94 protein-coding genes, 1 tRNA gene and 1 pseudogene are annotated in these 96,870 nt (G+C 62.7%); 69 read left to right on the top strand and 27 right to left on the bottom strand.

Annotated elements, in window-relative coordinates; genetic code table 11:
* Together GTP41_RS22525 and GTP41_RS22520 are read right to left on the bottom strand one after the other, a co-directional pair.
* The coding region (locus GTP41_RS22525) for a GAF domain-containing protein (RefSeq protein WP_161027826.1) at positions 1-548 on the bottom strand (548 nt) is incomplete at its 3' end.
* On the bottom strand, positions 545-1,393 hold the full coding sequence (locus GTP41_RS22520) for an MBL fold metallo-hydrolase (protein ID WP_161027825.1): 849 nt from the start codon (positions 1,391-1,393) through the stop codon (positions 545-547). The genes GTP41_RS22525 and GTP41_RS22520, both read right to left, overlap by 4 nt.
* A 189-nt stretch (positions 1,394-1,582) precedes the next feature.
* Here GTP41_RS22520 and GTP41_RS22515 point away from each other — a divergent pair, with 189 nt between their 5' ends.
* The 3 genes and pseudogenes from GTP41_RS22515 to cueR all read left to right on the top strand — a co-directional run.
* Positions 1,583-2,212: a ShlB/FhaC/HecB family protein gene (locus tag GTP41_RS22515; protein WP_161027824.1), complete on the top strand. Its 630-nt coding sequence runs from the start codon at positions 1,583-1,585 to the stop codon at positions 2,210-2,212.
* A gap of 68 nt (positions 2,213-2,280) precedes the next feature.
* Positions 2,281-4,482, top strand: coding sequence for a heavy metal translocating P-type ATPase (locus tag GTP41_RS22510; protein WP_161027823.1), 2,202 nt, complete (start codon positions 2,281-2,283; stop codon positions 4,480-4,482).
* 3 nt (positions 4,483-4,485) lie between these two features.
* A pseudogene (cueR, locus tag GTP41_RS22505) lies at positions 4,486-4,863 on the top strand (Cu(I)-responsive transcriptional regulator); the annotation flags it as partial.
* A 3-nt stretch (positions 4,864-4,866) separates the two neighbouring features.
* Here the strand turns inward: cueR and GTP41_RS27490 are convergent.
* The gene (locus tag GTP41_RS27490; protein ID WP_161027821.1) at positions 4,867-5,613 is read right to left on the bottom strand and encodes a sulfite exporter TauE/SafE family protein; all 747 of its coding nucleotides are present in this window, start codon (positions 5,611-5,613) and stop codon (positions 4,867-4,869) included.
* Between the two features lie 53 nt (positions 5,614-5,666).
* Positions 5,667-6,368 (bottom strand): FMN-dependent NADH-azoreductase, encoded by a 702-nt coding sequence (locus GTP41_RS22495; protein WP_161027820.1) that lies wholly within the window; start codon positions 6,366-6,368, stop codon positions 5,667-5,669.
* A gap of 110 nt (positions 6,369-6,478) precedes the next feature.
* Here GTP41_RS22495 and GTP41_RS22490 point away from each other — a divergent pair, with 110 nt between their 5' ends.
* Positions 6,479-7,366, top strand: coding sequence for a LysR substrate-binding domain-containing protein (locus GTP41_RS22490; RefSeq protein WP_202419848.1), 888 nt, complete (start codon positions 6,479-6,481; stop codon positions 7,364-7,366).
* Complete coding sequence (locus tag GTP41_RS22485) at positions 7,366-8,109, top strand: glutathione S-transferase (RefSeq protein WP_202419847.1); 744 nt, start codon at positions 7,366-7,368, stop codon at positions 8,107-8,109. The genes GTP41_RS22490 and GTP41_RS22485 overlap by 1 nt, the downstream gene beginning before the upstream one ends.
* Here the strand turns inward: GTP41_RS22485 and GTP41_RS22480 are convergent.
* A complete protein-coding gene (locus GTP41_RS22480; protein WP_161027818.1) occupies positions 8,093-8,293 on the bottom strand; it encodes a heavy-metal-associated domain-containing protein in 201 nt (66 codons plus the stop codon). The genes GTP41_RS22485 and GTP41_RS22480 overlap by 17 nt on opposite strands.
* A 64-nt stretch (positions 8,294-8,357) precedes the next feature.
* Here GTP41_RS22480 and GTP41_RS22475 point away from each other — a divergent pair, with 64 nt between their 5' ends.
* Positions 8,358-9,143 (top strand): DUF4349 domain-containing protein, encoded by a 786-nt coding sequence (locus GTP41_RS22475; RefSeq protein ID WP_161027817.1) that lies wholly within the window; start codon positions 8,358-8,360, stop codon positions 9,141-9,143.
* Positions 9,140-9,559: a VOC family protein gene (locus GTP41_RS22470; protein WP_161027816.1), complete on the top strand. Its 420-nt coding sequence runs from the start codon at positions 9,140-9,142 to the stop codon at positions 9,557-9,559. The genes GTP41_RS22475 and GTP41_RS22470 overlap by 4 nt, the downstream gene beginning before the upstream one ends.
* Here the strand turns inward: GTP41_RS22470 and ycaC are convergent, their stop codons facing one another.
* Positions 9,560-10,165, bottom strand: coding sequence for an isochorismate family cysteine hydrolase YcaC (gene ycaC / locus GTP41_RS22465; protein WP_161027815.1), 606 nt, complete (start codon positions 10,163-10,165; stop codon positions 9,560-9,562).
* A 102-nt stretch (positions 10,166-10,267) separates the two neighbouring features.
* Here ycaC and GTP41_RS22460 point away from each other — a divergent pair, with 102 nt between their 5' ends.
* On the top strand, positions 10,268-11,167 hold the full coding sequence (locus tag GTP41_RS22460; RefSeq protein WP_161027814.1) for a LysR substrate-binding domain-containing protein: 900 nt from the start codon (positions 10,268-10,270) through the stop codon (positions 11,165-11,167).
* Positions 11,168-11,216: 49 nt separating this feature from the next.
* On the opposite strand, the gene GTP41_RS22455 is transcribed toward GTP41_RS22460, so the two are convergent.
* The 3 genes from GTP41_RS22455 to GTP41_RS22445 form a co-directional block, all read right to left on the bottom strand.
* A complete protein-coding gene (locus GTP41_RS22455; RefSeq protein ID WP_161027813.1) occupies positions 11,217-13,010 on the bottom strand; it encodes a PhoH family protein in 1,794 nt (597 codons plus the stop codon).
* A gap of 240 nt (positions 13,011-13,250) precedes the next feature.
* Positions 13,251-13,706 carry a peroxiredoxin gene (locus tag GTP41_RS22450; RefSeq protein ID WP_161027812.1) on the bottom strand — a complete coding sequence of 152 codons (456 nt, stop codon included), beginning with the start codon at positions 13,704-13,706 and terminating at the stop codon, positions 13,251-13,253.
* A gap of 24 nt (positions 13,707-13,730) precedes the next feature.
* Positions 13,731-14,105, bottom strand: a complete 375-nt coding sequence (locus GTP41_RS22445) for an Mth938-like domain-containing protein (RefSeq protein ID WP_161027811.1) — start codon at positions 14,103-14,105, stop codon at positions 13,731-13,733.
* Positions 14,106-14,241: 136 nt separating this feature from the next.
* Here GTP41_RS22445 and GTP41_RS22440 point away from each other — a divergent pair, with 136 nt between their 5' ends.
* A complete protein-coding gene (locus tag GTP41_RS22440; protein ID WP_161027810.1) occupies positions 14,242-15,474 on the top strand; it encodes a pyridoxal phosphate-dependent aminotransferase in 1,233 nt (410 codons plus the stop codon).
* 21 nt (positions 15,475-15,495) lie between these two features.
* The gene (locus tag GTP41_RS22435; protein ID WP_161027809.1) at positions 15,496-16,818 is read left to right on the top strand and encodes a homoserine dehydrogenase; all 1,323 of its coding nucleotides are present in this window, start codon (positions 15,496-15,498) and stop codon (positions 16,816-16,818) included.
* A gap of 89 nt (positions 16,819-16,907) precedes the next feature.
* On the opposite strand, the gene GTP41_RS22430 is transcribed toward GTP41_RS22435, so the two are convergent.
* The 3 genes from GTP41_RS22430 to GTP41_RS22420 form a co-directional block, all read right to left on the bottom strand.
* Complete coding sequence (locus GTP41_RS22430; protein ID WP_161027808.1) at positions 16,908-18,746, bottom strand: Lnb N-terminal periplasmic domain-containing protein; 1,839 nt, start codon at positions 18,744-18,746, stop codon at positions 16,908-16,910.
* Positions 18,747-18,834: 88 nt separating this feature from the next.
* Entirely contained in the window at positions 18,835-19,335 is a 501-nt protein-coding gene (locus tag GTP41_RS22425; RefSeq protein ID WP_202419846.1) for a DUF3015 family protein, read from the bottom strand.
* 127 nt (positions 19,336-19,462) lie between these two features.
* Positions 19,463-20,110 carry an energy transducer TonB gene (locus GTP41_RS22420; RefSeq protein WP_161027807.1) on the bottom strand — a complete coding sequence of 216 codons (648 nt, stop codon included), beginning with the start codon at positions 20,108-20,110 and terminating at the stop codon, positions 19,463-19,465.
* 142 nt (positions 20,111-20,252) lie between these two features.
* Here GTP41_RS22420 and GTP41_RS22415 point away from each other — a divergent pair, with 142 nt between their 5' ends.
* The 8 genes from GTP41_RS22415 to GTP41_RS22380 all read left to right on the top strand — a co-directional run bounded on the left by GTP41_RS22415 (position 20,253) and on the right by GTP41_RS22380 (position 32,322).
* Positions 20,253-20,891, top strand: a complete 639-nt coding sequence (locus GTP41_RS22415; protein WP_161027806.1) for a response regulator — start codon at positions 20,253-20,255, stop codon at positions 20,889-20,891.
* Positions 20,888-22,159, top strand: a complete 1,272-nt coding sequence (locus GTP41_RS27850; protein WP_161027805.1) for an ATP-binding protein — start codon at positions 20,888-20,890, stop codon at positions 22,157-22,159. Before GTP41_RS22415 ends, GTP41_RS27850 begins: the two co-directional genes overlap by 4 nt.
* Before the next feature lie 80 nt (positions 22,160-22,239).
* Positions 22,240-24,126: an MFS transporter gene (locus GTP41_RS22405; RefSeq protein WP_161027804.1), complete on the top strand. Its 1,887-nt coding sequence runs from the start codon at positions 22,240-22,242 to the stop codon at positions 24,124-24,126.
* Between the two features lie 108 nt (positions 24,127-24,234).
* Complete coding sequence (locus GTP41_RS22400; RefSeq protein WP_161027803.1) at positions 24,235-24,951, top strand: hypothetical protein; 717 nt, start codon at positions 24,235-24,237, stop codon at positions 24,949-24,951.
* Between the two features lie 187 nt (positions 24,952-25,138).
* Positions 25,139-26,512, top strand: a complete 1,374-nt coding sequence (locus tag GTP41_RS22395) for a reverse transcriptase family protein (protein ID WP_229503014.1) — start codon at positions 25,139-25,141, stop codon at positions 26,510-26,512.
* Positions 26,513-26,605: 93 nt separating this feature from the next.
* Entirely contained in the window at positions 26,606-27,787 is a 1,182-nt protein-coding gene (locus GTP41_RS22390) for an efflux RND transporter periplasmic adaptor subunit (RefSeq protein WP_202419849.1), read from the top strand.
* A gap of 16 nt (positions 27,788-27,803) precedes the next feature.
* Positions 27,804-30,935: an efflux RND transporter permease subunit gene (locus tag GTP41_RS22385; protein WP_161027801.1), complete on the top strand. Its 3,132-nt coding sequence runs from the start codon at positions 27,804-27,806 to the stop codon at positions 30,933-30,935.
* A 1-nt stretch (position 30,936) separates the two neighbouring features.
* On the top strand, positions 30,937-32,322 hold the full coding sequence (locus tag GTP41_RS22380; RefSeq protein ID WP_161027800.1) for an efflux transporter outer membrane subunit: 1,386 nt from the start codon (positions 30,937-30,939) through the stop codon (positions 32,320-32,322).
* A gap of 7 nt (positions 32,323-32,329) precedes the next feature.
* On the opposite strand, the gene GTP41_RS22375 is transcribed toward GTP41_RS22380, so the two are convergent.
* Positions 32,330-32,827: a GNAT family N-acetyltransferase gene (locus GTP41_RS22375; RefSeq protein ID WP_161027799.1), complete on the bottom strand. Its 498-nt coding sequence runs from the start codon at positions 32,825-32,827 to the stop codon at positions 32,330-32,332.
* Between the two features lie 98 nt (positions 32,828-32,925).
* On the opposite strand from GTP41_RS22375, the gene GTP41_RS22370 reads away from it, so the two are divergent.
* The 3 genes from GTP41_RS22370 to GTP41_RS22360 all read left to right on the top strand — a co-directional run bounded on the left by GTP41_RS22370 (position 32,926) and on the right by GTP41_RS22360 (position 34,931).
* The gene (locus tag GTP41_RS22370) at positions 32,926-33,531 is read left to right on the top strand and encodes a TetR/AcrR family transcriptional regulator (RefSeq protein WP_161027798.1); all 606 of its coding nucleotides are present in this window, start codon (positions 32,926-32,928) and stop codon (positions 33,529-33,531) included.
* Between the two features lie 9 nt (positions 33,532-33,540).
* Positions 33,541-34,248: a fumarylacetoacetate hydrolase family protein gene (locus tag GTP41_RS22365; protein ID WP_161027797.1), complete on the top strand. Its 708-nt coding sequence runs from the start codon at positions 33,541-33,543 to the stop codon at positions 34,246-34,248.
* A 107-nt stretch (positions 34,249-34,355) separates the two neighbouring features.
* Positions 34,356-34,931 carry a dihydrofolate reductase family protein gene (locus GTP41_RS22360; protein WP_161027796.1) on the top strand — a complete coding sequence of 192 codons (576 nt, stop codon included), beginning with the start codon at positions 34,356-34,358 and terminating at the stop codon, positions 34,929-34,931.
* 55 nt (positions 34,932-34,986) lie between these two features.
* On the opposite strand, the gene GTP41_RS22355 is transcribed toward GTP41_RS22360, so the two are convergent.
* A tRNA-Pro gene (locus GTP41_RS22355) sits at positions 34,987-35,063 on the bottom strand.
* Positions 35,064-35,127: 64 nt separating this feature from the next.
* On the opposite strand from GTP41_RS22355, the gene GTP41_RS22350 reads away from it, so the two are divergent.
* The 3 genes from GTP41_RS22350 (at position 35,128) to GTP41_RS22340 (ending at position 37,505) form a co-directional block, all read left to right on the top strand.
* Positions 35,128-35,955 (top strand): SIR2 family NAD-dependent protein deacylase, encoded by an 828-nt coding sequence (locus tag GTP41_RS22350; protein ID WP_161027795.1) that lies wholly within the window; start codon positions 35,128-35,130, stop codon positions 35,953-35,955.
* An 88-nt stretch (positions 35,956-36,043) separates the two neighbouring features.
* Positions 36,044-36,448: a VOC family protein gene (locus GTP41_RS22345; RefSeq protein ID WP_161027794.1), complete on the top strand. Its 405-nt coding sequence runs from the start codon at positions 36,044-36,046 to the stop codon at positions 36,446-36,448.
* Positions 36,449-36,761: 313 nt separating this feature from the next.
* Positions 36,762-37,505, top strand: coding sequence for a metallophosphoesterase family protein (locus GTP41_RS22340; RefSeq protein ID WP_161027793.1), 744 nt, complete (start codon positions 36,762-36,764; stop codon positions 37,503-37,505).
* Here the strand turns inward: GTP41_RS22340 and GTP41_RS22335 are convergent.
* Entirely contained in the window at positions 37,497-38,195 is a 699-nt protein-coding gene (locus GTP41_RS22335) for a hypothetical protein (protein WP_161027792.1), read from the bottom strand. The two genes, GTP41_RS22340 and GTP41_RS22335, sit on opposite strands and share 9 nt — an antisense overlap.
* Positions 38,196-38,289: 94 nt before the next feature.
* Entirely contained in the window at positions 38,290-38,643 is a 354-nt protein-coding gene (locus GTP41_RS22330) for a VOC family protein (RefSeq protein WP_161027791.1), read from the bottom strand.
* Between the two features lie 60 nt (positions 38,644-38,703).
* Here GTP41_RS22330 and GTP41_RS22325 point away from each other — a divergent pair, with 60 nt between their 5' ends.
* The 6 genes from GTP41_RS22325 to GTP41_RS22300 all read left to right on the top strand — a co-directional run bounded on the left by GTP41_RS22325 (position 38,704) and on the right by GTP41_RS22300 (position 44,068).
* Positions 38,704-39,453 carry a transporter gene (locus GTP41_RS22325; protein ID WP_161027790.1) on the top strand — a complete coding sequence of 250 codons (750 nt, stop codon included), beginning with the start codon at positions 38,704-38,706 and terminating at the stop codon, positions 39,451-39,453.
* A complete protein-coding gene (locus GTP41_RS22320) occupies positions 39,450-40,523 on the top strand; it encodes a patatin-like phospholipase family protein (RefSeq protein WP_371867383.1) in 1,074 nt (357 codons plus the stop codon). Before GTP41_RS22325 ends, GTP41_RS22320 begins: the two co-directional genes overlap by 4 nt.
* An 86-nt stretch (positions 40,524-40,609) precedes the next feature.
* The gene (locus tag GTP41_RS22315; protein ID WP_161027789.1) at positions 40,610-42,073 is read left to right on the top strand and encodes a catalase; all 1,464 of its coding nucleotides are present in this window, start codon (positions 40,610-40,612) and stop codon (positions 42,071-42,073) included.
* 87 nt (positions 42,074-42,160) lie between these two features.
* Positions 42,161-43,285 (top strand): M14 family metallopeptidase, encoded by a 1,125-nt coding sequence (locus GTP41_RS22310; RefSeq protein WP_161027788.1) that lies wholly within the window; start codon positions 42,161-42,163, stop codon positions 43,283-43,285.
* A 5-nt stretch (positions 43,286-43,290) separates the two neighbouring features.
* Positions 43,291-43,758 (top strand): CYTH domain-containing protein, encoded by a 468-nt coding sequence (locus GTP41_RS22305; RefSeq protein ID WP_161027787.1) that lies wholly within the window; start codon positions 43,291-43,293, stop codon positions 43,756-43,758.
* Between the two features lie 25 nt (positions 43,759-43,783).
* Entirely contained in the window at positions 43,784-44,068 is a 285-nt protein-coding gene (locus tag GTP41_RS22300) for a hypothetical protein (protein WP_161027786.1), read from the top strand.
* 15 nt (positions 44,069-44,083) lie between these two features.
* Here GTP41_RS22300 and GTP41_RS22295 read toward each other — a convergent pair whose 3' ends face one another.
* The 5 genes from GTP41_RS22295 to GTP41_RS22275 all read right to left on the bottom strand — a co-directional run bounded on the left by GTP41_RS22295 (position 44,084) and on the right by GTP41_RS22275 (position 50,828).
* Complete coding sequence (locus tag GTP41_RS22295) at positions 44,084-45,349, bottom strand: DUF2863 family protein (protein WP_161027785.1); 1,266 nt, start codon at positions 45,347-45,349, stop codon at positions 44,084-44,086.
* A 173-nt stretch (positions 45,350-45,522) separates the two neighbouring features.
* Positions 45,523-48,228, bottom strand: coding sequence for an aconitate hydratase AcnA (gene acnA / locus GTP41_RS22290; RefSeq protein ID WP_161027784.1), 2,706 nt, complete (start codon positions 48,226-48,228; stop codon positions 45,523-45,525).
* Between the two features lie 15 nt (positions 48,229-48,243).
* A complete protein-coding gene (locus tag GTP41_RS22285; protein WP_308700874.1) occupies positions 48,244-48,747 on the bottom strand; it encodes a hypothetical protein in 504 nt (167 codons plus the stop codon).
* A complete protein-coding gene (locus GTP41_RS22280; protein WP_161027783.1) occupies positions 48,744-49,745 on the bottom strand; it encodes an HpcH/HpaI aldolase/citrate lyase family protein in 1,002 nt (333 codons plus the stop codon). Before GTP41_RS22280 ends, GTP41_RS22285 begins: the two co-directional genes overlap by 4 nt.
* A gap of 93 nt (positions 49,746-49,838) precedes the next feature.
* Positions 49,839-50,828, bottom strand: a complete 990-nt coding sequence (locus GTP41_RS22275; protein ID WP_161027782.1) for a malate dehydrogenase — start codon at positions 50,826-50,828, stop codon at positions 49,839-49,841.
* Positions 50,829-51,023: 195 nt separating this feature from the next.
* Between GTP41_RS22275 and GTP41_RS22270 the strand changes: the two genes are divergently transcribed.
* The 8 genes from GTP41_RS22270 to GTP41_RS22235 all read left to right on the top strand — a co-directional run bounded on the left by GTP41_RS22270 (position 51,024) and on the right by GTP41_RS22235 (position 57,991).
* Positions 51,024-51,809, top strand: a complete 786-nt coding sequence (locus tag GTP41_RS22270) for a GntR family transcriptional regulator (RefSeq protein ID WP_161027831.1) — start codon at positions 51,024-51,026, stop codon at positions 51,807-51,809.
* Between the two features lie 137 nt (positions 51,810-51,946).
* Positions 51,947-52,369, top strand: a complete 423-nt coding sequence (sdhC, locus tag GTP41_RS22265) for a succinate dehydrogenase, cytochrome b556 subunit (RefSeq protein WP_161027781.1) — start codon at positions 51,947-51,949, stop codon at positions 52,367-52,369.
* Positions 52,370-52,735 carry a succinate dehydrogenase, hydrophobic membrane anchor protein gene (gene sdhD / locus GTP41_RS22260; protein ID WP_161027780.1) on the top strand — a complete coding sequence of 122 codons (366 nt, stop codon included), beginning with the start codon at positions 52,370-52,372 and terminating at the stop codon, positions 52,733-52,735.
* A gap of 3 nt (positions 52,736-52,738) precedes the next feature.
* Entirely contained in the window at positions 52,739-54,517 is a 1,779-nt protein-coding gene (gene sdhA / locus GTP41_RS22255) for a succinate dehydrogenase flavoprotein subunit (RefSeq protein WP_161027779.1), read from the top strand.
* 16 nt (positions 54,518-54,533) lie between these two features.
* Positions 54,534-55,244 carry a succinate dehydrogenase iron-sulfur subunit gene (locus GTP41_RS22250; RefSeq protein WP_161027778.1) on the top strand — a complete coding sequence of 237 codons (711 nt, stop codon included), beginning with the start codon at positions 54,534-54,536 and terminating at the stop codon, positions 55,242-55,244.
* 8 nt (positions 55,245-55,252) lie between these two features.
* Positions 55,253-55,534 (top strand): FAD assembly factor SdhE, encoded by a 282-nt coding sequence (locus GTP41_RS22245; RefSeq protein ID WP_161027777.1) that lies wholly within the window; start codon positions 55,253-55,255, stop codon positions 55,532-55,534.
* 45 nt (positions 55,535-55,579) lie between these two features.
* Positions 55,580-56,884 (top strand): citrate synthase, encoded by a 1,305-nt coding sequence (gene gltA / locus GTP41_RS22240; protein WP_161027776.1) that lies wholly within the window; start codon positions 55,580-55,582, stop codon positions 56,882-56,884.
* A 108-nt stretch (positions 56,885-56,992) separates the two neighbouring features.
* A complete protein-coding gene (locus GTP41_RS22235) occupies positions 56,993-57,991 on the top strand; it encodes a DUF4351 domain-containing protein (RefSeq protein WP_161027775.1) in 999 nt (332 codons plus the stop codon).
* Between the two features lie 88 nt (positions 57,992-58,079).
* On the opposite strand, the gene GTP41_RS22230 is transcribed toward GTP41_RS22235, so the two are convergent.
* Positions 58,080-59,366: a leucine-rich repeat-containing protein kinase family protein gene (locus GTP41_RS22230; RefSeq protein ID WP_161027830.1), complete on the bottom strand. Its 1,287-nt coding sequence runs from the start codon at positions 59,364-59,366 to the stop codon at positions 58,080-58,082.
* A 3-nt stretch (positions 59,367-59,369) separates the two neighbouring features.
* Positions 59,370-59,741 (bottom strand): BlaI/MecI/CopY family transcriptional regulator, encoded by a 372-nt coding sequence (locus GTP41_RS22225; RefSeq protein ID WP_161027774.1) that lies wholly within the window; start codon positions 59,739-59,741, stop codon positions 59,370-59,372.
* 183 nt (positions 59,742-59,924) lie between these two features.
* On the opposite strand from GTP41_RS22225, the gene GTP41_RS22220 reads away from it, so the two are divergent.
* The 5 genes from GTP41_RS22220 (at position 59,925) to GTP41_RS22200 (ending at position 67,459) form a co-directional block, all read left to right on the top strand.
* Positions 59,925-62,639, top strand: coding sequence for a type VI secretion system Vgr family protein (locus GTP41_RS22220; protein WP_161027773.1), 2,715 nt, complete (start codon positions 59,925-59,927; stop codon positions 62,637-62,639).
* A gap of 77 nt (positions 62,640-62,716) precedes the next feature.
* On the top strand, positions 62,717-64,876 hold the full coding sequence (locus GTP41_RS22215) for a T6SS effector phospholipase Tle3 domain-containing protein (protein ID WP_229503013.1): 2,160 nt from the start codon (positions 62,717-62,719) through the stop codon (positions 64,874-64,876).
* Positions 64,873-66,357, top strand: coding sequence for a hypothetical protein (locus GTP41_RS22210; RefSeq protein ID WP_229503012.1), 1,485 nt, complete (start codon positions 64,873-64,875; stop codon positions 66,355-66,357). The genes GTP41_RS22215 and GTP41_RS22210 overlap by 4 nt, the downstream gene beginning before the upstream one ends.
* Positions 66,357-66,620 (top strand): PAAR domain-containing protein, encoded by a 264-nt coding sequence (locus GTP41_RS22205; RefSeq protein ID WP_161027771.1) that lies wholly within the window; start codon positions 66,357-66,359, stop codon positions 66,618-66,620. The genes GTP41_RS22210 and GTP41_RS22205 overlap by 1 nt, the downstream gene beginning before the upstream one ends.
* Positions 66,621-66,796: 176 nt before the next feature.
* Entirely contained in the window at positions 66,797-67,459 is a 663-nt protein-coding gene (locus GTP41_RS22200; RefSeq protein ID WP_161027770.1) for a hypothetical protein, read from the top strand.
* A gap of 58 nt (positions 67,460-67,517) precedes the next feature.
* Here GTP41_RS22200 and GTP41_RS22195 read toward each other — a convergent pair whose 3' ends face one another.
* The gene (locus GTP41_RS22195; protein WP_161027769.1) at positions 67,518-68,369 is read right to left on the bottom strand and encodes an MBL fold metallo-hydrolase; all 852 of its coding nucleotides are present in this window, start codon (positions 68,367-68,369) and stop codon (positions 67,518-67,520) included.
* Positions 68,370-68,470: 101 nt separating this feature from the next.
* Between GTP41_RS22195 and GTP41_RS22190 the strand changes: the two genes are divergently transcribed.
* The 7 genes from GTP41_RS22190 to GTP41_RS22160 all read left to right on the top strand — a co-directional run bounded on the left by GTP41_RS22190 (position 68,471) and on the right by GTP41_RS22160 (position 77,410).
* The gene (locus tag GTP41_RS22190) at positions 68,471-69,370 is read left to right on the top strand and encodes a LysR family transcriptional regulator (protein WP_161027768.1); all 900 of its coding nucleotides are present in this window, start codon (positions 68,471-68,473) and stop codon (positions 69,368-69,370) included.
* Between the two features lie 175 nt (positions 69,371-69,545).
* On the top strand, positions 69,546-72,401 hold the full coding sequence (locus GTP41_RS22185; RefSeq protein ID WP_161027767.1) for a 2-oxoglutarate dehydrogenase E1 component: 2,856 nt from the start codon (positions 69,546-69,548) through the stop codon (positions 72,399-72,401).
* Between the two features lie 75 nt (positions 72,402-72,476).
* On the top strand, positions 72,477-73,721 hold the full coding sequence (gene odhB, locus GTP41_RS22180) for a 2-oxoglutarate dehydrogenase complex dihydrolipoyllysine-residue succinyltransferase (RefSeq protein WP_161027766.1): 1,245 nt from the start codon (positions 72,477-72,479) through the stop codon (positions 73,719-73,721).
* Positions 73,722-73,775: 54 nt separating this feature from the next.
* Positions 73,776-74,099: a PspC domain-containing protein gene (locus GTP41_RS22175; RefSeq protein WP_161027765.1), complete on the top strand. Its 324-nt coding sequence runs from the start codon at positions 73,776-73,778 to the stop codon at positions 74,097-74,099.
* 3 nt (positions 74,100-74,102) lie between these two features.
* Positions 74,103-75,536 carry a dihydrolipoyl dehydrogenase gene (lpdA, locus tag GTP41_RS22170; protein ID WP_161027764.1) on the top strand — a complete coding sequence of 478 codons (1,434 nt, stop codon included), beginning with the start codon at positions 74,103-74,105 and terminating at the stop codon, positions 75,534-75,536.
* Between the two features lie 108 nt (positions 75,537-75,644).
* Complete coding sequence (zapE, locus tag GTP41_RS22165) at positions 75,645-76,742, top strand: cell division protein ZapE (RefSeq protein ID WP_161027763.1); 1,098 nt, start codon at positions 75,645-75,647, stop codon at positions 76,740-76,742.
* Between the two features lie 14 nt (positions 76,743-76,756).
* Positions 76,757-77,410 (top strand): hypothetical protein, encoded by a 654-nt coding sequence (locus tag GTP41_RS22160; protein WP_161027762.1) that lies wholly within the window; start codon positions 76,757-76,759, stop codon positions 77,408-77,410.
* On the opposite strand, the gene GTP41_RS22155 is transcribed toward GTP41_RS22160, so the two are convergent.
* Positions 77,407-78,213 carry a PP2C family protein-serine/threonine phosphatase gene (locus GTP41_RS22155; RefSeq protein WP_161027761.1) on the bottom strand — a complete coding sequence of 269 codons (807 nt, stop codon included), beginning with the start codon at positions 78,211-78,213 and terminating at the stop codon, positions 77,407-77,409. The genes GTP41_RS22160 and GTP41_RS22155 overlap by 4 nt on opposite strands.
* 139 nt (positions 78,214-78,352) lie before the next feature.
* Between GTP41_RS22155 and GTP41_RS22150 the strand changes: the two genes are divergently transcribed.
* The 8 genes from GTP41_RS22150 (at position 78,353) to GTP41_RS22115 (ending at position 84,798) form a co-directional block, all read left to right on the top strand.
* A complete protein-coding gene (locus GTP41_RS22150) occupies positions 78,353-78,553 on the top strand; it encodes a YdcH family protein (RefSeq protein WP_161027760.1) in 201 nt (66 codons plus the stop codon).
* Between the two features lie 26 nt (positions 78,554-78,579).
* Positions 78,580-80,595 carry a DNA repair helicase YoaA gene (yoaA, locus tag GTP41_RS22145; protein ID WP_202419845.1) on the top strand — a complete coding sequence of 672 codons (2,016 nt, stop codon included), beginning with the start codon at positions 78,580-78,582 and terminating at the stop codon, positions 80,593-80,595.
* 2 nt (positions 80,596-80,597) lie between these two features.
* A complete protein-coding gene (locus GTP41_RS22140) occupies positions 80,598-81,644 on the top strand; it encodes a DUF2157 domain-containing protein (protein WP_161027759.1) in 1,047 nt (348 codons plus the stop codon).
* A 5-nt stretch (positions 81,645-81,649) separates the two neighbouring features.
* Entirely contained in the window at positions 81,650-82,492 is an 843-nt protein-coding gene (locus GTP41_RS22135; RefSeq protein WP_161027758.1) for an alpha/beta hydrolase, read from the top strand.
* Positions 82,493-82,575: 83 nt separating this feature from the next.
* Complete coding sequence (locus GTP41_RS22130; protein WP_161027757.1) at positions 82,576-83,247, top strand: DUF6683 family protein; 672 nt, start codon at positions 82,576-82,578, stop codon at positions 83,245-83,247.
* The gene (locus GTP41_RS22125) at positions 83,244-83,627 is read left to right on the top strand and encodes a hypothetical protein (protein WP_161027756.1); all 384 of its coding nucleotides are present in this window, start codon (positions 83,244-83,246) and stop codon (positions 83,625-83,627) included. The genes GTP41_RS22130 and GTP41_RS22125 overlap by 4 nt, the downstream gene beginning before the upstream one ends.
* The gene (locus GTP41_RS22120) at positions 83,624-84,328 is read left to right on the top strand and encodes a DUF6683 family protein (protein ID WP_161027755.1); all 705 of its coding nucleotides are present in this window, start codon (positions 83,624-83,626) and stop codon (positions 84,326-84,328) included. The genes GTP41_RS22125 and GTP41_RS22120 overlap by 4 nt, the downstream gene beginning before the upstream one ends.
* A complete protein-coding gene (locus tag GTP41_RS22115; protein WP_202419844.1) occupies positions 84,325-84,798 on the top strand; it encodes a hypothetical protein in 474 nt (157 codons plus the stop codon). Before GTP41_RS22120 ends, GTP41_RS22115 begins: the two co-directional genes overlap by 4 nt.
* Here GTP41_RS22115 and GTP41_RS22110 read toward each other — a convergent pair.
* Entirely contained in the window at positions 84,785-85,759 is a 975-nt protein-coding gene (locus tag GTP41_RS22110; RefSeq protein ID WP_161027754.1) for an NADPH:quinone oxidoreductase family protein, read from the bottom strand. The genes GTP41_RS22115 and GTP41_RS22110 overlap by 14 nt on opposite strands.
* A 115-nt stretch (positions 85,760-85,874) precedes the next feature.
* Between GTP41_RS22110 and GTP41_RS22105 the strand changes: the two genes are divergently transcribed.
* The 7 genes from GTP41_RS22105 (at position 85,875) to rlmD (ending at position 92,588) form a co-directional block, all read left to right on the top strand.
* Positions 85,875-86,480, top strand: coding sequence for a toll/interleukin-1 receptor domain-containing protein (locus GTP41_RS22105; RefSeq protein ID WP_161027753.1), 606 nt, complete (start codon positions 85,875-85,877; stop codon positions 86,478-86,480).
* Positions 86,481-86,502: 22 nt separating this feature from the next.
* Positions 86,503-87,546 carry a KGGVGR-motif variant AAA ATPase gene (locus tag GTP41_RS22100; protein WP_161027752.1) on the top strand — a complete coding sequence of 348 codons (1,044 nt, stop codon included), beginning with the start codon at positions 86,503-86,505 and terminating at the stop codon, positions 87,544-87,546.
* Positions 87,547-87,631: 85 nt separating this feature from the next.
* Positions 87,632-88,369: a 5'/3'-nucleotidase SurE gene (surE, locus tag GTP41_RS22095; protein WP_161027751.1), complete on the top strand. Its 738-nt coding sequence runs from the start codon at positions 87,632-87,634 to the stop codon at positions 88,367-88,369.
* Positions 88,366-89,250 (top strand): protein-L-isoaspartate(D-aspartate) O-methyltransferase, encoded by an 885-nt coding sequence (locus tag GTP41_RS22090; protein ID WP_161027750.1) that lies wholly within the window; start codon positions 88,366-88,368, stop codon positions 89,248-89,250. The genes surE and GTP41_RS22090 overlap by 4 nt, the downstream gene beginning before the upstream one ends.
* 16 nt (positions 89,251-89,266) lie before the next feature.
* The gene (locus GTP41_RS22085) at positions 89,267-90,157 is read left to right on the top strand and encodes a peptidoglycan DD-metalloendopeptidase family protein (RefSeq protein ID WP_161027749.1); all 891 of its coding nucleotides are present in this window, start codon (positions 89,267-89,269) and stop codon (positions 90,155-90,157) included.
* A 9-nt stretch (positions 90,158-90,166) separates the two neighbouring features.
* Complete coding sequence (gene rpoS / locus GTP41_RS22080; RefSeq protein ID WP_161027748.1) at positions 90,167-91,180, top strand: RNA polymerase sigma factor RpoS; 1,014 nt, start codon at positions 90,167-90,169, stop codon at positions 91,178-91,180.
* Positions 91,181-91,247: 67 nt separating this feature from the next.
* Positions 91,248-92,588 carry a 23S rRNA (uracil(1939)-C(5))-methyltransferase RlmD gene (rlmD, locus tag GTP41_RS22075; protein WP_161027747.1) on the top strand — a complete coding sequence of 447 codons (1,341 nt, stop codon included), beginning with the start codon at positions 91,248-91,250 and terminating at the stop codon, positions 92,586-92,588.
* 94 nt (positions 92,589-92,682) lie between these two features.
* Here rlmD and GTP41_RS22070 read toward each other — a convergent pair whose 3' ends face one another.
* Complete coding sequence (locus tag GTP41_RS22070; protein WP_161027746.1) at positions 92,683-93,366, bottom strand: Bax inhibitor-1 family protein; 684 nt, start codon at positions 93,364-93,366, stop codon at positions 92,683-92,685.
* A gap of 213 nt (positions 93,367-93,579) precedes the next feature.
* Between GTP41_RS22070 and ndk the strand changes: the two genes are divergently transcribed.
* The 4 genes from ndk to GTP41_RS22050 all read left to right on the top strand — a co-directional run.
* Positions 93,580-94,005, top strand: coding sequence for a nucleoside-diphosphate kinase (ndk, locus tag GTP41_RS22065; RefSeq protein WP_155457472.1), 426 nt, complete (start codon positions 93,580-93,582; stop codon positions 94,003-94,005).
* A 96-nt stretch (positions 94,006-94,101) separates the two neighbouring features.
* Positions 94,102-95,274 carry a dual-specificity RNA methyltransferase RlmN gene (rlmN, locus tag GTP41_RS22060; RefSeq protein ID WP_161027745.1) on the top strand — a complete coding sequence of 391 codons (1,173 nt, stop codon included), beginning with the start codon at positions 94,102-94,104 and terminating at the stop codon, positions 95,272-95,274.
* A complete protein-coding gene (gene pilW / locus GTP41_RS22055; RefSeq protein WP_161027744.1) occupies positions 95,274-96,086 on the top strand; it encodes a type IV pilus biogenesis/stability protein PilW in 813 nt (270 codons plus the stop codon). Before rlmN ends, pilW begins: the two co-directional genes overlap by 1 nt.
* 13 nt (positions 96,087-96,099) lie before the next feature.
* On the top strand, positions 96,100-96,870 hold a 771-nt coding region (locus GTP41_RS22050; protein WP_161027743.1), incomplete at its 3' end, for a helix-turn-helix domain-containing protein.

The raw sequence follows: 96,870 nt of genomic DNA, 5'->3' as shown, positions 1-96,870 counted from the left end.
TGGGCGGCGGCGCGCGGCGCGGCCGGCGCGGCAAAGCGCGGCGACTGGCGCGCGGCCAGCGCCACCGCCAGCGCTTCACACAGCACCTGCAGGCACTCCACCTGCTGCGCGGGGAAGGGCGCGCCGCTGCGCGTGTTCACCAGTTGCAGCACGCCGAGCAGTTCCTTGCCCTGGGCGTCGGCGATCGGCGCGGCCAGCACCTGGCGCGTGCGGTAGCCGGTGCGCTGGTCCATGCCGGGCTGGAATTGCAGCTGCGGCGAAATATCGCGCAGCTGCGAGGCGTCGTAGACGTCGGCGATATTCAGCGTTTGCTGGGTCAGCGCGACATAGCCGGCAATACTGCCCGGGGTGACGGCCACGCGGCTGTCGCGCGACACCAGGTAGTCCTTCTCCTGGTCCATCACGTACAGCACGCAGCGGTCGCAGTCGAACAGGTGGCACAGGTCGCTCGAGACGCTGGCCATCAGGGCCTCCAGGCCGGGCGCGGCGTGCAGGCGCGTGCTGACCGCTTGCAGCTTGCGGTACAGCTGCAGTTCGGAATCGCTCATAGCGTGACCTCCAGTCCTTCGTAAGCGAGCCTGACTTCCAGCCCGCCCAGCGCGCCGGCGTGGCGCGCCATGACGTCGGCGAAGACGGCCTCCAGTTCGTCGTCGCCGCGGGTCGGTTCGTGGTGGGTGCACAGCAGGCGGCGCGCGCCGCAGCGCAGGGCCATGGCGATGGCGCTGTCGAAAGTGCCGTGGCCCCAGCCGATCTTGGACGGGTACTCTTCACGCGTGTAGGAGCAGTCGATGACCAGGGCATCGACGCCGCGGACCAGCTCGTCCACCGCCGCGCTGCCGCTGGAAGGACTGGCTGGCGGTTCATAGTCGCCCGAGAAGAACAGCGACTTGCCGTTGCAGTCGATGCGGTAGCCCAGGTTGGTGACGGGGTGGCTCATCACCGTGTTGCGCACCGTGGCATCGCCCACCAGCACGCTTTCGCCCACTTGCAGCGTGCGCGCGGACAGGGTGGCCGACATCTCGGCTTCGCCCACCGGGAAGTAGCTGTACTGCAACTGCACACCCATGACATGCTCGATGCCCTTGCCGGTCTCGCTGTCGGCGGCGCCGTACAGGCACACCTTGCTGCCCCGGACGAACAGCGGCGAGAAGAAGGGCAGGCCGTGGATATGGTCCCAGTGGCTGTGGGTGATGAGGATATTGGCTTCGATCGGGCGCTGCGGCGCGGCCACCAGCGCTTGCGCCAGCGGGAAAATGCCGGTGCCGGCATCAATGATGAGCAAGGTGTCGTTGTCGGTGCGGACTTCGATACAGGTGGTGTTGCCGCCGTAGCGCACGGTGCGCGGGCCGGGCGACGGAATGGAGCCGCGCACCCCCCAGAACTTGAATTTCATTGTTGCCACATCCCCATTTTTTGTTGTCTATATTCCAAGTGCTCCCATGATAGCGCCAAATACGCAACACTCAACGGTGCGCCGCCGCGCAGGTGTAAAATATAACTGTCATTTTGCCCATCTCGTCCTAAACTGAGAGTAACAACAGTTGCTCCTTAGCTAGGCAAGGTGATTGCCGGGAGAGCGAAGATGAACAGCCCCGCACCGCGTATTCTGGGCCTGGCCGCGCTGGCCTGTGCTTGTGGAACCCTGGCCGCCGCCCCGCTGCGAGCGGAGCGGGAGCGAACGTCGCCTGCGGCGTTCGACCTCAGCGCAAGCCAGACCCGGCTCAGCGACTGGCCGGGCACGCCGAACTCGAATAATGTCACAGTGCGCCTGGCGGCGTCGCTCACGCAGTCCCTGCCGCGCGACTGGATGGTGCGCGCTAGCGTTAACACCCAGTACAACTCGGCCGACCTGAGCCTGCACGAGGCGCTGGCGCCGTCCGCCGCGACCTCGCTGCGCCTGATGCGCGACCGCGACGTGCTGCGCGATGGCGGCATCGGCAGCAATGTCGAGCTGTATTCGCCGAATATGTGCGCCTCCCTGCTGCGCAAGTGCCGCGGGCTGCTGTTCTATGACCGCAACTTCATCCGTTACAACCGCAATTACGCCGGGCAGCTGCGCAGCGGGCGGGTGGGCAGCGTCGGCATTGGCTTGCGCATGCAGCTGGACAAGCACTCGAGCATGCAGCTCGATTATGGCCGCGTAGTGCGTTCCGACCAGATGCCGGAAGATGGCCGCAACCGGCTGACCCTGCGCTTCGGCCATAACTGGTAAAAAGCGCTTGACCTTCCTATCGTGGGATACTTGATACTGGTCGCCAGAATAGAGGCGAGGAGTATCCCATGAGTCAGTTCCAGCAAACCGTCCGCATTGAAGGCATGAGCTGCGCATCCTGCGTGCGCCGCGTTGAGAAAGCGCTGGGCAGCGTGCCCGGCGTGTCGCATGCCGCCGTCAACCTGGCCACCGAGACCGCGCGTGTCGATTCCGACGCGCCGCTGGCGTTTGCCGCCTTGCAGCAGGCCATCGGCAAGGCCGGCTACAGCGCCAGCGAGGTGGCGGCGCCGGCCACGCAGCACGCGCCGCTGATCCCGGAAGGGCTGGCCGTGCTGCTGGCCGCGGCGCTGTCGCTGCCGCTGGTGGTGCCGATGGTGGCCGAGTGGTTCGGCGGCCACGTCATGCTGCCGGCGTGGCTGCAGTGGGCGCTGGCGACGCCGGTGCAGTTCGTATTCGGCGCGCGCTTCTACCGCGCGGGCTGGAAGGCGCTCAAGGCCGGTTCGGGCACCATGGACTTGCTGGTGGCGCTGGGCACTTCGGCGGCGTATGGCCTGAGCGTCTATCTGGCGCTGGCGCCGCAGGACGGCATGCTGCATTTGTATTTCGAGGCGTCGGCGGTGGTGGTGACCCTGGTCCTGCTGGGCAAGTGGCTGGAGGCGCGCGCCAAGCGGCAGACCGCTTCGGCCATCCGCGCGCTGCAGGAGCTGCGGCCGGCCACGGCGCGCGTGCGGCGCGAGGGCGAGTCCGATGCGGACCTGCCGATTGAACACGTGCGGGTGGGCGATATCGTGGTGATCCGCGCCGGCGAGCGCGTGGCGGTCGATGGCGAGGTGGTGGACGGCGCCAGCCATGTGGACGAGTCGCTGATCACCGGCGAAAGCCTGCCGGTGGCTAAGCACGTCGGCGACCGGGTGACGGGCGGCGCGATCAATGGCGAGGGCTTGTTGCTGGTGCGCACCAGCGCGACCGGGGCGGAGACCATGCTGTCGCGCATCATCCGCCTGGTGGAGGATGCGCAAGCGGCCAAGGCACCGGTGCAAAAGCTGGTCGACCAGGTGGCGGCGGTGTTCGTGCCGGTGGTGCTGGTGATCGCGCTGCTGACCTTTGCCGGCTGGTGGCTGGCCACAGGCAATGCCGAACCGGCCCTGATCAATGCGGTGGTGGTGATGGTGATCGCCTGTCCTTGCGCGCTCGGGCTGGCGACGCCGGCGGCGATCATGGCCGGCACCGGGGTGGCGGCGCGCCATGGCATCCTGATCAAGGATGCCGAGGCGCTGGAAATGGCGCGCCAGGTGGATACCGTGGTGTTCGACAAGACCGGCACCCTGACGCAGGGGCGGCCGGTGCTGGCGCAGCTGCTGCCGCACGCGGTGGACGCGGCGCGCGCGCTGCAGTTGGCCGCCGCCATCCAGCGCGGCAGCGAACACTCGCTGGCGCGCGCGGTGCTGGACGCGGAGGCGGCAGCCAGCGCATCGGCGCCGGCTGGCGCAAAACTGGCCGCGCTGGCGGCGAGCGAGGTGGTGACGCTGGCGGGGCGCGGGCTGCAGGCGCGGGTGGATGGCCAGGAGCTGTTGCTGGGCAGCGGCCGCCTGATGGCGGAGCGCGGCATCGACCTGTCGCCGCTGCAGCAGCGCGCGACCGAGCTGGAGGCGCAGGGCCACACCATTTCCTGGCTGGCCGACGCCGGCGGCGGCAATGGCGTGCTGCTTGGCCTGCTGGCCTTTGCCGACCAGCCGAAGGCGAACGCGCGCGCGGCAGTGGAGCGCCTGCATGCGCGCGGCATCGCCACCGTCATGCTGACCGGCGACAACCAGGGCAGCGCGCAAGCCGTGGCCCAGGCGCTGGGCATCGGCACGGTGGAGGCCAACCTCCTGCCGGCCGACAAAACTACCGTCATCGCGCGCCTGAAAGCGGAGGGCAAGCGGGTTGCCATGGTGGGCGACGGCATCAACGACGCGCCGGCGCTGGCGGCCGCGCATGTGGGCATCGCCATGGCCACCGGCACCGACGTGGCCATGAACGCCGCCGGCATCACCCTGATGCGCGGCGAACCGCTGCTGGTGGCCGATGCGATCGACATTTCGCACCGCACCTTCAGCAAGATCCGCCAGAACCTGTTCTGGGCCTTCATCTACAATGTGGCGGGCATTCCGCTGGCGGCATTTGGCATGCTGAACCCTCTGCTGGCCGGCGCCGCCATGGCATTCAGCTCGGTCAGCGTCATCAGCAATGCACTGCTGCTGCGCCGCTGGCAACCGTCCAAGGAGTAAACAATGAATATCGGCCAAGCCGCCGCCGCATCCGGCGTCAGCGCGAAAATGATCCGTTATTACGAGAGCATCGGCCTGGTGCGCGAGACGGCGCGCACAGAGAGCGGTTACCGCATCTACGGCGAGAACGACCTGCACGCGCTGCGCTTCATCAAGCGCGCGCGCAGCCTGGGCTTTTCGCTGGAGCAGATCAGCGACTTGCTCTCGCTATGGCAGGACACGGGCCGCGCCAGTGCGGACGTGAAGACGATCGCCATGTCCCATGTGGATGAGCTGAACCAGCGCATCGTCGAGTTGACCGAAATGCGCGACACGCTGGCCAGCCTGGCCAAGACCTGCCACGGCGACGAGCGCCCGGACTGCCCGATCCTGCAGACGCTGGGTTCAGCGCAGGAACATGTACACGGTGAGCACTGCGCCCACCAGCACGACAAAGATGCGCATCAGCTGGGGCGGAAGGCGGTAGATCAGCCACGAGCCCAGAAGCCCGCCCGCAATACCTCCCGCGCATAAGGCCAGCGCTGCAGCCCAGCTGATCATGCCGGAAAAGGCGAAGATCAGCGTGGCCGATGCGTTCATGGCCATGGCCAGCATGTTTTTGGTGGCGGTGGCGGCGCGGATCTGCTGGCCGGCGATGGTGAGCGCGGCCAGCATCAAAAAGCCGATGCCGCCGCCGAAGTAGCCGCCGTAGACCGCAATGCAGGTCTGGACCAGGGCCAGCGCCCATTTCGGCATGCTGGCGCTGGCCTGCACTGGCTGGCGGCGGAAGGCGCCCCAGGCGAACATGGCGGTGGCGAACAGCACCAGCCAAGGCACGAGTTTGGCAAAGAAGGTGGGCGGCGTAATCCACAACAGGATGGCGCCGGCGATGCCGCCTGCGAAGCTGATGATGAACAACTGCTTGAAGGTGAGGCCGCTGACGCCTTCGGCGATCTTGCGCCCGGCGATGGCGGAGGTGGCCTGGGCGGGGAACATGGCGACCGTGGAGGTCATGTTCGCGGCGACCGGGTTCAGGCCGGCCAGCAGCAGGGCGGGGAAGGTGATGAAGGAGCCGCCGCCGGCCAACGCGTTCTGCGTGCCGGCGAACAGGCCTGCTGCGGCGAGCAGCAAAATCGTTTGGAGGTCGGGCATCGGGCCATTATAGCCAAGCTGCCCGCGGCCTGCCGGCGCCTGCGCGGCGCGGCTCAGGCGACGCGGCGGGCGGCATCCGGCGCGCGCCTGGCGGCGATGGCTTCCGCCAGGCGGTCGGTCGCTTGCTCGGCTTCGGCGATGGAGCGCGCCAGCCGCTCGTCGCCGAATTCGTCGTACTCGATGGCGGCGCTGAAGGCCTGCTCCACGCCGATATAGCGGAAGGCGCTGCGCACCGACGCTTCCACGTGGTTGAGGCCTTCCAGGCGCTGGCCGGGACCGTAGCCATAGTCGCCGCGCGAGGACAGTATGACCAACTGCTTGCCGGCATCCGCCAGCAGGGGCCAATACGGCTCGCCTGGGCGTGCACGGTCGAAGCCAAAGGTGCGGCCGATGCGCACGATGTTGTCGATCCATGCCTTGAATTGCGCTGGCGGGCCGAAGTTATACATCGGTACCCCGGCCACGATGATGTCGGCCCGCAGCAGTTCGTCCACCAGCTGGTCGCTCTGCGCCAGCACCTCCGCCATCCAGGGCTCGCGCGCGGCGGGCGGCGTGAAGGCGGCATGGACCCAGTTGCCCGTGACTGGCGCCGGCGGCTCCGCACCGAGATCGCGATAGATGACTTCAGTTTCGCTATCGAGCTGACGGTAGCGCTCCAGGAAGCGCGCCGTCAGGCGGCGCGTGTGCGAGCCATGCGGCTGCGCGCCGGAACGGCCGGGACGCGCGCTGGAATCAAGGTGCAGGATGGTGGTCATTCAAGTTCTCCGGTGGGTTGCGATGACCATACTTTGAGGCCGCCGGGGGCCGCCGACAAACGATCATTTCTCAGCTCATGGCTGAATGGAATTCATGTATAGTGAATCGCATGAATCGTATGACTCGCCGCCTGCCATCCCTGTCCGCCCTGTACAGCTTTGAGGCCGCCGCCCGCCTGCAGAGCTTTAAGCTCGCTGCCGAGGAGTTGTCCGTCAGCGCGACCTCGATCAGCCACCAGGTGCGCGCGCTGGAGGAGGCGCTGGACGTGCGCCTGTTCCTGCGCAAGACGCGGGCCGTCGAGCTGACGCCGGAAGGGCGCATCCTGCTGCAGGCGACCGGCAGCGGCTTTGATGCGATTGCCGCCGGGGTGGAGCGCTTGCGCCATGAGCAGCGGCGCACCGTGACGCTGGCGACCACGCCGGCCTTCGCTGCGCGCTGGCTGGTGCCGCGCCTGGCATCCTTCAATGCCGCGCATCCCGGCATCGCGCTCAATATCCAGGCCAGCAACAAGCCGGTCGACCTGGCGGGCGGCGCCGCCGACCTGGCGGTGCGCGGCGGTTACGGCAGCTTCCCAGGGCTGCGCGCGACGCGCCTGATGCGGGCGGTGTTTGCGCCTGTTGCCAGTCCGCGCCTCAAACTGCGCAAGGCGGGCGACGTGGCGCGCCACCCGCTGCTGCACTTTGAATGGCAGCGCGGCTACAAGGGCGCGCAGACCTGGGAGAAGTGGGCTAAGGTAGCGGGTGTGGCACTGGACACCAGTTGCGGCCTGCGCTTTTCCGAGGAGTCGCACGCGGTGCAGGCGGCGATCGCCGGACAGGGCGTGGTGCTGACCGCGCTGGCGCTGGTGCGGGAGGAAATCGGCATGGGTTTGCTGGAGGCGCTGCCGGAACCGGCATTGGGCGGCTTTGACTTTTATGTAGTGCGGCCGGAAGGCGATGACCAGCGCGCAGAAGTGCGCACGGTCGAGGACTGGCTGCTGGCACAGGAGGCGGTGTGATGGAACCCTACCAGCTTTACTACTGGCCGACGATCCAGGGGCGCGGTGAATTCGTGCGCCTGGCGCTGGAGGAGGCCGGCGTGCCCTACGTCGATGTGGCGCGCGGCAAGGGCGGCATGAAGGCGATGCATGCGGTGATTGCCGGCGGCAGCGAAGGCTTCGCCGCGTTCGCGCCGCCGGTGTTGCGCGCGGGCGGGCTGCTGGTCGGGCAAACCGCCAATATCCTGATGTTCCTGGGCGCGCGGCATAAGCTGGCGCCGCGCGCGGAGGCAGGGCGGCTGTGGTGCAACCAGCTGCAGCTGACTATTGCCGACATGGTCGGCGAGGCGCATGACACGCACCATCCGATTTCGGTCAACCAGTATTATGAGGAGCAGGCGCGCGAGGCGCGGGCCCGGGCGCGCGACTTCGCGGTCGAGCGCATTCCCAGGTTCCTCGATTATTTTGAGTCGGTGCTGCAGGCGAACCCTGGCCGTGGCGGCTGGATGGTGGGTTCGCGTCTGAGTTATGTGGACCTGTCGCTGTTCCAGTTGCTGGACGGCCTGCGGTATGCATTCCCCAAGGTGATGGCGGCCTACCAGGGCCGCTGGCCGGGGCTGGCGCGGCTGGCCGGCAGGGTGGCGGCGCGGCCCCGCATCGCGGCCTACCTGGCGTCGCCGCGCCGCCTCGCCAACAATGAGGATGACCTGTTCCGGCATTACCCGGAACTGGAGCGGGGCGTGCGCGTCAGGCCGCGCGCGTGACCGGGTAGCCGGCGTCCACGATGGCAGCCTTGATCGGCGCCAGCGCGGCGGCAGAGTTGACCTTGACGTGCTTGCCCTTCAGGTCGACTTCCACCAGGGCGGCCGGGTCGACAGTGTGCACGGCTTGCGTCACGGCCGAGACGCAGTGGCCGCAGGTCATGTTTTCTACAGTGAGTTCGTACATTTTGAGATCCTTTCGTCTAATGAATAAACGTACTTTAATCCTTCCCACCATTGTAAAGTCAAGCGTGCTGGCGCTGTTGGTGCTGTCCGCGCTGCAGGGCTGCTCGCGGCCATACGCCAGCAGCGATATCGGCTACTCGTCTGCCGCCGCGAAAGAAGCGGTGGCCGGCGCGCAGCAGCCGGCGCGCGGCAAGTACCTGGCCTACGAGCATTCGGTCACCGTGGATGCGGCCGAGGGCGAGATCAAGCCCTTGCTCGACAAACTGGTCGCCGCCTGCCACGCCGACGTGGCGAACCAGTGCACCTTGCTCGCCTCCGGCGTGCAGGGCGGGCGCGAGTCCAGCGCGAACGTGCGTGTGCGCATCAAGCGGCCCGGCGTGGACAAGCTGGTGGCGCTGGCCGCAGCGGGCGGCGAGGTCGCATCGCGCCATACGGCGGCGGAAGACCTGGAAGGTCCGATCCGCGACAATGCCAAGCGTCTCGACATGCTGCGTTCCTACCAGCAGAAGCTGCAGGCGCTGGAAGCGAAGAGCAGCAACAATGTCGAAGCATTGGTTAAATTGTCGCAGGAGCTGGCCTCGGTGCAGAGCGAGCTGGAGGCGGCCACTGGCGCGGAGGCGCGCTTGCTGGAACGCGTCAATATGGACTTGCTGAACATCTCGATCCAGTCGCGCACGCAGCGCGGCTTCTGGTCGCCGGTCAAACGCTCGTTGAGCGATTTCGGCAGCAACCTGTCGGAAGGGATTGCCAGTGCGGTGACCGGCGTGGCGTACATGATTCCGTGGGCGCTGATCCTGCTGCTGGTCGGCGCGCTGGCGCGCAAGCTCTGGCGCAAGGTGCGCCGCCAATGAAACAGTCAATTGTGCATATTGCCCTGGTCGTGCGCGACTACGATGAGGCGATAGATTTTTACGTCAACACGCTCGGCTTCGAGCTGCTCGACGATACCCACCAGCCGGAGCAGGACAAGCGCTGGGTGGTGGTGGCGCCGCCTGGTGGCAGCGGCACCACCATCCTGCTGGCGCGCGCATCGAAAGCGGAACAGGAGCCCTTCATCGGCAACCAGGCCGGCGGCCGCGTGTTCCTGTTCCTGAACACGGACGACTTCTGGCGCGACTACGAGCGCTTGCAGGCGCGCGGCGTGCGCATCGTGCGCGAACCGAAGCAGCAGGACTACGGCATGGTGGCCGTCTTCGCCGACCTGTATGGCAACCTGTGGGACCTGCTGCAGCTGAACCCCGGGCACCCCATCGCACGCCGGAGTTAATCAGCCTTTGTTAAAGCTGGTAAACAGGTTGCGGTAGTCGGGGATATGGTTGGAGAACAAGTTACCCAGGCCCTCGATATCGTTGCGCCAGTCGCGGTGCAGTTCGCAGGCAACAGCGAACCAGCTCATAAGCTGCACGCCTGCCTGCTGCATGCGCGCCCAGGCGGCATCGCGTGTGATCTCGTTGAAGGTGCCTGAGGCATCGGTCACCACGAACACGTCAAAGCCGGCTTCGATGGCCGACAGCGCAGGGAAGGCGACGCATACTTCGGTCACCACGCCGGCGATGATCAGCTGTTTTTTGCCGGTGGCTTTGATGGCCTGCACGAAGTCTTCATTGTCCCAGGCGTTGATCTGGCCGGGGCGCGCGATGTAAGGCGCGTCCGGAAACTGGGCTTTCAGTTCCGGCACCAGCGGGCCGTTCGGGCCCGACTCGAAGCTGGTGGTGAGGATGGTCGGCAGCTTGAAGTACTTGGCGATGTCGCCCAGTGCCAGCACATTGTTCTTGAACTTGTCGGGATCGATATCGCGCACCAGCGACAGCAGGCCGGATTGGTGGTCGACCAGCAGCACGGCGGCGTCATTCTTGTCGAGGCGTTTGTACATGGGGTTCTCCTGTGAGGTGGTTAGGTGACTGCAGGATAGCCATGCATCAATCGCCGCGGTAGAGCGGTAAAATGTCCTCAGTGTTCTTTTGGTGGGACAACGATGGATGATTTGAACGATCTGTATTACTTTGTGCAAGTGGTGGAGCACGGCGGCTTTACGCCTGCCGGGCGGGCGCTGGGCATGCCGAAGTCGAAGCTGAGCCGGCGTATCGCGGCGCTGGAGCAGCAATACGACGTGCGCCTGTTGCAGCGAACCACGCGCCATTTCTCCGTGACCGAAACAGGGCGCGAGTTCTACCAGCATTGCCTGGCGGTGCTGGTGGAAGTGCAGGGCGCGCGCGAAGTGATGGAGCGCCAACGCTCAGAACCACAGGGCACGGTGCGCGTCAGTTGTCCGACCGCGCTGCTGGAATACCGCATCGGCCCGCTGGTGGCGCGCTTCATGAAGCAGTGGCCGAAAGTGCGCGTCATGCTGGAGGCGACCAACCGGCGCGTCGATGTGCTGGGCGAGGGCTTGGATATCGCGTTGCGCGTGCGCTTCCCGCCGCTGGAGTCGAGCGAGCTGGTGATGCGGGTGCTGGCCAATAGCCCGCAACGCCTGGTGGCCAGCCCGGCGCTGCTCAAGCCGCGCAAGTCGCTCAAGCACCCGGATGCGCTGGCGTTGGCGGGCTTGCCCAGCCTGGACTGGGGGCCGCCGCGCGAGCATGCATGGCAGCTGGATGGGCCGCGTGGCGCCAAGGCGACGGTGCCGCACCAGCCGCGTTACATTACGGACGATATGACGGCCTTGCGTCAGGCGGCGCTGGAGGGTATCGGCGTGGTGCAGTTGCCATGCATGGTGGTGGAGGATGCGCTGGCCAGCGGCAAGCTGGTGGACGTGGTGCCGGGCTGGGCGCCGCAGGTGGGCTTGATCCATGCGGTTTTCCCGTCGCGGCGCGGCTTGCTGCCTGGCGTGCGCTTGCTGCTCGACTTCCTGGCGGCGAATATCCAGCAGGACTAAATGAAAAAGCCCCGCACTGGGCGGGGCTTGGTGGTGGCGCGGGGCCGGGTTACAGCACGTCGCTCGCGTGGTCGGCCAGGCGCGAACGCTCGCCGCGTGCCAGGGTGACGTGGCCGCTGTGGGCCCAACCTTTGAAGCGGTCGACCACGTAGGTCAGGCCGGACGAACCTTCGGTCAGGTACGGCGTGTCGATCTGCGCGATGTTACCCAGGCACAGGATCTTGGTGCCGGGACCGGCGCGCGTCACCAGGGTCTTCATCTGCTTCGGCGTCAGGTTCTGCGCCTCGTCGATGATGAGGAACTTGTTGACGAAGGTGCGGCCGCGCATGAAGTTCAGCGACTTGATCTTGATGCGCGAGCGGATCAGGTCTTGCGTCGCCGCGCGGCCCCATTCGCCGCCTTCGCCGTCGGACTTGTTCAGCACTTCCAGGTTGTCGTCGAAGGCGCCCATCCAAGGACCCATCTTCTCTTCCTCGGTACCCGGCAGGAAGCCGATATCCTCGCCCACCGGCACCGTGACGCGGGTGACGATGATCTCGTTATACAGCTTGGTCTCCAGCACCTGCGCCAGGCCGGCGGCCAGGGCCAACAGGGTCTTGCCGGTACCGGCCTGGCCCAGCAGGGTGATGAAGTCGCACTCCGGATTCATCAACAGGTTCAGCGCGAAGTTCTGCTCGCGATTGCGGGCCGTGACGCCCCACACGCTGTTCTTGTTGTGCGAGTAGTCGCGCAGGGTTTGCAACACGGCGGTTTTGCCGTTGATCTGCTTCACTTGCGCGTAGAACGGCGCCTCGCCGCTGGTCGGCTCCAGGAACACGAACTGGTTCACCAGCAGGGACGGGATGAAGGGGCCGGTCACGCGGTAGAAGGTGCTGGACTGGCCGTGCTTGTTCTCCTGCCAGGACTCCATGTCCTTGCCATGCTTGTTCCAGAAATCGTCCGGCAGCTGGACGATGCCCGAGTACAGCAGGTCGGTGTCTTCCAGCACGTGGTCGTTGAAGTAGTCTTCCGCCGGCAGGCCCATGGCGCGCGCCTTGATGCGCATATTGATGTCTTTCGACACCAGCACCACGGCGCGGCCAGGCTGCTCCGCTTCCAGCGAACGCACCACGGCCAGGATCTGGTTATCCGCTTTACCCTGCGGCAGGCCTTGTGGCAGGTCCGCCACCTGCACCTTGGTCTGGAAGAACAGGTGGCCCTTGGCGTCCTTGTTACCCAGCTTGCTCAGCGGGATGCCGGCGTCCATGGCGTCGTCGTCGGTGTTGCTGACCAGGGCGTCGAGGGTGCGCGAGACCTGGCGCGCATTGCGCGCGACTTCGGACATGCCTTTCTTGTGGTTGTCCAACTCCTCCAGCGTCATCATCGGCAGGAAGACATCGTGCTCCTCAAAGCGGAACAGCGAGGACGGGTCGTGCATCAGCACATTGGTATCGAGCACGAACAGCTTGGTGCTGCCCACCACATCGGCCTTGCGGCTGCTGGCGGACTTGAGCACGACTTCGTGCGCCTTGTGTTTGGCCGGGTGCGGTGCGTCGGCCTTGATCGGCGTGACTTTGGCGCGCGCTTGCGGCGCCGCCTTGGTGCGCGGCGGGGCCGGCACGTCGTCCGGCAGCTTGGCGACTTTCAATGCGCTCGGCTTGGCAGCCTCGCCCTTTTTCGCAGCGGTCTTGGCCGCCGGCGCCGGGGCTACTGCTTTGGCAGCAGTCTTGGTCGCCGCTTTCTTCGGCGCTGGTGCTGCCTCTTCTTCGGTAGGGAAGGGAACCGGATTCGCTCCGCTCGCCTTCGGGTAGTCTTTAGCCAGCAGCAGGGTGGCTGGCTTGCTAGGCAGTTTTGGCAGTGGCATCAGGATCTCAATCTCAAAAAGGATGCATCCACGCGAAGGCAAACGCCGGTGCATGGACGATCATGGGGTAATCGGAAAAACTAAAGGATGCCTGGCGGGCGTCTGCGTCGCCCGAAAGCCGGTGGGCATTGTGCCACCGGGGACAGTGGGTAGAAGGACTTACTCGACTCAAAATCTGGCTGACACGATCAAATGTAAAGCTCCCGTTGAGCTAACACATTCGCAGCGAGGGCCTTGCCATCAGCCCAGGGTTGCCACGAATTCCAGCACTTCATCGACGTGACCTGGTACTTTCACGCCTCTCCATTCTTTCACCAATCGGCCTTTTGCGTCAATCACAAACGTGCTGCGCTCAACGCCGCGTACATCTTTACCGTACATTTTTTTCATCTTCATGACATTGAAGGCCAGGCACACCGCTTCGTCCGGGTCGGAGATCAGCTCGAAGGGCAGGCCCAGTTTGGCCTTGAAGTTTTCGTGCGAGCGCAGCGAGTCGCGGCTGATGCCGTAAATTTCAGCACCGGCGGCGGTGAATTTGTCGTGCAGGTCGCGGAACGCCATGTTCTCGGTGGTGCAGCCAGGGGTGTTGTCCTTGGGGTAGAAGAACAGGACGGTGGATTTGGCTGGACGGCCCGAGAGCTGGAAGGTCTGGCCGCTGGTCATCGCGGCGCTGAAGTCTGGGATGGTTTGGCTCATGCGCGTTTATTTAGGGGCAATGGTTTACTTTTCAATGATCAATGCCAGCAGGGCTTTGCGGCCTTCACCCATCAGGATGTTGTAGGTGCGGCAGGCGGCATTGGTGTCCATGCATTCGACGCCGATCTGCTTCGACAGCAGCGGCGCGGTCAGGCGCGGGTGGACAAAGCGCTGGCGTTCGCCGGTACCGAGGATGACCACGTCGGGCTGCTCGGCCAACAACTGCTCGAAGTGTTCGACGGTCAGTTCCGCGAAATTCGCCACCGGCCAGGCGCGCGGCGCCGTTTCCGGCAGCACCAGCAGGCTGTGGTCAAAGGGGCGGCCATTGATTTCAACCCCACCCTCGAAGTAGCCGGAAACGGTCTGGTACTGGCCGGTGGTGCTGGAGTGGAGCTTCATAATGACGATTCGCTATATTTAAATACAATAGAGATCTTATTGTAACGTTTTGCGTATATCGATGGTTGATTAAACCAATTTAATTCGGCAGAATGGGTATTTTCGCAATGCAGCATTTATACCTAAGGGATTGATTTTGCGTCCGGTTCAGAAATCCAACAAGCTTAACGAGATTTGCTACGAAATCCGCGGTCCGGTGCCCGAAAAGGCCCGCCTGATGGAAGAAGAAGGCCACAAGATCATCAAGCTCAACATCGGCAATATGCAGCCATTCGGCTTCGACCCGCCCGATGAAATCGTCCACGACATGATCCTGAACCTGCCGAATGCGGCGGGCTACACCGACTCCAAGGGCTTGTTCGCGCCGCGCAAGGCGGTCATGCACTACACCCAGCAGAAGAATGTCGCCGGCGTCACCATGGACGATATTTACCTGGGCAACGGCGCCTCGGAGCTGATCGTGATGTCGATGAACGCCCTGCTGAACAACGGCGACGAGGTGCTGGTGCCGGCGCCCGACTACCCGCTGTGGACGGCGGCGGTCAGCCTGTCCGGCGGCAAACCGGTGCACTACGTGTGCGACGAGCAGCAGGACTGGTTCCCGGACATCGACGATATGCGCAAGAAGATCACGCCGAATACCAAGGCGATCGTCGTGATCAACCCCAACAACCCGACCGGCGCCCTGTACCCGGACGAGGTGCTGCTGCAGATTATTGAACTGGCGCGCCAGCACCAGCTGATCATCTACGCCGACGAAATCTACGACAAGGTGCTGTACGACGGCGTGCAGCACACCTCCATCGCCGCGCTGTGCGAGGACGTGTTCTGCGTCACCTTCAACGGCCTGTCCAAGAGCTACCGCTCCTGCGGCTACCGCTCCGGCTGGATGGTGCTGTCGGGCGAAAACAAGAAATATGCGAAGGACTACATCTGGGGCCTGAATATGCTGGCCTCGATGCGCCTTTGCGCCAATGCGCCGGGCCAGTTTGCGATCCAGACTGCGCTCGGCGGCTACCAGAGCATCAACGACCTGGTGGCTCCCGGCGGGCGCCTGCTCAAGCAGCGCGACCTGGCATACAAGCTGTTGTCCGAGATTCCGGGCGTCAGCGTAGTCAAGCCAAAAGCTGCACTCTATATGTTCCCCCGCCTCGATCCGAAGATCTACCCGATCGCGGACGACCAGCAATTCGCTTACGAACTGCTGGAAGAAACCAAAGTCCTTATCGTGCAGGGCACGGGCTTCAACTGGCATAGCCCGGACCACTTCCGCGTGGTGTTCCTGTCCAATTCGGACGATATGGAAGATGCATTCGGCCGCATCGCGCGCTTCATGGAAGGCTACCGAAAACGGCACGGGCACGGCTAACACAATCAGGGAAATAGAAAGATGAAATCGATTAAAGTAGGTTTGCTGGGCGTAGGCAATGTAGGTGCCGGAACGTTCAGTGTATTGCGCCGCAACCAGGAAGAGATCCGCCGCCGCGCCGGCCGCGGTATTGAGATCGTGGCCGTATCGGCCCGCAACCTGGAGCGCGCCAAGGAACGCACAGAAGGCCAGTGCAAAGTCGTGGCAGACCCGTTCGAGATCGTCAACGATCCGGAAATCGATATCGTCGTGGAGCTGATTGGCGGCTACGACACCGCCAAGGAACTGGTGATGCAGGCCATCGCCAACGGCAAGCACGTAGTCACCGCCAACAAGGCGCTGCTGGCGCTGCACGGCACCGAGATCTTCGCCGCGGCCCAGGCCAAGGGCGTGATGGTCGCCTTCGAAGCCGCTGTCGCCGGCGGCATCCCGATCATCAAGGCGCTGCGCGAAGGCCTGACCGCCAACCGCATCGAATGGATCGCCGGCATCATCAACGGCACCACCAATTTCATCCTGTCCGAGATGCGCGACAAGGGCCTGGACTTCGCCACCGTGCTGAAGGAAGCGCAGCGTCTGGGCTACGCCGAAGCCGATCCGACCTTCGACATCGAAGGCGTGGACGCGGCGCACAAGGCCACCATCCTGTCGGCGATTGCCTTCGGCATCCCGGTGCAGTTCGACAAAGCGCATATCGAAGGCATCACCAAGCTGCAGGCGATCGACATCAAATACGCCGAGCAACTGGGCTACCGCATCAAGCTGCTGGGCATTGCGCGCCGCGCCAAGGTGGAAGGCGGCGAGGGCATCGAGCTGCGCGTGCACCCGACCCTGATCCCGGCCAAGCGCCTGATCGCCAATGTGGAAGGCGCCATGAATGCCGTGCTGGTGCAGGGCGACGCCATCGGCGCCACCATGTATTACGGCAAAGGCGCCGGCCCCGAGCCGACCGCCTCCGCCGTGATCGCCGACCTGGTCGACATCACCCGCCTGGCCACCGCCGACCCGGAGCACCGCGTACCGCACCTGGCCTTCCAGCCGAACGCGATGACCGACATCAAGATCCTGCCGATGGCCGACATCACGACCTGCTACTACCTGCGCATGACCGTGGCCGACCGTCCCGGCGTGCTGGCCGAACTGACCCGCATCCTGGCCGACGGCAGCATCTCGATCGACGCCATGATGCAGAAGGAGCCGGCGGAAGGCGAGACCCATACCGACATCATCCTGCTGACGCACCTGACGCAAGAGAAGAACGTCGTAGCCGCGATCGACAAGATCGAAGCGCTGTCCAGCGTGGTCGGCAAGGTCACCAAGATCCGCCTGGAAAACCTGGCGTAAAACCAAAATTCGGGGTCAGGTCTGACAATCGGACAAACTATGCGCGAAGCGCATAGTTTGTCCGATTGTCAGACCTGACCCCGAATTACTTACCAGTAGTGGCCGACACCGAAAACCAGGCGTTTTGCCGTTTCGCTTTCCCAGTGCAGACGCAGGTCGTAGGCGCTACCGAGGGCGTAGCGCGCTTCCAGCTCGGTGCGGCGGGTGCTGTTTGCCTGTGATCCGAGGTGGCGGCGCCATTCGTGGTTAACTCGCAGGCTGAAATCGCGTGTCTTACGGTACAACAGGCTGGCGCCGACCCGGGCGAAACCCCATTGGCCGTTGCCGGCGCCTGCCTGTAATGCGCCGCCGCCGTACGCGGTCGTCGTTATGCCGGCGGCACGAAATTCGTGACCCAGGCCTTTGTCGCCTTGGGCGCGCATCATGCGTTCTTCCCAGCCCACCCTGAAGCGCCAGCCGTCGCTGCGGTCGCCCGGCAGCCCGGTGACGGCGGTGTTCATGCTGTCGATTGCGAACAGGTCAAGGCGGCGCAACCGCGCATGACCGTGATCGACCGTCAGGTAGGTGTCGAACATGCTCAGTGCGCTGTTTTGCGGCTGGTTGCCGCTGCTGTCCATGGCGTCGTAGTAGGCGGGGCGGATGCGGATGGTGGCTTCGTTGCCGGCGCCTGGTTTGTGCGCCACGCCAAGCTGGACGTAGCTGGGCGGCCGGCCTTGGTCCGGGGGGACTGCAGTTGCCGGCGGCAGCACGACTTCTCCGGGCGGCAGGGTAAAGCGCTGCTTCAGCGCCGCCACGTAGCCGGCCGGCATTACGCTGCCAGTGCTGCCTTTGCTGCGCTCGCGGTGGAATTGGTAGTACTCCAGCAAGGTGTCGATGACGGCGTGCTGGCGTTCGATTGGCATTGCGCCCAGTTGCGGGCCGTCCACGGCTTGCGTTTGGGCGACAATGCCGGCGGCCAGGCCGCGCTCGGCGTCACTCAGGGCTGCATGGCGCCAGTACAGGCGGGATTGGCGCGAGGGGTGGTAAAGCACTTCGCTGACCAGCGGCTTGCCGGCATAGTCGGTGCGCGCCAGCTTTTGCAGCAGGGCTTGCGGCATGACCCAAGGGCGATTGCGCGGGATGATGTCGATGCCGTTCGCGATTTCCAGCAGTTCGGCCACGCGGTAGGCGCAGTTCAGACGCAGGAAGTAATAGGTGTACTTTTTCTGCGTGACTTCCCAGGCGTGGGCCACCACCAGGCGTAGCGCATGCTCCGGCAGGGCTAGCCGGTATTCCCACATGTCGCGTAATTCAGTTTCGCCGTAGGTCGCGTCGTGAAAATAGAATTCGATCGGGCTGAAGCCGCCGTCGTAACCGCCAGTCAGGCCCTTGACGATGTAACTGACCGGATTGTCCTGGTTGGCAAGCAGTGCGCCGTAATTGAGTGTGGAGTCGAGCAGGCTTGGCGTGGCGCTGGCTTTGCTGTGGTTGAACTTGAGGAAGGTGTGGCCGTAGTAAGAGGCCGGGTTCCCCAGGTAACCGTTGGCGAACACCAGGCTGACCGAATCGACGTGCGCCGGGCGTGCCCATTGCTGGAAGGCGGGGCAGTCGATCTCTGCCAGCTCGCTGGCATGCGCGGGCAGGCGCTGTGCCAGCCACAGGCGGCGCGCCGGGAAGCGGCACTTGGCATGCGTGTCGTTGTCGCCAGTTGCCGGCGCGCGCATGGCCTGGAGCGTGGCGTGAAGCTCGGCGCCGGGATCGGTCGCGCCATGCGCGGCGAGGAAAAATTCGGGGCTGTGGATGGCACTACGCAGGCCGCTGGGGCTGCCTGCATCGGCTTCATAAATAAGCAGACGCTGCCAGTCCTGGTTGAGGGCGAGATCTGGCAACTGGGCCATGGCCGGGGATGCGGCACCCAGGAGGAGGGCGGGAAACAGCTTGGAATTCATGCGGCGGTGCTAAAAAAAGAAAAAGCCCCGCCTGGGTGGGCGAGGCTGCTGCTGGCTGCACCCGCTGTGCGGGTGCGGCCGGCAAGCATTAGGCGGCTGCGGAGCAGGTCGCGGTCGCTTTTTCGATGGCGTTGAACATCTGGCCAGCTTGTTGCAGTTGTGGCTGAGCGGAGAAGCCTGGGGCGGTCACGACGGAACCGACCGCAGCGCGCACTTGCACCATGGTCTGCTGGCGTTGTGGCGCCGCGCAGTTGAACATTTCCAGTGCGGCTACGGCGTGCTCGCCCTGGCCACGGGCGAACTGTTCAGCCAGCTGCTGCTGGTGGTCGCGAACGAACATGGCGGTCTTTACCTTCTTGCCGGAGCAAGTTTGCGGGCTCATGGTCGCCGAGGTCACGGCGGTAGTGCCGATGTCCCAGATCACGTTGGAGCTAACTGCTGCCCAGTGGGTGTCCGGGAACAACGCTGCGCCAATGCCGCAATCGGTGAATGGGTTCGGGCCTTCACCTGGGTTGTCGCCTGCGAACGCGGACATGCTCAGGGTGGTGGCGAAAGCGGCGATGGCCAGTTGCGCGATAGTTTTCTTCATAAATTTCTCTGTATTCAATTTTAGTTTTAGTTTCGCAACAATGTTGCGAATTAGTATTATTACATACTCAATTACATATTTGCCAAAAAAGTAAGGTTTCTTGTTGGAAATTTGCCGAAAGCTTGGCTTAGTCCAAGGTCCAGACGTATTGCATGCGGAACCAGGATTCATAAGCCACGCCGTCCACCGTGCCGGGGGTGAAGCGGCACAGGGAGAGGCCGTTCACGGCGGCGCGGTCCAGGTCGCGTGAGCCGCTGGAGCGTTCCACCTTGGCGCTCGCTACCTTGCCATCCGTGCCTACCAGGAAGGCCAGCGCCACGGTGCCGGATTCTTCGTTGCGCAAGGCGGCGGCGGGGTAGGCGGGTTTGGCGCAATTCTTGGCGTCGATGACCGGCGCGACCCGTACCGGCGCGCGCTGCGCTACTTCCACTTTGCCGCCTGGGAGCGGCTCGCCCTCACCTGGCCCGACGGAGCGCGCGCCTTCGACCACCTCGTCCTTGCGTTTTGCGGTGACGGTTGGCTGCGTCGTCGTGGTTTCGATGATCGGGGGCGGCACGATGATCGGCGGCTCCTTGAATTTCGGTTCATGCTTCGGCTCCGCCTTGGGCTTTGGCGGCTGCGGTTTTTCCGGCACCGGCGTCACGATGAGGCCGGGCGGGGCGGCTGGTGCGAAGGTGATCGTGGAGTTCTTCACCGCGATGAAGACCGCCAACAGGTGCGCGGCCGTGACGAAGGCGATGCCCGTGTAGTTCTTGCGTGGGGTTTCGAAGTTCATGGAAGGCTTCCTTTCTTCTGGTTGGAATATTGGATTGCTAGGTGTTGGAAGCATATTCTTCCATCAAATAGAAATTGGCAAGCAATTTTTATTGCGATGCCTATGCGTGTTATCCTTCCATCTCCTAGAAACGGAACATTCCATGGATAAGATCAAAGTATTGCTGGCAGACGACCACCCGGTTGTGATGGGGGGATTTGCGATGGCATTGGCTGGTTTCGGCATCGATGTGGTAGGCCAGGCTCGGACGCCGGCGGAGGCGGTGCAGGCTTACCAGGATCTGGCACCGGACGTTGCTATCCTCGATATGCGCTTCGGCGAGCAGATGACGGGGCTGGATGTGGCGCGCCAGATCCTGGCGGCCGACCCCAAGGCCCGCATCATTTTCCTGACCCAGTTCGACCAGGATGCGCTGGTGAAGGAGGCTTACCGCATCGGCGCGCGCGCGTTGGTCACCAAGGATTGCGACCCGGCCGAACTGGCGGGTGCTGTGCAGAAGGCGCGCTTGGGCGAGCTGTATTTCATGCCGGCGATTGCGGAGCGCCTGGCCAGCCTGTCGGTGCTGGGCGAGCAGTCGCCGCAGGCGCTGCTGGATGAACGTTCGCTGGACATCTTCCGCATGATGGCGGAGGGGTTGACCAATGCCGAGATCGCGGACCGGCTGGGCGTCTCCAGCAAGACCATCAGCAATTCCAGCCAGGCGATCAAGGACAAGCTGGGCGTTGAGCGCGCGGCGGATATCACGCGCCTGGCCGTGCGCCACGGCCTGCTGCAGGCGTGAAGGCCACCATTGGCGGGCTCGCCGCACGCGTGCGGCTTGGCACGCGCGGCCGCCTGCTTGCCATCACGCTGCTGCCCATGCTGGCGCTGTGCGCCACGCTGACCTGGTACCACTACCAGTCGCGCCAGGCGGAGGTGCAAGCGGAGCTGGCTGAACGCGGGCGCCTGTTGGCCGCCGCCCTGGTGGCGAGCAGCGAGATCAGCTTGATGTACGGCCAGTTCGATGAGCTGCGCGCCACCATCAACGGCATGCTGCAGACGGATAGCGCGATCCAGCGTGTGACCCTGCTCGATGCGGGCCGCAAGCCTTTGCTGGACGTGGTGGCGCGCGGTGACGCGCGGCCGGAGGCGCGTTATTACGAAGCTGCCGTGCATAAGCGCCTGCTGTACGTGACCGGCGGCGGCAACCGCAATGTCGGTAACATGGGCTATGTGCAGGTGCGCATGACGCCGACCGCCATGCTGCACAAGGCGCGCCAGCGTTTGCAGGTGGAACTGGCAGTGGCGCTGGTTGGCCTGCTGGCCTGCGTGGCCCTGGCGTGGCGGATGACGAGCGGCTTTGCCGATTCCCTGCAGGCTTCGATGGCGGCGGTGCGCGCGGCGGATGCGGAAAAGCGCCGGCTGCTGCACCGGGTCACGTCGGCGGTGGAGGATGAGCGCAAGGCAATCGCGCTGGAGATCCATGACGAGTTGAACGCTACCTTGATTGCGGTGCGGCTGGAGGCGCAGCAGGTCGCGGCGCTGGCAGCCGGCCTGGCGCCGCCGGAAACGGCAGCGCAGGTGCGTGATAAGGCGCAGGCCATCACCAAGCTGGCGCTCGGCTTGTATAACAGCGGGCGCTCTCTGGTGCGCCGCCTGCGGCCGGAAATGCTGGACATGCTTGGCCTGGAGGGCGCACTGGAGGAAATGGTGCGCCAGGTTGGCAGCAGCCATCCGGCCTGCCGCTTCACGCTGCGGATGGAGGGCGACATGGGTGCGGTCGCGGGCGATGCCGCCATTTCCGCCTACCGTATCGTGCAGGAAGCGCTGTCCAACGTCGTCAAGCATGCGCGCGCCAGCCGCGCCAGCGTGGCGGTGTCGCGCCGGGGCGACGCTTTGCACATCGATATTGCGGATGACGGCACCGGTTTTGACCCGGCGCGCACCGCCGCCGGGGTCGGCCTGGCGGGCATGCGCGAGCGGGTGCAGGCGCTGGGCGGCAGTTTCGCCATGGACGCCAGGTCCGGCACCCGTATTTTCATAGAATTGCCACTGCAAAGTATTAAATAACGATACTTTGGCAAGCCGGGTTGAGCGGCTGGAAAATGTCCTGTATGTTGTCAGCACTTTCACTATTCCTGTGCCGCAACATGAGCCATCCCAGCCAGTTCGACCTGCTGAAACAGCGCCGCTTCGCGCCCTTCTTCTGGACGCAATTCCTCGGCGCGTTCAACGATAACCTGTTCAAGACCGCCCTCGTGGTGGCCCTGGCCTTCGACGCCAAAAACTGGACCGACCTGGCGCCGTCGCTGGTGACCAACCTGGTGCCCGGCCTGTTCATCCTGCCGTACGTATTTTTCTCCGCCACCGCCGGCCAGATCGCGGAAAAGGTGGAAAAGGGCAGCCTGGCGCGCATCATCAAATGGCTGGAAATAGGCATCATGGGGGTGGCTGCCCTGGGCTGGTTCACGCACAACCTGTGGCTGCTGATGTTTGCCATCCTGGGCATGGGCACCCACTCGACCTTGTTTGGTCCGGTCAAATACGCTTACATGCCGCAGCACCTGAAGCCGGAAGAACTCACCGGCGGCAACGGCATCGTGGAGATGGGCACCTTCGTCGGCATTCTGCTGGGCCAGGTATTCGGTGCTGTCATCGTCGCCCAGCAACCGAATGGCGTGGCATGGCTGGCTGCGGCCACGCTGTTCTTTGCGGTGCTCGGCTTAATCACCGCGTATGGCATCCCGCTGACGCCAGCGCCGCAGCCGGCCCTGAAGATCAACTGGAACCCGTTCACGGAATCGATCCGCAACCTGCGCTTCTCGGCGGGCAACCGCAGCGTGTTCCTGTCGATGCTGGGCAACTCCTGGTTCTGGTTCTACGGCGCGATTGTGCTGGCCCAGTTCCCGGTCTACGCCAAGGATTACCTGAAGGGCGACGATAGCGTCTTCGTGCTGCTGCTGACCATGTTCTCGCTGGGGATCGGCGCCGGCTCGCTGCTGTGCGAAAAGCTCTCCGGCCGCAAGGTGGAAATCGGCCTGGTGCCGTTCGGCTCGATCGGTCTGACCGTGTTCGGCATCGACCTGTACCTGGCGAGCCAGGGCTACAGCGCGCCCGGCCAGGTGAATTTCGCGTCGATGGTGATGCAGCCGGGCGCCTGGCGCATCATCTTAGACGTGGTAATGATCGGCGTGTTCGGCGGCTTCTTCATCGTGCCGTTGTTCGCGATGATCCAGCTGCGCGCCGACCCGCAGCACCTGTCGCGCACCATCGCGGGCATGAACATCATGAACGCGCTGTTCATGGTGGTAGCGACCGGCGTGGCGATCCTGCTGCTGAAGCAAGGCTTCACCATCCCGGAACTGTTTCTGGCCACGGCCATCATGAACGGCCTGGTGGCGGTGTATATCTTCTCGCTGGTGCCGGAATTCCTGCTGCGCTTCCTGGCCTGGATCCTGATTCATACCGTGCATAAGGTGAAGACCGTGGATGCCGACCGCATTCCGGAAGAGGGCGGCGCGGTCCTGGTGTGCAACCACGTGAGCTATGTGGACGCGCTGGTGATCGTCGCGGCCAGCCCGCGCCCGATCCGCTTCGTGATGGATCACCGCATCTTCAAGACGCCGTTCATCGGCTGGATCTTCCGCACGGCCAAGGCGATCCCGATCGCGCCGGCCAAGGAAGACCCGTGGCTGATGGAGAAGGCTTTTGTCGATATCGCGCAGGCTTTGCACGAGGGTGAACTGGTGTGCATCTTCCCGGAAGGGAAGCTGACGCGCGATGGCGAAATGAGCGAATTCAAAGGCGGCATCAAGAAGATCGTGGAGCGCTCGCATGTGCCGGTGATCCCAATGGCGCTGCGCGGCCTGTGGGGCCATTTGCTGAGCCGCAGCCAGGACAACCTGCTGGAGCGCGCCTTCCGCAAGGGCTTCCGTTCGCAGCTGTCGCTGGCGGTGGGGCAGCCGGTGGCGCCGACGGATGTGAGCCCGGAACTGCTGCATAGCCAGGTGGCTGAACTGCGCGGTAACTGGAAGTAAAAAAGTGTAGTTCCCGACTACATACTTCTACATACAAAGGCGTCGTTCAGGCGCCTTTGGTCCTTTTTACAATTGGGTCTTTCGAAACTTTTGTGAAAAGGGCAAATAATGAAAACCATCCTGAAGACCGGCCTGTCCGTAGCTATCCTGTCGCTGCTGGCGGCATGCGGCGGCGGGAATGAGGACAACAAGCCGCAGCGTCTGAGCATGCTGGTCGATTTCGACAAGGGCGTTACCGGTTGGGCCGGCGGCACTGCCGACTACACGCCGGAGACGGCGCCGGTCAACGTCAAATTCGAAGCCAAGGCGCTGCCGGCACCCCTGACCGGCAAGGGTTACCTGATTGGCGGCACCAATCAAAGCGACGACCTGTTCGTGTTCGTGAAAAAGCAGTTCACCGGTATGGAAAAGAACGGCGTCTATAACGTTACCTTCTCGGTCAAGTTCGCCAGCAGCGTGCCTTCCGGCTGCTTCGGCGTGGGCGGAGCGCCGGGCGAGGCGGTGTGGGTTTATGCCGGCGCAACCGCCACCGAGCCGAAGGCGATCACCACCAATGACGGCTATATCCGCATGAATGTCGACCGTGGCAACCAGGGCGGCGGCGGCAAGGAAGGCGATATCCTCGGCAATATCGCCAACGGCCAGGCTTGCGGCGGCACCCCGGCGTTTGCCAGCAAGACCCTGAAGAGCGAGAAGCCGTTGAAAGTGACGGCCGATGCCAACGGTGCCGTGTGGCTGATGCTGGGCATCGATTCCGGCTTTGAAGCGTATTCGGAAATCATCCTGCAAAGCGTGGAGATGGACGCGGTTCCGGTCACTCTGTGATAGGCTAGCGCCGGGGCGGATCCTCCAAGCCGGCCTGTTCTTGCCTTGTGCATGGACAGCCTCTGCGGGGCTACCCCGCGGGATATTGAAGGTCCTGCTTTACGCCGCATGAGCGTCTTTGCGCTACCGCGCAACTCTGCTCACGCATCACGAGACTCGTTGAAGGACTTCCGCCCCATTCGCCAGCATGGATATCGATAAACTTGCCGTGCTGGCGCTGGCCGATACCATGCTTGCCAGCGACGGCAGCATGGCCGCGCTGGTGGCGGCCTGCCATCGTGTCTTCGCCGCCCCGCAGCCCTGGGCGCCCCGGATATGCGCGGCGCTCATCGAGCATACTGGCGAGAACTTCCATTACTTCAGCCGGCACGAGCTGGCCGACCGTCTTTGGCAACTGCTCGGCCGCGCAACATCCGATGCCGATGTCGATGTCGACGATTTTGTGGCCCTTGCCGCGCCGCCCTTCATCGCATTGCCGCCCGTGCGGCGCTATTGCATCGACCTGCCGCAACGGCCGCCGGCACCCGGCTGGCTGGCCGCGCTCGCGTTGCCGGAACTGGCAACGGTGGGCGACCTGGCGGCATGGCTCGGCGAGCCGGTAGCGGCGCTGGACTGGTTTGCCGACCAATGGCGGCTTGACGGGCCGGCGCAAACGCCGCTCCAGCATTACCACTATCGCTGGGTGCCGAAACGCAGCGGCGGTTGGCGGCTGATTGAAATTCCCAAGGAGCGGCTGCGCCGCCTGCAGCAAAGGATCCTGCGTCAGCTGCTGGACCGGGTGCCGCCGCATCCCGCTGCGCATGGGTTCCGGCGCGGGCATTCGTGCCTCACGCATGCAACGCTGCACGCCGGCCAGCGCGCCGTGATCCGTATGGACCTGAAGGACTTCTTCACCAGTGTCCAGCCAGCGCGCATTCATGCCTTGTTCGCAAAGCTAGGCTACCCGCCAAGCGTGGCCGGCACCTTGGCCCGCTTGTGCGTCAACCGTGCGCCGCACGGCGTCTTGCGCGACAGGCAGGGTGATGTGGCGCTGCCCTGGAGTGAACGCCAGGCGTTGAAGACGCCGCACTTGCCGCAGGGCGCGCCGAGTTCGCCGGCCCTGGCCAACCTGTGCGCCTACCGCCTCGACTTGCGGCTGGCGGCGCTGGCGCGAACGCTGGGCGCGTCCTACAGTCGCTATGCCGACGACCTGGCGTTTTCCGGCGGCGAGGAGTTTGCGCGCGCCGCCGCACGCTTGCATATCCAGGTCGCCGCCATCGCGCTGGAAGAGGGCTTCCGGGTCAACACCCGGAAAACCCGCCTGATGCGCGCAGGCGCCAGGCAGCAGGTGACCGGTGTGGTGGTTAATGCGCATCCGAACCTTGCGCGCGACGAGTACGACAGGCTAAAGGCAATGCTGACCAACTGCGTGCGCCACGGGCCGGCGACGCAGAACCGCGCCGGTCACGCGGATTTCCGCGCCCACCTGGCCGGGAAAATCTCCCACGTGCGCATGCTCAACCCGCAGCGGGCGGGGCGCCTTCAGGCAGTGTTTGACGCGATTCGCTGGGATCTTCATTAATGTAACGGTATGTTGCTGACTCGGCAGTCAGATTTCGGGTTGTGTTAGAATGATCGTTCATTCTAGTTCTTCTCGGAAAAAAAGATGAAAAACATGCAAAAGAATTTCGTACTGCTGGGGGCCGCTGCTGCGGCAGTGGCAGTACTCGCCGGTTGCGGCGGCAAACAAGGCGGTCCAGCGCAAGGCGCGGGCGGCCAACAAGCGCCGGAAGTGGCGGTCTACACCGTGGCGCCGCAGGCGCTGGCCATGAGCACCGAGCTGCCGGGCCGCACCGCCGCCTTCCAGGTGGCCGAAGTGCGCCCGCAAGTCAGTGGCCTGGTGCAGAAACGGCTGTTTACCGAAGGCTCCGACGTCAAGGCGGGTGCCCAGCTGTACCAGATCGACGCGGCCACTTACCAGGCGGCGTTCAATTCGGCCAAGGCCAGCCTGGCAAAGGCCAAGGCCAACCTGGCGGCAGCCGCGCCAAAGGTGGCGCGCTATAAGGAACTGGTGGCGATCGAAGGCGTGAGCCGCCAGGATTACGACGATGCCGTTGCCGCCTACGAGCAAGCCAAGGCCGAAGTGGAAGCGGCGCAAGCCGCCGTGGACTCGGCACGCATCAATGTGGATTACACCAAGGTGGCGGCGCCGATTTCGGGCCGCATCAGCCGCTCCAATGTGACGCCGGGTGCGCTGGTGACTGCCGGCCAGGCGACTGCACTGACCACCGTACAGCAGCTGGACCCGATCTATGTCGACGTGACCCAGTCCAGCGAAGAGCTGCTGCGCCTCAAGCGCGAGATGGACAGCGGTTCGATCAAGAAGGCCAACGGCCAGGCCAAAGTCACCTTGCTGCTGTCGGACGGCACCAAGTACGCGCTGCCGGGCAAGCTGCAGTTCTCCGATGTAAGCGTTGACCCGGGCACCGGCAACGTGACCCTGCGCGCGCTGTTCCCGAATCCGAAGCATGATCTGCTGCCGGGCATGTTCGTGCGCGCCGTGCTGGAAACCGGTGTCAGCGAGCAGGCGATCGCCGTGCCGCAAATGGGAGTGACCCGCAACCCGAAAGGCGAGGCGACGGCGCTGGTGCTGAACAAGGAAGGCAAGGTGGAACAGCGCGTGCTGCAAACCGGCGGCACCATCGGCGACAAATGGCTGGTCAAGTCCGGCCTGGAAGCCGGCGACCGCGTGATCGTGGAAGGCCTGCAAAAGGTCAAGCCGGGTGCTCCGGCTGTCGTGGCGAAATCCACCCCGGCCAGCGGCGGCGACGCCCAGCGCCAGGCTGCAGCACGTTAAGCAGGGAGGCTGAACCATGTCCCGCTTCTTTATCAACCGGCCCATTTTCGCCTGGGTACTCGCCATCGTCGTGATGCTGGCGGGTGTCATGGCGATCAAAGGGCTGCCAATTTCGCAGTATCCAAGCATTGCGCCGCCGTCGATCTCGATCACCGGCTCCTATCCGGGCGCCTCGGCCAAGACGGTGGAAGACGCCGTCACCCAGATCATCGAACAGAAGATGAAGGGTATCGACGGTTTGCGCTATATGTCGTCCAGCAGCGATTCCTCGGGCGGCATCAACATTACGCTGACCTTCAACAGCGGCACCAACCCGGACATCGCCCAGGTGCAGGTGCAGAACAAGCTGCAGCTGGCGACGCCGCTGCTGCCTAGCGCTGTCACCCAGCAAGGCCTGGTGGTGTCGAAAGCCACCCGCAACTTCCTGATGGTGCTGGGCTTCGTCTCCGAAGACGGCAAGATGAAGCAGTCCGACCTGGGCGACTATGTGGCCGCCAATGTGATCGACCCGTTGAGCCGCGTGCAAGGCGTGGGCGATGTGATGCTGTTTGGCTCCCAGTATGCGATGCGCATTTGGCTCGACCCGCAGAAGCTGCAAGGCTTCCAGCTGACGCCAGCCGACGTGACGGCCGCGATCCAGGCGCAGAATGCCGAAGTATCCGCCGGTGAACTGGGCGGCGCGCCAGCCGTGCCGGACCAGCAATTGAACGCCACCGTGACGGCGCAAAGCCGCTTGCAAACGCCGGAGCAGTTCGGCGCCATCCTGCTGAAGACCACCGCCAGCGGCGCCACCGTGCACCTGCGCGATGTGGCGCGTATTGAACTGGGCAACGAGAACTACAACACTGTGGCGCGCTACAACGGCGCACCAGCGGTGGGCGTGGCGATCAAGCTGGCCACCGGCGCCAACGCGCTCGACACCGCCGAGGCGGTGAAGAAGAAAATTGAAGTCATGGGCAAGCAGTTCCCGCAAGGGATGAAGGCCGTGGTGGCATTCGACACCACGCCTTTCGTCAAGCTGTCTATTGAAGAAGTGGTGAAGACCCTGATCGAAGCGGTGGTCCTGGTGTTCGTCGTGATGTACCTGTTCCTGCAGAATTTCCGCGCCACCCTGATCCCGACCATGGCCGTGCCGGTCGTGCTGCTGGGTACTTTTGCCGTGCTGTTCTCGCTGGGCTACTCGATCAATACACTGACCATGTTCGCCATGGTGCTGGCGATCGGCCTGCTGGTGGACGATGCCATTGTGGTGGTGGAGAACGTGGAGCGTGTGATGACGGAGGAGGGCTTGTCGCCGAAAGAGGCGACGCTCAAATCCATGGGCCAGATCTCGGGCGCGCTGGTGGGTATTGCCCTGGTGCTGTCCGCCGTGTTCGTGCCGATGGCCTTCTTCGGCGGCTCCACCGGCGTGATTTACCGCCAGTTCTCGGTCACCATCGTGTCCGCCATGGCGCTGTCGGTGCTGGTGGCAATGGTGTTCACGCCAGCCTTGTGCGCCACCTTCCTGAAGCCGGGCTCGCATGTGTCGGAGAAGGGCTTCTTCGGCTGGTTCAACCGCAGCTTCGACCGCAGCAGCACCAAGTACCAGGGCTGGGTCGGCAAGATGATCACGCGCAGCGGCCGCTCGCTGGTGGTGTACGGCGCCTTGCTGGCCGTGCTGGCGGTGTCCTTCATGCGCCTGCCGACTTCCTTCCTGCCGGAAGAAGACCAGGGCATCCTGTTCTCCATGGTGCAGTTGCCGACCGGCGCCACCCAGCAGCGTACGCTGAAGGTGCTGGAAAAGCTGGAGCACCACTTCATGGAAAATGAAAAAGCATCGGTGGCATCCGTGTTCACCGTGGCGGGCTTCTCGTTTGCCGGTAACGGCCAGAACGCCGGCCTGGCCTTCGTGCGCCTGAAAGACTGGTCCGAGCGCCAGAGCCCGGAGCAGAAGGTGAAAGCGATTGCTGGCCGCGCCATGGGCGCTTTCTCGCAGATCCGCGAAGCGATGGTATTCGCCTTTGCGCCGCCAGCCGTGATGGAGCTGGGGAATGCCAGCGGTTTCGACCTGCAACTGCAGGACCAGGGCGGCCTTGGCCACGAAGCGCTGATGGGCGCCCGCAACCAGCTGCTCGGCATGGCTGCCAAGAACCCGCTGCTGATGGCAGTGCGTCCGAACGGCCAGGAAGATACGCCGCAGTTCAAGCTGGACATCGACCAGCAGAAAGCCACCGCGCTCGGCCTGACCGTGGCCGACGTCAACAAGGTGCTGAGCGTGGGCTGGGGCTCGGCCTACGTGAATGACTTCGTCGACCGCGGCCGCGTCAAGCGCGTCTACCTGCAAGGCACGCCGGAATCGCGCATGGCGCCGGAAGACCTGAACAAGTGGTCGGTGCGCAATGCGCACGGCGAGATGGTGCCGTTCTCCGCCTTCGCCACTGGCCGCTGGATTTACGCCTCGCCGCGCCTGGAACGCTATAACGGCGTGCCGTCGGTGAACGTGCAGGGCATGCCGGCGCCGGGCGTGAGCTCGGGTGTCGCCATGGCCGAAATGGAAAAACTGGTGGCCCAGCTGCCAGCCGGTATCGGCTACGAGTGGACCGGCCTGTCGGTGGAAGAGCGCGACTCCGGCTCGCAGACCACGGTGCTGTACGCGATCTCGATCCTGATCGTGTTCCTGTGCCTGGCCGCACTGTACGAAAGCTGGTCGGTGCCGTTCTCGGTGCTGCTGGTGGTACCGCTCGGTATTATCGGCACGGTGCTGGCGACCTGGGGCTTCCACCTGGCGAACGACGTGTACTTCCAGGTTGGTTTGCTGACCGTGGTCGGCCTGTCGGCCAAGAATGCGATCCTGATTGTGGAATTCGCCAAGGAACTGACGGAGCAGGGCATCGAGCTGCGTGAAGCCACGCTGCAGGCGGTGAAGCTGCGCCTGCGCCCGATCCTGATGACATCCATCGCCTTCGGCCTCGGCGTGCTGCCGCTGGCGCTGGCGAGCGGCGCCGGTTCCGGCAGCCAGAACGCCATTGGCGTGGGCGTGTTGGGCGGCATGCTGACCGCGACTTTCCTCGGCATCTTCTTCGTGCCGGTGTTCTTCGTGCTGGTGCGCGCATGGGTGGCCCGCAAGGGCACGGCCGCCGCGCCAGCCGCTATCGCCAAGGAGGCATGATATGAATAAGACGATCTTTGCCCTTGCAGCGGCGGCCTTGCTGGCCGGCTGCAGCCTGGCGCCGACGTATGAGCGCCCGGCGTCGCCGGTAGCCGCAGCCTGGCCGCAGGGCGAGGCCTACAAGCCGGTGCAAACCGCTGCCGACGCCAAGCCCGCCAGCGAAATCGCCTGGCGCGATTTCATCGGCGACCAGCAACTGCGCGACGTGGTGGAGCTGGCGCTGAAGAACAACCGCGACCTGCGTGTGTCGGCGCTGAATATCGAGAAGGCGCGCGCCCAATACGGCATCGACCGTGCCGCGCAACTGCCAAAGGTGAACGCGCAAGTCGGCCAGAGCGCAGCACGCGCACCGGGCGGCGACATCAGCCGCCAGTACAGCGGCGGCCTGGCCTTGCCGGCCTATGAGCTGGACCTGTTCGGCAAACTGCGCAATATGTCGGACGCCGGGCTGCAAGCCTACCTCGGCACCGAACAGGCGCAGCGTGCCCAGCGCCTTAGCCTGGTGGCCGAAGTGGCCAGCACCTGGCTCGGCCTGGCGGCCGACAAGGAGCGCCTGCGCCTGGCGCAGGACACGCTGAAAAGCCAGCAAATCACCTTTGAACTGAGCAAGCGCCGCTTCGCGGCCGGCGCCACCTCGGGTCTCGACATGTACGAAGCGCAGACCAGTGTGGAAGCGGCGCGCAACGACATGGCCCTTTACACCGCCCAGGTAGCGGCCGGCGAGAACGCGCTGGCCCTGCTGGTCGGTACCCAAGTGCCGGCCAGCCTGCTGCCGCAGGCCTTGCCGAGCGCCGTCAGCACGCTGGCCGAACTGCCGGAAGGCGTGCCCTCCACCGTGCTGCTGCAACGCCCGGACGTGCTGGAAGCCGAGCACGCGCTGAAAGCGGCCAACGCCAATATCGGGGTGGCGCGCGCAGCCTTCTTCCCGAGCATCACGCTGACCGGCAGCGCCGGTAGCGCGAGCGGCGCGCTGGGCGATTTGTTCAAGGCCGGCAGCGGCGCCTGGACCTTCCTGCCGCAACTGACCTTGCCATTGTTCGATGCCGGCGCCAACAGCGCCCGGCTGGATATCGCCAAGGCCGACAACGGCATTGCCGTGGCGCGCTACGAAAAGGCGATCCAGTCCGCCTTCCGCGAAGTGGCCGATGCGTTGGCCCAGCGCGGCACGCTGGACGAGCGGGTAGCGTCGCAGGCCGCGCTGGCGGAAGCGGCCAGCCGCAGCCACCGCATCCACGAGGCGCGTTACCAGAAAGGGGCGGAATCGTACCTGAACGCGCTGGTGTCGCAGCGCGCCCTGTACGCGGCGCAGCAAGGCCTGATCAGCGTACGCCTGGCCAAGGCAACCAACCAGGTCACCTTGTACAAGGCACTCGGAGGCTGGGCTTAATGCGAGGCTAGTCGATACCGGCGGGCGGCATCCACTCCATGACGTTGTAGATGCCGTCCACGCCCCGGATCTCGAAACCGCAGCGCTGCAGCAGGCGCTGTGCCGGGCTGCCCAGCATGACATTCAGCCGCACCGGCAGGCGCAATCGCTCGCCCTGGGCCTGCAGGCTGCGCAGCAGGCCCAGGCCGATGCCACGGTTGCGGTGCTCCGGCAACAGGCAGATATCGAGGATGCGCAATTCATCCGGCCCGTAATCGACATAAAGCCGGCCCACCGGACGCTCATGCTCCGTGATCAGCGCCAGGTCGGCATTCGGGTATTTGGTTTGGAACCAGGATTGCTGGGCCTTGAACTGCAAGCCTTGCAGCAGGTTTTCCGTCGCATTGTCGCAGCCCCCCATGCGGGCATCTGTACTGCGGGTGCTGGAGTACAGTTGCTGCATGAACGCCACATCGCCCGCTTCTGCGGGCCGCATCTCGATCGAGCGGGAGGTCTTGGAGGGCATATCGTTACACTCTTTCCTTGAAGAATGAAGTAACTGCCTTTCAATCATAGCACGTTGTAATTTGACAAAGTGCATTCCCTTGGACACAGTAACGCCTTATGACTGAAAAACGCCACAACGACCCAGAGCGCGCCGCCATCCGCCGCCGCCAGGTACTTGACGCCGCCGCCACCTGTTTCCGCCGCAGCGGATTCCACGGCGCCAGCATGTCCCAGATTTCCAAAGCCGCCGGCATGAGCGCCGGCCATATTTACAACTACTTCGACAGCAAAGACGCCATCATCGCCGCCTTCGTGGAGGACAACGTGGCGCGCGTGATGGAGATCATCCGCAAGATTGAAAGCCAGCCCGACCCGCTGCAAGCCATCCTCGATGATGTCGAGCAAAGCGTGCCGGAAAACCTGGACCCGGACCACTGGGCGCTGCCGCTCGAAATTTCCGCCGAAAGCGCGCGCAATCCCGTGATCGCCGCCCTGAGCCATGACGCCGACCGCCGCACGCGTGCCCGTTTCCTCGCCGTGCTGAAAGTCGGCCGCGCCATGCACGGCCTGAGCGCGGACGACGCCACGGTGGAAGGCCGCATGGAAGCCGTGATTTCGCTGTACCAGGGCCTGCACCTGCGCGGCGTATGCAATCCGCATATCCCGGTTGCCGCGCTGGCCGAATCGTTCCGCATCGCCTTGCGCGCACTTCTATTCACCTGAGGACAAAAGATGGCCGACTACGTTTTCCCGCCGCACCTGGTTGCGGCATTGCATATCGCCGGCACTGACGAGCGCTTCCCGGTGCGCCGCGTGTACTGCGTGGGCCGCAACTACGCCGGCCACGCGCGCGAGATGGGTTCCGACCCGGACCGCGAACCGCCGTTCTTCTTCTGCAAACCCGGCGATGCTGCCGCCGTGGTGCCGGTAGCGCGCGGCGCGCTGGCGGAGCTGCCGTATCCGCCGCAAACCAGTAATTTTCACTACGAGTGCGAACTAGTGGTGGCGATCGGGCAGGGCGGCAGCGATATCAGCGTAGCCGACGCGCCGCAGCACATCTACGGCTACGCCGTGGGCCTGGACATGACCCGCCGCGACCTGCAAGGGAAGATGAAGGACGCCGGGCGCCCGTGGGAAATCGGCAAAGCCTTCGACTATTCCGCACCGGTGGGCGAATTGCGCCGCGCATCGGAAGTGCAGGGCATTGAAAGCGCCGCCATTGCGCTGGCGCTGGACGGCGCGATCCGCCAGTCCAGCAGCACCGACCATATGATCTGGTCCGTGGCTGAAACCATCGCTAACCTGTCCACCCTGTTCCGCCTGGAACCGGGCGACCTGATTTTCACCGGCACGCCGGAAGGCGTGGGCGCAGTCAGCCGCGGCCAGTGCCTGACCGGCAGCATTGACAGTCTTGCCAGCCTGTCGGTGACTTTCGTTTAGACGGGTACGTATCGCGGCCTGGGGCCAAGATCCTGTCGATTTTGCTGTTGCTGGAACGTCGTTCGGATACGCGCGCACGAAGCGCGCCTTTCCGAACGGAGGACAGCATGAGAAAGTTCATCGCCGCATTACAGGTATCGCTGGATGGTTTCATCGAAGGGGATGCCGGCCAACTGGATTGGGTCGACAGCTGGGGGGATTGCTTTGACCTTGGGCCGCGGATTGACGCCTGCCTACTGGGTGGCAACATGTATCCCGCATATGAGCAGTACTGGTCCACGATTCTTGGCGACCCCACAGCCATCTTGCCGCATACCTGCAACCCTGCCACCGAGGGTGAGCTGGCATACGCCAGGTTCTCGCAAACAACGCCGCATTATGTCCTTTCGACCGGGATGGGCAAGCCTGCCTGGGAGCACACGACGGTCCTGCGCCACATGGATGACGTACATAGGCTGAAACAGGCGCCAGGCAAGGACATCCATGTGGTCGGAGGTGCCACGCTGGTTGCCAGCCTGATGAAGGCGGACTTGCTGGACGAAATGCAACTGGTGGTCCATCCCGTGTTGCTGGGGGCAGGAAAACCCCTGTTTTCGGGGTTGTCAGCGCAGAAGAGGCTGAAGGCCGGCACGTGTGCCCAACTGTCGGGTGGCCGCGTGAAGCTTACGTACTTGAGCAATTGAGCGCAACAAAACAAAAAAGGGCTACAGTCCAAAAACTGTAACCCTTTGATTTGTATGGTCGGGGCGAGAAGATTCGAACTTCCGACCCCCTGCACCCCATGCAGGTACGCTACCAGGCTGCGCTACGCCCCGACTCGAGCCTGGAATTATAGCAGAGCGATTTGAGCTTTTGTCAAAGTTACCGCAAACTACACAGATGCCAATCGATCTGACCCAGGCGGAGCGCGCCGCCGAACTTATCGCGCAAGCGGACGGGCTTGTTATCGCGGCCGGCGCTGGCCTCGGTGTCGATTCCGGTTTACCGGATTTTCGCGGCAATGAGGGCTTCTGGAAGGCCTATCCAGCGCTGGCGCAAGCGCGGATGGAGTTCTCCAGCGTCGCCTCGCCGCAAACCTTCCACGCCGATCCGGCACTGGCCTGGGGTTTCTACGGACATCGCCTGGCGTTGTACCGGGCCACGGTGCCGCACGAAGGCTTCGCTTTGCTGCGCGCCTGGGGCGACGCCATGGACCAGGGCAGCTTTGTCTTTACCAGCAATGTCGATGGCCAGTTCCAGAAAGCCGGATTCGAGGAGCGCGCCATCCATGAATGCCACGGCTCCATCCATCACCTGCAATGCCTGCAGCCTTGCTGCAGCAAGATCTGGCCGGCGGATGAATTCACCCCTGATGTCGATGCCAGCGCTTGCCGCCTGCGCAGTGCCTTGCCGCGCTGCCCGGACTGCGGCGGCCTGGCGCGCCCCAACATCCTGATGTTCGGGGACTGGGACTGGATCGAACGCCGCAGCGCGTTGCAGGCGGCCCGGCTGGAGTCCTGGCTGGAGCAGTTGCGCCGGCCGCTGGTGATCGAGCTGGGGGCGGGGACAGCGATTCCGTCGGTGCGCCATTTCGGCCACCGCGTCCTGCAGCGTGGAGGGCGTATGGTGCGCATCAATCCGCGCGAGTTCGCGGTTGGCAGCGCGGCCGACGTCGGGATGGCGGCGGGCGCGCTGGAGGGGCTGCGCGCGATTGCAAAATATTTTTGATAAAGTTGTCGATTCCGGTAAAGCTGGCGCGTCGTAGGAATAATGGCGGGGCTTCTGCCATCAACCAACCAAGAAAGTGAGACGCCAAATGAACAAGCAAATCTTCGTCAACCTGCCGGTGAAAAACCTGGAAAAGTCCAAAGCCTTCTTCGCAGCGCTGGGTTATACCTTCAACCCACAGTTCACCGATGAAAACGCGGCGAGTATGGTGATTCAGGACGGCAGCATCTATGCCATGCTGCTGGTGGAGGATTTCTTCCGCACCTTTACCTCGAAGCCGATCGCCAATGCGAAAGAAGCGACGGAGGTGCTGGTTTGCCTGTCGTGCGAGAGCCGCGAGGAGGTCGATGAGCTGGTGCGCAAGGCGGTGGCGGCGGGCGGCAAAACGCCGCGTGAGCCGAAGGACTATGGTTTTATGTACGCCCATGGCTTTGAGGACCTGGACGGCCATATCTGGGAGCTGGTCCACATGGTGGAAATGCCGCAGAAGTAATGAATTTTTTCGGTTGGTGACAATCGAATAGAATCTTGGCAAACTTGCTCGCTAAACTGGTAGGTGAGCAAGTTTGCCGGAGGTTACCGTGCTATCTTCGTGGGTTCGTTGGCTCCTGATCGCAACCATAGGTCTCGCAGCTTCCATGTATGCCATGGATACGGTGCGGGTCGCTTCTTTATTGCCAGTCCCGGCGTCTGCCAGCCAGGCGCATGAGTCCCAGAAGAATGAACGTCAGCCAGCCAATGCGGTCGCCAAAGCATCCCAGATGGATAAGGTGGCCGATGCCATGGCGGGCAATTAGCGGGGTACGATGCGAATTGCTGTTTTGTCGGATATCCACGGAAACCTGTGGGCGTTGGATGCGGTGCTGGACGACCTGGCGCGGCGCAATGTCGATGTAACTGTCAACCTGGGCGACATCCTGTCGGGCCCTTTACTCCCTGCCGAAACTGCCGAGCGATTGATGGCGCTGGGCTTGCCTACGATCCGTGGCAACCATGAACGGCAAATCCTGGAACATGATGCTTCGCGCATGGGGGCGTCCGACCGCTGGGCGCATGAGCATATCGCACCGGCGCACCGCGCGTGGATTGCGTCGCTGCCAGTGTCCATGCGTTTAGAGGATGATGTGCTGCTGGTCCATGGCACGCCGGAGTCGGACCTGGTGTACTGGATGGAGTCGGTGGATGCGGCGGGGCAGCGGACAGCGACCTATGCCGAGGTGCTGCAGCGGGCGGGCGAGGTGCAGGCTTCCCTGGTCCTGTGTGGGCACACGCATGTGCCGCGCTCCGTGCTGCTGGGGGATGGGCGATTGGTGCTTAACCCGGGAAGCGTGGGCTTGCAGGCGTATTCGGATGATCATCCGTTTCCGCATAAGGCGGAGAATGGCACGCCGCATGCGCGCTATGCGATTGTGGAGCGCGCGGCGTCGGGCGGTTGGGCAGTGGAACAGTATGCTGTTCCGTATGATTGGGAGGCGGCGGCGCTGGTGGCCGAGCAGCATGGACGGCCGGAGTGGGCCTATGCGCTGCGGACGGGGCGCATGTCAGTATAGGGCGAGTACTTTGGCGTACATGGCGACGATCAGGGCGGCCAGGGTGAGGATGGCGCCGCTGGTCCAGCGGAAGCCGGCGTTCATGTCCTTGCGTAGCTCGGCAAATTGCTGGTCGCTGTGTTGGCGCTGGTCCGCGAACTTCTGTTCGTCGCGAATGCGTTGCTCCTCGGAACTCTTGCGGATTTCGGCGACCATGTGATCGGTGTGCGCGCGCTGCGCTTGAAGCTGCGCGGTGAATTGATCGCGCATTTTTTCGTCCTGCGTGGTGAATTGTTCGCGTAGCTTTTCGTTTTGCGTGTCGAAATACTGGCGCATTTCTTTGTCTTGCGCGTCGAAATACGTGCGCATTTCTTTGTGTTGCGCGTCGAAATACATGCGCTGCTTTTCGATTTCCGATTGAAAATGCTTGTGCTGATCGGCGGCTTGCTCTTCGAAATGATCACGTTGCTTATCAATATGCTCCTGCAGTTTTTGCACCTGCGCTTCGGTATGCTTGCGCAACCCTTCAACTTGTGCGTCCGTATGCTCGCGTAGAGCTTTGACCTGTTGGTCCGCATGTAGGCGGTTTTCGTTGTTGCACTTGTGTAACTCATTGAGGATGCGCTCGTTGAATCCGCGCAGTTCGGCAATGGTGATGCCCTGGTTTTCCACATTGACCTCCAGCTTTGTAATTTTTTCGTCGTGCGCCATGGCCGCCTCCGTTATTGATTGCGCCACTTTGACGCAACACTGGGGGCGGTGTTTTGAGTTTGGACAGTAAAGCGGGCGGAAAGTTCCGGGAAATTTATCCGGGTCGGTGGCTGACTTCGATCAGGATGCCGCCGGGGGCCTGGCACCAGAAGGCAAGGCAGCCGTAGCTGACGGCGGGCGGGGCGGGCAGGGGGAGGCCGGCGTCGGCCAGCCGCTGGTAAGCGGCCTGCACGGCTGCGTCGGTTGGCTGCAAGAAGCCGACGTGGAAGCCGGCGGGGTAGTCGGCCTTGTCTGCCTGTTGCAAGATGAGCGCAAAGCCGTCTTCACCGCGCAGGATGGCCATGCCGCCAGCCGGGCCCGGCATCCGTTCCAAGCCGAAGCCGCGTTGGAAGTAGTCGGCGGCGCCTTCCAGGTCGGTAACGGGCAAATCTATGTGGTTGAGCCTCATTGTTGATGTCCGGTATTAGTGGCATATTTCTATCCTATGCCAGAAATGCAGGAGCGTCTCATGCCGAATCGCCTGTTGTGCGCGCTAGCGATGCCGCTGTGCTGCGCTGCTGCGCAGCCCGATGACTGGATTGCCACCGACCGTCCCGATTTCGTGGATGCGCCGGCGGTGGTCGGCAAGGGGCGGCTGCAGCTGGAAACGGGCTGGCTGCAGTCAAAGGAGGCGCGCAGCACGCCGTGGATGCTGCGTTTTGGCGTGACTGAGAATATGGAGCTGCGGATGGAATCGGATGGTCGCTTGACGGATCGCAGTGATCCGGCCCGGCTACGTGGTTGGGGCGATACGGCCCTGAGCGCGAAGTGGCGCTTGCGCGAGGCTGAGCGTGACGGCGGCGCGCCGGCGGTCGGCCTGGTCCTGCAGGCGGACTTCGCGACAGGCTCGCGCGGCTTCAAGGGCAATGGCACGCGACCTTCGCTGCGGCTGCCGCTGGAGTGGGACCTGCCGCAGGACCTGAACCTGGGCGTCATGCCTGGCTTGTATCGGGACTGCGACGACAGGGGGCGCCATGTGGCGGTCGGGCAGTTCGGCATCACGCTGGCGAAGAACTTCGGCGAGCGCGCCTATACCTTCATCGAGCTGGCGGCGCCGCGCATTGCACGCGGGCGCGATGGCGGCAGCACGGCAAGTTTCGATTTCGGCGGCGGTTATTCGCTGACGCGCGACCTGCATGTGGACGTCGGCGTGATGCTGGGCCTGAATCGCCGCACGCCGGACCACGCGCTGACCATCGGCCTCTCGGTGCGGCTGTGAAGAACGGCGTGCCGGGCCAGGTGGTGCTGGTGCTGCAGGGCGGCGGCGCGCTGGGCGCATACCAGCTCGGCGTCTACCAGGCCATGCACGAAGCGGGCGTGGAGCCGGACTGGGTGATCGGCACCTCGATCGGGGCGCTGAACGGCGCCATCATCGCGGGCAACCCGCCGGAGCAGCGCCTGCCGCGCCTGAAAGCGTTCTGGGAAGCGATGCAGCGGCACGATGCTTTCGCAGGACTGATTCCCGCGTTCGCCAACGCGCTCACCCTGTCCCAGGGCATCCCTGCCTTTTTCGAACCGAATCCGCTCGCATGGTGGAATCCTGCTGCGCCGCTGGGAGTGGAGAATGCCGCCTTCTATCGTACCAATGCCTTGCGCGCAACGCTGGAAGGGCTGGTGGACCTGGACTACCTGAACCAGCGCCACACGCGCCTGACCGTGGGCGCGGTGAACGCGCGCAACGGCGTGATGCGCTACTTCGACACGCGCAAGGAGGCGCTGGAGCTGGCGCATGTGATCGCGTCCGGCGCGATCCCGCCCGCGTTCCCGGCGGTGCGCATCGGCAGCGAGCCGTATTGGGACGGCGGCATTTATTCGAACACGCCGATCGAGGCGGTGCTGGATGACGAGCCGCGCCGCGATTCGGTGATTTTTTCGGTGCAGGTGTGGAATCCGGACGGCAGCGAGCCGCAGAGCATCCTGGACGTGCTGGAGAAGCACAAGGAAATCCAGTATGCCAGCCGCGCCAGCCATATCGAGCAGCAGCAAAAGCTGCATCGCCTGCGGCGGGTGATCCGCGAGCTGGCGCTGAAGCTGCCCGAGGCGGTGCGGCAGTCGCCGGAGGTGCGTGAGCTGGCGCAGTGGGGCTGCGGTACCTCCATGCACGTGGTTTTGCTCAAGGCGCCGCGCCTGAGCTGCGAGGACCATACCAAGGATATTGACTTTTCAAGCGCCGGCATCGGCCAGCGTTGGCAGGCCGGCTACGCGGATGCGCAGCGGGCGTTCCAGGCCAAGCCTTGGGCCGCCGCCACCGATACGTTCGAGGGGATCGCCATACACGAGCAATTTTAACTATCGGTTTCATAGAATTAATCAAATTTATTTATCGCTCGTGTCTCATTAGAATGATTTCACCGATCACATGAAGGAGCCAAGCAATGAGCCAAGACCCAATTACCACCGCATCCGGCATTCCCGTCGCAGACAACCAGAATTCCCTGACTGCCGGCCCGCGTGGCCCTGTCCTGCTGCAGGACTTCCATCTCATCGAGAAGCTTCAGCATTTCAACCGCGAGCGCATTCCAGAGCGCGTGGTGCATGCCAAGGGCTCCGGCGCTTACGGCACTTTCACAGTGACCCACGACATCAGCAATTACACCAAGGCCAAGCTGTTCTCTGCCATCGGCAAGCAGACCGACACGTTTGTGCGCTTCTCTACTGTCGGCGGCGAGCGTGGCAGTGCCGATACCGAGCGCGATCCGCGCGGTTTCGCGGTGCGCTTCTATACGGAGGAGGGCAACTGGGACCTGGTGGGCAACAACACGCCGATGTTCTTTATCAAGGACGGGATCAAATTCCCGGACTTCATCCACACGCAGAAGCGCGATCCGCACACCAACCTGAAGTCGCCGACCATGATGTTCGACTTCTGGAGCAAGACGCCGGAATCGCTGCACCAGGTCACCATGCTGTTCAGCGATCGCGGCACGCCGGATGGCTATCGCCACATGGACGGTTTTGGCAGCCACACCTTCAGCCTGATCAACGCGGCCGGTGAGCGCGTTTATGTGAAGTGGCACCTCAAGACCCGGCAGGGCATCAAGAACCTGAGCGCGGCGGAGGCGACGCGCCTGGCGGGGGCGGACCCGGATCATGCGCAGCGCGACCTGTTCAACGCGATCGCGGCTGGCAATTTCCCGCAATGGGAGGTGAAAGTGCAGGTAGCGACGGAGCAGCAACTGGCGGCGTGGGAGCAGCGCACGGGCTGGAATCCTTTCGACCTGACCAAGGTGTGGCCGCATGCGGACTTCCCGCTGCTTCCGGTGGGCTTGCTGGAGTTGAACCGTAATCCGGTGAACTATCACGCGGAGGTGGAGCAGGCAGCGCTGTCGCCGGCGAATGTGGTGCCGGGCATGGGCTATTCGCCGGACAAGATGCTGCAGGCGCGCTTGTTCGCTTACCACGATGCGCAGCTGTACCGCGTGGGTACCAATCATCAGCACCTGCCGGTGAATGCGCCGCGCTGCCCGTTCCACAACCAGCAGCGCGACGGGGCGATGGCGCTGGGCCATGGCGGCGCGCAGCAGAACTATGCGCCGACCGAGGCGGCCGGCAGCAATCCTCAGGGCATGGGGCATGGGGAGCCGGTGCTGGGGCTGAACGGTGGAGCGGGGCGCTACGATGGACGCGGCAAGGAAGATGATTACACCCAGGCGGGTAATTTGTTCCGTTTGCTGCCGGCGCAGGAGAAGCTTAACCTGTTCGATAATATTGCCGGGCCTTTGAGCCAGGTCAGCGATGAAATTATCCAGCGGCAGCTGGGACATTTCGATAAGGCGGATGCGGCTTACGGGGCTGGCGTGCGGGCGGCCTTGAAGGCGCGCGGGCGGAATGTGGACTGACAAGCGGGGAGCCGGGGACCCTGGTTTCCCGGTTTGAATGTGTACAATAGCGGTTCCGATCAACCCATGCATCTGAACGGGACCGCAATGACCATCAAAATCAGCCAGAATTTCGACTCTGGCGCCATCGAAGTAGTCCGCGCCGACAACGCCGCGAACATCGAACTGAACCTCCGCAAGGACAACGCTGCCGACATCCACCAATGGTTCCACTTCCGCCTGCAGGGCGCGCGTGGCGAAGCGGTGACGATGAAGTTCCTGAACGCCGGCGATGCCACCTATGCCAAAGGCTTCGAAGACTACAACGCCGCCGCCAGCTACGACGGCGAAAACTGGTTCCGCGTCCCGACTTCCTTCGATGGCCAGGTGATGACCATCAAGCACACGCCGCATAACGATAGCGTGTACTACGCCTACTTCGAGCCGTATTCGTGGGAACGCCACCTGCGCCTGCTGGGCGAAGTGGCCGAGAACCCGATCGCGCGCGTGCTCGATATCGGTTCTTCGATCGAGGGCCGCGACATGAACCTGGTCGTGATCGGCGAGCCGGAAGCGGAAAAGAAAATCTGGTTCATCGCGCGCCAGCATCCGGGCGAATCGATGGCCGAGTGGTTCATCGAAGGCCTGATCGATTCCCTGCTGGACGACGCCAACCCGATCGCGCGCAAGCTGCTGCAGCGCTGCTGCTTCTACATCGTGCCGAACATGAATCCGGATGGTTCGATCCGCGGCAACCTGCGCACCAATGCGGCGGGCGCCAACCTGAACCGCGAGTGGATGACGCCGACCCTGGAGCGCTCGCCTGAGGTGCTGTGCGTGAAGGAGAAGATCCACGAAACCGGCGTGGACATGTTCTTCGACATCCACGGCGACGAGGCCCTGCCTTACAACTTCGTGGCCGGCAACGAGATGCTGGAGAACTTCACGCCGGAGCAGATGGCGCGCCAGAAGAACTTCATCGACCGTTACAAGAACGCGACCCCGGACTTCCAGGACGCGGTGGGCTATGCGCCTTCCAAGTACAAGGAAGACATGCTGACGTTGGCGTCCAAGTATGTCGGCCACCACTTCCAGGTGCTGTCGCTGACGCTGGAAATGCCGTTCAAGGATAACGCGGACCTGCCGGTGCCGGCCGTGGGCTGGAATGGCTCGCGCAGCGCGGCGTTGGGCGCGGCGATCCTGCAGCCTATCCTGCTGTCGCTGGACGAGTAATCCAGATGGGCGTCGAGATCGAACGTAAATTCCTGGTCGCGGGGGAGGGCTGGCGCGCGCAAGGCGAGCCGGTGCTGCTGCGCCAGGGCTATCTGTCCTCGCAGGCGGAGCGCACGGTGCGCGTGCGGATCGAGGGCGAGCGGGCGGTTTTGACCATCAAGAGCAAGAATGTCGGCGCGGCGCGCGGCGAGTGGGAGTATGAGATTCCGGTCGTCGAAGCGGCGGAGCTGCTGGATGGTTTGTGCGAGCGGCCGCTGATCGAGAAGTATCGGCGCCGCATTCCTTTCGGCGGCTTTGTGTGGGAGGTGGATGAGTTCCTCGGCGAGAACGCCGACCTCGTCGTCGCCGAGATCGAACTGCCGGCGGAGGATGCCGTTTTCGCGAAGCCTGACTGGGTGGGGGAGGAAGTGACGCAGGACTTGCGTTACCTCAACTCCCGCCTGATTAAGCAGCCGTTCTCCACTTGGAAGTGACCAGCGTCCGGCGTATGCTGGACCCATGGACGACGATCAAAACTCCCGCCTCGCACGAATCGAGGCCATCCTGCCGACTTTGGCGACCAAGGCTGACCTGGAAGCTTTGCGCGCGGACATTTCGCGCTGGACACTGGCGACTGTCATGGGGCTGTTTTTGGGCTTCTCGGGTTTGATCATGGCGATGGGTAATTTGTTCTGGAAGATGCCACCGCCACAGGCTTTGGTGCAGTCGGCACCAGCGATCCAATGCCAGGCGTGTCCGCCGCCGCAGCCGGTGGCCCGGCCTGAAGAAAAAAGCCCGCGTTGATCGCGGGCTTTTTGCTTAGTGGAAGTGCTCGGTGCCGGTGGCGGCGTCTTCCGGCATTTCAGCGTGGACCAGTTCACCGGAGGGGTCGGCGAACAGCGGGGCGCCGCAGTCGTCGCAATATTCGGCGACATACTTTTCACCCAGCTTTTTCACCAGCGTGACGCCGGCGGCATTCAGGTGTTCGACGATTTCCTCGACCGGCGTGCGCGGCTTGAGCAACTCGGCCATGCTGCCGGACAGGCCTTCGGGCGGCGTGCCGTCTTCGTCTTCCTGGCCGTACAGCGGCCACACCACGCCGTACATCACATCGCTGTCGGAGCGGCGGGTGAAGGCGACGCGGTACTCGTCCACCTGCCCATCCGGCGCCGATTCGTCGCCAAAGCCGGCGATCACCGCGCGCAGTTCGGACGCGTCGCAATCGAGCGAGTGCGTCAGATAATGCACGGCGGCGCGGATCGACACCGGGCGTACCGATTTGTCGGCTTCGCGGCAGGCGGTGTAGTAGGCTTCCGGCAGCAGCAGTTCGATGCCGCAGCCCGGCAGCAGGCGCGCCACGGTCGGGGTGGCCTGCGTGGTCCACGCGGCCAGCGCGTCGCGCCGCGCCTCGGCCTGGGTGGTGTGCAGCGCCGGCATCTGCCAGCGGAACAGCGGGCCGTTGTGCGGGGTGACCACGGCCACCATCAGGTAGCGGGTGTCGGCCAGGAAGGGCGCCGTTTCCGCTTGTTTGGCGTCCGATTTAATGGCCTGACCCTTCAGTGCGGCTTGCGCCAGCTTGTGCACCTTGGAATAGGCTTCGGCGTGGGTGCGCGGCAGCTGGTCGATCGAGTACAGGGTGGACGACATGGCCATGTGCGTGCCATCGGCCAGCAGGTGGGCGGAGAAGTGCGCCGACAGGGTGTTCAGGATATCGGCCGGGATCTGGCCGGAGGCGATCGAGAAACGGGTCCAGGCCAGCACCGGGGCGGCGACCAGCAGGATATCGTACTCGCGCGACTCGCCGTCGACCTCCACCACGATGGTGTCGGACTCGCTGACGGCCTCCACGCCATCCATCAGGATGTCGTAGGCGGGCAAATCCACGCTGAACAGCGAGTTCAGGGCGGCATCGACCGTATCCTGGTGGCCGGTGCGCAGCAGTTTATGCAGCTGGATATCCAGCGCCCGTTCCCAGTGTCGCTCTTCAATGCGGCTGGCGGCCTGGCCCAAGGCTTGGGCGAGGGAGATAAGGCGCTGGCTGTCGGCAGATAATTTATGGGTTGAATCTTTGGATGGGCGACGCATAGCGCTTTTCTTAGTCAAAAAGGAAACTTGTTACGCCTATTGTAGTGGATTCGGAAAGGATTGGCGGTGCAATAAAAAAATGGGGACGCCCGCCATTTTTCGGGCAATAAAAAACGCCACCCGAGGGTGGCGTTTTTTGTTGCTCAAAAAATGGGGTACGTCCCCATTTTTTATTAAGCAGCCAGCAGCTGGCGCAGCACGAATGGCAGGATGCCGCCGTGCTTGTAGTAGTCCACTTCGATCGGGGTGTCGATGCGCAGCAGGACTTGCACTTCCTTCTTCGAGCCGTCGGCGCGGTGGATGACCAGGGTAGCTTGCTGTTGCGGCTTGATGTCGCCTTCCAGGCCCTTCAGGTCGTACACTTCCTTGCCGGTGATGCCCAGCGATTCAACCGAGTCGTTGCCGATGAATTGCAGCGGCAGCACGCCCATGCCCACCAGGTTGGAACGGTGGATACGCTCGAAGGAGCGGCAGATCACCGCCTTCACGCCCAGCAGCTGGGTGCCCTTGGCAGCCCAGTCACGGGAGGAGCCGGTGCCGTATTCTTCGCCGCCGAAGATCATGGTCGGGGTGCCTTCCGCCACGTACTTCATGGCCGCGTCGTAGATCGACAGTTGCTGGCCGGATGGCTGGTGGATGGTGATGCCGCCTTCCACTGCGGAACCGTCGGCCTTGGCCGGGATCATCTTGTTCTTGATGCGCACGTTGGCGAAGGTGCCGCGCATCATGATCTCGTGGTTGCCGCGGCGCGAGCCGTAGGAGTTGAAATCGGCCTTCATCACGCCGTTGTCCTTCAGCCATTTGCCGGCTGGGCCGTCTTCCTTGATCGAGCCTGCTGGCGAGATGTGGTCGGTGGTGATGGAATCGCCGAACACGCCCAGTGCGCGCGCGCCTTTGATGCCGGCTTCCGCCACTTTCGGGGTCATCTCGAAGCCATCGAAGAATGGTGGTTCCGCGATGTAGGTCGAATCAGGCCAGTTGTACACTTGGCCTTCGGTCGAGGACACGTTTTCCCACAGCTTGCCTGGGTTGCCCTTGACGTCGGCGTAGTTGGACTTGAAGACCTTGGAGTTCATCGCGAACTTCATCAGCTTCTGGATCTCGGCGGAGGTCGGCCAGATGTCGCCCAGGTACACGTCCTTGCCATCCTTGCCCTGGCCGACTGGCTCGGTCATCAGGTCGCGGGTCACGTTGCCGGCGATCGCGTAAGCGACGACCAGCGGTGGCGATGCCAGGAAATTGGAGCGGATGTTCGGGTGGATACGCGCTTCAAAGTTACGGTTGCCGGACAGCACGGCAGCGGCGACGATGTCGTTGCCGGTGATGGTGGCGTTCAGTTCCGGGGTCAGGTCGCCGGCGTTACCGATGCAGGTGGTGCAGCCGTAGGCGGTGACGCCGAAGCCCAGTTTTTCCAGGTATGGCAGCAGGCCGGCGGCGGTCAGGTACTCGGTCACAACGCGGGAGCCAGGCGCCAGGGACGATTTGATGTGCGGAGCAACGGTCAGGCCGGCTTCCACAGCTTTCTTCGCCAGCAGGCCGGCAGCCAGCAGCACGCTCGGGTTGGAGGTGTTGGTGCAGGAGGTGATGGCGGCGATCAGGACGTCGCCGTTCTTCACGTTTACGCCATTGCTGGTGGTGTAGGTCTTGGTCAGTTCGTCGGCCTTCTTGTTGAAGCCGTTCTCGGTGGTTGGCTTCGAGAACAGGTCGGTGAAGGTCGCTTTGACGTTGCCGATTTCGATACGGTCTTGCGGACGCTTAGGGCCGGCCAGCGACGGGGCAACGGTGGACAGGTCCAGGTGCAGTTCGCGGGTGAAGTCGATGTCGCCTTTCTTCGGCACGCCGTACATGCCCTGCGCCTTGAAGTAGGCCTGGAAGGCGGCGATTTCGTCCTTGGTGCGGCCGGTGCCTTCGAAGTACTCGATGGTGGCGTCGTCAACCGGGAAGAAGCCCATGGTCGCGCCGTATTCCGGTGCCATGTTGGCGATGGTTGCGCGGTCGGTCACGGACAGCGACTCGGTGCCTTCGCCGAAGAACTCGACGAACTTGCCCACGACTTTCTCTTTACGCAGCATTTCGGTGATGGTCAGCACCAGGTCGGTCGCGGTGCAGCCTTCGCGCAGCACGCCGGTCAGGTTGACGCCGATCACGTCCGGGGTCAGGAAGTACACTGGCTGGCCCAGCATGCCGGCTTCCGCCTCGATGCCGCCCACGCCCCAGCCCACCACGCCGATACCGTTGATCATGGTGGTGTGGGAGTCGGTGCCGACCAGCGAGTCAGGGTAGTACACGCCGGATGCGTTGTGCACGCCGCGCGCCAGGTATTCCAGGTTGACCTGGTGGACGATGCCGAAGCCCGGAGGCACCACGCCAAAGGTGTCGAAGGCTTGCATGCCCCACTTCATGAACTGGTAGCGCTCGTTGTTGCGCGAGAATTCCAGCTTCATGTTCAGGTCCAGGGCCTTCGGCTCGCGGAAGTGGTCGATGGTGACCGAGTGGTCAACCACCAGGTCCACCGGGACCAGCGGTTCGATTTTCTTCGGGTTCACGCCCATTTTGGAGGCGACGTTGCGCATGGCGGCCAGGTCGGCCAGCAGTGGCACGCCGGTGAAGTCCTGCAGCACAACACGGGCCACGACGAATGGGATCTCGTCGGTACGGGCCGCGGTGGCGCCCCAGTTGGCCAGCTGCTTGACGTGTTCTTCGGTCACTTTCTTGCCGTCGCAGTTACGCAGTACGGATTCCAGTACGACGCGGATCGATACCGGCAGGCGGGAAATTTTTGCGCCCAGTTCCTTCTCCAGGGCTGGCAGGGAGTAGAACTTACCCTTTTTGCCCCCGATTGGGAAATCCTTAAGCGTATTCAGTGTGTTGCGGGACATGACCTCTCCTTGTAATTAAAGTCCGAGCGCTTGTTCAGATGATTTGCATTCGTTTGCCAGTTGGCGGTTCACCTTGGAATCCAGCAGCATGCCTTTGGCAGGAATGCCGATCCAGATCAGGCCTGCCAGCTTGTTCTCGAAGCGCTGCGCACCGGTGGTGGTGGCTTCGCGAGTCAGGCGGTGCAGGCGGTTCTTCCAGCGCAGCGCGATGCTGTTGCTATCGTCGGCATGGCTGTAAATGGTGATCTTGTTGCCCAGTTCGCAGGCGTAGTCGGTGGCCTTGTGCTCGGCCACGCTCGGCTCGCCCTCGGCCATGGCGGCACCGGCCGCGCCAGCTGCCGCAGCGCCGGCGGCGGCTTTGGCTTTCTTCGAGACGGGCTTTTTGGCCGGGACTTTGGCGGCGGGCTTGGCGGCAGCTTTGGCCGGCGCGGCGCTTTCAGCGGCGTGGGTGAGCGGTGCGGCGATGGCTGCGATGCATGCCAGGGCGCAGGCGGTGAAGAGTTTCGAAATCGACATCATTGGGCTCCTTTGGCTTCGCCCGCCCCGAGCAGGGCGGCAACGGTGTCAGGCAGCGGCAGGCCTGCGAGCTTGGCACGCTGCAAAACCGTCCAATAATAGCGATAGCTGGCGCGGTCGTGCAAGCGCCCGTGCTGGCTGATGGGGCCCCACTGTACCTTCTCCGCCTCATGCAGGATGGTGGCGGCCTCGTTGACCTCGGAAACCCGTGGCGTAAACGCCTTGATCACCGGTTTGATCTGGTTCGGGTGGATGCTCCACATGCGGGTGAAGCCGAATTCCGCGGCCGCGCGCTGGGCGTCGGTGGCTACCACGGCGGAATCCTTGATTTCGGTCGTCACGTTATGCGACGGCACCTTGCCGTGCGCATGGCAGGCGGCGGCGATTTCCAGCTTGGCGCGCACCACCAGCGGGTGGGTGAACTGGCCCGGCGTGCGCATGGCGCTGCCCGGCACGGCGCCGTAGTGGGCCGAGACAAAATCCATGATGCCGAAGGACAGGCATTCGACCTGGGGCAGGGCGGCGATATCGTGCACGTCGCGCAGGGCGCCGTGGGTCTCGATCAGCACGTGCACCGGCAGCGGGGTGGCGCGGCCGGACGTGGCGGCGTGCTTGTTCACCAGTTCGATGGCGCGCGCGACTTCCTGCACGCCGTCCGGCTTGGGAATCACGATGTAGGCCAGCTTGTGGCCCGCCTCGGTGCAGATGATCTCGACGTCGCGTTCGAAATGGGGGCTGTTCACATCGTGCACGCGGGCGCCGATGCGGTTGAACTGGTTGGCTTCGTCCAGCAGCAGCAGGGCGACCAGTTTGGCGTGCGATTCCTCGTTGCCGGCGGCGGCGCCGTCCTCGCAATCGAAGGTGATGTCGAACAGGGGACCAAGCTCTTGTTGCAGGGCCATGGATTTGCGCATCAGCTTCTCATTGCCTGCGTAGTGGTCGCAGGCGGGAAGCAGCAGCGGCTGGCGTGTGCCCTGGAATAAAACCTCGGATGGATGCATTGGTGCGGTAGAAGAAACAACAGCCGCGCTGCCATCGGCAGCGCGGCGGGTACGGCGGATCGGTGGTTTAACCGGTTCCACTGTAAAAGACGGTTATGGCAGCAGGTGCTTCACGCCTTCACGCTCTTCGGTCAGTTCCTTCAGCGTGATGTTGATGCGCTCTTGCGAGAACTCGTCGATTTCCAGGCCCTGGACGATTTTGTATTCGCCGTTTTCGCAGGTCACCGGGAAGCCGAACATGGTGCCTTCAGGGATGCCGTAGGAACCGTCGGAAGGAATGCCCATGGTGGTCCACTTGCCGTTGGTGCCCAGCACCCAGTCACGCACGTGGTCGATCGCTGCCGAAGCGGCCGAAGCTGCCGAGGACAGGCCGCGTGCTTCGATGATCGCCGCGCCGCGCTTGCCCACGGTTGGCAGGAAGGTGTTGGCGTTCCATTCCTGGTCGTTGATCATGTCCTTGACCGATGCGCCGGCGATGGTCGCGAAGCGGTAATCGGCGTACATGGTTGGGGAGTGGTTGCCCCATACGCACATCTTTTCGATGTCCTTGACGGCCTTGCCGGTCTTGGTGGCGATCTGGGACAGGGCGCGGTTGTGGTCCAGGCGCAGCATGGCGGTGAAGTTCTTCGCTGGCAGGGAAGGAGCGGACTTCATGGCGATGTAGGCGTTGGTGTTGGCTGGGTTGCCGACCACCAGGACTTTCACGTTGCGGGAAGCGACGGCGTCCAGCGCCTTGCCTTGCACGGTGAAGATCTGTGCGTTGGCTTCCAGCAGGTCTTTACGCTCCATGCCTGGGCCGCGTGGGCGCGCGCCAACCAGCAGGGCAACGTCGGCGTCCTTGAAGGCGGTCATCGGGTCGGAGTGGGCGGTCATGCCGGCGACCAGCGGGAACGCGCAGTCGTCGATTTCCATCATGACGCCTTTCAGCGCTTTCTGGGCTTTCTCGTCAGGGATTTCCAGCAGTTGCAGGATGACTGGCTGGTCTTTGCCCAGCATGTCGCCGTTGGCGATACGGAACAGCAGGGAATAGCCGATCTGGCCGGCGGCGCCGGTAACGGCAACACGCATTGGGGTTTTAGCCATGGTGAATCTCCAAGGTGGATAGAAAACGGTGTAAGCTCGTAATGATACGACAATTTAAGTCGGGGCAGACCAGCTTCGACGGCGAGTTTAGGCCTCTGTTGGCGGCGTGTCAATCCTATCTTATGTCTTATATAAGACAGATAACTGAAGGGTTTTTCTGGACGCGCAGGGGTATTTGTGGTGAAATCCCGGGCTATGAATCCCGTCACGCCCAACCAGACCACTTCTGACGCCACCGGCGTGGCAGCCGCCAGCGGACAACCGTCCCCCACCTTCTCCCCCCTATACCAGCAAATCAAGGGCCTGATCACGCAGAGCCTGCAGTCCGGCGAATGGAAGCCGGGCGAAATGATCCCGAGCGAAGTCGAGCTGGCCAACCGTTTCAAGGTCAGCCAGGGCACGGTGCGCAAGGCGATCGACGAGCTGGCGGCGGAGAACCTGGTCATGCGCCGGCAAGGGAAGGGCACCTTCGTCTCCACCCACCATGAGGCGCGCGCGCATTTTCGTTTTTTGCGCTTAATGCCGGACGAAGGTGTGCCGCATTATCCGGAATCGACCTTTATTGAAGTCAAGCGCCTGCGCGCGCCGGCCGAAGTGGCGCGCCTGCTGGACCTGAAGTCGGGCGACGCCGTGGTGTACATCAAGCGGGTGCAGAATTTCGACGGCGTGCCGACCATCGTGGAAGAGCTTTGGCTGCCCGGCCTGATCTTCAAGGGCTTGACCGCCGAGCGCCTGAATGAATACAAAGGCCCGATGTACGGCCTGTTTGAGTCCGAATTCGGCACGCGCATGATCCGCGCGCAGGAGAAAATCCGCGCCGTTTGTGCCGAAGCCGGCGACGCCGCGCTGCTGCGCGTGGCGGCGGGCACCCCGCTGCTGTGCGCCGAGCGGGTGTCGTTCACGTACGGCGATAAGCCCGTTGAATTACGCCGCGGGCTGTACTTGACGGAGCGTCATCATTATCAAAATGACCTTATTTAGGTGCGTTGCAGCAGATTTCAATAGAATTTTTGGTGATATCTAACAATAGATATTGGTCTGAACAGCAAAAATCGGCGAAAATCGCAGTTTCGCCAACTTTGGCAAATCATTTGTAATAAAGCATAGGGAGGTTGTATATGACTGAAGCCGTGCGGGATAACGCAAAAAAAGAGCGGCCAGAATTCCGTAACATCCACGTTACGGATCTGATGAATTACCGGCTGCCACTGGCCGGCATCGTGTCCATCTTGCACCGCGTCAGCGGCGCCCTGATGTTCCTGCTGCTGCCATTCGTGCTGTACCTGCTGCAGGAATCGCTGCGCTCCGAGTACACCTTCGCCAACTTCATGATCATCGCCTCCCATCCGATCGCCAAGCTGGTCATGCTGGCCCTGATCTGGGGCTACACCCAGCACTTCTGCGCCGGCGTACGCCACCTGGTCATGGACGCCCACATCGGCCTGGACAAGGATTCCGCGCGCAAGTCGGCTTCCGTCGTGCTGGTGATCACTGTGATCGTGACCGCGCTGGTCGCCCTGAAATTGTTTGGAGTGTTCTAAATGGCTAACAATAACATCGGCCCAAAACGCCTGGTTGTCGGCGCCCACTACGGCGTCAAGGATTGGCTGGTCCAGCGTGTGACCGCCGTGCTGATGGTGGTCTACACCGCCGTCCTGTTCTTCCTGGTCTTCACCTCGTCGACTCCTTCGTACGAAGGTTGGGCAGGCCTGTTCGCGCAGCAGTGGTTCAAGCTGTTCAGCGCGGTGACCCTGCTGGCCCTGTTCTACCACGCCTGGGTTGGCGTGCGTGACATCTGGATGGACTACATCAAGCCGGTTGGCCTGCGTCTGTTCCTGCAAATCGCTACCATTGGCTGGCTGATCGCTTGCGCCGCCTGGTCGCTGCAAATTCTGTGGAGTGTTTAAATCGTGGCAGCTATCAAATCTGCAATCCCAACCCGTCGCTTTGACGCGGTCATCGTTGGCGCCGGCGGTTCCGGCATGCGCGCCTCCCTGCAACTGGCGGAAGCCGGCCTGAACGTGGCCGTGCTGTCCAAGGTGTTCCCGACCCGCTCCCACACCGTGGCAGCGCAGGGCGGCATCGGCGCCTCGCTGGGCAATATGTCGGAAGACAACTGGTACTGGCACATGTTCGACACCGTCAAAGGTGGCGACTACCTGGGTGACCAGGATGCGATTGAATTCATGTGCCGCGAAGCACCGAAGGTCGTGTACGAGCTGGAACACTTCGGCATGCCGTTCGACCGCAACCCGGACGGCACCATTTACCAGCGTCCGTTCGGCGGCCACACCGCGAACTTCGGCGAGAAGGCTGTGCAGCGCGCTTGCGCCGCAGCCGACCGTACCGGCCACGCACTGCTGCACACCCTGTACCAGCGCAACGTGAAAGCCCGCACCCACTTCTTCGTTGAGTGGATGGCCCTGGACCTGGTGCGCGATGCCGACGGCGACGTGGTCGGCGTGGTGGCCCTGGAAATGGAAACCGGCGAATGCATGATCCTGGAAGCCAAGACCACCGTCTTCGCAACCGGCGGCGCTGGCCGTATCTTCGCAGCGTCCACCAACGCCTTCATCAACACCGGTGACGGCATGGGTATGGCGGCACGCGCCGGCCTGCCGCTGCAGGATATGGAATTCTGGCAGTTCCACCCGACCGGCGTGTCCGGCGCGGGCGTGCTGATCACCGAAGGCGTGCGCGGCGAAGGCGGCATCCTGATCAACTCGAACGGCGAACGTTTCATGGAGCGTTACGCTCCGACCCTGAAAGACCTGGCGCCGCGCGACTTCGTGTCGCGCTCGATGGACCAGGAAATCAAGGAAGGCCGCGGCTGCGGTCCGAACAAGGACCACGTGCTGCTGGACCTGCGCCATATCGGCTCCGAGACCATCAAGAAGCGCCTGCCGTCGATCCTGGAAATCGGCCACAAGTTCGCCAACGTCGACGCGACCAAGGAACCGATCCCGGTCGTACCAACCATCCACTACCAGATGGGCGGTATCCCGACCAATATCCACGGCCAGGTTGTCACGCCAAACGGCGACGGCACCCAGAAGATCGTGAACGGCCTGTACGCCATCGGCGAATGCGCCTGCGTCTCCGTGCACGGCGCTAACCGCCTGGGCACCAACTCCCTGCTGGACCTGGTGGTGTTCGGCCGCGCGGCCGGCAACCACATCGTGGCGCAGAACCTGAAGCAGAAGGAAAACAAGCCGCTGCCGAAGGACGCTTCCGAGTTCGCCATGGGCCGCCTGGACCACCTGGAAAACTCCACCGGTTCCGAGCGCGTGCAGGACGTCGCCAACGACATCCGCGCCGCCATGCAGAAGTACTGCGGCGTGTTCCGCACCGACGAAATGCTGGCCAAGGGTGTGGAAGAGATCATGAAGCTGGACGAGCGTCGCAAGCACGTTTCATACAAGGACAAGTCCAAGGTGTTCAACACCGCCCGCGTGGAAGCGCTGGAACTGGACAACCTGATCGAAACCGCCAAGGCAACCATCGTCTCCGCCAACGCGCGTAAGGAATCCCGCGGCGCCCACGCCCAGGACGACCACCCTGCACGCGACGACGACAACTGGATGAAGCACACGCTGTGGTTCTCGGAAGGCAACCGCCTGGAATACAAGGCTGTCGTCACCAAACCGCTGACGGTTGATACCTTCAAACCGAAACCACGCACTTTCTAAGCAAGGGCCTCAGAACATGGCACGCACTCTCAAATTCAAGATTTACCGCTACGATCCGGACAAGGACGCCAAGCCTTACATGCAAGACCTGACGGTCGAGCTGAAAGACACCGACAAGATGCTGCTGGACGCACTGCAGCGCATCAAGTCCGACGTTGACGACTCGCTGTCGCTGCGCCGCTCCTGCCGCGAAGGCGTGTGCGGTTCCGACGCGATGAACATCAACGGCAAGAACGGCCTGGCCTGCACCACCAACCTGAACGAGCTGAGCGAGCCGATCGTGCTGCGCCCGCTGCCAGGCCTGCCGGTGGTGCGCGACCTGATCGTCGACATGACCCAGTTCTTCAAGCAGTACCACTCGATCAAGCCGTTCCTGATCAACGACTCGATCCCGCCAGAGAAAGAGCGTCTGCAGTCGCCTGCGGAACGCGAAGAGCTGGACGGCCTGTACGAGTGCATCCTGTGCGCTTGCTGCTCGACCTCCTGCCCATCGTTCTGGTGGAATCCGGACAAGTTCGTCGGCCCGGCCGGCCTGCTGCAAGCCTACCGCTTCATCGCCGACTCGCGCGACGAAGCGACCGGCGCGCGCCTGGACAACCTGGAAGACCCATACCGTCTGTTCCGCTGCCACTCGATCATGAACTGCGTCGACGTGTGCCCGAAAGGCCTGAACCCTAACAAGGCGATTGGCAAGATCAAGGAACTGATGGTCCGCCGCGCCATCTAAGAGAAGCTATGGCGGAACTGGAAAAACGTGCGCACCAGGCCGACCCGGCGAACCGCGCGCGCCTTCGCTGGCGCGCACGCCGGGGCCTGTTGGAAAACGACCTTATCCTGACTCGTTTCCTCGACGCGCACGAAACAGGATTGACCGACGAGGAAGTGGACGCGTTCACGCGGCTCCTCGATTTGTCGGACAATGCACTGATGGATCTGGTCTTGGCCCGTAAGGAGCCGGAGGGCGAAATAGACCTGCCGCATGTACATGCGCTGCTGGCACGCCTGCGCCAAGCCTGAGTAATTGGTTTTTTTATTGCTGCATCTCTCCTAAAGGAAGAGTCCATGAACATCTCTGATACCAAAGCCACCCTGTCGTTCTCGGACGGCAGCCCATCGGTCGAAATGCCGATCTACAAGGGCACTGTGGGCCCGGACGTCATCGACATCCGCAAACTGTACGGCGCCACCGGCAAGTTCACCTACGACCCGGGCTTCATGTCCACCGCATCGTGCAACTCCTCGATCACCTACATCGACGGTGACAAGGGCGAGCTGCAGTACCGTGGCTACCCGATCGAGCAGCTGGCCGTGAACGCCGACTTCCTGGAAACCTGCTACCTGCTGCTGAACGGCGAACTGCCGAACGCAGTGGAGAAGAAGAAGTTCGTCGACACCGTGACCAAGCACACCATGGTGCACGAGCAGATGCAATTCTTCTTCCGCGGCTTCCGTCGCGACGCGCACCCGATGTCGGTCCTGGTTGGTACCGTCGGCGCGCTGGCATCGTTCTACCACGACTCGCTGGACATCAACGATGCCAAGCAGCGTGAAATCTCCGCAATCCGCCTGATCGCCAAGCTGCCGACCCTGGTCGCCATGGCGTACAAGTACTCGATCGGCCAGCCGTTCGTGTACCCGCGCAACGACCTGTCGTACTCCGCCAACTTCATGCGCATGATGTTCGGCAATCCATGCGAAGAGTACAAAGTCAACGACGTGCTGGTGCGCGCCCTGGACCGCATCCTGATCCTGCACGCGGACCACGAGCAGAATGCTTCCACTTCGACCGTGCGTCTGGCTGGCTCCTCCGGTGCCAATCCGTTCGCCTGTATCGCTGCCGGTATCGCTTGCCTGTGGGGCCCTGCCCACGGCGGCGCGAACGAAGCTGCACTGACCATGCTGAAAGAAATCGGCTCCGTCGAGAACATCCCATCCTTTATTGAGAAGGTGAAGGACAAGAACTCCGGCGTGAAACTGATGGGCTTCGGTCACCGCGTCTACAAAAACTTCGACCCACGTGCGAAGCTGATGCGCGAAACCTGCCACGAAGTGCTGAACGAACTGGGCCTGCAAGACGACCCACTGTTCAAGCTGGCCATGGAACTGGAAAAGATTGCACTGAGCGACGAATACTTCGTTTCCCGCAAGCTGTACCCGAACGTGGACTTCTACTCCGGTATCGTGCAGTCGGCCCTGGGCATCCCAGTGTCCCTGTTCACCGGTATCTTCGCCATGGCCCGTACCATCGGCTGGATCGCCCAGTGGAACGAAATGATCGCCGACCCAGAGCAGAAGATCGGCCGCCCACGCCAGCTGTTCATCGGCTCGGCAGTACGCGACGTGCCTCCGCTGAAGGACCGCAAGTAATACTTGCCGGCCCCGGCCTCAAAAAAGCGAGCTTCGGCTCGCTTTTTTTTATCTATCGTTTGCGCTATTCGGCCTTGGCCTTCCGGCAGTCCGCCTAGACTGGGCCACATGCCGACCGCCCAGCGCGACAATTACGACAGCCCCTGGAAAAGTGCCGCCCGGCGCTATTTCCGCCATTTCATCCGTTTTTTCTTTCCTACACTTTATGTGCTGATCGATTGTTCGCGCGGATGGCGTTTCCGAGAGCAGGAACTGGAGCAGGTTTCGCTCAGCGATAAACCCTCATTCCTGATTGCTGACCTGTTGGTGGAAATTAGTCTGCGGGACGGGGAACAAAATGCGCTTCTACATATCGAAGTACAGGAAAAGGTGAGTCGCTCTTTACGACGCCGAATGTTCACGTATTTCGCGAGGATCTATACGTTAACCGGGTTGCCAGTTTGCAGTTTGTTGATTACGCCCAATGGTGTGTACTCGACACAACAATGTCGTGTTAAGGAACTTGAATTCAATCTTCTGCATATCGCAATTGAACGGCTGCCAATTGGTCTTGAGCAGCTGGTCCGGCATAAGAATCCATTTGGGTTGATTTGCGCGGCATATATCTGGGCGAAAAAGACGCACGGCAATTGCGAGGCGCGCAGGAAGGAGAAGTTAACGATTATCCACGCGATAACGGCCAAAGGTTGGTCTCGGCGAATGGCCCGTGACGTATTCCGGGTGGTTAATTGGATGATGCCTTTGCCAGCGGATATGGAGCGTGAACTTTGGCGACGAGTGCTAAGAAATAGGAAGGAGAACGATATGACTTGGATGTGTCCGATCGAAAAAATATTCTACGAAGACGGCGAAAAGAGTGGGTGCCGAAAAGGAATCGCGCTGGGTATTCAGCAGGGTATTCAACAGGGTATTCAACAGGGTATTCAGCAGGGACGCAAGGCTGCCATGAAAGAACTACTAGAGCGCCAAATGGAAGGCCGGTTTGGGCCGCTCTCTGAAAACGTCCGCAAAAGGCTGGAAAGGGCATCGTCCGAAAAACTTGCGGTGTGGGGCCTGGCGCTCCTTGACGCCAATAGCGTGGGACAGGTGTTCCGAAAAAAGCTGTGACGTGCCAGATGCTGGCATAATCAGGCTATTCTTTAGCGTAAAAGACTTGCTGAGCAGAGGGTAAGCACCCAGCGCTTGGACAAATGCATTAAGGTGCAAGGGAGGAGAGGCGTGCCACGACCTCAGCGAATGCTGGGCGCCCCTGGGGTGACGGGTGTAAGCAATCGTGCATCAATTGCTGCAGCGAGGGGATATTTGCATCGCTGCGTTCAAGCAACTCCTCGAGCAGGCAGCCAAATGCCCTGACTTCAATTTGCTCCAATGCGGACGATAATGAATCCCGAGGCTCGAATAATGACGCCGCGCCGAAATCCCCGAGTACAGCGTTGCCATTGCCGCAGTAAAGAATATTATGGCCATACAAGTCGCCGTGCATAATGCCTTGCGCGTGCAAGCGTTCGGCGGCAGATGCAATGCCAGACGAAATATTTAATACTGTATCGACGCTGAACCAGGCATCCTCGGCGTAAATATCGCGTGTACAGCTTTGCAGGTTAGGTGGGCCGGCGAGATTCCGCAGGCTGGAGTCAATCAGCGGCATTACCAGCGCCGGTACTCTTGCAGGATGATCGGGAATAATTCCCAACACGGGAATTAAATTAGGATGCCTGCCAGCACCAATACATGCTGCCATTTCGTGCTCAGGCAAACCATCGCTGGTCATTGCGCCCTTAAAAACTTTCACCGCCACATACTCGTCATTCAATTTGGCGCGGTGAATAATGCCGGACGCTCCTTCGCCTAATTTCTCCTGTAGCGTTAACTCACGCCAGGGGATATTCGTGACAGGCGGTGGCGCGGCGGTGTGTGTCGCGCTGAATGGATTCCCGGCAAATGCTAACCACGAGAGTCGCGGCATTGCCAGCAGCCATTGTGGCAATTCGGAAAGGTTATTCGCAGCAATGCGCAGTAATTCCAGTTTTTCACACTTCGCCAAGGTCGGCGGCAAAGTCCGCAAGCGATTCCCCGACAGCATTAACTTTTGCAGGTCAGCGCATTGGCCCAACTCGTCAGGTAATTGCTCGAGGCGGTTGTCGGTTAATACCAGCCAGCGCAGGCCGGAGGGTAGGGCGGAGGCTGGGACGGACGTGATTTGGTTCGCCCGGAAGCCGATCATGGTCAGGTTGCTGCAACTGCCCAGCACTTCCGGCAGTTTGGTGAACTGGTTGTCGGAGCAAAAGATAATGCGCAGGTGTTTCAGGAGCGGCAAGTTGTCCGGCAGGCGGGTAAGGGCGTTGCCGGACAGGTCGAGGATTTCCAGCGAATCGGCCAAGTCGAAGATCTCGTCGGGAAATTCGGTGAGGCCGGCGCGGATTTGCAGCCGCGTCACGCCGGCCAGTTCTCCGGCGCGCAGTTGTTCAAGAGTGTGCATCAGGAATTATTTCTCTTCGTCCAGCAGGGCGCGGATTTCGGCGCGCTCTTTGGCGCTGACGGTGCCGCCCTTCAAGGCAGCGAGTACCAAGGCCTTGCCGGAACCGGCAAATGCCTTATGAATCAGGTCCTTCAGCAGGGACGTCTGGATCGAGTCCTGCTGCTCGGCAGGGGAGTAGACGTGGGCGCGTTGGCTCTCATCCCGCTGCAGCAGCCCCTTGGTGTGCATGACCTGGAGCAAGCGCAGCACGGTGGCGTACTGCATGTCCGGGCGGGACTCGAGAGCGGCCTCATGCACTTGGCGCGCCGTCGCCGGGCCCAGTGCAAACAGCAGGCGCAGCATCTCCAGTTCGCTGGGTGTCGGTTTTGGCAGGCTCATAGTCAATCCGGGATAAACATCGATGGACCTAGAATAAATGATCTAGACAGAAAAGTCTACACCGGCACACAGGGGTGAGCGAACGTTTACTAAGCGCCGATTCGATTGAAATTAATCGAACGACAAGGAAAAGCATTTTTCGCTAGAATGCCGATTTTGCAACTGTTGCCGAGTGACAATTAAATGGCTAGCGACCAACTTGCTGGGCTTATTTCTGGGCTCATCCAGAACCGACGCATCCTCCAACTTCACACCCCAGCTTCCGCGCCGGACGCGGTCAAGCGGCTGGTTCCACTCCAGGTGGCCGGGCAGGAAGCGGTTTGCGGCGGCTTTCAATATCGCCTGCAATGCCTGAGCAATGACGATCAGTTGCCATTGAAAAAGCTGCAGGGCCTGCCGCTGGCATTTGCCATTGGTGACGATAGCGGTGAAGCGCGGCCGGTTTGCGGCATTGTCAGCCGCGCCGAATGCGTGCTGTCCGACGGCGCCTTAACTGTTTACGAATTGGTGCTGCGCGATGCCCTCAGTCTGCTGGCGCAACGTAGCACATGGCGCGTGTTCCGCGACGCATCGGTGCTCGATATCAGCAACCAGATCCTGTCGGAGCATATCCAGCAAAACCAGGTGCTGGGTGCGGCCTTCCAGTTCTCGCTGTCGGGCGCCAGCAAATCCTACCCGCCGCGCTCTTTTACTTTGCAGGCCGGGGAGAGCGACGCCGACTTCCTGACCAGGCTATGGCGCCAGGAAGGCATAGCCTGGCACTTCGACCACAAGCTGGACGATGGCCGGCCGCTGCACCGCCTGTGCCTGATCGATAGCACGGAAGCCTATCCCGACAATCCGGCCGGCACGGTACGCTTCCACCGCGCCGACGCCACCGAGCAGCGCGATACAGTCGTGGCCTGGCAAGCCTGGCGCGAACAGGCGCCGGGTGAGGCACGGCGCAGCAGTTTCGATTACAAGAGCGTCAACACCACCGAGGCCCAGGCCCCGGATATGCTGGAGCAGGGCGATGCCGGCAGCCGCCTGTCCGAAACACTGACTGACTACCAGTACGACGCCGCGCGCTTTGGCGCGGGTTCCGGACATTACGAGCAGCAGGCGCGCAGCCGCATGCTGGCGCACGAATACCTTTCCAAAGGCTTCAGCGGCGAAAGCGTGGTGCGCCAATTCCGCAGCGGCACAGTGTTCAACCTGAGCCAGCACGCGGAAATCGACAGCCACCCTGAATCCGAACGCGCCTTCATCCTGACCCGCCTGGAGCTGTACGCCCGCAACGGCATGCGGCTGGATGCCAAGCTGGCCCGCTCCCTGTTCCGCGGCTGGCCGCAAGCGATGCGCGGCGCCGACGGGCACCAGTCGAACGAAGCGCCGGTGTACTACAACCAGTTCGATTGCGTACGGCGCTCGATTCCGGTCGTGCCGCATTACGACCCGGCCAGCGTGCCGCAGGTGGGCATGCTGAGCGCCATCGTCGTCGGCGCCGAAGGCAGTGAGATCGACGTCGATGAAATGGGCCGCATCGCCGTACGCTTCCTGTTCGCCCGCCCGGAAGAACACGCGAAAGGCGCAGGCGCCAGCGGCACGCCGCGCGACTCGGCGCGCATCCGCGTATTGCAGCCGTGGGCCGATGCGGGATTCGGCACTGCGTTCTGGCCAAGGGTAGGCAGCGAAATCCTGGTCGGCTTTATCCAGGGCCATCCCGACAAACCGATTGCCTTGGGCGGCCTGTATGACGGCACCCACGACACGCCGCGCTTCAACGGCTTTGGCAGCCTGCCCGCCAACGCCGCCCTGTACGGCATGCGCACGAAAGAGCTGAAAGCCCAGCGTCACAACCAGCTGCGCTTTGACGATACCAATGCGCAAATCAGCACGCAGATCCTGTCAGAGCACGCAGCCACCCAGCTGAACCAGGGCTGGCTCGGTACGCCGCGCAGCGAAGGCAAGTCCAGCCCGCGCGGCGAAGGCTTCGAGCTGGCCACCGATGCAGCGGGCGCACTGCGCGCCGCCAAAGGCATGCTGGTCACCGCCTTCGAGCGCTTGAACGCCAACGGCAAGCAGTTGGACCGCAGCGAGACCTTATCCATGATGGAAGAGTGCCTCGGCCTGTTCAAAGCACTCGGCAAATACTCCGCCGAACACCAGGGGCAAGCAGCCGACAATGAGCCGCAAGCCAAACTGCACACCGACCTGCAGCAATGGGAGCAGGGCAGCAATACCGAACCGGGCGGCGCCGGCGGCCGCCAGCCAGTGATTGCATTAACCGCCCCGGCTGGTCTCGTGTTCAACACGCCCAAGGCGGCGGTTACCCATGCCGGCGAGAACATCGACCAGGTCGCGCTCAAGAACATGCAGCTGGCCAGCGGCGAACGCACAGTGGTCAACGCTGGCAAGGGCATCTCCATGTTCTCCCAGTCGGAAGACTTCAAGCTGATTGCGCATCAGGGCAAGTGGCTGGCGCAGGCGCAGCACAACGATGTGCAGGTGGATGCCGCCAAGAATATCAAGCTCAGTGCCAGCGGCGGCAAGGTGCAGGTGATCGCCAGCGAGGAAATCATGCTGGTGACCAGCGACGGCACGTTCATCAAACTGGGCGGCGGCAAGATCACCATGGGCTGCAACGATGCCGCCACGATCCACGCGGCCACGCACCACTGGACCAGCCCCGCCACGGAAAGCGCCGAGCTGCCCAAATTCGATAAAGGCGACGTGGGGCGCGTGCCGCAGCTGATCAATCCACTGACCAAGAAGGGCATTCCTGGAATGCGCTACGAGATCACCCGCAGCGACGGCAGCATTCTCAAAGGCGTTACAGATGCCGAAGGCCGCGCCGCCAAGATCGACCACGATGCCTTTGAGGGCATGAAGGTGCGCTTCTTCGATGCAGAGAACTAATTTTTAACTAGCTGAATATGTCTGATACGAGTCCAAGTAATCTCGATTGTGACCGCGTCCTGGGCGGTGGCAATTGCATGCTCTTGCCTGACAAGAGCGAAGCGAAATTCACCAGCAAGTTGCCCTTGCCTGGTGTGATTATTTTTGTGCACGGCGTGAACTCCGATGGCGAATGGTATGAGGCTGCGGAAGAGGGGCTTTGCGATGGACTAAATACGCGGCTTAAACGCCGTCCGTTACGTTCCATTGCTGAGGAGCGCGTTAATCCCTTTGTCAGCGTAAACGAAGGCTTGTTGACGCCCGCTCAATATACTTCTGAGTTAACTTCCTCTGGGTTTGTAGACGCCGAACGAAGTAGTAAAAACTTTATCAAGCCTGACGCTAATTATTCGCCCGTCATTCGCTTTCGTTGGGGCTACAAGTGCAGCATGGATGACGTGAAATTGTGGGGGAAACGAGTATGGCTCAATGAGCACGATTATTGGGGCGGGGGGCCCTTCGCAAACGGTTGTTCGGCCGTGGCGGACCTTTGGAACGATGGGGTTGATGATCGCCTCTTCGCCTGGATTACCGCTCAGCATCTCAACCCGGCCATCGGCCGGGATGTCTATAAATGCCCTTCACGTACATACTACGTTCATGCTGCCCTGCGACTGGCAAAGCTAATAAAGTCGATTCGCGAAAAGCAAGCGGATTGTCCTATTACGGTGGTGTGTCACAGCCAGGGCAATGTTGTTGGCGTTGGCGGCGCCTTCCTCGCAGATAAGCTTGGTATCCAGGCCGACAATTACATCTTGTGCAATCCTCCGCTCAGCCTTTTGACTAAGAATTTCATGGAGAATTATGCGCAGAGCGGAATGCGTAGTTCTAATGGCAGTCACGGTCGTGTGACTGGGCACGCTCGCGTTACTACGATGAAGAGCTATCTTGAGTTGCTACGTGCGCGCGCATCTTGTGCGCAATCGGATGCGGATGTCGATAAGGCAATGTCCGGCGGCCAGCCAACATCCGACAGTTTTAAAGCGGCAGAAGATAGGGCGCTTTATGGCTATAAGGGCGATCGCACCTATGGCCGGGTGACTTTGTACTGCAATCCCCATGATCAAGTGATTTCTGCAACTCCCATTCAAGGTATCGGCTGGCGCGGAGTAAGTCACGAGGAAATCAAGAAGATTGATCCCGCAGGCGATGTTTTCAGCCAGCGTGTATTCGCATCCCAGTACTTGACTGGGCAAGAACCGGGCAAGGGTAAGGCATCGACTTACAACTACTGGACGGATCGCTGGAATGCGAGCAAATCGGAACTGAAAGACGGCAAGCTCGGTGAAGAGCATAAGAAGGATTTCTGGTACCCTCCCTCACCAGTTGCAAAGTACAGCATCAAACAAGGTATCGAATCATCGGGAAATCTGTTGACAAAATCCCTCACAGTGGTCAGTGCGGTCGTCATGAAGCCTGGTCTCTATTTGGCATCTTCGCCAATCAACGCTGATCCGCCAAGCGATGGCGCGGGATGGGAAATACCGATTGACGCACCAAAGTTACCTATTGCCTTTTTGCCTGAGGCAAGGCGATTTGGGAAGTTGTCACAAAAATTTGATGAGGGGTATGACCCCATGGGGAATAGTCGCGATAGTAAGAAATCGGAGAAGTCTATCGAGGACCCGTATGACCAGCATCGGGATCAGGTTGGGAAAGACGGGCAAGAGGATAAGGCATTGGGCAATGAGGATAGTGAGAAGCAGCAACGATATGAAGATCGTGCAAGGCTACGGATGCAAGCTCGCCGCAAAGACTGGGTGGACGAGAAGTCTGGCTCTGTTGCTGGCGAAACAGAGAATGGTCCAGCCACAGAGGAATACACCGCGTGGCGAAATGATCAGATTAGCGAGTTCCTAAAAGTTGGGATTGATATTCCGGCGACCGACCATTCGACTATTGTGACCAACCCCATGCATGCGGAACGCGCGACTGCCTATGATGTAGCTATCGGTGTTGCCCGGCTGACGGATGACGACTGGCGCGACCTGAGAGTTGAGGCAGATTGGAGATACGTTCGGTCATTGGGCCCTGAGCATCCACATGCGTATCTCAGCGAGTATTTCGCCACTGGCTATATGAAGAAACAAGATATCGCTACCTGGGCCAACTCAGATGGTGACGCGCGCATGCCGGCAGCAATTCTGGATGAGCGTACGTCTGGAAAACCACGGGAAAGAGAGCGCAACGGCAAATGAACTACCTTCTCAACTTGTGCGTTATCAGTTGGCAGAGACGTCTATTTACCTCTCTCGTCATCGCCATCCTGGTATTTATCGCCACAATCTTCTGGCTGCGGCAACTCGATCCAAATATTACCAATCAAATGTCTAACGGAGCCTTTATGACCCGTCTGTTGGGAATTCCCGCGTTGGTGGCGCTTTCGTGTCTTGCGTTAACAACTGGGTGTAGTCAACTCGCAAATAGAACAAGTGTCGCGTCCGGAACTGCAGAAGTAGCTGTTGCTTCTAGCCAGCCGTTTAGAGTACAGGTCGTAGGCGTCCAGTGGCTTAATCCTTTAGTCCGTAGAGACTATCCGACTGAATGGCAGCTTCTTTGGACCTTGGGTTTGGTCAAGCCAAATAGGAACGATGAGAAAGTAAAAGAGAAGCCTGCGAAATTTTCTACTGTCCAGCCAATTGCTGCAATTGCTGTGAATTTGGGTAAGAACACGCCCGCTGGCTTTCTGGATGCCTACTTAAGTGACACCTTCAAGCCACTCAGCCGCGGCTATGCAACGGAGGCGAAGTATTTCTATACAGTACAGCCCGAAAAGGTGCAGTACTGGCGGGAGTTGCATGGCATTCACGTTGAGGTCGCTGTCCCGGATATTCCTCAGTTGGGTGCCGATCGAGTCACAGCAATGGTTGTTGATCAATTGGATGCTCAGTTTGTATTTCGCTCTGTCCCGAACCTTTCTACGGCAAACATCCCCGCCGACGTGAATACTACAGTTGGTGGGGCGAACGTCGGCTTCACTTCGCTTGCGAAAGCTATGGATTACTTGGAGAAGCACCCAAATAAGAGTGTCTGGGTCTATAGCTGGGATAGTCCTGATTTCCCCAAGGACGAGCAGATGTCTGAGAACAGTACCTTGCTTGTCCTCGCAGGCCCGACGTTCAACACAGAGCGTGAGCCGTTGGCGTGGATCAGCCGCCCCTCAGTACAGGAAGCCAAGACGTTTGAGGCGCGCGACGGCCAAAGTCGTGTTGCGCAAGCCTGGCAAACGGCGATCCGTAAGGCGAGCGAACAGGCAAAGATTGAACCAACAAAGATCAGCTATGTAATCCACGATGCAGGCTACGGGAATGATGTGAGCGGCGAGCGTCTCGGTATGTTAGGTCAAGCATTGGCGACTACGGCCCCAGAACTGGATTTCATGAAGCAGACCTTCAATACATCAAAGCTCCTTGGCGACATGCGCGCCGGCAGTGCGCTTACCAACATTGCTTTGGCAATCGCCTGGACGCACCAAAAAGGGCAGCCGGTGCTGGTGGCCGGCACCACGGAGCCCGAGCGCGCGACGGTCGTTGTGGTGACGCCTCCGGCGAAGCCGCGTTTGTATAACCCGGATAAGGACTGGTTCCGCGCACGCGGCGAAGGCACCACTTACTTGCCATGGTGGGGCATGCGCAAGGACGAGAAGTGGGATAGCTACATGCAGGGCTATTCCTTCTGATGAAAGGTGTCATTCGCCTGGGCGATCCGACCAGTCATGGCGGGAAGGTCATTAGCGCAAACGCGCGTAGTAGGGTACTGGGCATCACCGTTGCGCGCGTTGGTGACATGTGCGTTTGCCCGATTTCGGGGCACAGTGTCTGCGTGATTGTGGAGGGACACCCGACCATCAAGGTTGACGGCATTGCTGTCGCCTTCGAGGGGCATAAGACGAGCTGTGGCGCATCGTTGATTTCGACCGTCGCGAAGTCGGGAGCAAGTTAGGTGGCAATGAGTTCTTTTGGCGGACCTGCCCAGCGTGGCAGTGCTGCTCGGCCTGATGGCCATCTCAGCGCTCACGGGCGCGGACATGTTGCGACGAAGTCGAGCACCGCGCGGATCGCAAGTACTCAACCCTTCGCTACATACAGGGCTATTCCTTCTAATATAAAGGGACGATTATGCAGTTTCGACGATTTTTGCTTGCTGCGTTAACCAGCGCGCTTGTCACGGGCTTGGCCCATGCAGGGCAAGATGCCCCTCGTGTTCCTCACGCCATCTATACCCAGGCAGGATTCCAAGCGGATCCTGCGGCGAAGGAGTTCGCCGATTGGCAAAAGCGCTTTCAGGCTGATTGGGATGAGATGTACAGCAAGGCGAAGCCGAGCGAAAAGGAGGAATTGATCGAGCAGGCGCCAGGCTTGTTCTCCAATTCGATCGAATCAGGCAAGAAAGGAATCTCTTTCAAGTCCTATCTGGTGAAATCGCTATATGCGGGCGATGCCCGCATTACCAGCGCGGGCGTCATCGCCAAGCGCATGATGCTGCACGAATCGGTAAAGCCGGTTGGGTTTGGTGGAAAGTATGAGCAGGACGGCCACACGGTCGAGATCTGGTACATGGCGCTGCATGACATCAGCGCCTTGAGCATGGCCGAATTCCAATCGGCGGCGGCCTATTCGGCTTTTGAGAAGCTAGAGCTTCCGAAACTGAATTCAGGCATACGCGGCACATGGCCGGTCTTGCTCTTCACACGTAACAAAGCCGGGCAGCTCATGCTCTACGGCCACTCGAAGGAAATGCTGGATATCTCGGCGAGGGCGGCGGACCGGCAGTACTACTAGTGCCGAGCCCGTGTCAACCAAAGGGTCTGACCCCAAGGTTGACACGGGCTCGGGTGTGTTACCACTTCATTTCGCCTTTGGCGACCTTGGCGCTCAGTTGCAGTGCGCTTTCCAGGCCGGCGCTCGGGTAGGCGGACTTCATGGCGGCAATCAGGGCGGCGCTGTCGGCGGCGGCCGGGGTGGCGGCTTCGAAGCGGCGCACGTAGTCGGCGGTGTAGCTGATGGCGTCCGGCGTGTAGCTGATGCCGGGGGCGAAGTGGCCGGGGACGACGGTGGTCGGCTTCAGCTTGGCGATGTCGTCCAGTACGGACAGCCATTGGGCGCGCGATTCGGGCGTTTGGGTGTCGGCGATCCAGACGTGCAGGCCTTTGAACAGGACCACGCCGCCCACTACGGCTTTGATCGAGGGGATCCAGACATAGGTGCGGTCGCCTTGGCCCTGGATCTGCAGCTTCTGACCTTCCAGTTCGATATCACCTTGCAGCAGCTCGGGCATCACCACGCCGCTCGGGGCGTTGGCGCCGAGGATGGGGCCCCAGTAGGCGACCTTGGCTTTGCCTTTCTTTTCCATGGCGGCGATGGTGCTGCTGCGGGCCACGATGCGGGCTTGCGGGAAGGCGGCTTTCAGTACGTCCAGGCCGAAGTAGAAGTCGGGGTCGCCGTGGCTGATATAGATGGTGGTCAGGCGCTTGCCGCTGGCTTTGATCTGGGCGGCGAGCTTTTCCGCTTCGGCGCGGGAGAACTGGGCGTCCACCAGCACGGCGTCTTTCTCGCCTTTCACCAGTACGGAGGCGACCGGGAAGATGGCGGCTTCGCCTGGATTGAAGACTTCCAGCGTGAGCGGGGCGGCTGCGTTGGCGCTGGCGGTTGCGCCCAGGGCGGCGAGGGCTACGGCGGTAAGCTTGATCATGGTGCGGTTCCTTTGTGTTGGTTGATGCTTGCCAGTGTAGGGCGTCTGACATGATCGAAAAATAGGGTATATTGAAACGGTTTATTGCTTAACTCGTTCATATGGATAGGATTACTTCGGCCAATGTCTTTGTCACCATCGCGGAACGCGGCAGCCTGGCGGGCGCGGCGGAGGCGTTGGATATGTCGCGTGCGATGGTGACGCGCTACCTGGCGGAGATGGAGGAGTGGGCGGGGGCGCGTTTGCTGCACCGGACCACGCGCCGCCTGGGGCTGACAGCGGCCGGGGAGGTGACCTTGGCGCGTTGCCGTGAGCTGCTGGCACTGGCAGGGGCCATTCCGGCGGCGGGGGATGCGGGGGCGGGCGAGCCGCGCGGCTTGCTGCGGGTGGCGTGCGCGCAGTTCCTGGCGCAGACGGCGCTGGCGGAGGCGCTGGCGGGCTTCCTGCGCCGCTATCCGCGAGTAACGCTCGATTTACAGGTCGATAACCGGGCGGTCAACCTGGTCGAGCAGCGCATCGACCTGGCGATCCGTATTACCAATGCGCTGGAGCCGAACCAGATTGCGCGCAAGCTGGGCGAGTGCCGCTCGATGCTGTGCGCGGCGCCGGCGTACCTGGCTGCGCATGGGCTGCCCGCTGCGCCGCAGGACCTGGCACGGCATAATTGCCTGGCCTATAGCTATTTCGGCAAGAGTGTGTGGGAGCTGGCGCGCGCGCCGGAGGGGGGAGTGGCGGTGCCGGTGGGCGGCAATCTGACCTCGAACGAGTCGATGGCGCTGCTGGCGGCGGCGGTGCAGGGCGCGGGCATTGCGCTGCAGCCGCGCTTTGTGGTGCAGCCGCTGGTCGCGGCGGGGCAACTGGTGGAGGTCTTGCCGGAATGGCAAGTACAGGCGCTCGGCATGCATGCCATTTATACATCGCGCCAGCATATGCCCCCGTCGTTGCGGGCTTTGCTGGACTATCTGGCGGACTGGTTTACAAGGCGCGGAGCGGAGTTTTAGTTGTTGCAGTTCAATGACACGTGCTATCCTAAGCGACCGTTTTTGGAAATGCTGGAAACAATAAAGCCCTTCCCCACAACTTGATGTGCAATCCGCTAACCGGTCAGGCCGTGTCGCGGAAGGTTGATTAAACCCGCTAATTCCTCGCGAAGCGCGAAGAAAGGTGAGCAAAGAAATGATGCAACAAAAGACGTCCACGTCCTACCTCTTTGGTGGGAATGCGCCGTACGTAGAAGAACTGTACGAAGCGTACCTCGAAAATCCTGGCTCCGTGCCAGACAACTGGCGCCAGTATTTCGACGCCATGCAGAACGTGCCTGCAGTCGACGGCAGCGCTAAACCAGACGTCATCCACTCGTCCGTCATCGCCTCCTTCGCCGAACGCGCGAAATCGGGTCCGATCCGCACCATCGTCGCTTCGTCCGACGCGGAAATGGGCCGCAAGCGCGTGGCCGCTACCCAGCTGATCGCAGCCTACCGTTATTTGGGCTCTCGCTGGGCTAACCTGGATCCGCTGCAGCGCCAGGAACGTCCGAACATTCCTGAACTGGAACCGTCCTTCTACGGCTTCACCGATGCCGACCAGGACACCGTCTTCAACATCAGCAACACCTATTTCGGTCCAGAGACCGCGACCCTGCGCGACCTGACCAACCTGCTGAAGGACACCTACACCCGCTCCATCGGCGCGGAGTACATGTACATCTCCGACCCGGCCGAAAAGCGCTGGCTGCAGGAGCGCCTGGAGTCGATCCGTTCGACCCCGAGCTTTACCGCCGAAAAGAAAAAGCACATCCTGGAGCGCCTGACCGCCGCTGAAGGCCTGGAACGCTACCTGCATACCAAGTACGTCGGCCAGAAGCGCTTCTCGCTGGAAGGCGGCGAGACCTTCATCGCTTCGATCGATGAAATCATCCAGCGCGCCGGCGAAAAAGGCGTGCAGGAAATCGTTATCGGTATGGCCCACCGCGGCCGCCTGAACGTGCTGGTGAACACCCTGGGCAAAGCGCCTAAGGACCTGTTCGAAGAATTCGAAGGCAAGCACGCCGACGACCTGCCAGCCGGCGACGTGAAATACCACCAGGGCTTCTCGTCCGACATCTCCACCGCAGGCGGCCCGGTCCACCTGTCGCTGGCGTTCAACCCGTCCCACCTGGAAATCGTCAACCCTGTGGTTGAAGGTTCGGTGAAGGCGCGTATGGACCGTCGCGGCGACGCGCAAGGCGCGCAAGTGCTGCCGATCCTGGTGCACGGCGACGCGGCATTCGCCGGCCAGGGCGTTGTGATGGAAACCCTGAACCTGGCGCAGACCCGTGGCTACGGCACCGGCGGCACTGTGCACATCGTGATCAATAACCAGATCGGTTTCACCACCTCCGATCCGCGCGATGCACGTTCCACCATTTACTGCTCCGACGTCGTGAAGATGATCGAGGCGCCGGTTCTGCACGTGAACGCCGACGATCCTGAAGCCGTGGTTCTGGCTTCCCAGATCGCGATGGATTACCGCCAGCAGTTCAAGAAAGACATCGTTGTCGACATCATTTGCTACCGCAAACTGGGCCACAACGAGCAGGACACCCCGGCGCTGACCCAGCCGCTGATGTACAAGAAGATCGCCAAGCACCCAGGCACCCGCAAGATGTATGCGGACAAGCTGATTGCGCAAGGCGTGATTCCGGCCGACGGCGGCGACGCCATGGTGGCCGAGTACCGCGCTGCGATGGACCAGGGCAAGCACACCATCGATCCGGTCATCTCCAACTTCAAGAACAAGTTCGCCGTTGACTGGCTGCCGTTCCTGAACCGCAAGTGGACCGACGCGGCCGATACCGCCGTGCCGATGACCGAACTGAAACGCCTGGCCGCCGCCATCACCACCGTGCCAGCCGACTTCAAAGTGCACTCGCTGGTGGAAAAAGTGCTGGGCGACCGCGCCAATATGGGCAAGGGCGAAATGAACCTGGACTGGGGCATGGGTGAACACCTGGCCTTCGCGTCCCTGGTGTCCTCCGGCTACGCCGTGCGCCTGACCGGCCAGGACGCCGGCCGCGGCACCTTTGTGCACCGTCACGCTGTGCTGCACGACCAGAACCGTGAACGTTGGGACGCCGGCTCCTACGTGCCGCTGCAGAACATCTCCGAAGGCCAGGCGCCGTTCACCGTGATCGACTCCGTGCTGTCCGAAGAGGCCGTGCTGGCCTTCGAGTACGGCTACTCGACCGCTGAACCGAACACCCTGACCATCTGGGAAGCGCAGTTCGGCGACTTCGTCAACGGCGCCCAGGTGGTGATCGACCAGTTCATCAGCTCCGGCGAAGTGAAGTGGGGCCGTGCTTCCGGCCTGGTCATGATGCTGCCGCACGGCTACGAAGGCCAGGGCCCAGAGCACTCGTCGTGCCGCCCAGAGCGTTTCCTGCAGCTGTGCGCTGACAACAATATGCAAGTGGTGCAGCCGACCACCGCAGCCCAGATCTTCCACGTGCTGCGCCGCCAGATGGTGCGCCAGTTCCGTAAGCCGCTGGTGATCCTGACTCCTAAGTCGCTGCTGCGTAACAAGGATGCAGGTTCCCCGCTGGAGCAACTGGCCAAGGGTGCGTTCCAGACCGTGATCGGCGAAGTGGACGAGTCCATCGACGCCAAGAAGGTCAAGCGCGTGATCGTCTGCTCGGGCAAGGTGTACTACGACATCGCCAACACCCGCAAGACGCGCGGCGTGACCGACACTGCCATCATCCGTGTCGAGCAGCTGTATCCGTTCCCGCACAAGGCCTTCGCTGCTGAACTGAAGAAGTTCCCGAACCTGGCCGAAGTGGTGTGGACCCAGGACGAGCCGCAGAACCAGGGCCCTTGGTTCCAGATCCAGCACAACATCTTCGAGGCCATGGAATCGGGCCAGAAGCTGGCATACGCCGGCCGTCCTGCTTCCGCATCGCCTGCCGTGGGTTACTACGACAAGCACTACGCGCAGCAGAAAGACCTGCTGGAAACCGCGTTCTCGAAGCTGAAGGGCTTCATTCTGACCAAGTAAGCGCTTTTTAGCGGGTGAGCCGCCTGCCACGAGCAGGCGGCATACAAAAACACAAGATACGGAGTAAAAACCAAAATGGCACAAATCGAAGTTAAAGTTCCCCAACTGTCCGAATCCGTCGCTGAAGCGACCCTGCTGACCTGGCACAAGAAAGTCGGCGAAGCTGTCGCGCGCGACGAGAACCTGATCGACGTCGAGACCGACAAGGTCGTGCTGGAACTGCCGGCTCCAGGCGCTGGCGTTATTGTGCAAATCATCAAAGAGAACGGCGCGACCGTGGTTGCCGGCGAAGTGATCGCCATTATCGATACCGACGCTGCCGCCGGTGCCGCGCCTTCGGCTCCTGCTGCTGCCGCTGCGCCAGCTGCTGCCGCTCCAGCCGCTGCTGCCGCCGCCGACAAGTCCGGCGTGGCAATGCCTGCTGCTGCCAAGATCCTGTCCGAAGCCGGCATCGCCGCTTCCGACGTGGCCGGTTCCGGTAAAGACGGCCGCGTGACCAAGGGCGACGCCCTGGCAGCGGTCGCCGCACCGAAACCAGCTGCTCCAGCACCGCTGGCGCCTGCTGCTGCCAAGCCAGCACTGCCGAAAGTGGCTGCGCCATCGGCCGCCAACCTGGGCGACCGTCCGGAAGAGCGCGTGCCAATGAGCCGCCTGCGCGCACGTATCGCCGAGCGCCTGCTGGAATCCCAGTCCACCAACGCCATCCTGACCACCTTCAACGAAGTGGACATGAAGCCGGTCATGGACCTGCGCAACAAGTACAAGGACAAGTTCGAGAAAGAGCACGGCGTCAAGCTGGGCTTCATGTCCTTCTTCGTCAAAGCCGCTGTGCACGCGCTGAAGAAGTACCCGATCCTGAACGCTTCGGTCGACGGCAACGACATCGTCTACCACGGCTACTTCGACATCGGCATCGCCGTGGGTTCCCCACGCGGCCTGGTGGTGCCAATCCTGCGCAACGCGGACCAGATGACCATCGCTGAAATCGAGAAGAAGATCGGTGAATTCGGCGCGAAAGCCAAGGAAGGCAAGCTGACCCTGGAAGACCTGACCGGCGGCACCTTCTCCATCTCGAACGGCGGCACCTTCGGCTCCATGCTGTCGACCCCGATCATCAACCCGCCACAATCGGCCATCCTGGGCGTGCACGCGACCAAGGACCGCGCTGTTGTGGTTGACGGCCAGATCGTGATTCGCCCGATGAACTACCTGGCGATGTCCTACGACCACCGCATCATCGACGGCCGCGAAGCAGTCCTGGGCCTGGTGGCGATGAAGGAAGCGCTGGAAGATCCGGCGCGCCTGCTGCTGGACCTGTAATTGGCCACTGGCCGCCCGCAAGGGCGGCTTTTCGCGTTAATGAAGAGAGGTTAAATGAGCGTCTCCGAAGAACTGAAGCGCCTGCACGAGCTGCACCAGGCCGGCGCCCTGAGCGATGAAGAATTCGCCCGCGCCAAGGAAAAGCTGTTGCAAGGGCAGCCGTCCGGCGATTTCGCCACCGAGTTCAGCAGCCTGCGCCGCGCGCGCAATGACCGCTGGCTGGGCGGCGTGTGCGGCGGCATCGGCGCCCGCACCGGCGTCGAATCCTGGATCTGGCGCCTGGTCTTCGCATTGTTCACCGCCACCTTCGGCTTCGGCCTGCTGATTTACCTTCTCTTGTGGATATTCGTCCCTGAAGACGAAATGACTGGGATCTAAAACATGAGCAACAAACAATTTGACGTAGTAGTTATCGGCGCCGGTCCTGGCGGCTACATCGCCGCCATCCGCGCAGCACAGCTGGGCTTCTCCGTGGCCTGTATCGACGAATGGAGCAACGACGCCGGCAAGCCTGCCCCGGGCGGCACCTGCACCAACGTCGGCTGCATCCCATCCAAGGCGCTGCTGCAATCGTCCGAGCACTTCGACCACGCCTCGCACGGCTTCAAAGAGCACGGCATCAACGTGGAAGGCCTGTCCTTCGACGTGGCGCAAATGCTGAAGCGTAAGAACACCGTTGTGAAGCAGAACAACGACGGCATCCTGTTCCTGTTCAAGAAGAACAAGGTCACCTTCTTCCACGGCCGCGGCGCATTCGCCGGCGCCGCTGGCGCGGAAGGCTACCCGATCGCCATTTCGGGCCCGACCACCGACACCATCACCGGCAAGCAGATCATCGTCGCCACCGGCTCCAACCCACGCGCACTGCCAGGCGCGCCATTCGACGAGAAACTGATCCTGTCGAACACCGGCGCCCTGAACATCGAAACCGTGCCAGCCAAGCTGGGCGTGATCGGCGCCGGCGTGATCGGCCTGGAACTGGGCTCCGTATGGCGCCGCCTGGGTTCGGAAGTGACCGTGCTGGAAGGTCTGCCGACCTTCCTGGGCGCAGTCGACGAGCAGATCGCCAAAGAGGCGCACAAGCTGCTGGTCAAGCAAGGCCTGTCGATCAACCTGGGCTGCAAGATCTCCAAGGTCGAAGCGGGCAAGGACAACGTCACCGTTGAATACACCGACGCCAAGGGCGAAGCGCACAAGTCCGTGTTCGACAAGCTGATCGTGTCGATCGGCCGTACCGCCAACACCATCGGCCTGGGCGCCGACAAAGTGGGCCTGGCGGTCGACGAGCGCGGCCTGGTCACCGTGGACGAAGACTGCAAGACCAACCTGCCGAACGTATGGGCGATCGGCGACGTGGTACGCGGCCCGATGCTGGCGCACAAGGCGGAGGAAGAGGGCGTTGCCGTGGCCGAGCGTATCGCCGGCCAGCATGGCCACACCAACTTCAACACCATCCCTTGGGTCATTTACACCCATCCGGAAATCGCTTTCGTGGGCAAGAACGAGCAGCAGCTGAAGGCGGAAGGCATCGCTTACAAAGCCGGCACCTTCCCGTTCCTGGCCAACGGCCGCGCGCGCGCGCTGGGCGATACCAGCGGCATGGTGAAGTTCCTGGCCGATGCGACCACCGACGAGATCCTGGGCGTGCACATTGTCGGCCCGATGGCTTCCGAGCTGATTTCCGAGGCGGTTGTGGCGATGGAGTTCAAGGCCTCGGCCGAAGACATCGCGCGCATCTGCCACGCGCACCCGTCGCTGTCGGAAGCGACCAAGGAAGCAGCGCTGGCTGTTGATAAGCGTACGCTGAATTTCTAAACCGGTAAACCAGTGCCTGACCCGCAGGGTCAGGCACTGGGGCCCGCGACCGTCGCGTCATAGGTGTCTGACCCTGTGGGTCAGACACCGGTTTACCGGTTTTAATAAATGAACGTCCAAGAGTTTTACCAGCACGCGCTCTCGCAGCGCGACTTCAAAGCCGACGCCGCCCAACAGCGCGCCGTCGACCGCCTGCAGCAGTGCTACGACGAATGGGTGCAGTACAAATCCCAGCGCTCGAACAGCTTCAAACGCCTGATCAACCGTCCAACACCCCCGCGCGGCGTGTACATGTGGGGCGGGGTAGGGCGCGGCAAATCCTTCCTGATGGATTCCTTCTATTCGGTGATCCCGCTGGTGCGCAAAACGCGCCTGCACTTCCACGAATTCATGCGCGACGTGCACATGCAGCTGGACGAACTGCGCGGCATGGAAGATCCGCTGGACGAAGTCGCCAAACGCATCGCCAAGAAGTATCGCCTGATCTGCTTCGATGAATTCCACGTATCGGACGTGGCCGACGCCATGATCCTGTACAACCTGATGAAAGCGCTGTACGACAACGGCGTGTCCTTCATCATGACCTCGAACTACGAGCCGTCCACCCTGTACCCGGACGGCCTGCACCGCGACCGCATCCTGCCCACCATCGCCCTGCTGAAGGAGAGGATGGACGTGCTGAACGTGGACGCCGGCGTCGACTACCGCGGCCGCGCGCTGGAGCAGGTGGAGGCCTACTACACGCCGCTCAACGCCCAGACCGACCACCAGCTGCGCGAAGCCTTTGTCCGCATCGCCGAGACGGCCGATGAAGACCCGCGCATCCACGTCGAAGGGCGCGAGCTGAAAGCCCTGCGCCGCGCCGGCACCATCGTCTGGTTCGACTTCGCCACGCTGTGCGGCGGCCCGCGCTCGCAGAACGACTACCTGGAAATCGCCAGCCGCTTCCATACCGTGATATTGTCCGGTATTCCGATGATGTCGGCCGGCCAGTCGTCCGAAGCGCGCCGCTTCACCTGGCTGATCGACGTGTTCTACGACCAGAAGGTCAAGCTGATCATGTCGGCCGAAGTGGAGCCGGAAGAGCTGTACACGACCGGCGCACTGGCCAATGAATTCCACCGTACCGTGTCGCGCATCGTCGAGATGCAATCGCGCGAGTATATGGAGAAGGAACAGCGCGGCGCCGCCGACAAGCTGTCCTGAAATAGGAGAAGAAATTGAAGAACTGGATCTGGCTGGCTTGGATGCTGCCTGCGGCTGCCATGGCGCAGGACATCGGCCGTCCGGCGACGATTGGCGCCCCGCGCATCCCGCAAACCCACTCGCTCGAGCAGGCCGACGCGCGCCTGCTGCAGGTGAAGCAGGACCGCGAGGCGGTGGAGGCGGAGTACGCCGCCAGCGAACAACGCTGCGGCGAAAAGTTCTTCGTCAACGCCTGCCTGGACAAGGCCAAGGAGCAGCGCCGCCTGCGCCTGGCGGAGCTGCGTTCGGTGGAAGTGGAAGCGAGCCAGTACAAGCGCCGCCTGGCGGTGGAGCTGCGCGACCGCGAGCTGGAAGACCGCGCCCAGAAGGACGCGGCGGAAGCGGCTGACAATGCGGCCCAGCCCAAGCCGGCCAAGCCGGACCCGGACAGCAAGCCGGGGCCCAAGCCGGCTGCCGTATCGCTGGAGCAGCGTCAGGCCGAGCACGACGCGCGCGAGCGCGCCCGCGCCGCCAAGGCTGCGCAGGAGGCGCCGCAGCGCGCCGCCAAGGTGGAAGCGTTTGAGCGCAAGAAGGCCGCCGCCGAAAAGCGGCAGGCCGAAATCAAGGCCAAACTGGCTGAAAATGAAGAGAAGAAGCGCCGCGCCGAGGCGGCGCAGCAGAAGAATTAGATCGCCTTGCGCAGCTTCTGCACGGTGTAATTCACTTCTTCCTTGGGCGGGGCCACCAGTTTCAGGATGGCCATCGAGCAGTTGTCGCCCTTGCCCTGGGCCCGCTCGCGGGCCTTGTTGATCAGGAGTTCGGCCGCCTCGCGCGGCGACTTCTTGGCGATGACGGTGGCCAGTTCCACGTCCGCAAAATACGACCACAGCCCGTCCGAGCAGAGCAGGAAAGCGTCGCCGGCTTTCAGGTTTTCCTGCAGGCCGAAGGCGACAAACGGCTCCTTCTGCTTATTCCCCAGCACATTGTTCAGGAGCTTGGCCTGGCGGTGCTTGCGGGCCGCGTCTTCCGGCAGCTTTTCCTGTTCCATCAGGTGGGCCACATATTCGGCATCGCTGCTGCGGCCGACGCATTCCTTGTGGTCAAAGCGATACAATCTGGAGTCGCCCACGACCGCCCAGGCCGCCTGGCGCTGGGGCGTGAGCAGCATCAAGACCATGGAAGCCTGCGGTTCGCTGGCGCCGGTGCGCGGGTCCATCACCAGGATCTGGTGCACATCGTGCGCGATTTCGCGCAGGAATTCCTCGACACGGGCCAGGCTGACCGACTCCGAGGCGCGGTATTCATCAAACAATTGTTTGGCCGTGTGCAGCACTTGTTCCGCGCCGGCAGCCCCGCCGCTCAGGCCGTCGGCCAGCACAGCCAGTACATAGCCGGGGGCTTTCGGCGCTGTAAACAGCGCTACGCGGTCGTTCTGTTGGGGCCGGCTGCCGACATGCTGGGCGGTTCCGGCCTCGATCTTATACGTGCTCATAGGGTCTTGACAGCTTCTTTCCAATGTCCACCTGAGTTAAACTATGCACCTGTATGCAGTTTTGTTGCAAGTATAGATTGTTGTCCAAACGAAACTGTAAGTAAACGCTCAACGCAATCGTGCAGACGACTTTCGCCTTATGATCAACAAAGAAGAAATCCAGCGCCGCATTATAGAGCTCGACGTCGAGCACCGCGACCTGGACGCTGTGATCGAAATGCTGACCCTGGATGGTCACCATGATCAACTTCAGTTGCGCCGCCTCAAGAAGCGCAAATTGCAGCTGAAAGACTATATCACTCTGCTGAAAATGCAATTGGTGCCCGATGTACCGGCCTGAGCAGGGCCATTGATTCCACTACGAACTTGACTGATTCCCAACAGCCGTCGCCCGTTCCCGGCGCGCCGAATGAGCCCGTTTTCCCCGAGGGTGCCCACGACGCCGACATCGAACGCCTGTTCGGACCCGGCGGCCCGCTGGGCCCGGCGGTGGGCGGCTTTCGCCCGCGTAAATCGCAGACTGAAATGGCGAAGGCGATTGCCGACGCCATCGCCAAGCAGCAAACCCTGATCGCGGAGGCGGGCACCGGCACCGGCAAGACCTTTGCCTACCTGGTGCCGGCCCTGCTATGGGGCGGCAAGACCATCGTTTCCACCGGCACCAAGAACTTGCAGGACCAGCTGTTCCTGCGCGATATCCCGACCATCCGCGCCGCGCTGCAGGCGCCGGTCTCGGTGGCGCTGCTGAAAGGGCGCTCGAACTACCTGTGCCACTACCACCTGGAACGCACCTTGCAGAACGGCCGCATGACCTCGCGCGAGGACGTCGGCAACCTGCGCGAAATCCAGCGCTTCCTGAAGATGACCAGCACCGGCGACAAGGCCGAACTGGCGCGCGTGCCGGAAAACGCGCTGATCTGGAACCTGGTCACCTCCACCCGCGAGAACTGTATGGGGCAGGAGTGCCAGTATTACCAGGACTGCTTCGTGATGAAGGCGCGCCGCGAGGCGCAGCAGGCGGACGTGGTGGTGGTCAACCACCACCTGTTCTTCGCCGACGTGGCGCTGAAGGATACCGGCGTGGCCGAGCTGCTGCCCGCCGCCAACACCGTGATCTTCGACGAGGCGCACCAGCTGCCCGACACCGCCACCCTGTTCTTCGGCGATACCGTCTCCACCTCGCACATCCTGGAACTGTGCCGCGACGTGCTGGCCGAAGGCCTGGCCCATGCGCGCGACGGGGCCGAGTGGGCCAAGGTGGTGACCCCGGTGGAGAAGGCCGCGCGCGACCTGCGCCTGACCTTCACCCAGGACATCGTGCGCATGTCGCTGCCGCAGATCGCGCCCTCGAGCGATTTCTTCCCGGCGCTGCAGACCCTGAAGGACGAGCTGATCGACATGCTCGCCGTGCTGGAGAAAAACGCCGAGCGCGCCGAAACCATCGAGCAATGCCGCGTGCGCGGCAACGAGCTGTCGGCCAAGCTGGAAGCGTGGAAGTTCGACCCGAAAGCCAAGGTCGCGCCGGGCGAGGAGGCCGTGTACTGGGTGGAGGCGTTCCAAAGCTCGCTGCAGCTGCACAAGACGCCGCTGTCGATCGCGCCCATCTTCAACGGCCAGCGCGAGGGCGTGCCGCGCAGCTGGATCTTCACCTCCGCCACCTTGGCGGTGAAAAACGACTTCACCCACTTTGCCGAGCAAATGGGGCTGGAGAACGAAGTCGCGCGCAACTGGCCAAGCCCGTTCAACTACGAACAGCAGGGCATCCTGTATGTGCCGCAAGGCCTGCCGGATCCGAATTCCATGGGTTACACCGACGCCGTGCTGGATGCCGCGCTGCCGATCATCGAAGCCGCCGGCGGCCGCACCTTCCTGCTATGCACCACGCTGCGCGCCGTCAAGCGCGCCGCCGACCGCCTGCGCGACGAATTCGACAAGCGCGGCCTGAAATTCCCGCTCTTCGTGCAGGGCGACCGTGGCCGCACCGAGCTGCTGGACCAGTTCCGCAAGGCCGGCAATGGCGTACTGATTGGCTCGCAGAGCTTCTGGGAAGGCGTGGACGTGCGCGGCGACGCGCTATCGCTGGTGATCATCGACAAGCTGCCGTTCGCACCGCCGGACGATCCGGTGCTGGCGGCCCGCATCGATGTGATGGAACGCAAAGGCTTGAACGGTTTTATGGGGCATACCTTGCCGGAAGCCATCATCAACCTGAAACAGGGCGCCGGGCGCCTGATTCGAGATGAGGGAGACCGTGGGGTGCTGATGCTGTGCGACCCGCGCGTTATCTCCAAACCCTACGGCCGCCGCATCTGGCAAAGCCTGCCGCCGTTCAAACGCACGCGCGAAGCGGCGGAAGTGGTGGAATTCTTTAAAGGATTGTAAGCATGAAGCTGACACGCGCAATGTTGGACGAGGCGGCAAGCAAGGGTTTGCTGGATGCGGACCAGGCAGGGCGCTTGTGGCAGTTCCTGCTGGAGCGCGAGCAGCATACGCCGGGCTTCAAGCCGGCGCACATCCTGTACTACCTGGGCGGCCTGATTGCCATCGGCGCCATGTCGCTGTTCATGACCCTGGGCTGGGAAACCTTCGGCGGCGCCGGCCTGCTGTTCATTTCAAGCTGCTATATCGCGGCGGCCCTCGGCGCGGTGGAGTGGCTGCGCGCGCGCGGCCTGCAACTGCCGGCCGGCGTGCTGGCGGCGTTTGCCGTGGTGCTGGTGCCGCTGGCGGTGTACGGCCTGCAGCATGTGCTGGGACTGTGGTCCGCGGACGGCCCGGGCGGCGCTTACCGCGACTACCACTACTACATCGACTGGCGCTGGGTCCTGATGGAGCTGGCCACCCTGGCCGCCGGCGCCGTGGTGCTGTGGCGCTACCGCATGCCGTTCACGGTGATGCCGGTGGCGGTGACGCTGTGGTACATGAGCATGGACGTGAGCACCATGCTGCTGGGCGCCTATGGCTTCTTTTCGCACGAAGGCAAGATCATTTCGGCGCTGTTCGGCATGGCCATGACACTGCTCGCGCTGTGGATCGACTTGCGCAACCGTAGCAGCAAGGACTACGCCTTCTGGCTGTACATCTGGGGCGTGATCACTTTCTGGGGCGCCTTGTCGTCGATGGACTCGGGCAGCGAGTTCGGTAAGCTGGTGTATTGCCTGATCAATGTGCTGATGATCGGCATCGGGGCCGCGCTCTCGCGCCGCGTGTTCGCCGTGTTCGGTGGCTTGGGACTGGCGGGCTACCTGGGCCACCTGTCCTACACAGTATTCCGCGACAGCCTGCTGTTCCCGCTCGCCTTGACGGCAATCGGCGTCGCCATCATCGCCGCCGGCGTGTTCTGGCAGCGGCGCGAAGCGGCCATCGGCGCCGCCCTGCGCGGCGTGCTGCCGGCCGGCCTGCGCCTGCTGGTCGAACGCCGCGCCGTGGCATAAAGCGGATGCGCGCCCGCCCTGCGCGCCTGCTCGTTGTTGCCGGCGCCATCCTGCTGGCGGCGGCCGCGCTGTGGCAAGCCGGCACGCTGCTCTCGCAGCCGGTCAACCATCCCGTGCGGGTGGATGGCGAGCAATTCTCCATCATCCAGTTCGAGCGCACGCGCGGCTCGCTGCTGCGGGTGCCGCGCGCCACGCGCTGCGCCTTGCTGATGCACGGCGTGCGCGCCGACCGCAGCGTGATGGCGCCGCGCGCGCTGATGCTGCGCGAGCTGGGCCTGACATCGCTGGCGATCGACCTGCAAGGCCATGGCGAGACGGGCGGCGAGATGATCACCTTCGGCCACCGCGAGGCGCAGGATGCGCGCAACGGCGTCGACTACCTGCGCGGCCAGGGCTGCGCCAAGGTGCTGGTGATCGGCCAGTCGCTGGGCGGCGCCGCAGCGCTGCTGGGCGACGGCCCGGTGGCGGCCGATGCCTTCGTGCTCGAATCGGTCTACCCGACCATCGAGGACGCCGTCGCCAATCGCCTCGGCATGCGTTTCGGCGCGGCAGGGCGCCTTGCCGCGCCTTTGCTTTACCTGCAGCTCCCGTTGCGCGCTGGCGTCGGCAGCGCGGAATTGCGCCCGCTCGATGCGGTGCGCAAGCTGCGCGTGCCGGTGCTGGTGGCCGGCGGCAGCCGGGACTTGCAAACCCCGCCGGAAGAAACGCGCCGCCTGTTCGCGGCGGTCCCCGGCAGCAAGACGCTGTGGTTGCTGGAGGGCGCCGCGCACCAGGACTTGTACGCGTACGATCCCGCCCAGTACAAGGCAAAGCTAGCCGCATTCATCGAGGCAAGTCTCATCGAGTGACTTGCACACGATTGGATTCGCTTGGAGTGTTGTCGAATTTTGTATATTCTGCGCCAACCTTTTGACACTTCCAGGAGGTGGCCATGAAGTACCGTTCGATCCTGCCGGCGCTCTTGCTGGCGCTGGGCGCAGCCCAGTCGGCAAGCGCGCAATGCTGCGGCTATGGCATGAGCTACGACAACGTCGTGGTCTGGCCGCAGCCCGACTTGCGGGTGCCGGTTCCCACCGTGAGCGAGGCGAAGAAAGCCAAGCCGGTGCTGGCCAAAGCCAAGCCCGCCGTGAAAGAAAACGCCCGCAAGCTGTCCATGCATTTCCCGCCCGAGCAACGCGCCCAGGTGGAGAAGTACTACATTGAAAGCATGGCGACCTACCTCAAGCTGGAAAAGAAGATGGGCTGGGAGCCGCGCGACATGGCTGGTGGACTGGCGGCCTTCCTGGTCGGGAACTATATGGTCCTGCATGAGCGCAACGTGAGCGATGAGGAATATGCCGCCGTTGCCAGCCAGATGCGGGCGCAGCAGCAGATGCAGAAAATCACCCAGGCCAGCGACCAGGAAAAGCTGCGCGACGTGTTCGAGCAGAGCGCCATGGTGGGCGTGTTCATGGCGGTGGCCTATCTGGCACACCAGCAGAAGCCGCAGGAATCGGCCTTTTACGGCAACCTGCGCAACGCCGCCCGGGAAAACCTGCAACTGGTGCTGAAGTCCGATCCGGCCAAACTGAGCATCGACAAGAACGGCATGAGGTTCCAATGACGATCTACATTAAAAAACTGTGCAACGCCTTCATCACGGATGCCATCGTCAACCGCCGCCTGGGCGGCACGGCGGCGCGCAACGTGGAAGCGATCGGAAGCCTGATGGGCGGGCTGTGGGTGGGCGGCACGGTGACCGTGTCGGCCGAGGCGCTGGACTGGGTGCCGAACGGCATGAACCAGGCGCTCCACGACAAGCTCGAACCGGTGCATATCCCGCTGGCCGATGTGCGCACCGTGCGGCGCGTGTTCGGCATCCTGACCGGCATCGTGGTGGTGGAGCTGGAAGATGGCGGCGAGTTCCGCTTCCGCTGCTTCAACGCGCGCGCGGTGGCGGTCAATATGTCCGACCTGCTGCCAAGCCAGCTGATTTCGGCATGAGGGCGCGCGTGCGGATCGCGGCCGCCGCAGCGGCGGCGCTGCTGCTGGCCGCGCCGGCAAGCCGAGCGCAGGGCCTGGTCGGCCTGGGGCTGGACTACCCCTACACGGCGGCGCCGCTGATCAACTTCTCGCATATGTCGGCGATGCACAACAACGCCATGCTCAACGCCGCCAATTCGGCGCGCAAGCACGAACGTGACATCGCCAATGTGGCGCCGGCGGTCAAGCGCAACGCGCAGGAGCTGGCCAAGGTCTTCCCCGCCTCGAGCCAGGCATCGATGGTGCAGGTCTTTGTGCAAAGCATGGACGTCTACGAAACCATCGAAGCCAAAATGGGTTCGCCGCGCAAGGACCTGGAAATGGCGCTGGCCGCCTTCATCGTCGGCAATTACATGGTGTTCACCAACCGCGAAGTATCGGACGACGAATTCAAGGCCGTCGCCGAACAGTTGCGCCAGGCCGGCGGCACCAGCCGGCTGCGCGAGAAGGAACGCCCGGAAACCCTCCGCAACCTGTATGAGAAGAGCGCCATGGTTGGCGCCTTCATGGCGTTGGCCTACAAGTCGCAGCAGCAAAAGGCGCAGCCGGAGCAGGTCGCCGCCAATTTGCGCAACAGCGCGCGCGAGAACCTGAAGATCGTACTGGGCACCGATCCCGCGCGCCTGCGCATCGACGGCCGGGGTGTTAAGCTGCTCCAATGATGATTAGCGAGCTACCTGAACAAGCGCTGCTGCAGCGCTACCGCAGCCAGGGCGACTATACCGATTGCTTCGCCATCGACGTGCCGCAGGCCGTGAGCCACGCGGCGTTCGTGGAGGCCTTTTATACGACGGGCGTGTTCAAGCTGGAACGCGCGCTGCTGTCGCTGCTGGCTGCATGTCCTTCGCGCGACGCCGAGGCGCGCGAACTGGCGGCAGGCCAGCGCGAGCGGTTTTCCGCCTGGTCGGTGGAAGCGCACGCGCCGGGCCAGTTGCTGATGTGCGATCTGGCCGGCAGCATGCGCTCCTGGCTGATGGTGCTGGAGGCGGGGCCGGGCACGCGCCTGTATTTCGGCTCCGCCGTCGTGCGCAAGCGGCAGGGCGGCGCCTTCCGCGCCCTGCTTGGCTTCCACAAGCTCTACTCGCGCATCCTGCTGCGCGCCGCCGCCGCCCGCGCGCTCAGGGCAGGATGATGACCTTGCCCGTCACCTTGCGCGCCGCCATCGCTTCCAGCGCGCGCGGCGTGTCGGCCAGGGCGTAGCGTGCCGAGATATGCGGCCGGATCTTGCCTTCGCCCAGCCAGCCCAGTAGTTGCCGCATGCCCGCCAGGTTGGCCTGCGGTTCGCGCTTGACGAATTCGCCCCAGAACACCCCCATCAGCGAGGCGCCTTTCAGCAGGGGCAGGTTCAAGGGCAGCCTGGGGATCTCGCCGTTGGCAAAGCCCACCACCAGGTAGCGCCCGCGCCAGCCGATGGAGCGGAAGGCCGGTTCGGCGTACTCGCCGCCCACCGGGTCGTAGATGACGTCGGGACCCTTGCCGTCGGTGGCGGCCTTGATCGCCTCGCGCAGGTCGCTGTTGGCGTAGTTGAGCAGCACATCGGCGCCATGGGCCTTGCACACCGCCAGCTTTTCCTCGCTGGAGGCGGCGGCGATCACGCGCGCGCCCAGTGCCTTGCCGATTTCGATCGCCGCCAGGCCGACCCCGCCGGCTGCGCCCAGCACCAGCATGGTTTCGCCCGCCTTCAATTGGGCGCGGTCCACCACCGCATGGTGCGAGGTGCCGTAGGTGAGGGTGATGGCGGCGGCGGTGTCGAAATCCATCCCCGGCGGCATCGGCATCAGCGCCGCGGCCGGCACCAGCAATTGCTCGGCAAAGCCGCCGTGCGCGGAAAAGGCGATCACCTTGTCGCCCGGCCGATAGCCTTGCACGCCTTCGCCGACCGCCAGCACCACGCCGGATACCTCGTTGCCCGGCGTGAACGGCAGCGGCGGCTTGTACTGGTATTTGCCCTGGATGATCAGCACATCGGGGAAATTGACGGCGGCCGCCTTCACCTGCAGCACCACCTGGCCGGGGCCGGGCTGCGGATCGGGCAGGTCCTGCAGCACCAGCGTCTCGGGCAAACCCCAGTCCTTGCAAACAATCGCTTTCATTTGGTCTCCATGGTTATCGAACGCTCGTACGATTATGCCCGGGAACACTTTGCGCGGGAACAAAGTTTAATCCGCGCCGCGGCGCTACATTGGGCTGGCAGGGGAGGCGATTGCCATGAGTATCCGATACGGCTGTTTTTTCAGTTACGCGCATGGCCAGCACGCATTTATGAGCCATTTCAAGGACGACTTTGTCGATGCCCTGAAGTGCTATCTCGAGCCCCATTTCGACAACGAGACCGAATTGTTTGTCGATAGCGAGCAACTGGGTGGCGGCGACGATATCGACCGCCGCATCGCCCTGGCCATGTGCCAGAGCGCGACCATGGTCGTGATCTACACGCCCAAGTACGAAGCCCACCCCTATACCCGGCGCGAATTTGCCGCCATGCAGATGCTCGAGGCCGAGCGCAGCCAGTGGTACGAGCTGCCCTCGCACCTGATCATTCCCGTGATCATGACCCGCCACCCGCTGAGCCTGCCGCGCCAGATCAGCGAGCCGGGCATGTATGTGGATTTTTCGCGTTACACGCTGGCGACCGGGGATTTGAAGACCAACCCCGATTTCCTGCCCGATATCCGGCGCATCGTGGACCGCATCACGATGCATTACCACTGCGTGAAAGCGAGCATTCCGCCCGACCACGACTGCCGGCAATTCATCCTGCCGCCGGTACCGCCGGAATGGCGCCCGCCGGCACCGCCCCATTTCCCACGCTAACCCCAACGCCCTAAGGACCGCCATGGACCACCTACGCCTGCACCTGCCGTTGCTGCCTGCAGCCGGCGAAGTCACCACTTTCTACTCCTATAAGGGCGGCGTCGGCCGCACGCTGGCGCTGGCCAACCTGGGGCATTTGTTGGCCAGGCGCCACGCGCAGCCGGTGCTGCTGGTGGACTGGGACCTGGAAGCGCCGGGCCTGCACTACTACTTTCCCGCCGCGCCGCAAGCGCCCGGCGTGCTGGACCTGTTCGAAGCTTGCCGCGACGAGCTGCAGGAGCGCGCCGGGCGCTATGCCAGCGACACCGCGCTGGCCGAGGCGGTGCTGGACGCGGTGCGCTGGGAGCAGTTCCTGGTGCGGGCAAGCGATGACCGGCCTCTCTGGCTGCTGCGTGCTGGGCGGTGCGATGGCAGCCATGCGGAACGCGCGGCAATGCTGGACTGGCAAGGCATCTTCGATGCCTGCCCCGCGCTGTTCCGCACCTTTTCCGCGCGCCTGGCGCGCCACTTCGGCCACGTGCTGGTCGACGCCCGCAGCGGGCGCGCCGACAGCGCCGCCATTTGCACCACGCTGCTGCCGACGCGGCTGGTGCTGGTGTTCGCCCCCAACCGGCAGAACCTGGATGGGCTGCGCGAGCTGGTGTGGCGCGCCACCGGCTACCGCAGTTGCCACGAGGACGAGCAGCGGCCCTTGCTGGTGTACCCGCTGCCGTCGCGCGTGGATACGGCCGACGCCGCGCAGTACGCCCTGTGGCGGTACGGCGTGGACGGCTACCAGAGCGTGTTCGAAGCCGCCCTGGCCGATGCCTACGGGCTGCCGCAGCTGGACCTGGGCGACTATTTCGACGCCGTGCAGCTGCCGCACAGCGCCAGCCTGGCGTTTGGCGAAGCGCTGCCGGCCGTGGCGTTGCAGGAGCGCTACGAAGCCTTCCTGCACTGGTTCCGCGACGGCCTGTGCCCCTGGCAGCGCGCGCCGGCCGCCCCGCCCGCCGCCCTCAATCACCACCACGCCTTGCCGCTGCAGCAGGAGCGGGCAGGGTACTGGCCGGTGCCGGCAGCGATGTAGGGAAAGCCGGTGCGGAAAAATGGGGACGTACCCCATTTTATCCGCACCCGCTTTTTCCGGCGTTGCTTCAGGTAAAATTCCCTGTATGAGAATCCTTATCAGTAACGACGACGGCTACCTGGCGCCTGGCATCAATGCGCTGGCGGAAGCCCTGCAGCCTATCGCCGATATCGTGGTTGTGGCGCCCGACAGCAACCGGTCCGGCGCCTCCAATTCCCTCACGCTGGATCGCCCGCTCTCGGTGCATAAGGCGGCGAATGGTTTCTTTTTTGTCAACGGCACGCCGACCGACTGCGTGCACGTGGCCTTGACCGGCTTGCTCGACACGCTGCCCGACCTGGTGGTGTCCGGCATCAATAACGGGCCGAACATGGGCGACGACACCCTGTATTCGGGCACCGTGGCCGCTGCCACCGAGGGCTACCTGTTCGGCATCCCGGCTATTGCCTTCTCGCAAGGCTCCTATGGCTGGACGCATATCGACGACGCGGCCCGCGTCGCGCGCGACCTGGTGCAGCGCTATATGGAGCTGCTGCAGCGGCCCTATCTGCTGAACGTGAATATCCCCAACCTGCCGTACGAGCAGATGGGCCCCCTGACCCCGACCCGCCTGGGGCGCCGCCACCAGGCCGAACCGGTGGTCAAGGCGCTCGATCCGCGCGGGCGCGAGATTTACTGGATTGGCCCGCCCGGCGCCTGCAAGGATGCGGGGGAGGGCACCGACTTCCACGCGCTGGCCAGCGGGCGCGTGTCGCTGACGCCGTTGCAGATCGACCTGACGCACCGCCAACAACTCGATTCCCTGGCAAAGGCCCTCGCATGAGCGACAAGACCCGCACTTTCCCGCTGCCCCTGTCCTCCATCACCGACAAGAGCCCGACGAAGAAGCCGGTCTACAACGCCGTGGCCACGCCACAAACCGCCACCCAGAACGCCGCCCGCACGGCCGCCGCCAGCCCTGGCGGCTGGCGCCCGCCGCAGCCGGTCGCCTCGCCTTCGCGCGCGCACTCCTACGCCCAGGAGCGCGCCCAGGTGCAACTGGCGCCGGCCGCCGCGCCGCGCCAGCACGCCCTGGTGTCGGACGGCGTGCGGCGCGCCATGGTGCAGCGGGTGGCCAAACAAGGGGTAAGCGACGCGGTGGTGTTGGGCGCCCTGGACAGCGTGCCGCGCCACATGTTCATGGATGAAGGCCTGGCGCCGCAGGCCTATATCGACGCCTCGCTGCCGATCGGCCACCACCAGACCATTTCCCAGCCCTATATCGTGGCGCGCATGATCGAGGTGATGCGCGCCGGCCAGGACCTGCAGCGTGTGCTGGAAATCGGCACCGGCTGCGGCTACCAGGCGGCGGTGCTGGCCTGCGTGGCGAAAGAGGTCTACTCGATCGAGCGTATCAAGCCGCTGCACGAACTGGCCAAGGCCAACTTGCGCCCGCTGCGGGTGGCGAACCTGCGTTTGCACTACGGAGATGGTATGCTAGGCTTGCCGCAGGCGGCGCCGTTCGATGGCATCATCCTGGCGGCAGCCGGCCTGGAAGTGCCGCAGGCACTGCTGGAACAACTGAATATCGGCGGCCGCCTGGTCGCCCCGGTCGGGGCCCGCACCCAGCATCTCGAACTGGTCACCCGCGTCAGCAAGAACGAATGGGTGCGCCAGACGCTGGAAGATTGCCACTTTGTGCCGCTGCGCCCCGGCACCGTTTAACACACAGACATACAGAATGACGAAGAATTACTCCCTACTCCTGACGGCTGCCGCGCTGGCCGTGCTGACCGCCTGTTCGACCCCGCCCAATAACGTCCCGGTGGAAGACCGTTCGGTGCCGCTGCCGGTGGCGCCGGTGAAGGTGGCCCCGGTCGAGGAGCCGAAAGACAAGGAAGGCTATTACACCGTCCGCAAAGGCGACACCCTGATCCGGATCGCCTTCGACCGCGGCCTGAATTACCGCGACCTGGCGGCCTGGAACAACTTGGCCAACCCGGACGATATCAAGGTCGACCAGGTGCTGCGCACCACGCCGCCGGAAGGCGTGCAGACGGTCGCCGTGCCGACGCCGCCGCCGATTGAAAAGCTGCCGCCGCCGCCCCGCAAATCCACGCCGAAAGGCGAAAAACGCCCGTATTCCGAGACTGCCGTGGCGGAATTGCAAAAGCCGGAAGGGGAGAAGGCGGAGAAGCCCGCCATCGCGGCCAGCGCGCCAACTGCACCGGCGCCCGCCGCCCCGGCCATGAGCGCGGAAGACCGCGAAGTGACCTGGATCTGGCCGTCCGACGGCCGGGTGGTGGCCCAGTTCGACGAGGGCAAGAACAAGGGCATCGACATCGCCGGACGCGCCGGACAACAAGTGTTGGCTGCCAGTGCAGGAAAAGTGATGTATGCCGGTAGCGGCATCCGCGGATATGGTAATCTCGTCATTGTGAAGCACAGTAACAGCCTGTTGTCGGCCTATGCCCATAACCGCGCCATCCTGGTCAAGGAGGGGCAGGATGTGCGGCGGGGCCAGGCAATTGCTGAAATGGGGGATTCCGATACCGACGCCGTCAAGCTGCACTTTGAAATCAGGCAGCAGGGCAAGCCGGTGGATCCATCAAAATTCCTGCCTAACCGCTAGATACCACCCATGACACGCTCGCCGAATGACCAGCTGGAAGACGACTCGATTCCGGAGGACTTTTCGGACGAGCCGATCGACGAAAGTGTCGTCGATTCGATGGAGTCGGATGGCGAGGTTGCGGTCGAGGGCAGCAGCGCCGTCCTGGAAACGGTCGACGAGCTGAAAAAGGTGCTGGCGGCAGAGCTCTCCACCGACACCACCCAGCACTACCTGAACCAGATCGGCACGCGGCCCTTGCTGACGGCGCCGCAGGAAGTCCATTACGCGACCCTGGCCAAGCAGGGCGACTTCTCGGCGCGCCAGACCATGATCGAGCATAACCTGCGCCTCGTGGTCTCGATCGCCAAGCATTACATCAACCGCGGCGTGGTCCTGCTCGACATGATCGAGGAGGGTAATATCGGCCTGATGCGCGCCATCGACAAATTTGAGCCGGAGCGCGGCTTCCGCTTTTCCACCTACGCCACCTGGTGGATCCGCCAGAGCATCGAGCGCGCCATCATGAACCAGGCACGCACGGTGCGCCTGCCGGTGCACATGGTGCGCGAATTGAACCAGATCCTGCGCGGCAAGTACCACCTGGAGGCGCAGCACCACAACGGCAAGGACGCCACGGCGGAGGATATCGCCGACCTGGTGGGGCGGCCGGTGGAGGAGGTGCAGGACATCCTGGCCTTGTCCGAGCACGCCACTTCACTCGATGCGCCGCTGGACAACGATCCGCAATCCTCGCTGATGGACATGCTGCCGGGCGATTCCGAGGACGCGCCCGACGCGCGCGCCGAACACCATGAGATGACGGTGCTGGTGCGCGACTGGCTGACCAAGCTGCCGGACAAGCAGCGCATCGTCATCATGCGCCGCTTCGGGCTGGATAACGACGATCCGGCCACGCTGGAAACGTTGGCCGAGGAAATGGGCGTGACGCGCGAGCGGGTGCGCCAGATCCAGCAAGAGGCGCTGGTCAAGCTGAAGCGCGCCATGGCGGCGCGCGGCGTGGTGCGCGACTCGCTGCTTTAAGAGGCATCTTCTCTGCTATCATAGCGGGCTTTGGGCGCGCAATGCGCCGGCTGCAATCTTAATCGCTATGCAAGACACTATCGTCGAAATCAAATCCCTGGACATGGATGCCCGTGGCGTTGGCCACATCGAGAACGAGGACGGCTCGCCGGGCAAGGTGGTCTTCATCGAAGGCGCGCTACCGGGCGAAAAAGTCAGCTTCGAGCTGCTGCGCAAGAAAAAGAACTGGGAGCAGGGCCGCATGACCGCCCTGCACAAGGAATCGGCGATGCGCGTCAAGCCGAAGTGCGAGCACTTCGAAATTTGCGGCGGCTGCTCCATGCAGCACCTGGAAGCTTCGGCCCAGGTGGCGATCAAGCAGCGCGTGCTGGAGGACAACCTGTGGCACCTGTCCAAGGTCAAATCCGACACCATGATGCGCCCGATGTACGGCCCGACCTGGGGCTACCGCTACCGCGCGCGCCTGTCGGCGCGCTATGTGGCCAAGAAGGGCACGGTGCTGGTCGGCTTCCATGAGAAGAAATCGGTGTTCGTGGCCGATATCCAGAGCTGCCAGATCTTGCCCAAGCACGTCTCCGACATGATGATGCCGCTGCGCGCCCTGATCCACTCGCTCACCATCTTCGACAAAGTGCCGCAGATCGAGCTGGCCGTGGGCGAAGACAATACCGTGCTGGTGATGCGCAATATGGTGGCGCTGGGCGAGGGCGACGAAGACAAGCTGAAAGCCTTCGCCGACCAGTACAAGATCCAGTGGTGGCTGCAGCCCAAAGGCCCGGATACCGCCTACCCGTTCTACCCGGCCGACAAAGAGCTGTACTACACGCTGCCGGAATTCGGCATCAAGATGCCGTTCAAGCCGACCGACTTCACCCAGGTGAACCACCACATCAACCGCGTGCTGGTGCACAAGGCGCTGCGCCTGCTGGAAGTGCAGCAGGAAGACCGCGTGGCCGACCTGTTCTGCGGCCTGGGCAACTTCACCCTGCCGCTGGCGACCCAGGCGCGCGAAGTGGTGGGCATTGAAGGCTCGACCGCGCTGACCGAGCGCGCACTGGCCAACGCCAAGGTGAATGGCGTTGACGGCCACACCACCTTCCAGTGCCGCAACCTGTTCGAAATCACCAAGGACGACCTGATCGCCCTCGGCAAGTTCGACCGCATGCTGATCGACCCGCCGCGCGACGGCGCCATGGCCCTGTCGCTGGCGCTGGCCGAGCTGAAGGAAACGCATCCGGACCTGCTGCCGAAGCGTCTGGTGTACGTCTCCTGCTCCCCATCGACCCTGGCGCGCGACGCCGGCGTGCTGGTGCACCGCGCCGGCTACCGCATGTCACAAGCCGGCGTCATGAACATGTTCCCGCACACCTCGCACGTCGAATCGATGGCCGTCTTCGACCTCGAATAAAAATGTCCGTTTGGGGGTCAGGAAGAAAAGTGGACAAAAGTTGCATAAAAAAAAGCCGGCGCGAAGCCGGCTTTTTTGTTGGGGCGGGTGGTGCTTATTCGCGGTCGCCTGCCAGGCCCAGCAGTGAGAGCAGGCTGCTGAAGATGTTATACACGTCCAGGTACAGCGCCAGGGTGGCGGTGACGTAGTTGGTTTCGCCGCCGTTCACGATCTGCTGCACGTCGTACAGGATGTAAGCCGAGAAGATGGCAATCACCAGTACCGAGATGGCGATCGACAGCGCGCCCATGCCCAGGAAGATGTTGGCTACCGATGCCAGCAGCAGCACGATGACGCCAGCGAACAGCCATTTGCCCATCATCGAGAAGTCGCGCTTGGTCACGGTGGCGTAGCTGGCCAGCGCCATGAAGATCGCCGCCGTGCCGCCGAACGCGGTCATGATCAGCGTGCCGCCGTTGGCGAAGCCCAGGGTGCGGGTCAGCAAAGGCGTGAGCAGCAGGCCCATGAAGAAGGTGAAACCGAGCAGCAGCGCGACGCCGACGCCGGAATCCTTGTTCTTCTGGATGCCCCAGATGAAGCCGAACGCCACTGCCATGAACAGCAGGAAGCCCATGAAGCCGCGTGGGATCGGCACGGCGAACATGACGCCGATGATCGCGCCCAGCACGGTCGGGATCATCGACAGCGACAGCAGCCAATAGGTGTTGCGCAACACGCGGTTGCGGATCGCAGCGTTGTCAGTGGCGACAGCGCTACCAAAGTGATGTACGTTTTGCATAGTTAAATGCCTCCTTTACAAAAAGCATAGCATGGACCAGGCGCAATGTGGACTTTCTAACTTAGGAAATACTTAAAAACCCGTAAGGGAAGCCCATAGATGGCGCGCCGGCATGTTTCCTTGGGTGTCAAAGGTGAACTATGATAAAATCGAAGGTTGATCGGGAATCTAAATTCTTGTTTTAAACCTTTCTTTTTATTGGAGTTTTTCATAATGGCAATCGAACGCACCCTGTCGATCATCAAACCAGACGCAGTAGCCAAGAACGTGATCGGCCAGATCTACAGCCGTTTCGAAGGCGCAGGCCTGAAAGTGATCGCTGCCCGCATGACCCAGCTGTCCCGCGCTGAAGCCGAAGGCTTCTACGCTGTGCACGCTGCCCGTCCTTTCTTCAAGGACCTGGTTGACTTCATGATCTCCGGTCCTGTGATGATCCAGGTGCTGGAAGGCGAAGGCGCGATCCTGAAAAACCGCGACCTGATGGGCGCTACCGATCCGAAGAAAGCAGAAAAAGGCACCATCCGTGCTGATTTCGCTGACTCCATCGACGCCAACGCTGTGCACGGCTCCGACGCCGCTGAAACCGCTGCTGTGGAAATCGCCTACTTCTTCCCAGCACTGAACGTTTACTCCCGTTAATTTTTCGTAACGGTTGTAGTGTAGTAAAGTAGTATCTGCGCGTTTGCCCCGGGCCATGGTCCGGGGCAAAGCCATTTTTGAAATTGAGTAAAAAGCATGGAAACATCCCTCGTTAATCTGCTGGATTTCGATCCGGAACAATTAGTCGCCTACTGCGCCGAGTTGGGGGAGAAGCCTTTCCGTGCCAAACAGCTGCAGCGTTGGATCCACCAGTTTGGCGCGTCCGACTTCGACAGCATGACCGACCTCGCCAAGTCCTTGCGCGAGAAGCTGAAGACGCGCGCCCACATCGTGGCGCCGGCCATCATCAGCGACAACACTTCCGCCGACGGCACCCGCAAATGGCTGGTGGACGTGGGCAATGGCAATGCCGTGGAAACCGTGTTCATCCCGGAAGAAAACCGCGGCACGCTGTGCATCTCGACCCAGGCCGGCTGCGCCGTGAACTGCCGCTTCTGCTCGACCGGCAAGCAGGGTTTCAACCGCAACCTGAGCGTGGGCGAAATCATCGGCCAGCTGTGGATGGCCGAATTCGCGCTGCGCGCGACCAAGGGTATTGAGCCCGGCCCGAAAGGCGAGCGCCAGATCACCAACGTGGTGATGATGGGCATGGGGGAGCCGCTGCTGAACTACGGCCCGACCGCCACCGCGCTCAAGCTGATGCTGGACGATAACGCCTACGGCCTGTCGCGCCGCCGCGTGACCTTGTCCACCTCGGGCGTGGTGCCGAACATCGACAAGCTGGCGCAGGACGTGCCGGTGGCGCTGGCGGTGTCGCTGCACGCCTCCAACGACAAGCTGCGCGACGAGCTGGTGCCGCTGAACAAGAAGTACCCGCTGAAGGAACTGCTGGCGGCGTGCAAGCGCTACCTGGAGTTCGCGCCGCGCGACTTCATCACGTTCGAGTACTGCATGCTCGATAACTACAACGACTCCGACGAGCACGCGCGCGAGCTGATCGCGCTGGTGAATGATCCGGTGGTCGGTGTCAATTGCAAGTTCAACCTGATTCCTTTCAACCCCTTCCCGGAATCGGGCCTGCTGCGCTCCAAGAACCCGCGCATCAAGGCCTTTGCCGAAGTTCTGATGAATGCGGGCATCGTTACCACCATCCGTAAGACGCGCGGCGACGATATCGACGCCGCCTGCGGCCAGCTGGCGGGCGAGGTGAAAGACCGCACCCGCGTGGCTGAACGGATGGAGAAGATGGCCGAGTACCAGAAGAAGTTCGGCGCCGATTTCGGCAAGATTGTGGAGATCCGTTCCTGATGATCGAATTCGCCCAGCGCCGCTTCAAGTGCTTGGCCGCGGTCGCGCTGGCCAGTGTATTGGCGGGCTGCGCGACGGGGCAATCCCCGAGCGGCCTGGAAGACCTGAAAACGGCGTCCGATATGACGGCAGCGCAAAAGCGCGCCGAAATCCGCTTGCAGCTGGCGGCCGGTTATTTCGAGCAGGGTAACTACCCGGTGGCGCTCGATGAAGTGAAGAAGGCGATCGTCGCCGATCCGCAAAGCGTCAACGGTTTTAGCCTGCGCGCCGTGATCTACATGCGCATGGGCGAGAAGGCGCTGGCCAACGACAGCTTCCTGCAGGCGCTAAGGCTGGCGCCGGCGGATCCGGACGTGAACAATAATTACGGCTCTTTCCTGTGCCAGGGCGATCGCGTCAAGGAATCCTTCAAGCATTTCGATGCGGCGCTGGCGAACCGCCAGTACCAGTCGCCGGCCGGCGCCATGAACAATGCCGGCAATTGCGCGCTGAAGATCAAGGATTACGACCTGGCCGAAAAGTACCTGCTGCAGGCCTTGCAGCTGGCGCCGGACGTGCCGGAAACGAGTGTCGGCCTGGCCAGGGTGTACTATGCGCGGCGCGACTATCCGCGCGCCAGCTTCTTTATCGGACGCATGGCCAAGGTCGCGAAGATGGACAGCTTGCCAGCCGATGTGTTGTGGCTGGCGATTAAAGTGCAGCACAAGATGGGCGAGCAGGCGTCGGAGCAAAGCTTCGCCACCCAGCTGCGGCGTCACCACGCCGCGTCGCCGGAATACGCTGCGTATCAACGTGGGGCGTTTGATGAGTGAGAACGGGGAACGAATGGATTCTGAGCAGGAACAGCCGACCAGCCAGCAGCATGCTTCTACGCCCGGGGCAGCGCTGGTGGCGGCACGTGAGGCCATGGGCCTCACGGTGGAGCAGGTAGCCGACCAGCTGAAACTGGCGCCGCGCCAGGTGCTGGCGATCGAACAAGGTAATTACGACGCATTGCCGAACCGCGCGGTGACGCGCGGTTTCATCCGCGCCTACGCGAAGGCGATGCGCCTGGACCCGGCGCCGCTGGTGGCCATGGTGGAAGTGGAGGGGGCCGAGGGCCATGCCACCGCGACCGTGCGTCCGACCCGCGTGCAGGCCTCGTTCCAGGAGTCGCGTTTCCCGACGCTGACCGAACGCAATAACGGCAAGCCGCTGGGCAGCATCGTGGCCGGTGTGGCTGTGGTGGCGCTGGTGGGCGTGGCCGCCGCCTGGCAGATGGGCGTGCTGGCCCCGCTGACCCTGGCAACCCGCGCCGGCGTGGAGCCGGTGGCGGAGCCGCATGCCTCGGCCGAACACGCGGCCTCGCTGACGGTGGTGCCGTCCGCCGCGCAGCCGGCCGAGGTGCCGTTGCAGACGCAGAATGTGCCGCTGATTTCGGTGCCGCCGCAGCCTGGCAGCAGCAATGCGCCGGCGACCGTGCCGGGGGCAGGGGTTGCGGGCGGCGCCGGTCCGAATGCCGTGCCGTCCGCCGGCGCCGCGCCGGCCGCCGATGCACCGCTGGCCGGCGTGGCGCCGGCCAACCGTCCGGCCCCGAGCACGGCCGCCGTGCCGACG

The sequence above is a fragment of the Pseudoduganella guangdongensis genome (genome assembly GCF_009857475.1).
GTDB lineage: Bacteria > Pseudomonadota > Gammaproteobacteria > Burkholderiales > Burkholderiaceae_D > Rugamonas > Rugamonas guangdongensis.
Note: the sequence above shows the minus strand (reverse complement) of the source record. Positions and strands in the feature narration are given on the sequence as shown.

Bases quoted from the DNA above. Each gene is read 5' to 3' on its own strand.
- GTP41_RS22210 (WP_229503012.1), top strand. From the start codon at position 64,873: ATGAACTACCTTCTCAACTTGTGCGTTATCAGTTGGCAGAGACGTCTA.
- GTP41_RS22140 (WP_161027759.1), top strand. From the start codon at position 80,598: ATGAAGCTGACACGCGCAATGTTGGACGAGGCGGCAAGCAAGGGTTTG.
- GTP41_RS22380 (WP_161027800.1), top strand. From the start codon at position 30,937: ATGAATAAGACGATCTTTGCCCTTGCAGCGGCGGCCTTGCTGGCCGGC.
- GTP41_RS22200 (WP_161027770.1), top strand. From the start codon at position 66,797: ATGCAGTTTCGACGATTTTTGCTTGCTGCGTTAACCAGCGCGCTTGTC.
- pilW (WP_161027744.1), top strand. From the start codon at position 95,274: ATGATCGAATTCGCCCAGCGCCGCTTCAAGTGCTTGGCCGCGGTCGCG.
- GTP41_RS22510 (WP_161027823.1), top strand. From the start codon at position 2,281: ATGAGTCAGTTCCAGCAAACCGTCCGCATTGAAGGCATGAGCTGCGCA.
- GTP41_RS22285 (WP_308700874.1), bottom strand. From the start codon at position 48,747: ATGATGTCGATTTCGAAACTCTTCACCGCCTGCGCCCTGGCATGCATC.
- GTP41_RS22295 (WP_161027785.1), bottom strand. From the start codon at position 45,349: ATGCGTCGCCCATCCAAAGATTCAACCCATAAATTATCTGCCGACAGC.
- GTP41_RS22325 (WP_161027790.1), top strand. From the start codon at position 38,704: ATGCCGAATCGCCTGTTGTGCGCGCTAGCGATGCCGCTGTGCTGCGCT.
- GTP41_RS22330 (WP_161027791.1), bottom strand. From the start codon at position 38,643: ATGAGGCTCAACCACATAGATTTGCCCGTTACCGACCTGGAAGGCGCC.
- GTP41_RS22115 (WP_202419844.1), top strand. From the start codon at position 84,325: ATGATGATTAGCGAGCTACCTGAACAAGCGCTGCTGCAGCGCTACCGC.
- GTP41_RS22185 (WP_161027767.1), top strand. From the start codon at position 69,546: ATGATGCAACAAAAGACGTCCACGTCCTACCTCTTTGGTGGGAATGCG.
- GTP41_RS22150 (WP_161027760.1), top strand. From the start codon at position 78,353: ATGATCAACAAAGAAGAAATCCAGCGCCGCATTATAGAGCTCGACGTC.
- GTP41_RS22125 (WP_161027756.1), top strand. From the start codon at position 83,244: ATGACGATCTACATTAAAAAACTGTGCAACGCCTTCATCACGGATGCC.
- GTP41_RS22070 (WP_161027746.1), bottom strand. From the start codon at position 93,366: ATGCAAAACGTACATCACTTTGGTAGCGCTGTCGCCACTGACAACGCT.
- rlmD (WP_161027747.1), top strand. From the start codon at position 91,248: ATGCAAGACACTATCGTCGAAATCAAATCCCTGGACATGGATGCCCGT.
- GTP41_RS22400 (WP_161027803.1), top strand. From the start codon at position 24,235: ATGAAAACCATCCTGAAGACCGGCCTGTCCGTAGCTATCCTGTCGCTG.
- GTP41_RS22415 (WP_161027806.1), top strand. From the start codon at position 20,253: ATGGATAAGATCAAAGTATTGCTGGCAGACGACCACCCGGTTGTGATG.
- GTP41_RS22335 (WP_161027792.1), bottom strand. From the start codon at position 38,195: ATGGCGCACGACGAAAAAATTACAAAGCTGGAGGTCAATGTGGAAAAC.
- GTP41_RS22195 (WP_161027769.1), bottom strand. From the start codon at position 68,369: ATGATCAAGCTTACCGCCGTAGCCCTCGCCGCCCTGGGCGCAACCGCC.
- GTP41_RS22365 (WP_161027797.1), top strand. From the start codon at position 33,541: ATGGCCGACTACGTTTTCCCGCCGCACCTGGTTGCGGCATTGCATATC.
- GTP41_RS22110 (WP_161027754.1), bottom strand. From the start codon at position 85,759: ATGAAAGCGATTGTTTGCAAGGACTGGGGTTTGCCCGAGACGCTGGTG.
- GTP41_RS22190 (WP_161027768.1), top strand. From the start codon at position 68,471: ATGGATAGGATTACTTCGGCCAATGTCTTTGTCACCATCGCGGAACGC.
- gltA (WP_161027776.1), top strand. From the start codon at position 55,580: ATGAACATCTCTGATACCAAAGCCACCCTGTCGTTCTCGGACGGCAGC.
- GTP41_RS22455 (WP_161027813.1), bottom strand. From the start codon at position 13,010: ATGCCACTGCCAAAACTGCCTAGCAAGCCAGCCACCCTGCTGCTGGCT.
- GTP41_RS22405 (WP_161027804.1), top strand. From the start codon at position 22,240: ATGAGCCATCCCAGCCAGTTCGACCTGCTGAAACAGCGCCGCTTCGCG.
- GTP41_RS22300 (WP_161027786.1), top strand. From the start codon at position 43,784: ATGGACGACGATCAAAACTCCCGCCTCGCACGAATCGAGGCCATCCTG.
- GTP41_RS22390 (WP_202419849.1), top strand. From the start codon at position 26,606: ATGCAAAAGAATTTCGTACTGCTGGGGGCCGCTGCTGCGGCAGTGGCA.
- ycaC (WP_161027815.1), bottom strand. From the start codon at position 10,165: ATGTACAAACGCCTCGACAAGAATGACGCCGCCGTGCTGCTGGTCGAC.
- GTP41_RS22470 (WP_161027816.1), top strand. From the start codon at position 9,140: ATGAAACAGTCAATTGTGCATATTGCCCTGGTCGTGCGCGACTACGAT.
- GTP41_RS22345 (WP_161027794.1), top strand. From the start codon at position 36,044: ATGAACAAGCAAATCTTCGTCAACCTGCCGGTGAAAAACCTGGAAAAG.
- GTP41_RS22425 (WP_202419846.1), bottom strand. From the start codon at position 19,335: ATGAAGAAAACTATCGCGCAACTGGCCATCGCCGCTTTCGCCACCACC.
- GTP41_RS22225 (WP_161027774.1), bottom strand. From the start codon at position 59,741: ATGAGCCTGCCAAAACCGACACCCAGCGAACTGGAGATGCTGCGCCTG.
- lpdA (WP_161027764.1), top strand. From the start codon at position 74,103: ATGAGCAACAAACAATTTGACGTAGTAGTTATCGGCGCCGGTCCTGGC.
- GTP41_RS22515 (WP_161027824.1), top strand. From the start codon at position 1,583: ATGAACAGCCCCGCACCGCGTATTCTGGGCCTGGCCGCGCTGGCCTGT.
- rlmN (WP_161027745.1), top strand. From the start codon at position 94,102: ATGGAAACATCCCTCGTTAATCTGCTGGATTTCGATCCGGAACAATTA.
- sdhD (WP_161027780.1), top strand. From the start codon at position 52,370: ATGGCTAACAATAACATCGGCCCAAAACGCCTGGTTGTCGGCGCCCAC.
- odhB (WP_161027766.1), top strand. From the start codon at position 72,477: ATGGCACAAATCGAAGTTAAAGTTCCCCAACTGTCCGAATCCGTCGCT.
- acnA (WP_161027784.1), bottom strand. From the start codon at position 48,228: ATGTCCCGCAACACACTGAATACGCTTAAGGATTTCCCAATCGGGGGC.
- GTP41_RS22315 (WP_161027789.1), top strand. From the start codon at position 40,610: ATGAGCCAAGACCCAATTACCACCGCATCCGGCATTCCCGTCGCAGAC.
- GTP41_RS22445 (WP_161027811.1), bottom strand. From the start codon at position 14,105: ATGAAGCTCCACTCCAGCACCACCGGCCAGTACCAGACCGTTTCCGGC.
- zapE (WP_161027763.1), top strand. From the start codon at position 75,645: ATGAACGTCCAAGAGTTTTACCAGCACGCGCTCTCGCAGCGCGACTTC.
- GTP41_RS22085 (WP_161027749.1), top strand. From the start codon at position 89,267: ATGACGAAGAATTACTCCCTACTCCTGACGGCTGCCGCGCTGGCCGTG.
- GTP41_RS22280 (WP_161027783.1), bottom strand. From the start codon at position 49,745: ATGCATCCATCCGAGGTTTTATTCCAGGGCACACGCCAGCCGCTGCTG.
- GTP41_RS22490 (WP_202419848.1), top strand. From the start codon at position 6,479: ATGAATCGTATGACTCGCCGCCTGCCATCCCTGTCCGCCCTGTACAGC.
- GTP41_RS22305 (WP_161027787.1), top strand. From the start codon at position 43,291: ATGGGCGTCGAGATCGAACGTAAATTCCTGGTCGCGGGGGAGGGCTGG.
- rpoS (WP_161027748.1), top strand. From the start codon at position 90,167: ATGACACGCTCGCCGAATGACCAGCTGGAAGACGACTCGATTCCGGAG.
- GTP41_RS22215 (WP_229503013.1), top strand. From the start codon at position 62,717: ATGCTCTTGCCTGACAAGAGCGAAGCGAAATTCACCAGCAAGTTGCCC.
- GTP41_RS22485 (WP_202419847.1), top strand. From the start codon at position 7,366: ATGGAACCCTACCAGCTTTACTACTGGCCGACGATCCAGGGGCGCGGT.
- GTP41_RS22350 (WP_161027795.1), top strand. From the start codon at position 35,128: ATGCCAATCGATCTGACCCAGGCGGAGCGCGCCGCCGAACTTATCGCG.
- GTP41_RS22220 (WP_161027773.1), top strand. From the start codon at position 59,925: ATGGCTAGCGACCAACTTGCTGGGCTTATTTCTGGGCTCATCCAGAAC.
- GTP41_RS22100 (WP_161027752.1), top strand. From the start codon at position 86,503: ATGGACCACCTACGCCTGCACCTGCCGTTGCTGCCTGCAGCCGGCGAA.
- GTP41_RS22430 (WP_161027808.1), bottom strand. From the start codon at position 18,746: ATGAATTCCAAGCTGTTTCCCGCCCTCCTCCTGGGTGCCGCATCCCCG.
- GTP41_RS22105 (WP_161027753.1), top strand. From the start codon at position 85,875: ATGAGTATCCGATACGGCTGTTTTTTCAGTTACGCGCATGGCCAGCAC.
- GTP41_RS22310 (WP_161027788.1), top strand. From the start codon at position 42,161: ATGACCATCAAAATCAGCCAGAATTTCGACTCTGGCGCCATCGAAGTA.
- GTP41_RS22250 (WP_161027778.1), top strand. From the start codon at position 54,534: ATGGCACGCACTCTCAAATTCAAGATTTACCGCTACGATCCGGACAAG.
- surE (WP_161027751.1), top strand. From the start codon at position 87,632: ATGAGAATCCTTATCAGTAACGACGACGGCTACCTGGCGCCTGGCATC.
- GTP41_RS22520 (WP_161027825.1), bottom strand. From the start codon at position 1,393: ATGAAATTCAAGTTCTGGGGGGTGCGCGGCTCCATTCCGTCGCCCGGC.
- GTP41_RS22495 (WP_161027820.1), bottom strand. From the start codon at position 6,368: ATGACCACCATCCTGCACCTTGATTCCAGCGCGCGTCCCGGCCGTTCC.
- GTP41_RS22375 (WP_161027799.1), bottom strand. From the start codon at position 32,827: ATGCCCTCCAAGACCTCCCGCTCGATCGAGATGCGGCCCGCAGAAGCG.
- ndk (WP_155457472.1), top strand. From the start codon at position 93,580: ATGGCAATCGAACGCACCCTGTCGATCATCAAACCAGACGCAGTAGCC.
- GTP41_RS22175 (WP_161027765.1), top strand. From the start codon at position 73,776: ATGAGCGTCTCCGAAGAACTGAAGCGCCTGCACGAGCTGCACCAGGCC.
- GTP41_RS22245 (WP_161027777.1), top strand. From the start codon at position 55,253: ATGGCGGAACTGGAAAAACGTGCGCACCAGGCCGACCCGGCGAACCGC.
- GTP41_RS22205 (WP_161027771.1), top strand. From the start codon at position 66,357: ATGAAAGGTGTCATTCGCCTGGGCGATCCGACCAGTCATGGCGGGAAG.
- GTP41_RS22135 (WP_161027758.1), top strand. From the start codon at position 81,650: ATGCGCGCCCGCCCTGCGCGCCTGCTCGTTGTTGCCGGCGCCATCCTG.
- GTP41_RS22435 (WP_161027809.1), top strand. From the start codon at position 15,496: ATGAAATCGATTAAAGTAGGTTTGCTGGGCGTAGGCAATGTAGGTGCC.
- sdhC (WP_161027781.1), top strand. From the start codon at position 51,947: ATGACTGAAGCCGTGCGGGATAACGCAAAAAAAGAGCGGCCAGAATTC.
- GTP41_RS22090 (WP_161027750.1), top strand. From the start codon at position 88,366: ATGAGCGACAAGACCCGCACTTTCCCGCTGCCCCTGTCCTCCATCACC.
- GTP41_RS22480 (WP_161027818.1), bottom strand. From the start codon at position 8,293: ATGTACGAACTCACTGTAGAAAACATGACCTGCGGCCACTGCGTCTCG.
- GTP41_RS22235 (WP_161027775.1), top strand. From the start codon at position 56,993: ATGCCGACCGCCCAGCGCGACAATTACGACAGCCCCTGGAAAAGTGCC.
- GTP41_RS22360 (WP_161027796.1), top strand. From the start codon at position 34,356: ATGAGAAAGTTCATCGCCGCATTACAGGTATCGCTGGATGGTTTCATC.
- GTP41_RS22155 (WP_161027761.1), bottom strand. From the start codon at position 78,213: ATGAGCACGTATAAGATCGAGGCCGGAACCGCCCAGCATGTCGGCAGC.
- GTP41_RS22450 (WP_161027812.1), bottom strand. From the start codon at position 13,706: ATGAGCCAAACCATCCCAGACTTCAGCGCCGCGATGACCAGCGGCCAG.
- GTP41_RS27490 (WP_161027821.1), bottom strand. From the start codon at position 5,613: ATGCCCGACCTCCAAACGATTTTGCTGCTCGCCGCAGCAGGCCTGTTC.
- GTP41_RS22120 (WP_161027755.1), top strand. From the start codon at position 83,624: ATGAGGGCGCGCGTGCGGATCGCGGCCGCCGCAGCGGCGGCGCTGCTG.
- GTP41_RS22130 (WP_161027757.1), top strand. From the start codon at position 82,576: ATGAAGTACCGTTCGATCCTGCCGGCGCTCTTGCTGGCGCTGGGCGCA.
- GTP41_RS22275 (WP_161027782.1), bottom strand. From the start codon at position 50,828: ATGGCTAAAACCCCAATGCGTGTTGCCGTTACCGGCGCCGCCGGCCAG.
- GTP41_RS22420 (WP_161027807.1), bottom strand. From the start codon at position 20,110: ATGAACTTCGAAACCCCACGCAAGAACTACACGGGCATCGCCTTCGTC.
- GTP41_RS22270 (WP_161027831.1), top strand. From the start codon at position 51,024: ATGAATCCCGTCACGCCCAACCAGACCACTTCTGACGCCACCGGCGTG.
- GTP41_RS22340 (WP_161027793.1), top strand. From the start codon at position 36,762: ATGCGAATTGCTGTTTTGTCGGATATCCACGGAAACCTGTGGGCGTTG.
- GTP41_RS22385 (WP_161027801.1), top strand. From the start codon at position 27,804: ATGTCCCGCTTCTTTATCAACCGGCCCATTTTCGCCTGGGTACTCGCC.
- GTP41_RS22395 (WP_229503014.1), top strand. From the start codon at position 25,139: ATGGATATCGATAAACTTGCCGTGCTGGCGCTGGCCGATACCATGCTT.
- GTP41_RS22460 (WP_161027814.1), top strand. From the start codon at position 10,268: ATGGATGATTTGAACGATCTGTATTACTTTGTGCAAGTGGTGGAGCAC.
- GTP41_RS22370 (WP_161027798.1), top strand. From the start codon at position 32,926: ATGACTGAAAAACGCCACAACGACCCAGAGCGCGCCGCCATCCGCCGC.